Here is a 112,885-nt window from a genome sequence, read left to right as displayed (position 1 = left end):
GGACGCCTATGACTATCTCGGCTCACCAGAGGGTGAACTGGCTTTGGCGCAGGCTTGTGTCTATCTGGCGACGGCACCCAAATCAAATGCTGTCTATACAGCGTTTGCAGCGGCGATGCGGGCGGCCAAGGAGAACGGCTCGCTTGTGCCGCCAAAACACATCCTGAATGCGCCGACAAAGCTGATGAAGGGCGAGGGCTATGGCAAAGGCTATGCCTATGATCATGACCAGCCTGACGCGTTTTCCGGTCAGAACTATTTCCCTGATGCTCTTGGTCGCCAGACCTTTTACAATCCGCCCGAGCGGGGCTTCGAGCGCGAAATCCGCAAGCGCATCGAATATTGGAACCGGCTGCGAGCCGAACGCGGTGAATAAAGTTCCGCCAAGCGTATTCGCTTCATGATCCAGATCAAAGAAAAAGGCCGCTTCAAACGAAGCGGCCTTTATTGTCAGGTTACTTGATTGTCGCTCAGGCTGCGGCTTCCGGCTTGCGCGGGAATGGCGTCACATTGGTTGTATCATCGTCAAGCTTAAGACCACCAGCCTTGAGCAGGGCGGAGAAACGGCCGTTCTGGTGAGCAAGCTCATCGAAGCTGCCGGACTCAACGATTTCACCACGATCCATGAAGAGCACGAGATCGGCATCACGGACCGTCGACAGACGGTGGGCAATGATGAACGTCGTGCGGTTCTGGCACAGCTTGTCGACGGCAGCCTTCACGCGTGCTTCCGTTTCCACATCAAGAGCACTGGTGGCCTCGTCAAGAACCAGGATCGGTGCATCCTTCAGAATGGCGCGTGCAATGGCAACACGCTGGCGTTCACCGCCGGAGAGCTGCGAGCCACGCTCACCAACCATCGTATCGAAACCGGCTGATTTCGACAGGATGAAGTCGCTGGCATCTGCAGCGGCTGCTGCGGCAGCAACGTCCTCATCGGTCGCCTTCGGACGGCCAACACGGATGTTTTCCTCGATGCTGCGGTTGAACATGCCCGCATCCTGGAACACCGTTGCGATCGCATTGCGCAGCGAACGGCGGCTGATTGTACGCGTATCGATACCATCGACCAGCACGCGGCCTTCCTTCGGGTCGTAAACACGCTGCAGCACGTTGATCAGGGTTGTCTTGCCAGCGCCCGTTGGACCCACGATGGCAATCGTGTCGCCAGCCTTGGCCTTGAACGAGACGTTCTTCAGGCCCTGTGTGGACTTGGCAAAGTCGAACGATACATTCTGGAACTCAACTTCACCGCTGACATTGTCGATATCGTGCACGTCCTTTGGTTCAGCCTGATAAGCAGCCGATGCTTCCATCTCGTAGAAATCTTCGAGCTTGGCACGAGCAGCAAAAATCTGGTTGACGAAGGCACTGAGCTGATCAAGCCGGCCGATCAACAGGGCAGCAAAACCCGTGAAAGCAACGACCTGGCCGACGTTCATCTGGTTGTGTACGACAAAATAGGAACCCAGGAACAGGATCACGACCATCGAAATGATGGAAGCCATACGGTTGATACCCGCAGCGAGCGCCCACCAGTTGAGAACCGGATACTGGGAGTCCAGCAACTGCTTTGTGTAACCCTGCAAGGCGCGTGTTTCTTCATCGATGCGGTTATAGCTCTGCAGAACAGAGATATTGCCCATCGAGTCGGTTACGTGGCTGAAGGCAGTGATGTGGTGACGCTCAACTTCAGCCTGACCGTCTTTTGTCTTGGTCGTAACGACACGGCTGACGATTACGTAGATAACACCGAGAACAGCCAGAACCGACGCCAAACGCCAATCCTGTGCCAAAGCCAGAGGAACAAGGCCTACCAGGGCAACGGTTGTTGCCAGGTGGGTGCGCATGAATTCGAGCCAGAGGCTGAACAGGGTTTCAATCGCGCGCAAAAGTGTATGCATGGCATTGGATGTGCCGCGCTGATGATGCCACGCGAGCGGCATGCTGATGACGCGATTGTACGATTCCGTCAGTACCGACAGCTTGCGCCGATGGGCAAGCCTGTCGGCTTCACGCGAAACCAGAACGTTGGCGACGATATGAAACAGACCAACACCAGCCAACTGGCTCAGTGGAGGCCATATGGCTGTCTTGGTCGAAATAGCCTGAATGACGCGCCCTACAAGTACAGGCTCAAACAGCATTGTCAGGGCCAAGGCAACGTTGACCAGGCAGATAAACGTGGTCGCACGTTTTTCCGCCCCGAGATATTGGAGAGATTTCCAATAGATCTGTATCAATGACACTTTGCCACTCCGCTCGTTATGCCCGCTTCTGCGCACATTCCTCATTTTTTGACTCTGCATGAGGTGCTTGTGCGCTGCAATATTCAATGCTCTAAAGTTGTGTCAGTTCCGCGTCTGTTCAAGGAACATTTTTCTACGTTTGTTAACGTCCCGTGATGAGTCAAATATTTGACTTCACAGAATAAACCGCCGGAGGCAATGTAAAGTGAACGCAATACTACTGGTTGCATCAGGCGGAGCGATCGGTTCGGTTGCCCGATATCTTGTCGGCATCCTGATGACCCGGGTTTTTGGCGCATCTTTCCCCTATGGAACGTTAACCGTGAACGTGGTTGGCGGGCTGTTGATGGGGCTGTTCATCGAACTTCTAGCCCGCCGTTTCGATGGTTCGAACGAGTTGCGCCTGTTTGTGGCTGTGGGGATTATGGGCGGCTTCACCACGTTCTCGTCATTCTCGCTGGATGTTGCCCTTTTATGGGAGCGTGGTGAGGTCATTACAGCACTGATTTATGTCCTCCTGAGCGTGATATTGAGCATTGGAGCGCTGTTTTTAGGATTATGGCTCGCAAGAGCAGTCGCTTAGTGCTAAGCGCAGGCCTGACTAGACAAGGTATGAGTTATGGCAGCGGTAGAACAGAAGACAGTTGACACGGGCGAGGCGGAAATGCGCCTTGATCGATGGTTCAAGGTACATTATCCGGGTTTGGGCTTCGGGCCGCTGCAGAAATTGCTGCGGTCCGGGCAGGTTCGCGTCGATGGATCGCGCGCCAAATCCGATACCAGGTTACAGGCCGGCCAGACCATTCGCATCCCGCCGCTGGCGGTTGATGCCAAGTCTGAAAACCAGCATTTGACCGGCAAAAGTATTCGTGGCCGCGAAGATGGCGACGTTCTTTCCCAGATGCTGCTTTATGAAGACCCCAAGGTTTTCGTTTTCAACAAGCCTGCAGGATTGGCAGTGCAGGGCGGTTCCGGCGTCAATCGCCATGTGGACGATATGCTGGAAGCCTGGCGCAACAAGAAGGGCGAGAAGCCGCGGCTTGTGCATCGGCTTGATCGCGATACGTCAGGTGTTCTTGTGGTTGCGCGCACACGCAGCGCTGCACAGGCGCTGACAGCGGCATTCCGCGAGCGCGAGACCAAGAAGACCTATTGGGCACTTGTCAAAGGCATTCCGCGCAAGCGCGAGGACAAGATCACAACCTGGCTGGTCAAGGAAACTACCCCCGATGGTGACAGGATGCGGGTCGCGCAGCACGGAGAACCGGATTCCGATCACGCAGTGTCATATTATCGGGTGATCGAATCCGCGGGGCAGGTGCTGACGTGGCTCGAAATGGAGCCTTATACGGGCCGCACCCACCAGCTTCGCGTTCATGCAGCCCATATCGGTTGCCCGATCATTGGCGATCCCAAATATTTCGAGGCGGATACCAACTGGTCGTTCCCCGGTGGCATTCAGAACCGCTTGCATCTGCATGCACGCCGCATCCGCGTGCCCAATCCATCCGGCAGCGGCATTATTGATGTCACGGCACCTTTGCCGCCGCATATGGTGCAGACGTGGAACCTGTTGGGGCTCGATGAGAGCGATGGCGACGAAGACAATTAGAACAGGCTGAGCGGGAACCTGCATCAATCTGACCAAGCATACGGACGATGACGATGAACAACGACCTTTTCAATATGGATACGCCGGAAGGTCCTTCGGATGCAGATCCGGTTCGCCGGGCACAAGTCCAGTCAAATCTGCCGTTTCCTAAACGGTTCTATAAAGCTGTCGATGTTGTTGAACGGGATGGTCAGTTTGCGGTTGAACTTGACGGCAAGCGCGTCAAGACGCCGGCACGCCAGAACCTGTCGCTACCCAACCGCGCGCTTGCACAGATGATTGCTGACGAATTCGCTGCACAGGACAAGGACATCGTCCCGGCGAAAATGCCGGTCACCCGTCTGGCCAACACCGCGATCGACGGGGTCGTCAGCGACCCTCAAGTTGTCCTCGAAGATGTGCTGCGTTTTGCCTCCTCGGACATGTTGTGCTATCGCGCCGGCTCGCCAGAACGGCTGGTCAATCGCCAGACAGAACTTTGGGATCCTGTGATTGATTGGGCAGCGTCCGACCTCGGTGCCCGGTTTGTGCTGGCAGAAGGCGTCATGTATGTGGAGCAGCCGCGCGAGACGCTTGCCGCTCTCGGCGTACATCTCGGGCAATTCAAGGATGCCTTTGCGGTCGCCGCGCTGCATACGATCACCACACTGACCGGATCCGCCATTCTGGCGCTTGCCGTAGCCAAAGGACGTGTCTCCGGGGAAGAAGCGTGGACCTTGGCGCATGTCGATGAAGACTGGACCATCGAGCAGTGGGGCGAGGATGCGGAAGCGGCTGCCCGGCGCGCTTTGCGTGAGCGCGAGATGATTGCCGCCGTGAAGGTGCTTCAGGCAATCGCGGTGTAATCGCCCGGCGTTGGACCAAAGCATCATTTTCTTCCGGTAAATATTGCTAACATCTCACTGTATCGCATTGATTCAACTGTACGTTTATTGCCTTTACCAGAGCAGGGGGCAATAATTTCAGTACAGAGTTTCAAGGGCGAAGCAGTATGCGCTGTGCCAGCAGCGCGTCGGAAAGATAGGCCTTCCGACATGCAGCGCCACGCGCTACAGGCGCGTAAAGGACGCTGCAAAACTTAGATTTTGCGTGATCTCTTCGAAAATCATTCTGATTTTCAGATCACGCAAGGGCCAATGGCCTTGCCTTTGAACTTGGAGGTGAAACGATGTGGTTTAAACCGCTTGTTATCACCCTGGAAATGAAACGAACCCGGACGAGCTGGCAAATCTTGCTCCGGGTTCGGTTCATCATCTAGGAAGAGGGAGGCGGGCGAATGCTCGCCTCTCACTCCAAGGCCAATATATCATTCTTCCATGCATTTTAAAGACCATACCTTGGTCTAACGCAAAAACCCCGGGCATGCCCGGGGTTTCCTTGTCGACAAATCGGTCTGATCAGACCGAGTAGTACATGTCGTATTCGACCGGATGCGGGGTCATTTCGTAGCGCATCACTTCAGCCATCTTGAGTTCGATGAAGCTGTCGATCTGGTCGTCATCGAAAACGCCGCCAGCCTTGAGGAAGCCGCGATCCTTATCGAGGCTCTGAAGCGCTTCACGCAGCGAACCGCAGACAGTCGGGATCTTCTTGAGTTCCTTTGCAGGAAGGTCGTAGAGGTCCTTGTCCATTGGCTGGCCGGGATGGATCTTGTTCTTGATGCCGTCGAGACCGGCCATCAGCATGGCGGCAAAGCCGAGATACGGGTTGGCTGTCGGATCCGGGAAGCGGATTTCAACACGCTTCGACTTCGGTGAAGAGCCGAACGGAATACGGCAGGATGCCGAACGGTTGCGGGCGGAGTAAGCCAGCAGAACCGGAGCTTCGTAACCTGGAACCAGACGCTTGTAGGAGTTGGTCGACGGGTTGGTGAATGCGTTGATTGCCTTGGCGTGCTTGATGATACCGCCGATGAAGAACAGGCAGTTTTCGGAGAGACCTGCATATTCATTGCCCGCGAAAGTCGGCTTGCCGTCCTTCCAGATCGACATATGCACGTGCATGCCGGAACCATTGTCGCCGAAAATCGGCTTCGGCATGAAGGTGGCTGTCTTGCCGTAGGCATTTGCAACCTGATGCACAACGTACTTGTAGATCAGCATCTTGTCGGCATTGCGGGTGAGGGCATCGAACTTGATACCCAGTTCGTGCTGTGCTGCTGCCACTTCGTGGTGGTGCTTCTCAACGCGGACGCCCATTTCGGTCAGAACCGTGAGCATTTCCGAACGCATGTCCTGGCAGGAATCAATCGGAGGAACCGGGAAATAGCCGCCCTTGACGCGCGGACGGTGGCCAAGGTTGCCGGTTTCGTAGTCGGTGTCGTCATTGGACGGCAATTCGGTGGAGTCGAGCTTGAAGCCGGTGTTGTAGGGATCAGCCTTGTACTTCACGTCGTCGAAGACAAAAAATTCAGCTTCCGGGCCAACGAAGATCGTGTCGCCGACACCTTCCGCCTTCATATAGGCTTCTGCCTTCTTGGCAGTGCCGCGTGGATCGCGGTTGTAGGCTTCGCCCGAGATCGGGTCGAGGATGTCGCAGAGGATGACCATGGTGGACTGTGCGAAGAACGGGTCCATGTGAACCGTGTCGGTATCAGGCATGAGAACCATGTCGGATTCATTGATGGCCTTCCAGCCGGCAATGGAGGAGCCGTCAAACATGACGCCATCGGCAAACATGTCTTCGTCGACTTCGGCAACGTCCATCGTCACATGCTGTAGCTTGCCCTTCGGATCCGTGAAACGAAGGTCAAGGAACTTTACATCATTGTCCTTGATCTGTTTGAGAATGTCTTTTGCGGTCGTCATGTCAGTTTTCCTTGTTCAGCGACGATGATAACGGATGGCTGGCGCGTATGGTGCGCAAGCAATTGGATAGCAGGATCAGATTGCGTCGATACCGGATTCGCCGGTACGAATGCGCACGACTTCTTCGATATTGGAAACAAATATCTTTCCGTCGCCGATACGGCCGGTCTGTGCGGCCTTGCGGATCGCCTCGATGGCTGCCTCGACGGATTCGTCGCCCAGAACGATCTCGACTTTCACTTTCGGCAGGAAGTCGACGACATATTCAGCGCCGCGATATAATTCCGTGTGACCTTTCTGACGGCCGAAACCCTTGGCTTCCGTCACGGTAATGCCCTGAAGCCCCACTTCCTGCAGTGCCTCTTTCACCTCATCCAGCTTGAATGGTTTGATGATGGCTTCGATTTTCTTCATCAGAGAATAAACTCCCTATGTATGGCGAGCGGGCCTCTTGCCCGCTTGCCTCAACAAAAAGCAGGAAGCATGCCAAGTCGACCCCTAAAATGAATTAATTCGCGGAATGTGATTTTACCGATGGCGGAGCAGGGAGTTTCCTCAACTCCCTGCTGTTTTGCCTGCGAAATGGAAAACTCAGAAGCGGTGATGTGATTAAAATATATGCAGTATGATTATATTTTATGCGGCAATCCTTGAGAATTATCGCATGACGCGTCAGAGACGATCTTTTAGAGCTTGCGCTGCCTGCGGAGCGCGCACTTTGCCTTCATGAATGAAATAGACAAAAACATCACGCGGCTGCTTATCCGGTTTGACCGAGGGAGCGGCCAGGGGCAGATCATCCGGCTGGCCGCCCTTTGCCCAGAGTTTGGCCCGCTCTGCCCACAGATCGAGCTCCTTGGCCGGGTAAGCGGTCTCAATGGCATCATCGCCTTTCTGCAATCGGGCATAGACGAAATCGGCGGTTACATCGGCGATCTCAGGGTAATCGAAGTGATGGGCGTAGACCACGGCCACATTCTTCTTGCGCAGAAGCGCGATGAAATCAGGGTCGATGAAGGATGGATGGCGCACCTCGACGGTGTGACGTAGGGGAATACCGCCTTCCTTCTGCGGCAGGAGATCAAGGAACGCACCGAAATCCTCCGCATCGAACTTCTTGGTCGGGGCAAACTGCCAGAGCAACGGGCCAAGCCGGTCGGCAAGTTCCGCTACGCCGGATTTGATGAAACGTTCCATCGACTCTCCAGCTTCAGCAAGAACACGGCGATTGGTAACAAACCGATTGCCCTTGACCGAGAAAATAAAGCCGTTCGGCACTGAACTTGCCCATTTGGCAAAGGTTTCCGGCTTCTGTGTGCCGTAATAGGTGCTGTTGATTTCAATGGTGCTCAGGTGTTGCCCGGCATATTCCAGCTCTTTGGTTTTCGATAGACCCTTGGGATAAAACGTGCCCCGCCACGGCTCGAAAATCCAGCCGCCAATCCCTGTTCTGATCGTTCCGCTTGCGGTCATGATGGTTTCCTCCCGTCAATCCTTATTCATTCCAACCTGTACATAAACAAAACCCGCCGTCTCCGGCGGGTTTGTCTGTTATTCAGCCGCCGCTTGGGCTCGGTTGCCCGGTCGCCGTTGCAGAAGTTCTTTCAGGAATTTGCCCGTATAGGACCGTGGCTCCTCGACGATATCCTCCGGGCGCCCGACCGCAACGATCTCGCCGCCGCCATCGCCGCCTTCAGGTCCCAGGTCGATGACCCAGTCTGCCGTCTTGATGACTTCAAGATTGTGCTCGATGACGACAACCGTGTTGCCCTGATCAACAAGTTCATGCAGAACTTCAAGAAGTTTGGCTACATCGTGGAAATGCAAGCCAGTTGTCGGTTCGTCAAGAATATAGAGCGTCCGTCCGGTTGCCTTGCGGGACAGCTCCTTGGCGAGTTTGATGCGCTGGGCTTCGCCTCCGGAGAGTGTGTTGGCCTGCTGACCGACATGAATATAGCCAAGGCCAACCTTTGCCAGCGTTTGCAGCTTGTCACGCACCGCTGGAACGGCGGAGAAGAACTCCGCGCCTTCCTCAACAGTCATATCAAGCACATCGGCGATGGATTTGCCCTTGAACAGCACTTCCAGCGTTTCGCGGTTGTAGCGCTTGCCGTGACACACGTCACATGTGACATAGACATCGGGCAGGAAGTGCATCTCGATCTTGATCACACCATCGCCCTGGCAGGCCTCGCAGCGGCCGCCCTTGACGTTGAACGAGAACCGGCCCGGCTGGTAACCGCGCGCCTTGGCTTCTGGTAAACCGGCGAACCAATCACGGATCGGCGTGAAGGCACCCGTATAAGTGGCCGGGTTGGAGCGCGGCGTGCGGCCAATCGGTGACTGGTCGATATCGATGACCTTATCGAGGAACTCGAGACCATCGATCCGGTCATGTTCCGCCGGTTGTTCGCGTGAACCCATGATACGGCGCGAGGCAGACTTGAACAGGGTTTCGATCAGGAAGGTGGATTTTCCGCCGCCCGAAACACCGGTCACGGCGGTAAAAGTGCCGAGCGGAATTTCGGCGGACACATTTTTCAAATTATTGCCGCGTGCACCGACGACCTTGATGCGCTTCTTGTTCAGCTTGCGCCGTTCTGCCGGCACCGGCACTTCGATGGCGCCGGACAGATATTTTCCTGTCAGCGATGTTGGACTGGACATAATGTCGGCAGGCGAGCCCTGAGCGATGATTTCACCGCCGTGAATTCCCGCAGCTGGCCCGATATCGACCACATAATCGGCAGTCAGGATCGCGTCTTCGTCGTGCTCCACAACGATCACGGTGTTGCCGAGGTCGCGCAGATGACGCAGCGTCTTCAGAAGCTGTTCATTGTCACGCTGATGCAGGCCGATCGACGGTTCGTCCAGAACATAGAGCACGCCGGTCAGGCCGGAACCGATCTGCGATGCCAGACGGATACGCTGGCTCTCGCCGCCGGACAACGTGCCTGAGTTTCGCGACAAAGCCAGATAATCCAGACCCACGTCGTTGAGGAAGCGCAGGCGTTCGCGAATTTCCTTCAAGATGCGTGCGGCGATTTCCGTCTGCTTGTCGTTGAAAGTCTTGTCGATATCGCTGAACCACGCATCCGCATGGCGGATCGATTTTTCAGTAATCTGGCCGATATGCAGACCGCCAATTTTTACAGCCAATGATTCCGGTTTCAGGCGGTAGCCGCCACAGGCCGGGCAGGGCGTACCGGACATGAAACGTTCGATTTCCTCGCGCGACCAGGCCGAATCCGTTTCCTTCCAGCGGCGTTCCAGATTGGGAATGACACCTTCGAACGGTTTCGTGGTCTTGTAGGAACGCAGGCCATCATCGTAGGAGAAGTGGATTTCACGGCTGCCTGTGCCATAAAGCACGGCTTTCTGTGCTTCCTCATTGATATCGCGCCAACGGTCACCGAGCTTGAAGCCGTAGCTGCCACCCAGTGCTTCCAACGTCTGATTGTAATAGGGCGAACTTGACTTCGACCATGGGGCGATCGCGCCATTCTTCAGGGTGAGGCTTTCGTCCGGTACGATCAGGTTGGGATCGATTGCCTTCTGCGTGCCAAGACCATCACAGGTCGGGCAAGCACCGAACGGATTGTTGAACGAGAACAGGCGCGGCTCGATTTCGGCAATGGTGAAACCAGAGACAGGGCAGGCGAATTTTTCCGAAAACATCAGACGTTGATGTGTTTCGTTCTTGGGTTTGTTGGCGGATTCTCCCGATGTCTCGTCGGCCGGCAGTGGTTTGTCAGCGAATTCCGCAAGGGCGATGCCATCGGCAAGCTTGAGAGCGGTTTCAAGGCTGTCTGCCAGACGGGCAGAGATATCCGGACGCACGACAACGCGGTCCACCACCACATCGATGTCGTGTTTGTATTTCTTGTCCAGTGCAGGAACGTCGGCAATCTCGTAGAAGATCCCGTCGACTTTCACGCGCTGGAAGCCGCGCTTCTGCAGATCGGCCAGCTCCTTACGGTATTCACCTTTGCGGCCGCGCACGATGGGCGCGAGAATGAACAGGCGTGTGCCTTCGTCCTGCGCCAGAACGCGGTCCACCATCTGGCTGACAGTCTGGCTTTCAATCGGCAGGCCCGTTGCCGGTGAATAGGGAATGCCGACGCGTGCATAAAGCAGGCGCAGGTAGTCATAAATCTCCGTGACAGTCCCGACCGTGGAACGCGGATTGCGGCTTGTCGTCTTCTGTTCGATGGAAATGGCAGGAGACAGGCCGTCGATCTGATCGACATCAGGCTTCTGCATCATTTCCAGAAACTGCCGGGCATAGGCGGACAGACTCTCGACATAACGCCGCTGGCCTTCCGCATAGATCGTATCGAAGGCAAGCGAAGATTTGCCGGATCCCGACAGGCCCGTCATGACAATCAGCTTGTCGCGCGGCAGGTCGAGGTCGATGTTCTTCAGGTTGTGCTCACGGGCACCACGAATGGATATAAATTTCTGATCGCTCATGACTGTCACGCCGTTATGGGGGAGGAACTGGCTCGCTGGCCGGAGTCTTTCCCTTATTTAGAAAGTTTCCAGCAAATTACGAGGCCGTACCTGAGTTGGAATCACCATAGCCATGTTGACATCCATAGAGCAAGTGATAGAACAAAAAAAGAACAAATATTGCAGGCGACGTGGAAACCGGTACAAAACCCAATGCTGCCGTGCCTGCGATGCGTGTGTATACAAGATATTGCAGTAAGCCGATAATGCAGGTGCTCAAGCCTACTGACAGATTTGTCAGGAGAGTGTCAGTTGCCACTGAATTGTCAGGAGGCTGACGGTTTCAGAGGTCACGCCGAGCAGTATTTTGTGGATAGAGCCAGACAGTTACCCTCTAGGTGAGCTGGTACTGTATGATGGCGCAAAATCGAAAAGCTAATTTTGTGGAGTATTTTTATGGCTGGTAGTGTCAACAAGGTAATTTTAGTTGGTAATCTGGGCAAGGATCCGGAAGTCCGGAAAATGGGCTCGGGCGACCCTGTCGTCAGTTTCAGCATTGCGACATCGGAAAGCTGGCGCGACAAGAACAGCGGCGAGCGCAAGGAAAAGACCGAGTGGCACAATATCGTCATTTTCAATGATAACCTGGCCAAGGTTGCGGAGCAGTACCTGAAAAAAGGCATGAAGGTCTATATCGAGGGCGCCTTGCAGACACGCAAGTGGCAGGATCAGACCGGCAACGAGCGTTATACGACGGAAATCGTTCTGCAGAAATTCCGTGGTGAATTGCAGATGCTCGATTCACGCGGCGAGGGTGCCGGCGCTGGCGGCGGACGTTCGTTCGACAGTTCGAGCCGTGGTCAGGTTTCCGACAATGGTGATTATGGTTCGGATTTCGGTCGTTCCAGCGCATCGCCATCGGGTAGCAGCAGCAATGCAGGCGGCAATTTCTCACGTGACCTCGACGACGAGATTCCTTTCTGATCGGAAACATCAACGTACCAATATATCAGGTACTCTACATACGATGTGAAAAGAGTATTTCGCCTGCATGGAAAACCCGTGCAGGCGTCTGCATTTTTACGGGTGCGAAAAATGCAGACGCAGTGATTGCATGGTAATCGTGTCTGTTGACGCCAACCTTTGCAATTCGCCATAGCGCTCCGCGATTTGAATTCGCACGATCGCGTTCTTCAAGACGCCGTTTGCGGCGCAGCCACTGCCCGCGCATCCGGGAAAGGCTGGTTTCACGCCCCAAGAGCGATTTACCGGCCGCTCATTGAACAGTTCGGCATGATCGGAGTTGACGGCGCTGGACGTACAAACAGTGTCATTACAGAGCTGTAAGCACGGGCAAGGTATCCCTTGCCATTGCCGGGCCGCGGATGTGATAGGTCGAGCGGCTTCATATCACATGGATCACCCCAATGCTGGCGGTAAATATCCCTGAAGAGATAACTTGCCGGTATCATTTGTTCTCTCCGTTTGAATCGGTTCAATACTTTGACGGACGGTGAATTTTGAATCGGTTCAATATTAGCGCGGACGGTTTGGTTGTCAAGTTTAATTGAATCGATACAACTTTGTGCTAGGCTCATTCCCGATCATTGGGAGGATGCTTTTGTCAAAGGGTAAAGTCAGGCTTGCGGATATTGCCAGGGCGTCGGGAGTGTCCCAAGGAACTGCATCCAACGTCTTCAGCCGGCCGGAAGTGGTCAGAGACGAAGTGCGTGAGCATGTGCTGGCGGTGGCCAGAGACCTCGGTTATGCCGGTCCGAGTGTGACTGGCAGGCTTCTGAGGGCCGGAAAAGTCAATGCAATAGGTGTGGCAGCGATTGAGCCTCTGGCATACTTTTTTGATGATCCATGGGCGCGGGCATTTCTGGCGGCACTTGCCGATGTGTGCGATGCGAAGGGAACGGGCCTCACGCTCGTTTCTGCCAGGAATCAGCAAAAATTGAGCTGGAATATCCAGAGCGCCTTGGTCGACGGATTTATACTGTTATGCGTCGAAGGTGGCGAACGGCTTGTCGAACTGACGCGGGAACGTCAATTGCCCTTCATCAGCCTCGCATTGGGCAGCGACGACCAGTCCATTCCGGCAATCGGTGTCAACAATATTGACGGCGCTGCAACTGCTGCGCGCCATTTGACCCGGCTGGGACACCGGCGCTTTGTGATCCTGGCGACCGAATTCACAGACGATCATGTGGGTCGTATCAGTGCGCCGGAAATCGAACGCGGCGATGTTTACTCGACTTCCCGCGATCGTGCGGTCGGATACTGGCACGCACTGGCAGAAGTTGGCATTGCACGCGAAGTGGTTCCGGTGTTCGAGACCCAAAATGACCGGCCAAGCGTCCATGCCTGTCTGGAGCAGGTCTTTTCTACCGCCGAGCGTCCGACCGCAATTCTTGCCATGTCTGACAATATTGCAATGCTGGCAATGGCTTGGCTCACCGATCACGGGCTGAATGTTCCCGTTGATATTTCCATTGTCGGATTTGACGGAGTGCCGGAGGGCGGCATGGTCAAGCCGGGCCTGACAACAATGGCGCAGCCGTTTCAAGAGCTCGCCGTCCGCGCCGTCCATGCCATTCTGGACGATGCGATACCGACGGAACGCGAGATCATCGAGGTGAAACTGATCGAGAGAGGCAGCACCGCGGCGCCAAAAACTTGACACAGATCGCACCGGGCACCATCAGACTGCCAATCATGCTTGTTTCTGACTTTGGCTTGCCCTGTACCATGAAATTTCAACCGTTAGTTCGAGGCTCTTCGCCTGGGAAATTGCCTGATCATGCTTGTTGATCTGGGCATGTATGCCGGGTTGTTCGCGGCTGCCCTTATCGCCGCAACCATCTTGCCGATGCAATCCGAGGCACTGCTTGCCGGACTGCTTCTCACCCATTCATACCCGGCGTTCGCATTGATTGCTGTTGCCAGCGTCGGCAACATCCTTGGCTCCGTGGTCAATTGGCTGCTCGGGCGCGGCATTGACCAGTTTCGGCACCGCAAATGGTTCCCGGCAAGCGAGGCGCAGCTGGACCGCGCCTCGCGCTGGTATCAGCATTATGGCAAATGGACGCTGCTTTTGAGCTGGGTGCCGGTCATTGGTGATCCGCTGACTGTGATTGCCGGAGTATTGCGCGAGCCGCTATGGAGTTTTGTGCTTCTGGTATCCATTGCTAAGACTGTACGGTATCTTGTTGTATTCGCATTGGTATCAGGCTGGTAAAGGCTACGGATGCATCTTTGCGCCCTTGGTGATCTTGTCGATCAGCTTCTTCTCCCCGCGCAAGGCGATTCCCACAACTTTGGCATCATCCGGGGCAAACCGGGAAAATACGGCACGGTTGGCCTGATCGTATCCGGTTGAGAACATTTCTTCGATATAAAGGCAGGATTTAACCTCGCGTTCGAGCGAGCGGCGATGGATAGTTGACAGAGTTGCCTGGTCCGCCGTGAGTACGATCAACGGCTGAATGGGTAAGGGATGGTAGTGGTAACCCGCACGGTCTACATAGGGCTCACCAATCAATCCGGGAGCCTGGGCGAAAAGGCCACTTGTCAGGAATGACGAGACGTTGAGTTTCTGCCATGTCGCCAGATCATCGCGAACAACGATTGCAATTTTCGTATCAAACACCAAATCTAGGTCTCCATTCATGGGTCGAGAGTGTCGAATGACGGTTGAGAGTCTAGGCGAGGAAGCGCTGCGCGGTCTTGGACGTTTGTGCGAAAGACCGGTGCGCGATGCGATCACGTCAGCGCCATCCAATCCGGGCGTGGAGCGTATGGAAGCGCGCTTTACCGGCGATGCGTTTGAACCGCACCGGCATGACACTTACGCCATTGGCGTCACACTGCATGGCGTCCAGACATTCCGGTATCGCGGTGAAAAGCGGCAGAGCCTCCCCGGCAACGTCATGGTTCTGCATCCCGACGAGGTGCATGATGGAGGAGCCGGTACCGATGACGGTTTGCGTTATCGGATGATCTATCTCGAACCGGCACTGGCAATAGAGGCACTTGGCGACAATCACGGCGCTCTACCATTCGTCCGGGAGCCTGTCTTCGCCGATACCCCGCTCGTCTCGGTCATTTCAGCGGCGTTCGGCAATCTGGACGAGGAAATGGATGAGTTGCTGGTCGATGACATCGTATCGCGGCTGACGCAGGGTCTGGCACGTCATGCGAAGCAGCCGCTGAAGCCCATGGGCAGGCCTGCAGTCAGGCAGGCCGGTATGGCGCGTGACTATCTTGCGGATAATGCCCTGCGGCTGGTGCGCTCGCAGGAACTGGAAGCCGTCAGCGGTCTTGATCGTTATGCCCTGTCGCGGCATTTCCGTACCCTCTATGCTACGAGCCCGCATCGCTTCCTGTTGATGCGCCGCCTTCAGCGCGCCAAGGAACTGATGAAGCAGGGGGAGCCTCTGGCTGAAATAGCCGCAGAGACGGGTTTTACCGACCAGAGCCATCTCAACAGACAGTTCAAGAAAGCCTTTGGGATGACGCCCGGCCGCTGGGCGGCGCTGACAGCGGCCAGTCAATAAATTTGACCTTTGCGTCAGCCGTGATAGTTGAACGGTATAGCCTGTGCTCAAGGAGCCCGACATGACAGATACACGAACACCTTCAAATGCGGCGCATCGGGTGGTCATCGTCGGGGCGGGTTTTGGCGGGCTGGAAGCGGCAAATTCGTTGCGCAAGACCGGCGCTGACGTGACCATCATCGACCAGCGTAATCACCATCTTTTTCAGCCCTTGCTCTATCAGGTCGCAACATCGACGCTGGCGACCTCTGAAATTGCATGGCCTATCCGGCATCTCTTGCGTAAATACAGTAATATCAAGACATTGCTTGGAACTGTTGAAAGTGTTGATACGAAAGCGCGAACCGTTTCCACGGCGGATGGCGAGGTCATTCCCTATGACACGCTGGTGCTGGCAACGGGTGCGCGTCATGCCTATTTCGGCCACGATGACTGGGAACCTTTTGCGCCGGGACTGAAGACACTTGAAGATGCCACCACAATCCGCCGGCGTATTCTCACTGCATTTGAAAAGGCCGAGCGCGAGCCTGATCCGGCACGCCGTGCGGCTTTGCTGACATTTGTCATCATTGGTGCAGGACCCACGGGTGTCGAAGTCGCCGGAACGATTGCCGATCTGGCCAGGGATACGCTCAAAGGTGAGTTCCGGGTCATCGATCCTGCAACAGCCAAGGTCATCCTCATTGAAGGTGGAGAGCGCGTCCTTGGTGCCTTTGCGCCTGACCTTTCCGCCTACGCACAGCGGGCCCTGGAAAAGCTCGGCGTTCAGGTGCATCTGGGCAATCCGGTGACGAAGTGTCATGCGGATGGCGTGGAATATGCCGGTAAATCCGTGGGCGCCGGAACGATCATCTGGGCCGCCGGGGTTCAGGCATCTCCGGCTGCCAAATGGCTTGATGTGCAGGCTGACCGGGCAGGGCGTGTCGTGGTCAATGACGATCTGACTGCTCCCGGCCATCCTGAAATCTTCGTAGTCGGCGATACGGCAACGGTTAAAAATGGCGATAAGGGCATGGTTCCGGGTATTGCACCTGCTGCCAAACAACAGGGTATCCATGTCGCCAAAACCATCAGGGCGAGATTGGCCGGTGACACCGCACCAAAACCTTTTCATTATCGCCATGCGGGCGATCTTGCGACCATCGGCAAGCGCGCTGCGGTGACGGATTTCGGCTGGATCAAGCTCAAGGGCTATGTTGCCTGGTGGTTATGGGGACTGGCACACATCTACTTCCTCATTGGCGTACGCAATCGTCTTGCCGTCGCCATGAGCTGGTTGTGGATTTCAGTCAGCGGTGCGCGCAGTGCACGCCTGATCACGCAAAAGGACGCGGCGGAAGAAGATCACCTGAAATAATATAATCTATGTGGCGATGAAGGTTTTGATACCGTCTGCCACAAATTGCACTGCCAATGCCGCGAGGATGACGCCCAGAAGGCGCGTCAGGATCGAACGGCCAGTTTCACCCAAAAAACGGTCAACGCGTTCAGCTAGGAAAAATACGACGTAAGAAGCCGCTATACAGATCAGGATGATGCCGATCAGCGCAAGCCGCGATGTCGGCTCGGACAATGTGCCCGCAAGCAGGATGGTCGCTGAGATCGCGCCGGGTCCGGCAATCAGCGGAATGGCGAGCGGAAAGGCGGCGATATTGCGGATATGATCCTTCGTGATGGCAACGGTGGCACTCTTCTCATGGCGCTCCTGCCGCTTTTCGAAGATCATCTCGAACGCGATCCAGAACAGGAGCAGACCACCGGCAATGCGGAAGGCCCCGATGGTAATGCCGAACAGCGCCAGAATCTGCGCACCCGCCACGGCGAAGATCGTCAGCACGATGAAAGCGGTGATGCTGGCGCGCAAGGCAACCTGGCCGCGCTCCTTGCGATTCATGCCGCGAGTCAGTGCCAGAAAGAGCGGCGCCAGTCCCGGTGGATCGATCGTTACCATCAAGGTAACGAGCGCATTGAGGAGGGTGTCATAAAGCGCCACGATTTTGCTTTTCTTCTCTGATTGAAGCTGAGCGAGAATAGCGGATTCGGGGTTAAGCGTCGATAAAGTTGGGATTTTGCAACCAAGTTTTTCACCGATTGAAATGAACTGTTGTATCCTATTGAAAACAAAGGGTTTTCAGCTGTGTATTGCGGTGCCTCCGGTTGGCTTTTGCGTTGAAAAGCCGCTATAAGATGAAGATTGATTCTATACGAAAGATGAGTGCCTCGTGTCTGAACTAACCCCACCATCCGGCCCAGAAGACGATAAACCAGGCGGAAATTTTGGTATTGAGCCAATTTCCATTATCGAGGAGATGCAAAGCTCCTATCTCTCCTATGCCATGAGCGTGATTGTCAGCCGCGCGTTGCCCGACGTGCGCGACGGTCTGAAGCCGGTACATCGACGCATCCTGCATGCGATGAACGAAATGGGCCTGTCCTGGAACAGATCCTACCGTAAATCAGCCGGTGTCGTCGGTGAAGTCATGGGTAAATTCCACCCGCATGGCGATGCCTCGATTTATGATGCGCTTGTGCGCATGGCGCAGGATTGGTCTCTGCGCGATCCGCTGGTCGACGGGCAGGGCAATTTTGGCTCTATCGATGGCGATTCACCGGCGGCGATGCGCTACACCGAATGCCGTCTTGAAAAAGTGACGGAATCCCTGCTTGAGGATATCGACAAGGAAACCGTCGACTTTCAGGACAATTATGACGGCCGCGAACAGGAACCGGTGGTTCTTCCCGCTCGTTTTCCAAATCTTCTGGTCAACGGCTCCGGTGGTATTGCCGTCGGTATGGCGACCAACGTTCCGCCGCACAATCTGGCTGAAGTTATCAATGGCTGTATTGCCCTGATCGACAATCCGCTGATTGATCTGCCGGAACTGATGGAAATCATTCCGGGCCCGGACTTTCCGACAGGCGGCATTGTTCTCGGCCGTTCAGGCATTCATTCCGCTTACAGCACCGGCCGCGGCTCAATCTTGATGCGCGGCAAGGTCGCTATCGAGGCCATGCGCAACGATCGCGAAGCTATCATCATCACCGAAGTGCCTTATCAGGTGAACAAGGCGACGATGATTGAAAAGATGGCCGACCTTGTGCGTGAAAAGCGCATCGAGGGTATCTCCGATATCCGCGATGAGTCGGACCGTGACGGTTATCGCGTGGTCGTCGAGTTGAAGCGTGATGCCGTTGCTGACGTCATCATCAACCAGCTCTATCGCTTTACCCCGCTGCAGTCGTCATTCGGCGCCAACATGGTGGCGCTCAATGGCGGCAAGCCGGGTCTGTTGAACCTGATGGACATTTTGCGCGCGTTTGTTGCCTTCCGCGAGGAAGTCGTCAGCCGCCGGACGAAATTCCTGCTGCGCAAGGCGCGTGACCGCGCGCATGTCTTGGTTGGTCTGGCCATCGCCGTTGCCAATATCGATGAGATTATCGCACTGATCCGCCGGGCACCCGATCCGGCAACAGCGCGCGATCAGTTGATGGAGCGCCGCTGGCCTGCCAACGACGTGGCACCGCTGATCACGCTGATCGCTGATCCGCGCCATACACTCAATGACGACAACACCTATAACCTGTCGGAAGAGCAGGCGCGTGCCATTCTCGATCTGCGTCTGCAGCGCCTGACGGCCCTCGGCCGTGATGAAATCGCCGATGAACTCAATAAGATCGGCGTTGAAATCAAGGATTACCTCGAAATCCTCGCGTCGCGCCTGCGCATCATGACCATCGTGAAGGACGAGCTCGCTGCCATTCGGGACGAATTCGGTACGCCACGCCGCACGGAACTGACCGATGGCGGCGCGGATATGGATGATGAGGATCTGATCGCCCGGGAAGATATGGTCGTGACCGTCAGCCATGCGGGTTATATCAAACGCGTTCCACTGACGACCTATCGCGCACAGCGCCGCGGCGGCAAGGGCCGTTCCGGTGTGACCATGAAGGACGAGGATTTCGTCACACGGTTGTTTGTGGCCAATACCCACACGCCAATGTTGTTCTTCTCCTCCCGCGGTATTGTTTACAAGGAAAAGGTCTGGCGCCTGCCGATCGGTACGCCGCAGTCACGCGGCAAGGCATTGATCAATATGCTGCCGCTTGAACAGGGTGAGCGCATCACGACAATCATGCCTTTGCCTGAAGATGAGGCAAGCTGGACCAATCTCGATGTCATGTTCGCCACGACGCGCGGTACCGTGCGCCGTAACAAGCTGTCCGATTTCGTTCAGGTCAATCGCAACGGCAAGATTGCGATGAAGCTGGAAGAAGAGGGCGATGAAATTCTTGGCGTCGATACCTGTGACGAGTTTGACGATGTGCTTCTGACCGCTGCCGGCGGCCAGTGCATTCGCTTCCCGGTTACCGACGTGCGTGTCTTCGCTGGTCGTAACTCCATCGGTGTTCGCGGCATTACATTGGCCAAGGGCGATACACTTATCTCAATGGCAATCCTTGCCCACGTGGATGCAAGCCCGGCTGAACGTTCTGCTTATCTCAAGCAGGCAGCTGCGGACCGGCGTGCACAGGGTGCGGATGATGTTGAGGAAATCGCGCTGGTTGGTGAAGAGGCCACCGATGTAGCTGATCTCAACGCCGAGCGTTATGCGGAACTGCGGGATCGTGAAGAGACCGTCCTGACAGTCAGCGAATATGGATATGGCAAACGCTCGTCATCCTACGAGTTCCGCGTTTCCGGACGCGGCGGCAAGGGTATTCGCGCAACGGATACATCGAAGACAGATGAAATCGGCAAGCTTGTCTCGCTGTTCCCCGTCGAGGCGTCGGATCAGATACTGCTTGTATCCGATCGCGGTCAGCTGATCCGCGTACCGGTCAACGGCATTCGCGTCGCCGGACGCTCCACAAAGGGCGTGACGATCTTCAATACGGCCGATGGCGAGAAGGTTGTTTCAGTCGAGCGAATTTCGGAAACGGACAGCGATGACGAAGAACTCGAGGCAGTAGCGACTGATGAAGCCGGAGCGGAGATAGCAACTCCGGAAAACGGTTCTAACGAAGGTTAGAACCGCTGGCGGTCACTATGACCATTCATGGGATAAACACCAAAGCGGGATGTCTTTACTTTGGCTTCCCGCTTTCTGTTTTCTTCCATCATCATGACGACAGCGGAAACCATCATCGCGATCATCATGCCGACGCTAAGAAGAATAAACATCATTGGTCCCTTCAATCTTCGGCTTTCTTATGGTTAACAACGCCCCGAGAGCCAAAAGGTTTCATTTTCAGAGGTCTTTATAGTTAACGGCAACTGAATGCTTGCTGATTGCCCCGTTCATCTTCCATTCATGTAAGAAATAAAGGCTGGCGTTTCCAACCATTGAAAGCGCCCGATAAAACGGCTAGGAGACGGTATGACAATCGCAATTTATGCCGGATCCTTCGACCCGATCACCAATGGACATATGGATGTCCTGCAGGGTTCCTTGCGCCTTGCCGACAAGGTTTTCGTTGCTATCGGTATTCATCCGGGCAAGGCGCCGCTGTTTTCCTTTGCCGAACGCGTGGACCTGATCAATCGGGTGGCTGCGGATGTTTTCGGCAAGGACAGTGAACGGCTCGAAGTCATTTCTTTTGATGGATTGCTGATCGATGCAGCTCGCAAGTACGGGGCTTCGCTGATGGTGCGGGGCCTGCGTGACGGTACTGATCTCGATTATGAAATGCAGATGGCCGGGATGAACGGCAAGATGGCGCCGGAACTGCAAACAGTATTCCTGCCGGCTGATCCTTCCGTTCGCACGATTACTGCCACATTGGTCCGCCAGATTGCGGCCATGGGTGGTGAAGTCCAGCACTTTGCTCCCGCTCTTGTCGCCGAGGCGCTCAAGGCCAAATTCAAATAGGGCTTTCTTCTAATCCCGATCCGTTGGAGACTTTCATGTCCGTATTTCGCACTGCGCTTCTTGTGGCGGCCGTTTCTTCCCTGTCTTTTGCATCGCTGAGCCCAAGCTGGGCCGATGATGCGAACACAATGACGATCAAGCTCAAGGATGGCGACGTCAAGATCGAACTGCGCCCCGACCTTGCTCCCAAGCATGTCGAGCAGATCAAGGCGCTCGCCAAGGAAGGCGCTTATAACAGCGTCGTGTTTCACCGCGTCATTCCAGGTTTCATGGCCCAGACAGGCGATGTGCAGTATGGCAACACCGAGAAGGGCTACAATCAGGCCGCCGCTGGAACCGGTGGTTCGAAGCGTCCGGACCTGCCTGCCGAGTTCTCGAAGGAACCATTCGTGCGCGGCACTGTTGGCATGGCACGTTCATCCAACCCCAATTCGGCCAATTCCCAGTTCTTCATCATGTTCGACAACGGGTCATTCCTGAATGGCCAGTATACGGTTGTCGGTAAGGTGACGACCGGCATGGAAAACGTCGACAAGATCAAAAAAGGCAACGAGGCGCAGAACGGCGCTGTCGATAATCCGGATAAGATGGTCAAGGTTACCGTCGGTTCGGCAAAATAACACACACAACAGGAGATGCCGGAAATGGCTTATAAAGATCCAGAAAACACGATTTTGCTCGAAACCACCAAGGGCAATGTTGTCATTGAACTTTACCCTGATCTGGCACCCGGCCACGTCGAGCGGATCAAGGAACTGGCACGCGAAGGCGCTTATGATGGCGTTGTATTCCACCGCGTCATCGATGGTTTCATGGCTCAGACCGGCGACGTGAAGTTTGGCAAGCAGGGCGGTTCGTCCTTCAATCCGTCACGCGCCGGCATGGGTGGGTCCGACAAGCCTGATCTGAAAGCAGAGTTTTCCAACGCCAACCACGGCCGTGGCGCTTGCTCGATGGCCCGTTCGCAGAACCCTAATTCCGCCAATTCCCAGTTTTTCATCTGCTTCGACGATGCAGCCTTCCTGAACCGTCAGTACACGGTCTGGGGCCAGGTCATTGAAGGCATGGACAACGTTGACACGATCAAGCGCGGCGAGCCTGTGCAGGATCCGGATTCGATCGTTTCCATGCGCGTTGCTGCAGACGTCAAATAAGATCGCCTTGATATACCATGCGTGTTGATCTTTTCGATTTTGATCTGCCGGAAGAAAACATCGCATTGAGACCTGCAGAGCCGCGCGATTCCGCGCGGCTTTTGCTTGTGAAGGCGGATGCTTCCGGATTTGAGGATAGCAGTGTCCGCCATCTGGCTGATTTTCTGCGCCCGGGTGATGCGCTGGTTTTCAATGATACCAAAGTGATACCCGCACAACTTGAAGGTTTTCGCGAGCGTGAGGGCGTGAAAGCCCAGATCAGCGCGACGCTGCATATGCGCACGGGTCCGGATCGCTGGAAAGCCTTCCTGCGCCCGGCAAAACGGGTCAGGCAGGGTGAGCGGATCGATTTCGGTCACGGCAACAATGCCTGTCTTCTGGGGTCGTTGCAGGCAACAGTCGCGGAAAAGGGCGATGCGGGCGAAGTGCTGCTGGTGTTTGATTTCAGTGGTGCCGATCTTGATCAGGCGATAGCGGCCGTCGGCCATATTCCGCTCCCACCCTATATCGCATCAAAAAGAGCCGAGGATGGCCGCGATAAAGAAGATTATCAGACTGTTTATGCCCGCGAGGAAGGTGCTGTCGCTGCCCCTACGGCGGGCCTGCACTTTACGCCCGCGTTGCTGGATGATTTGAAAAAGCGCGGCATCGAAGAACATTTCGTTACGCTGCACGTGGGCGCGGGTACATTTCTCCCTGTTAAGGCTGACGATACGACGGACCACAAGATGCATGCGGAAATCGGTCATGTGGACCAGAGGACGGCAGACGCATTGAACGCCGTCAAGGCGCGGGGTGGCCGTGTTGTCGCTGTGGGTACTACCTCGCTGCGTCTGCTTGAAAGCGCGACGAGCGAAGACGGTGTAGTCAAGGCTTGGTCAGGTCCAACGGATATTTTCATCACGCCGGGTTATAAATTCCGTGCGGTTGATCTGCTGATGACCAATTTCCATCTGCCACGGTCAACCCTGTTCATGCTGGTGTCAGCCTTCAGCGGTTTCGAGCGCATGCATGCGGCTTATGCTCATGCGATCAAAAATCACTACCGCTTCTATTCCTATGGCGATGCAAGCCTGTTATGGCGATCGGCATCATGACAGAAAACTTTGAATTCAAACTGATCGCATCCGATGGCAAGGCCCGGCGTGGTGAAATAACCATGCCGCGCGGCACTGTCCGCACGCCAGCCTTCATGCCGGTGGGTACAGCCGGAACGGTCAAGGCCATGTATATGGATCAGGTTGCGGATCTCGGCGCCGATATCATTCTTGGCAATACTTATCACCTCATGCTGCGACCGAGCGCCGAACGCATCGCGAAACTGGGCGGGTTGCATGATTTTGCCCGTTGGCCTGGACCGATCCTGACGGATTCCGGTGGTTTTCAGGTCATGTCGCTGGCGCAGTTGCGCAAGCTCGATGAAAAGGGCGTGACTTTCCGTTCCCATATTGACGGGCGCGCCTATGAGATGAGCCCGGAACGTTCCATCGAGATACAGGGGCTGCTGGATTCCGATATCCAGATGCAGCTGGATGAATGTGTTGCCTTGCCCTCAACGCCGAAAGATATCCAGCGTGCCATGGAGCTGTCGCTGCGCTGGGCGGAGCGCTGCAAGACGGCCTTTGGCAATCAGCCCGGGAAAGCCATGTTCGGCATTGTACAGGGCGGCGATGTGCCGGATCTGCGCATTCGTTCGGCACAGGCACTGAAGGCGATGGATCTGAAGGGATATGCGGTTGGCGGTCTGGCGGTCGGCGAGCCGCAAGAAGTCATGCTCGATATGCTTGATGTGACCTGTCCGGAGCTTCCGGCGGAAAAACCCCGCTACCTCATGGGCGTCGGCACACCCGATGACATCCTGAAATCTGTCGCACGTGGCATCGACATGTTTGATTGCGTGATGCCGACACGGGCAGGGCGGCACGGCCTCGCCTTTACCCGCCGCGGAAAGGTCAATCTGCGCAATGCGCGCCATGCGGATGATCCGCGCCCGCTGGATGAGGAATCCTCATGCCCTGCCGCGCGCGACTACAGCCGCGCCTATCTGCATCATCTGGTCAAATCGGGTGAAGCGCTGGGCGGCATGCTGCTGACGTGGAACAATCTGGCCTACTATCAGCAACTTATGCAGGGTATCCGTGGTGCCATTGAAGCGAAGCGTTTCGAGGCATTCAGTGAAGAAACCCAGGGGACTTGGGCCCAGGGCGATATCCCGCTCCTTGCTTGATCATCCCGTTGCGGGTTGGCAAGTCTTGTCGGGGTCACACGGCGCAAAAAGTTGGCGCAGCCCGTCAATCGCCGTAATCTGGTCTTCGTGGGTGAGGGTATCCATATCAAACAGCTTCAGGCTGCGCAGACCCTCTATGGTCAGAAAAGCGATGAGGGCCATGGTCGGGTCCTCCGAGTTCTCTTTCATGCGGTCCAGCAATTGTTTGTTGTAGCGCCGGATCGGATCAATGAAACTCGGGTCGTTGGCGATGGCAGCCAGAATGCCTGACGGCTCAGGCTCGTTCAAAACGAACTCTGCACGATAAACCTCGATACAGGCCTGAACCACACTGTTCACCTTGTGGTTTCGCTTGGCCTCCTGCATGCGCAGTGATTCGTCAAACTCGGCCACATGGTGCTCGACAAGCGCTTCCAGCAACTTGGCCTTGGTCGGAAATGTGTAAAGCAATCCACCTTTTGAGAGTCCCGCTCGGCGTGCGACCGCATCAAGGGAGAGGTGGACCGGGCCAACCTCCATGGCAATTTCCGCAGCTGCCTGCAGAATTTTATCTTTTGTAGTGAGAACGGCCGCCCGCATTCTGCTCTTTCTTTAAAACTTTAGTCCCATAAGGAATCCCGTTTCTATTGACTTTACCGTCCGGACGGTACAGTAAAGTGGCCGTGGCAATCAAGTCCACATCACGTTATTCTCATTTGACAGGCTGGCAACGAACTTTGCTGGCCATTGTTTTGTTCCGGAGCGGTTCCCCATGATAAAGCGCTACATTCTACCCGTGATCATTTTGCTTTTGGTCGTGGTGCTTGCTGGAGGACTAGTCTGGTTCAATTATTTCCGCGAGGGAATGATCAAGCAGTTCTTCGCCACCATGCAGCAGCCGGCGTCACCTGTTTCGACCTATACTGTCGAACCGGGTGTATGGACGCCGAATATCGAGGCTATCGGGTCTGTCAGCGCCATTCAGGGCGTGAATCTGGCCGTTGAAGTCGCTGGCATTGTGAAGGAGATTCCATTCACAGCCAACCAGATCGTGGAGCAGGGCGCCGCGCTTTTGCAGCTCGATGATGCCATCGAAAAGGCCGATATCGTGGCCGCCAAAGCCCAGGATGTCCTCAATGACCAGACATTGGTGCGCGCCCGTACGTTGAATACCCGCGGTGTTGGTGCGGAATCAAACGTGGACACAGCGCAGGCTGCATCGCTCGCCAAGAAGGCTGAAATAGCCAAATTGCAGGCCGTCATGGAACAGAAGCTGCTGAAGGCGCCGTTCAAGGGCACGGTCGGTATTCCGCAGATCGAGCAGGGTCAGTATCTATCGCCGGGCACGGTTGTCGTCTCGTTGCAGGACCTGTCCACCATGCGCGTGGACTTTACGGTCAACGAACAGAACCTCAACCAGATTCACATCGATCAACAGATCACGATCAGCCTTGCGGACACGAATGAGACCTATGCTGGCCAGATCACTGCTATCGAGCCTCGTATCGACCCCGCGACGCGGCTGGTTTCCGTCCGGGCAAAGGTGGAGAATGCCGACGGTAAATTGCGTCCCGGCCAGTTCGCTCAGGTTCGGGTCACGCTGCCCAAGGAGGACAACGTCTACACCTTGCCGCAGACTGCGCTCGTCTCGAGCCTTTATGGCGACTACATTTTTGTTCTTCGTCCTGAAGAAAAGAAAGAAGATCCTGCAAAAGCAGCCGATGCCGCCAAGCCTGCAGACACAGCCAAGCCAGCCGATGCTGCAAAACCAGCTGACCCTGCTGCCAAGAAAGAAGAGAGATTCGTTCTTGCACAGGTTTTTGTCACCCCGGGACGCCGTTCAGGTCTTCTGGTGGAGATTACCAAGGGTATCAAAAAGGGTGATGTCGTTGTGACGGCAGGTCAAAATCGTTTGAACGCCGGTGGAGCTGTAACAATTGCCAACGCCGTCAATCCAGCCAACACCACAGATGCGGGACTGCCAACAAAATGAATTTCTCAGAAATATTCATTCGCCGTCCAGTTCTGTCGACGGTAGTCGCTCTGATGATCATCCTGCTTGGTGCCCAGGGACTGTCGAACCTTGCGGTTCGCGAATATCCCAAGGTCGAAGAAACGGTCATCACGATCACAACAACCTATGCCGGCGCGAGCGCGGATCTGATGCAGGGATTTATCTCTTCACCGATCGCGAAGGCTGTAACCACGACTGAAAACATCGACTACGTCACCTCGTCATCGGCACCGTCATCGAGCACGGTTACCGTGCAGATGAAACTGGGTGCTGATCCGGACGCGGCGCTGACCGAAGTTCTTTCCAAGGTGAATCAGGTCCGTGGTGACCTGCCGACAGAAGCCGATGATCCGGTTATCAAGAAAGGTACAGGTCAGGATTTCGCGACCATGTATCTGGCCGTGCAAAACCCGAACATGAGCAGCGAGCAGATCACCGAGTATCTGGAACGCGTTATCCAGCCGCGCATGTCGACAATTCAGGGCGTTGCCGATGCGCAGATCCTGGGTGGTCAGGTGTTTTCGATGCGCGTGTGGATCGACCCAATTCAGTTGGCTGCACGCAAGACCACGGCGTCGGAAGTATTGACAGCAATCCAGCAATCAAACTTCCTGTCTGCACCGGGCAAGATCGAAAATCTCTACGTCGCGTCGCCCATCACGTTGAAGACCACCTTGCAAACGCCCGAGGCTTTTGGCGCTATGCCGATCAAGTCTGACGGCGCCAATATTGTGCGTTTGCGCGATGTTGCACGCATTGAGCTCGGTGCGGTCAACAAAGACACGGTTGTTACGTTCAATGGGTCAAGCGGCACATTTCTCGGTATTTTCCCGACGCCTGCCGCCAATCCGATCGATATGACGGCTGCCGTGCGCAAGGAATTGCCATCGATTCAGGCCACGCTTCCGGAAGGCATGTCCATTTATATGCTTTACGATTCGACAGAGCAGATCAGTTCGTCGATCTATGAAGTGTTCAAGACCATCGGCGAAGCGGTTCTCATCGTTGTTGCGGTGATCCTGCTGTTCCTCGGATCGTTCCGTTCCGTCATTATTCCGGTTGTCACCATTCCCATTTCATTGGTTGGTGTATGTTTCTTCCTGTTCTTGCTTGGGTATTCGATCAATCTGCTTTCACTGCTGGCGATGGTTCTGGCGATCGGTCTTGTCGTCGATGATGCGATCGTGGTGCTTGAAAACATCCATCGTCACATCGAAGAGGGACTCAAACCGGTCGATGCCGCGCTGAAGGGAATGAAAGAAATCACCGGCCCGATCGTGGCGATGACCGTTACACTGGCTGCTGTGTTTGCGCCGCTTGGTTTTACCGGCGGCCTCACAGGCGCGCTCTTCCGTGAATTTGCCTTCACACTGGCCGGTGCGGTTATTATTTCGGGTGTTGCCGCCTTGACGGTCTCACCAATGATGTGCGCCTTGCTGCTGAAAAGTGGTAATCACAGCCGTTTCCAGCGGATTGTTGATAATAGCTTCAGTTGGCTGGAAGGTTTTTATGAACGACGTGTGGCAGGATCGCTGAGTTTTCGTCCGCTAACCCTGTTGATCGTTATCACGCTTGTGGCGTTGACAGGATTCCTGTTCACCAAGACGTCGTCCGAACTGGCTCCCGAGGAAGATTCAGGCGCTCTGTTCGCAGTCGTCAATGCACCACAATATGCCACGTCTGACTACACCAAGCTTTATGCCGACCAGATCGACGCATTGACCAAGGATCTTCCTGAGATCAAAGCCAGGTTCAACATCCTCGGCCTGGGTACGACGAACTCGGCATTTGCGATCTGGGTGTTCAAGGACTGGACGCAACGCGATAAGTCACAGAAACAGCTGCAGCAGGAGTTGCAAGGCATCATCAGCCCGATGGCCGGTGCGCAGGCCTATATTTTTGCACCGCCGACTTTGCCTGGAACAGGTGGCGGTCTGCCGATTTCGATCATCATCCAGTCGACCGGTCCGGCCGACAAGGTGTTCGAAGTGGCTGAGGACATCAAGAACAAGGCGCAGGCATCAGGCAAGTTTATCATTGTGCAGAACTCGCTGTCCTTCAACGCACCGCAGGTTACGGTCACGATTGATCGCGACCGTGCGTCGGCTCTGGGTGTCCCAGTCAGTGAAATCGGTCAGACGCTCGGGCTTCTGGTCGGTGGCGGCAAGATCGCGAAGTTTGATCGTGACTCCAACAGCTACGACATCATCCCGCAAGTGCCGCAGGACTTCCGCTCCAATCCGGAAAACCTTGGCAAATACTTCGTCAAAAGTGCGTCGGGCGACATGGTGCCGTTGTCAGCAGTCATCAAAGTCACCGAGAATGCGTCTCCGGCTGCGATCGAGCAGTTCAATCAGCTGAACTCGGCAACGATTTCTGCGCTTCCCATGCCGGGCGTTACGACAGGTGAAGGTTTGCAGACTGTGGTTGATACGGCGCGTCCACTGCTGCCAAATGGCTTCTTCCTGGACTATTCCGGTCAGTCGCGTCTTGAAATCGAGCAGGGAAGCACGATCCTGATTGCCTTCGTGCTTGCCGTTGTCGTGATCTACCTTGTGCTTGCGGCACAGTTCGAAAGCTTCCGCGACCCGTTCATCATCATGATGTCGGTTCCACTGTCGATTTTCGGTGCGATTGTTCCGCTCAATATGGGGCTTGGTACACTGAACATCTATACGCAGGTTGGATTGATCACCCTCGTGGGACTGATTACCAAGCACGGTATTTTGATGGTGGAATTTGCCAACCAGCAGCGTGAACTGCACGGGATATCGCGGCATGACGCGATTATTCTTGCGGCCAAGACACGCCTGCGCCCGATCCTGATGACGACAGCGGCCATGGCACTCGGCGTTATCCCGCTGATCACCGCGACCGGTGCCGGCGCAGCAGCCCGTTATTCCATTGGTCTGGTGATCTTCTCCGGAATCTTGATCGGCACGATCTTTACGCTCTTCGTGGTGCCCATGTTCTACACCTTCATTTCCCACAGGGATGACAAGGTGGAGAAACCGGTGACACCGGCGTCAAGTGGGGATCCGGAACCAGTTCATTCGTGATCGGCTGAAGACCCGTCAAAAAGAAGCCTCCGAACCATGTCAGGTTCGGAGGCTTTGTCGTTGTGAATGGCTCGTATCGTCAGGCCCGCTTAACGGCGCGAAGAATGACGAGCAATATTACAGCACCGATCGTGGCTGCGATGATGGAACCCAGAAGCCCGGCTCCCAGCGATATGCCCAGACGCGGAAAGAGATATCCCGCTATGAAAGCGCCGATAACGCCGACGATCAGATCACCAATGAGGCCAAAACCGCCCCCTCGGACAAGCTGGCTCGCTAGCCACCCTGCGATCAGTCCCACTAACAGGAAAATAAGAAGTGATTCTCCACCCATAGTCGTCTCTCCACATGCCGGTTGCGTTACGATGGTCCTGTAGACCGTGGATGCCGCTCTTCATGGGCGATCCGTGACCGGCCGTAGAATCATCAGGAGGATTCTACGATGGGAAATGCATTTTGGATAACTAAACTTGTATGGGTGGCAGGTGAAAGCCACAATATCTAGTTTTGGATACGCTTCTGGCGGCGGTGGCCAAACTACGGCCCGGAAATCATTGAGCTTTTTCCAGTTCACAGAAAACGGTGGAGAGAAGACAGCAAGCGCAAAAAGCTATGCCGGCTGTGGTTTCCCATGACCGGCATAGTTTCAGACAATTCAAGAATTGCGCAATAAGAAGATTAAACCTTCTTAGCAGCGGCCTTCTTGTGAGCCTTGTGCTTGTGTGTCTTCTTGACGTGATGCTTTGCCTTTGCAGTGTGCTTAACGGCAGTTGTTGTTGCTGCAGCTGCTGCGTTGGCGCTGGAAGCTGTCAGAACTGGAGCCGAAACAGCAAGAGCGATGGCAAGGCCGAGAGCTGTGTAGAGGGACTTTTTCATAGGTCAGTTTCCTTTTGATATGGGCTCGTGGGACACAGTCGATCAGTCATCAATCGGCTGCACACCGAGCAGTTTCAACGCTTGTGCGAACGTTCTGATGCCTTGTGCCTGCTTGTTGCTGGCACAAAATCTGGTTGCCTTGCGTTGAAGCGCTCTCGCCTTGGCTGCCCGTTTTGCCTCGGCGTGTTCGGTGATGGCTTGTTGAGTTTGCTGCTGAAGTTTGCCGCAAAGCTCGGTACGGGTCAGCGTCTCATCGGCCATGGACTGTTCCATCGGCCCGGCGATAGAAAGCGCGCCGGTCAGAATGATTGTCGATATGGTCAGAACGTTACGCATAGGACCCTTCGAAGTTTTGTCTTGTTTCAATCGTGAAACAGGACCGATGTGACTGTTATCGGGCATCACTATTGCGGGCGTTTTTCCACTCTGTAGAGTTTTGTTTCTGGATTGTTTCTGAAATCGGGAGGCGGCGCTAAATCACCGGGAACTGTATATGTCTGACTGGTCAATGCGGATTTCGGACACTATCCTGTTGCCGGATAAGCAGATCAAAGCCCGCCATTGTTGAAAGATTCGCATGAAATCCGAGCCGCACATTCTGATTGTCGATGACGACGATGCCATTCGCGATTTGCTGCATGAGTTTTTAAAAAAACGCGGCATGCGTGTATCCGTCGCCAGGGACAGTGAAGAGATGCAGGTCATCTTCTCGCGCACGCCTGTTGACCTGCTGATTCTGGATGTCATGCTGCCGGGCAAGAGCGGCATGGAGATATGCCGGGACATTCGCATGCATTCGCGCGTGCCGATCATCATGCTGACGGCTATCACCGAAACCACCGATCGGGTTGTCGGGCTTGAGATGGGCGCGGATGACTACGTATCCAAGCCGTTTGATCCGCGGGAACTGCTGGCGCGGGTGAGGGCTGTCCTGCGGCGCCTTGACGGTCCGGCCATGGACCGCCGTCTTGAACCGCAGGTTTACAGATTTGCCGGGTGGACGATGGATTGTTCACGGCACAGGCTTGTCTCGCCCGATAATGTGCGTGTGGAACTGACGAGTGGTGAGTTCAACCTGCTCGAGACATTGGTGAAGAGCGCACAGCGTATGCTCAGCCGCGATCAGCTTCTGGAACTGGCGGGAAACAATGTGGCATATGGCTATGATCGCAGCATCGATATCCTGATCAGCCGCCTTCGCCGCAAGATGGAAGATGATCCGCGGTCACCCAAACTGATTCTGACAATCCGTGGCGGCGGCTATCAGTTCGTGCCGGAAGTCGTCGCGGAATGAAACGGTTTTTACCTCAGTCCTTGCCAAGCTGGATCCTGCTGATTCTGATTGCGGGGCTTATCACCACGCAGATTGCCACGCTGTCCATCGTCTCGCGCGACCGCAATGAAGGCAATAATATCCTTGAATTGTTCCGGCTGAGCGAACGTGCCTATACGCTCGTCAAGCTGTTGTATGCGGCGCCTCCGCCTGAACGGATCCGCCTTGCCACGGCCATGTCGAACGCATCCAGTCCGCTTTACATGTCAGATGATCCGGCTGTGACGTCGGCGATTGCGTCCGATGACAATCTGGCGGAACTTGAAGACGTGCTTGTTGCACGGTTCTCGGCATTTGGCGTAACGGATGCCCGGGTTCGCCGTGATTTGCCCAACAAGATTACGCCAGGAACCGCGATAAGCACCAACGCCCTCAATCCTGATGTCGGGGTTGTGGAAAAGCAGCTTTCGGATCTCGCGCAGGATTTCAGTGAGAGTGGTGGTCTGGCCGCATCGATTGAATTCAATGATGGGCAATGGCTGAACTTTGTCACACCCGTTTCGCCGATTGATCCAATTCTCACGGCGCAGACCCTTCCGTTGTTCGGATCGGTTGCAGCTGTCGTTATCATCCTGTCGATCTGGGCCATGCGCCGGCTGACGGCCCCATACCGGGCATTGGAGAGTGCGGTCAAACGCATCGGCGAGGATGTGAAAATTCCTCCGCTGCCCGAATTTGGCAGTTCAGAATACAAATCAGCCGCCCGGGCCGTGAATGCCATGCAAACACAGTTGCGCGAGTATGTGGCCGACCGTGAACAACTGGCAGCGGCATTGGCTCACGACTTGCGGACGCCGTTGACCCGCATCCGCTTGCGGCTCGAACTTCTGCGGAAATCACAACTGCGCCAGTCTTTAATGCAGGATCTCAATGATATCGAAGCAATATCGCGTTCGGTCATCGATTTCGCTACTTACGAGGTGGTCGATGAGGAGCAGGAGAAAATCGATTTCTGGTCCCTTGTCGATTCGATTGTTGATAATTATCCGGATGTCTCGTTTGAAAAGAAAAGCGCCGCATCGCGCAAGCTCATCTGCTTTGGTCGGCCGATTGCTCTGCGTCGCTGTATCACCAACCTGATCGACAATGCGATTGCCTATGGTGAAACGGCTACCGTCAGCCTCAAACCGATCGAGAATGATATTATTCTCACTATCAAGGACAAAGGGCCCGGGATTCCGCAAGCCAAACTTGATGAGGTCTTTCAGCCGTTTCGACGCGTTGAAGGTTCGCGCAACCGGCAAACGGGTGGCTTCGGTCTTGGGCTTACTATCGCCCGCAATATCGCCCGGCGCTGCGGTGGCGATATCAAGCTTGAGAATGATCCCGAAGGAGGCTTGAGGGCGGAACTCAGAATTCCTCTCGCAGCCTGACTCACCCTTCCTTCTTGGTCAGCACGAACGACTCAATGTCATCAAATATGGCATTCCAGTCATGCTCACTGATTTCCATGAAGCCGAAGAAGCGCAGCATAAAAACGCCTTCCGTGGCAATAAAAGCTATTTTTGCCCGTCGGCCAGCTTCAGTCGTTAAGTCGAAATCCGCCATTCTGGTTTTATACCACTCGCGCGTACTGCCGAGATGTTCCGGGGTCTGGATGAGGGATGCCATGAGACTGGCAGCCTTGGCGTTGGAGCTTTCGTCCGCTCTGCGCGTGGCTTCCAGATGCGCTTCTATTGGCGATATGAGGGTATCTTCAGTCAGTTTCACGACTTCCGTATCGTAGTCTTGCCCCCAACGATCCAGCATGGCGTCTATGAGCGCGCCCTTGGTGCCAAAGCAATATTGCACACCGCCTTTGGTGATCCCGGCAGCCTTCGCAACCGCATCAATGGTCAGCGCTGCAGCGCCAACCTTGCTCACCACGGCTTCCGCCGCGTCGAGAACTTTTCCCCGATCAATCGTGCGTTTACGGCCCAAATCACTTGCCCTCTTTCATTTCAATACGTTCGTATTTATATATGTGCAATGGATCCATCGGCAATCGGTTCCTTACTGCAGATATAACGGGAGCGAAGAACGCTCCAACGGTGAAAAAAATGCTACCCCAAAACCGCTGGCTCGTCCTTGCGATTGTCTCCAGCGCTCTGTTTCTCGTCGTCATTGACATGACAGTGCTTTATACGGCTTTACCGCGCCTGACCCATGATCTTCATGCCTCGGCGTCGGCCAAGTTGTGGATCGTCAATGCTTATCCCCTGGTTGTTGCTGGTCTGCTGCCCGGAGCCGGTGCACTGGGTGACCGGATCGGCCACAAGAGGCTGTTTTCCGCCGGCCTTGCAGTATTCGGCCTGGCTTCGCTGGCAGCCGCCTTTTCTCCGACCAGCGGTGTCCTCATCGCTGCGCGTGCATTGCTTGCCGTCGGAGCCGCCATGATGATGCCGGCGACGCTTTCTATCGTCCGGCAGACATTCGCCAACGAGCGCGAACGGGCTTTTGCCATCGGCATTTGGGCAGCGATCGCGTCTGGCGGTGCGGCGATCGGGCCGGTTCTCGGCGGCGTGCTGCTCGAATATTTCTGGTGGGGCTCTGTGTTTCTGATCAATGTACCGATCGTGGTCGCAGCGCTTGCCTTTACGCTTTGGATTATTCCGAACCGCGCGGGTGACAAGACACGACCCTGGGATCTCTTAGCATCGGCTCAGATCATGGTCGGGCTGGTTGGTGTGACCTATGCGATCAAAGAGTTCGCCAAGCAGCACCCCGTCTATGAAGCCGCGCTGATTGCTACCGTAATCGGGGTTATCTTCCTGTGGTTGTTTGTGCAGCGTCAAGGACGCTCAGCGCAACCGATGATCGATTTCAAGCTGTTCCGAAACCGGAGATTCTCATCCGGTGTTGCGACTGCCTTCATTGCCTCTCTCACACTCGTGGGCATGGAGCTGGTGCTGAGCCAAAGATTTCAGCTCGTTATGGGCCTGTCACCGCTTGAAGCGGGGCTGCTCATCCTCCCTGTACCGCTGGCAGCCTTTATAGCCGGGCCGCTCGCGGGACTGGCGCTGCCGCGCCTTGGATCGGAATCCATCATGTGGGCCAGTCTCGCCGCAGCGGGGCTTGGCGTGGCCAGTCTGCTCTATGTCTACGACGCAAAGCCTCTCGTGCAGATTTCAAGCCTTGTGGTTCTTGGTTTTGGGTTTGGCGCGGCCATGACGGCGGCATCGAGCGCCATCATGCTCAACACACCGGAGGAAAGCGCCGGTACAGTGGCTTCGATTGAGGAAGTTTCCTATGAGCTCGGCGGTGCAATGGGGGTTGCATTGCTCGGTAGCCTCATGTCCACGATCTACAGCATAACGTTGACCGTGCCTGACAGCATGAATGCGTCACTGATGGTTTATGACAGCCTCGATGAGGCGTTGATCTATGCGCACGGTCTTGCCCCGGATGCTGCGTCTGCTCTGATTGGCTTTGCACGGGATGCTTTCGAAAGGGCATTCACGTCGGTTATCCTCGTGGCTTCGGCCATGTTGATGCTCACGGCGATGGCGATCAAGGTTGCAACTCGGGCCGGCAGAACCTGATTTGCGGAGTTCGCTCCGGAAACGAGCAATCCGGTCAAACCGGCCGGATTGCTCGTCAATATGATTGTACTATTATGGCTGCACAACGGTCCAAGCTGAAGCAGTGTCATAGAAGAAGCGCTCTTCGATAATGCGATCTCCCTGCCAACGCTGCAGTGCAAGTTCTTCCAGACGCCGGGTCACACCGTCCTTGGCTGTCGCATCGAAAACCCACTGAATAACAACATTGTCTCCGTCTATGAGAACAGCACGGGCAGGGTGGGTGTACATGCGTTCGAGCCGGTCAAGGGTATTCTGTTCGTGGTTTTCCAACAGGTCACGACCACGGCGAGGCTCCTTGCCGGGTTCCTGCATGGATGCATTTTCATGATAGAAATCGGTAATCGCTTTTACATGATCGCCACTGACAACGGTTGCTACAAAAGCATCGACGCGGCTTCGTTCCGGCATGAGACTATTCCTTCGATTGGATGGTTTTTGCAGGTATGGGAGGTATGGTGCACCAGTGCATGACACAACTCCGGCTCCGTATAAACAAAGCTTGCTCTAGATCATCGAGCGCGACAAGCCTCCATCAATCGGGATTGCCGTTCCTGTCACATAGGCGGCTCGTTCACTGGCAAGAAAGGCGGCCACCGCGCCGAACTCATCCGGTGTCCCGTAGCGGCCGACCGGTACTTCCGCCTGGCTTTGTGCCGCAATGACTGAAACATCGACACCCTGTGTTTCGGCGTCCATGAGATCCAGCTTGCTGGTGCGTGCCGTGGCAAGGCGACCTGCGAGGAGCAGATTAACTGTTATCCCATCAGCTGCCACTTCACTGGCCAGACTTTTTGCCCAGCCAGCAACGGCAGCGCGCAATGCGTTGGATGCAGTGAGGCCCGCAATCGGTTCACGCACGCTTGTGGACGACACCACGAGAATACGGCCCCAGCGCTGCTCGCGCATTCTCGGCAGGAAATGCGCGGCAATGCGCACGCCGGAGAGAAACATGGTCTCAAACTGCGTTCTCCATTGTACGATATTGAGCGCCGCCGCCGCGAAGGGCGGCGGTCCGCCCCCGTTCAGAAGCAGGATATCGACACTGCCCATTTCCCGGTCAACGCGATCAAGCATGGCTGCCAAGGCCACCGGGTCGGCAAGATCAGCATTCACTGTAAACGATCCGGGCGAGTGCGACCGGAGTTCATCGGACGCTGTCATCAATGCTGCTTCATCACGCCCGGCAATGGCGACCGTGGCTCCGTTTTCAGCGAGTGCTCTGGCTACCCCAAGGCCGAGCCCCTTGTTGCCGCCCAGCACAAGAGCACGTTTTCCATCCAGTCCAAGGTTCATGACGATCTTCCTGTTGTTGTCAGCCAATCAGCGGACATGAATGATGGCATCGGCTTCCACCGGAACATTGAGGGGAAGACCCGCCATGCCGATCGCTGCGCGAGTATGTTTGCCTTTGTCGCCCAACACGTTCAGGAGGAATTCAGACGCGCCGTTGCCTACATTGGAAAAATCGCTGAAGCCCGCCACCGCATTGATGTAAACCGTAATCCTGGCCACCTGCACAACGCGGTCCATATCACCGTCAAGTTCTCTGCTGAGCCAGAACAGAATATTGGCCGCGCAAATCTCTGCAGCCTTTTGGGCATCTTCAATGCTGACCGCATCACCGACTTTGCCTGTAAACGCAATGTGCTCTCCGGTCTCCGGTATTTGACCCGAGACATAGACTGTTTTGTCGATGCGAGTGGCCGGGAGGAATGGCAAGCTGGCAGGCACAATATCCGGCCAGGCGTAGCCGAGTTGCTCAAAACGGTCGCGGAATGTGGTCAAGTTCACCTCTCCTTATGCTGAGGGTCACTTCTTGGCATATTGACGTATGATAATGTATCTTGATATTTCTTATATCAATATAAGGATTATTGATGGATATGAATCTCGACCCGCATCTCTTGCGGGCATTGATTGTCGTCGCTGAAACCGGCACTGTGAGTGGCGCCGCCGAGCGCCTGGCGCGCACGCAGGCGGCAGTCAGCATGCAGATCAAGCGGCTGGAAGTTGATCTCGGCACGCAGCTTTTCAAACGCACATCGCGCGGCGTGTCACTGACCGATTCAGGCGAGATTCTCGTGGCTTATGCGAGAAAGCTCATCGCGCTCGGGGAGGACGCACGCCAGCAAATCGAAGGACGGCAGCTTGTCGGCCGCGTGCGGCTGGGTCTGGTCGAAGATCTGGTGGTGACGCGATTGCCAATTCTGCTGGCGGAATTTCGCAAGCGGTTTCCACAGATAGAACTTGACCTTGTCACGGCACACAGCGGCGAACTGGGGCAGGGTCTTCAAAGTGGGAATCTGGATCTTGTTTTTGCAGATCCGGCACGGTTTACGGTTGTACCGTTTTTCCACTGGTCCCGGCAGTTGGTCTGGAGCGGCAGCCGCATGATCGATATGGGTGAGGGCGATGCGATACCTCTCATCGTGTTCGAGGGCTCATGCACCTGGCAGGACAAGACAACCGTGGCTTTTGCCAGTGCAGGCGTTGAATGGTCGGTGGCATGCCGTGTGTCCAGCTACGGCGCGCTGATCGGCGCTTTGCGTGCCGGGCTTGGATACAGCCTCATGCTGCCTGAAAGCATACCATCCGATTGCGAAACGCTTGACAGCGGAGGGCGGCTTCCGAAAGCGCCAAATGCAGATTTTGGTCTGTTCATGGCCAGGGAACCCTCCAAGATCGTCAAGGAGCTCGGGTTTTTTCTGCGAGAGAAACTTGTGCAATGATCCGCCGTGTCAGGAGCTGTCTGTTTGATGGTGCGACCGGAGCTGCCAATGCTTGACACCGGTCATCCGGTCATCTCACCTCGCGCTTAAAAAACGAGGAGGATCTCATGGGTGATACAAGCAGGAAACTTTGTCTGATCAAGGCTCCCATCAATCTTGGTCTGAGACCTTTGCGACCCGGGCATATTCCCGGAACATGGCGCGCACCCGAGGCACTGATTCAAGCTGGGCTGGTCGAGGTTTTGCAACCGCACGAGATCATGGAACTCGAGCCGCCGACCTACGTGTCCGAGCCTCAACCCAACACCAGAATACGCAATGGCGATGCCATCCGGGCCTTCAATCTTGATCTTGCCGATAAAGTGGAAACCGCTGTCCGCAATGGTTTCTTTCCTTTGGTCATTGGCGGCGACTGCACCACATTGCTTGGTTCGCTGGCCGGAACCCGGCGACTCTCTGAACTCTCCCTTGTTCATATTGATGGACACAGCGATTTCCGCCATCCGGGTAATGACGAATTCGCGCCTGGTGTCGGCGGGGCAGCAGGCATGGATCTGGCTCTGGCAACGGGCCACGGGGATACGGTTCTGACTGAATGGCCGGGAATCTCGGGCCCTCTGGTTCCAGAGGAACAGACTGTCCAGCTTGGAGAGCGTGAGAACCGCGATCCGGATTACACATGGGGTGATATCAACAATACGGCCATTACGCTCATCGATGTCTTTGCCGCCCGTGAACTTGGTCCATCAGCGGTGCTCACGCGGATCAATCAGATTCTGGATCGTAAGCCCGAGTGGAGATTCTGGGTGCACGTGGACGTTGATGTTCTTGATCAGTCCATCATGCCGGCGGTCGATTCCCCCGGCAGTCCGGGGATCGATCCTGATGAGCTTGTCGTGATCATCAGAACATTGCTTGGCGATACGCGATGCGCAGGTATGAACGTCACCATCTTCGATCCGGATCTGGATCCGGATGGCAAGCTGGCAAAGTTTCTCGTTTCATTCATTGATGACGCATTGTCATAGAAATTTTCGGTAAACTACGAATCCGGAGTGTTCGGCTACCTTGTTGTAGAGTTCCATGGCGGTGTGGTTGGTTTCATGCGTCAACCAATAAACACGTGGTGATCCCGCAAGCTGTGCCCGTTCGTAGACGCCGTTGATCAGCGCCCTGCCAACGCCTTTGCCGCGGGCTGCCTCATTGGTGAACAGGTCCTGTAAGTAGCAGTTTGGCGCAATCGATGTGGTGCTGCGATGAAAAATATAGTGTGTCAGGCCCACGAGTTTTCCGTCAACCTCGGCGACGAGGGCATTCACCGGCTCATAGGCGTCAAAGAAGCGTTCCCAGGTCATCCGCGTAATGTCGGGTGCCAAAGCCGTCGGGCCAGAACGGCCATAGAAAGCGTTATAGCCATCCCAGAGGGGGAGCCACTGATCATAATCCTGACGGGTGACGGGACGGATCGAGAGAGCGTCGGTCATTTTTATTCCTGTATTGGATCAACCGTGTTTTCGCTCGTGAAGTTAAATCACCCGCAGGCAAACCGACAGGGGTGTTTGAGAGATTTTCAACGGAACATCGTTCACGGCGCGATGCAGTACCAGCGCCGTGGTGATTTCAAACGGTCTGCCGCCGTTTTATCAGCATGAGGCGTTCATAGAGTTTCAGACGTTTCGATCGCTTCCGCCGAGCCGTCGATAGTGGTGTTATCAGGAGGCCGGGCTGCAAGCATACGGAATTCAAGCGGATGACCTTGTCGTCCCGAATTGTCCATGTGTGGAGGAAGGGCACTGTCGCATCACCTTCGTGCATTTTGAGGTGAACGAGAGCGTGCACTTCGTCGTCCTGGGAATTCAGGGTTTCGTAGACGACTGAGGTTGGCTCAAGATAAAGCGAATACTGACGCACGCACGTACCCAGATAGTGATCGGGGCCCTGATAAATGCCGCCCCAAGGCACGCTGTCGCCAATACGAGCGACAAATTCGCTGTCCAGCAATGCTGCTGTTGATTGCGGTCCGCCGTCTCGTGTTTTCTCGTATACGAGCCTGATCAGCGCTCGGTTGTTGTCCGTCGTGTTCCCGTTCATTTTTTGTCTGTGTCCCCCGGTTGCCGTTTGATTGACGGCACCAAGCCCCCATCTTAATCCGACCTGATTGGCAGGTATAGGCCCACGTGTGTCCCTATTGCACAGTGTGAAAGCATTCCGGGTTCATGGCCAAAGGCGTTCGCGCAGCAGGCAGGGTTTGCAGCTAATTTGAACATGGAATCGAGGCATTTCTGCAAAAGGCGCGCGATTTACCGCTCAGGTCAACGACAATAGATTTTGATGCAGGAGGGATACTCAATAACGCAAGAATGTCACACTGCGGGAAACTACCGCCAATTTCGTTGGCGGCCTGAGTCGTCAGGTGAAAATTCCAATGAAATCCGTGCTTTGAAAATGGTGAGCGCGCGGGGGTTCGAACCCCGGACCTACTGATTAAAAGTCAGTTGCTCTACCGGCTGAGCTACGCGCTCCCTTGCGGGGGAAACGCTTGGCGCTACCCTCGGGAATGCGGCGGAACATAGGGATGACTTCGCCATCGGTCAACAGCTATTGTGCAGAGTTTTTGCGACAATAAGCCATGTTTTTGCCTGTTCCACGATTTTTCTGACCGTTGCACGCAAATTGAAGGCGAAAATGGTGGGCGAGAAACGCTGCAAGGCAGGGTTTGAGCGCAAGGCTGGCGAAAAGGTGATTGGAATTTGCGACAGATTCGGCCTATGGCACCCCAACCACGATTGAAATGCCACATAAGGAGCGCATATGGCGCTTGATGTATCCTATCTGACCGCTGCCGGTGCCGGTGCACTGTCCTTCCTGTCTCCCTGCGTGCTGCCACTCGTACCGCCTTACCTCTGCTATATGGCTGGCGTGACCGTGGAGGATTTTCGCTCGGATCAGCCCGCAGCCCGCGTTTCTCCGGTGCGGCAGGCCCTGTTGCTTTCATCATTTTGTTTCGTACTTGGTTTTTCGACCGTGTTCGTGCTGCTCGGGGCGGGAGCTTCGACTATTGGCGGGTTGTTGCGCATGTGGCAGCAGGAGATCGCCATTGCAGCCGGTGTCGTCATTATCCTGATGGGTTTGAATTTCCTCGGTGTGTTTCGTCTTGCCTTTCTGTCGCGTGAAGCGCGATTTCAGACCAAGGGCAAGCCGGCAAATCCGCTGGCTGCCTATGTGATGGGGCTTGCCTTCGCATTTGGCTGGACGCCCTGCATCGGTCCGGTTCTGGGACCAATTCTCGCCCTTGCGGGTGGTCGCGACACGGTTTCGGACGGTGCATTGCTGCTTGCGGTCTATTCGCTGGGCCTTGGCATTCCTTTCATCATAGCTGCATTGTTCTCAGGCTATTTCATGCGTTTCCTGACGCGTTTCCGCATGCATCTGGGCAAGGTGGAAAAGGTGATGGGCGGGCTTCTTGTGGTAACGGGTGTCCTGTTCCTCACAGGCGGCTTGCAGACATTCTCTTTTTGGCTGCTTGAAACATTTCCAATCCTGGGCCAACTCGGCTAAGGAAACGGAAATTGTTCATGTATTGGCAACCGGGATTATGCCACGATCGGGCATGAGACTGTGTTGAGCGAAAATGGATTCGGAATTCTGCCAATGACATCACGTACCTGCCTCTCGGTTATCCTTGCCGCCGGTGAGGGCACGCGCATGAAATCAGCGCTGCCGAAAGTGCTTCATCCTATTGCCAGACTGCCTATCGTTGCCCATGTGGCCAAGGCGGTTCATAGCGCCGGTGGTAGTGACATTGCCCTCGTTGTCGGTCGTGGCGCCGATGCGGTGCGTGACGCGGTGAAGTCCGTGGTTTCAAATGTAACGGTACATGAACAGAAGGAGCGGCTCGGCACTGCTCACGCTGTACTTGCGGCACGCGATGCCATTGCGCGCGGTTATGACGATATTCTCGTCGTGTTCGGGGATACACCCCTTATCGAAACGGCTGCGCTGGATCAGGCCCGGGCAAGGCTCGCTGATGGCGCTGATGTTGTGGTTATGGGCTTCCGGCCCGCCAATCCCGCTGGTTACGGCCGTCTTGTCGAGAAGAACGGCAAGCTCATCGCGATTCGCGAGGACAAGGATGCCAGCGAATCCGAGAAAAAGATCGGTTTCTGCAACGGCGGTCTCATGGCTTTGCGCGGTGCTGGTGCTCTGCAGCTGCTGGACAAAGTTACCAATGCAAATGCCAAAGGCGAATACTATCTGACCGACGTGGTGGAAATCGGCAACGCAATGGGAAAGTCGGTCGTCGCTATCGAAATTGCAGTCGATAGTGTCATCGGTATCAACACGCGTGTTGAACTCGCTGAAGCCGAAGCCATTTGGCAGACTCGCAGGCGGCGCGCCATGATGCTGGCCGGTGTAAGCATTCAAGCTCCTGAGACGGTATTTTTCGCCCATGACACGCTGGTTGAGGCAGACGTGTCTCTGGAGCCCAATATTGTTTTCGGTCAGGGCGTTTCGATTGCTTCAGGCGCGGTCATTCACAGCTTTTCTTATCTGGAAGGTGCAAGGATTGGTCCGAAGGCCGAGGTCGGGCCGTTCGCTCGTTTGCGCCCAGGCGCTGATCTTGCGGAAAAGGCGAAGGTCGGAAACTTTGTCGAGGTAAAGAATGCCAAAATTGGCATGGGCGCCAAAGTCGGCCATCTGACCTATCTTGGAGATGCAACCGTTGGTGCGGGCACGAATATCGGAGCCGGTACGATTACCTGCAACTATGACGGTTATAACAAGGCTTTGACAGAGATCGGGGCAGGTACCTTTATCGGTTCCAACACGTCACTCGTTGCCCCGCTTTCTGTCGGTGACAATGCCTATGTGGCATCGGGCAGTGTGATTACCCAGAACGTACCTGCTGACGCTCTGGCTTTTGGCCGGGCACATCAGGTTGTCAAAGAAGGCCGGGCCGTGGAATTGCGCGCCCGCTATGCCGCTCAGAAAAACGCCAAGAAGGCGGAATAGTGCGTCCTGCTTCATGCTAAGGACTGAATTGTAAGTAGCCTTCTTGTCGGCGTAAGTTCACCGTGGGCGAGACTAATCGAGACCCTGAGCCATCGGAGCTTTGTATGTGCGGGATTATAGGAATTATCGGACGCGAGCAGGTTGCGCCATTGCTGGTGGACGCGCTGAAGCGCTTGGAATATCGCGGCTATGATTCCGCCGGCGTCGCGACGCTGAACAAGGGTGTGCTCGACAGGCGCCGCGCCGAAGGCAAACTCGTCAATCTCGACAATCTTTTGAAGGATCAGCCGCTCGCGGGCACGATCGGTATCGGCCATACGCGTTGGGCAACCCATGGCGCGCCGACCGTTCGCAATGCGCATCCGCATACCACGCCGCGGCTTGCCGTCATCCATAACGGCATTATCGAGAACTTCGCCGAATTGCGCCGCATGCTGGAAAAGGACGGCTATGTCTTCGAAACGGAAACCGATACGGAGACCGTTGCACATCTGGTTACGCGCGCGCTGGATCGCGGCCTTTCACCCGTCGAAGCTGTGCGTCAGACTTTGCCGGAGCTGCGCGGCGCCTTTGCTATCGCCATCATGTTCAAGGGCGAAGAAGATTTGCTGATCGCGGCCCGCAATGGCCCACCGCTCGCGGTTGGTTATGGCGATGGCGAGATGTATTTGGGCTCGGATGCAATCGCTCTCGCTCCGTTCACCGACAGCCTGTCTTATCTGGAGGACGGCGATTGGGCCGTGCTGACACGCAAGGGTGTGGTGATCTACGATGAGACCGGTGCGACGGTACAGCGGCGTATTGAGAAATCTGCCGGCACCGCATTCCTCGTCAGCAAAGGCAATCGCCGTCATTTCATGGAAAAGGAAATTCATGAACAGCCGGAGGTCATTTCCCATACACTGGCCAACTACCTCGATTTTTCCAAGGGTACGATTCGCGCTAACGTAACGCCCATTGATTTCGCAAAGGTCGACCGGATCGCAGCATCGGCATGCGGAACAGCCTATTATGCCGGCCTGATCGGCAAATACTGGTTCGAACAGATTGCGCGACTCCCCGTCGATATCGATGTCGCCTCGGAATTCCGTTATCGCGAAATGCCGTTGTCCAAGGACAGCCTCGCCCTGTTTGTGTCCCAGTCCGGTGAAACTGCGGATACCTTGGCATCGCTGCGCTATTGCAAGCAGCAGGGGCTGACCATCAGTTCGGTGGTCAATGTCAGGGAATCAACCATGGCACGGGAATCGGACGCGATCTTCCCGACCCTTGCGGGTCCAGAAGTCGGGGTTGCATCGACGAAGGCATTTACTTGCCAACTGTCGGTGCTTGCCTCACTGGCGGTCGTTGCGGGCAAGATGCGTGGAACCATTTCCGACGAAGATGAACGCCGTCTGGTACATGAGCTTTCCGAGATACCGCGTTACGCCACACAGGCTCTGAAGCTGGAGCAACAGATGGAGGCGATCAGCCGGGATCTGTCGCAGGTAAAGCACGCGCTTTACCTCGGCCGAGGTACAAGTTTCCCGCTGGCACTGGAAGGCGCGTTGAAGCTCAAGGAAATCTCCTACATTCATGCGGAAGGTTATGCTGCCGGCGAGCTGAAACATGGACCGATCGCACTGATCGATGAATCCATGCCTGTAATTGTGATTGCACCCTATGACCGCTGGTTTGAAAAGACCGTTTCGAACATGCAGGAAGTGGCAGCACGCGGCGGCAAGATCATCCTGATTACCGATGAGCGCGGTGCAGCAGCCAGCACGTTGAAAACCATGCATACGGTCATTTTGCCTGACATGCCCGAAATCATTACGCCAATCGTCTATGCCGTGCCGATCCAGATGCTGGCATATTATACGGCCGTGTTCATGGGGACGGACGTGGATCAGCCGCGTAATCTGGCAAAATCCGTGACGGTGGAATAAATCTACCCGGCGCGAAGGAGCCGCACGGCTTCATCGCGCTCGAAGAGATAAAGCAGAACGCGCAAGGCTTCCCCGCGCGCGCTCTGCAATTCCGGATCGCGTCCAAGAATATAACGCGCATCCTTTCTGGCAATCTCCAGAAACTCCTGATGGGCCTCGATGCTGGCAAGACGGAAACCGGGCGTGCCGGACTGCCGGGTGCCCAGCAATTCGCCTTCGCCACGCAGTTTCAGGTCTTCCTCGGCAATGCGGAAGCCATCTTCGGTTTCGCGCATGATTTCCAGCCGCGCCCGGGCAACTTCACCCAGTGGCCCCTTGTAGAGGAGGAGGCAGGTTGATGGTTTGTCACCGCGCCCGACACGCCCGCGCAACTGGTGCAACTGGGCGAGACCGAACCGTTCCGCATGCTCGATCACGATGATTGTTGCGTCAGGCACATCCACACCGACTTCAATCACCGTCGTTGCAACGAGAAGGCGTGTCTCGCCATTCTTGAAGGCCAGCATGGCGGCATCTTTTTCCTGTCCGGTCATGCGGCCATGGACAAGCCCGATCTGATCGCCCAGCATGGGCTGCAATGACTGGAAGCGCTCTTCGGCCGAAATCAGGTCAACCAGCTCGGATTCTTCGACTAGCGGGCAAATCCAATAGATCTTCTGGCCGTCGCCAATGGCCCGGCGCATGCGGTCTACCAACTCGCTCAATCGCTCCATAGGAAGAATAGCGGTGGTGATCGGTCTGCGCCCGGCAGGTTTTTCCGTCAGTTTCGATACATCCATATCGCCAAATGCGGTCAGTACGAGCGTCCGCGGAATGGGCGTCGCTGTCATAACCAGCATATCCGGTGCGGAACCCTTGGACTGAAGCAACAGCCGTTGATGTACACCAAATCGGTGTTGTTCATCAATAATTACAAAGACTAAGTCGTGATAGCTCACCTTTTCCTGAAAGAGCGCGTGCGTCCCGATGACAATATGGATTGTCCCGGAACGCAGGCCGTCGAGGATGTCTTCGCGCTCGCGGCCTTTTTCCCGGCCGGTGAGCAAGGCTGTCCGCAGGCCCGCCTTTGCGGCAAGAGGAGCGATCGTAGCATAATGTTGTCGCGCCAGAACTTCGGTCGGAACCATCAGGGCGGATTGACCACCGGATTCGGCTGCGTGGGCCATGGCGAGCAGGCCGACAACGGTTTTTCCGGATCCCACGTCACCCTGCAGCAGCCTGAGCATCCTCTCAGGTTCGCGCAGATCCGCGATGATCTCCTTGATTGCCTGCTGCTGGCTGCCCGTCAGCGCGTAGGGCAATGCTGCAATGATTTTTGCCTTGAGGCTCCCGTCACCTTCCAGCTTGCGGCCCGATAGACGGCGTGTTTTCAGGCGCACGAGCGCCAGAGCCAACTGACCTGCCAGAAACTCGTCATAGGCGAGACGTTGGCGCGCGGGATGATCCAGTGCGATGTCAGATGGGTCCTGCGGGCGATGAATCGTTTCAAGCGCTTGCCGGTGCGTTGGAAATGCGTGTTTTACCAGCACCGGTGCTTCGATCCATTCCGGCATTTCAGGCGCTCGTGCCAAGGCTTCCTGCACGCCGCGCGCCAGCACCTTGGGTGACAGTCCTGCAGTCAAGGGATAGACCGGTTCAACCAGCGGCAGAGACGCCGCATCGGCAATGCTTGCGATATGATCGGGATGGACCATGGTCGGGCGGCCATTGAACCACTCCATGCGGCCTGAGACGATGACTGTTTCACCGACCGGCATGATGTTTTCAAGCCATGCGAGCTTCGCGTGAAAGAAGACGAGGCCGATTTCGCCTGTATCATCGTGGGCGAAAACCCGATGCGGTACGTTACTTCGTCCACTTGGAGCGGGTTGATGCCGGTCAACACGCACCTCCAGTGTGACGATGGCACCTTCTGGCGCATGGGCGATGCCGGGTCGATTGCGCCGGTCGATGACGCTGTTTGGCGGCAGGTAGACCAGATTGCCAACGCGCGGTTCTGTTCCGGGTGGCTGGGTTCCCAGCAATGTGGCAAGCAAGCTAGTCACTTTCGGCCCGATGCCGGGCAGCGAGCGAACAGAAGCAAAAAGGGGATCAAGCAGTGAAGGGCGCATTCCTTAGGTTTAACGTCTTCAAAGCGTGTTGCAAGGCTGACATCGGTGCCAATGCGCGCTATACCCAGCCGCAATCCTTTGGCTTCCCGCTCTCCGAAGCCTTTCCACGATATTTCAAGGGAGACTGTCCATGACCGGAAGCAGTCGTTCAACAGTTGATCTGCCGCCAAGACAGCGCAAAATCCTTTTCCGATCCTGGCATCGCGGCATGCGCGAGATGGATCTGATTCTCGGGCAGTTTGCCGATGCACATATTGAAAGCCTGACAGAGGTGGAACTGGACCAGTATGAAGAACTGATGGAAGCGCTCGATCGTGACCTCCTCAAATGGGTTACCGGGGAGGCTGACGTGCCTGAAGAATACAATACGCCGATCTTTCACAAGATTCTGGCTTCCCGCAACGCAATGAAATTCTGATTCGCTATGACTGCCTTTTCCAAACTCGGACTGAAACCTGACATCAATGGACACGTCGTCATTGACGGCGTTGTCGATGGATATGAAGCATTTGCGCTTGCCAAAGTGGTTGCCGAGGCCGGAGCAGGCGGCCCAGTGCTGTTCATCGCCAGTGACGGTCAGCGTGTGGCTGATATCGAACAGGTGCTTAGTTTCGTTCAGCCCGACCTGCCGGTGCTGCAACTGCCCGCTTGGGACTGCTTGCCCTATGACCGCGTGTCGCCTGGTTCCGATACGGCGGCGCGGCGGCTGGCGGCACTGGCTGGCCTTGAGGCACTGCGCGACCAGAAACACCCCGGCGTGATTCTCGCGACTGCCAATGCGGTGCTGCAAAAGCTTCCGCCACGAAAAGTCCTGGCCGAGCAACTGTTCCTGGCGAAGCCAGGCAATAGAATTGACATGAACTCCCTTGTTCAACGACTTGAAAACAATGGATTTGAGCGCGTTTCGACTGTGCGGGACGTGGGTGAGTATGCTGTGCGCGGCGGTATTCTTGATCTGTTCGTGCCCGGTGCTGAAGAGCCGCTGCGGCTTGATTTCTTCGGGGACACATTGGAGTCCATCCGGACATTCGATGCCGCATCCCAGCGTACGTCCAGCCAGAAAACCGAATTCTCCATGCAGCCGATGAGCGAAATCACGCTCTCGCCGGAGACGATCAGCCGGTTCCGTTCGCAATATGTGCAGAAATTCGGCGCTCCGTCGCGTGACGATGCGCTGTATCAGGCGATATCGGAAGGCCGCCGATTTGCGGGTATGGAGCACTGGCTGCCGCTTTTCTACGAGCGCATGGAAACCGTTTTTGACCATGCAGGCCGGATGCCTATCATATTCGATCATCTGGCGCATGAAGCGATGGCCGAACGCCACAAGATGGTGGTTGATCACTACGAGGCGCGCAAGAAGCAGTCGGATGGCACGGAACCGGGCGATTCCGTGCCTTACAAACCTGTTGAGCCGGGTTCGCTTTATCTGACACCGGCAGAGGTGGAAGCAGCGGCAATTGGCTCTGGTATGCGCGTCGATTTCTCACCGTTTGATGCGCCCTTTGCCACTGGCCGTTCCGTCATTCATGCTGGCGCTCATCGCGGGCGCACATTTGTCGAGGAACGTACAGCCAAGGACGCCAACGTCTTTGACAGTGTGGTCAAACATATTGCTGATGAACGGGCAGCCGGCAAAAAGGTGCTGCTTGCAGCATGGAGCGAAGGCTCGCGCGACCGGCTCATACAGGTTCTGAACGAGCATGGCCTCGAGAAGATCGAGCTGGTCGAAGACCTGCGTACAGTGAAGGCGCTTGCCCGCGACAAGATCACAGCGGGTATCCTGTCGCTGGAAACCGGCTTTGATGCAGGCGATCTCGTTGTCGTGGCTGAACAGGATATTTTGGGTGACCGGCTCATTCGCCGTTCCAAGCGCCGCAAGCGTGATCAGGATTTCATCAGCGAAGTGGCTGCACTCAACGCGGGCGATATCGTGGTCCATGTGGACCATGGTATCGGCCGGTTCATTGGCCTGCGGACGATTACAGCGGCCGGTGCGCCGCATGACTGTCTGGAAATCCACTATGCGGGCGATGACCGCCTGTTCCTGCCCGTCGAGAATATCGAACTCCTGTCACGATTCGGCTCGGAGAGCTCTACGGCAGTCCTCGATAAGCTGGGCGGCGGTGCCTGGCAGGCCCGCAAGGCCAAGCTGAAGAAGCGCCTGCTGGAAATTGCCGGTCACCTGATCCGGATTGCCGCCGAGCGGCAGATGCGCGGTGCTCCTGTGCTCACGCCACCCGACGGGCTTTATGGCGAGTTTGCCGCCCGTTTCCCCTATGAGGAGACGGAAGATCAGGACCGGGCCATTGAAGCCGTCATTGACGACCTCTCGCTCGGCAAGCCAATGGATCGGCTGATCTGCGGCGATGTCGGTTTCGGCAAGACAGAGGTGGCGCTGCGCGCTGCCTTCGTGGCGGCACTCAATGGTGTCCAGGTGGCCGTCGTCGTGCCGACCACGCTGTTGTCGCGCCAGCACTACAAGACCTTTTCCACGCGCTTTCAGGGGTTGCCGGTCAATGTGGCGCAAGCGTCGAGACTGGTTGGCGCCAAGGAACTGGCGGAGAACAAGAAGGGTATCGCCGAAGGACAGGTCGATATTGTCGTCGGCACGCACGCGCTGCTGGGGCAGGGCATCAAGTTCAAGAATCTTGGTCTTCTGATTATCGATGAAGAGCAGCATTTCGGCGTCAAGCATAAGGAACGGCTGAAGGATCTCAAATCCGACGTCCATGTGCTGACGCTGTCAGCAACGCCGATCCCGCGCACATTGCAGCTGGCTCTAACGGGCGTTCGAGAATTGTCGCTGATCACCACGCCGCCTGTCGATCGCATGGCCGTGCGCACATTCGTCTCGCCATTCGATCCTCTTGTTATCCGCGAAACATTGCTGCGCGAGCGCTATCGCGGCGGTCAGAGCTTTTATGTCTGTCCACGCATTTCCGACCTTGGCGAGATCAAGGATTTTCTGGATTCGCAGGTGCCGGAACTGAAAGTTGCCATTGCGCACGGGCAGATGCCGCCCGGCGAACTCGATGACATCATGAATGCCTTCTATGACGGGCAGTATGATGTGCTGTTGTCGACGACCATTGTAGAATCAGGCCTCGATATCCCGACGGCCAACACACTGATCATCCACCGTGCCGATATGTTCGGTCTTGCCCAGCTCTACCAGCTGCGCGGCCGTGTCGGTCGGTCGAAACAGCGGGCATTTGCACTGTTCACGCTGCCCGCCAACAAGATGCTGACGCAGATGGCTGATCGCAGGCTGAAAGTCTTGCAATCTCTCGATACACTGGGCGCCGGTTTCCAGCTGGCGAGCCATGACATGGACATTCGCGGTGCAGGTAATCTGCTTGGCGAAGAACAGTCCGGCCATATAAAGGAGGTCGGTTTCGAGCTCTATCAGCAGATGCTGGAAGAGGCTGTATCGGAAATCAAGGGCACGGGCGAGGTCGAGGACGGCCACTGGTCACCGCAGATCGCCGTCGGCACGGCGGTGATGATTCCGGAAACCTATGTACCCGATCTGCAATTGCGGCTGGGTCTTTATCGCCGTCTGGCCGACCTGGAGGAACTGCAGGATATCGACGGCTTTGGTGCCGAGCTTATCGACCGGTTCGGACCTTTGCCGGAAGAAGTGCAGCACCTGCTCAAAATCGTCTATATCAAGGCGCTATGCCGCCGGGCCAATGTTGACAAGCTCGATGCGGGCCCGAAGGGGATCGTCATCCAGTTCCGCAACAAGACGTTCAATAATCCGGCAGCATTGGTGAAGATGATCGGCGAGCAAGGCTCGATGGCGAAAATCCGCCCGGACCAGAGCATTGTGTTCGTGCGCGATTGGCCAACGGCGGAAAAGCGGCTGAATGGTGCCGCGGTTGTGATGACGCAACTGGCGAAACTGGCCGCCGCGTAGCGGCCAGCGCCCGCCGACGCTCTGTCTCAGGTCGGACGAGGCTCAAAACCGTCGGCTGTCTGGCGGATTGCATCGGCCAGTGCATCGGCGGACTGTGCGCCCATGACTGCGTATTTCTGATCCAGAATAAAGCAGGGCACGCCGCGTACCCCGATCTCGTTGGCGGTATCAATCTCTTGACGCACACCGACGCTGTCGGCATCGGTCGGCAGCAGGCTCGCGACGATGGCACTGTCCATACCTGCCTCTTCGGCCGCTTCGATCAATACCTGATGGTCGCCGATGTTCTTTCCCTGTTCGAAGTAGTAGGAAAAGAGAATGCCGACGATCTTGTCCTGAATATCCGGACCGGCTTGCGACGCCCAGCGGATCAGGCGATGCGCATCCAATGTGTTGGGTGCGATTTCGATGGCTTCGAAATCGAATTCGATGCCTTCTTCCTTGCCGAGTTCAATCAATTGCTGATGAATTTCGAAAATCCGGTCCGTGTTGCCGAATTTCTCCGTCATATAGCGATTGCGGTCCTTGCCCTGTTTCGGAATCGTCGGGTCTAGCTGAAACGGGCGCCAGTTGACCGTCACATCCAGATCCGGATTGAGGGCGAGGGCGCTTTCCAGCCGCTTGCGGCCGACAAAACACCATGGGCAGACGACATCCGACACTACGTCGATCGTGAATTTCTTTTCGGTCATGCGTTCAACCTATCTTTTGTCAGACCACCAGGTAGGAAGCTGGTAGCCGTTGAGAGATGTCTTGTCCGGGTGCTTGATATAGGACCAGCGCGCAACCCATTGCGCGGGCTGGTAGTAAATCGGCACGAAATAATTGCCCGAAATCAAAACTCTGTCGAGAGCCCGCACGGCGCTCTCGAATTCCTTTTGATCCCGGGTGGACAGCATCTTGCCGATAAGCGCATCCACGGCAGGATCAGCCACGCCCGCATAGTTGAAGCTGCCATTGGAGTCCCGGGACTGACTGCTCCAGCGGCGATACTGTTCAAAGCCGGGGGAAAGGGAGCCCGAATAAGCGCCCAGAATGACGTCATAATCGAAAGTCTCCAGACGTTTCTGGTATTGTGCATCATCAACGGTGCGAATCGTAACACCGATGCCGAGCCGTTCCAGCGTACGTTTGTAAGCAAGCCCCAGACGTTCTTCGGCAACAGAACGCGTCAGTATCTCGAAGGTTAACGGGATGCCTTTCGGGTCCAGCATAACCTCATCCTTGATGGAATACCCCTTGCTGACCAGCATGTCGTAGGCACGTTTCATTTCCGTGCGGTCGCGTCCCGTACCATCGGTTTGCGCCGGTTGATATGTACCGTCCATCACATCGGGCAGAACAGCATTGGGATAAGGTGCCAGAAGAGCGCGTTCCGTTGCGTCTGCCGGTTTTCCAAGTGCCGACAGATCCGATCCCTGCCAATAGCTGCCAAGGCGCTGGTAGCGCCCGGCATAAAGATTGCGATTGGTCCATTCAAAATCAAACATCATGGAGAGGGCACCGCGCACGTCGCGGTCAGAGAATATGTCACGCCGGGTGTTGAAGGCGAAACCAAATACATTCGACGGTGTTTTGGTTTCGAATGTCTCCTGAACGACCCGGCCGTCCTTGAACGCAGGGAAATTGTAGGAAGATGCCCATTTGTTTGGATCGCCTTCCATGAAGATGTCGAAGACACCTTTCTTGAACGCTTCGAACTGGGACTGTTCCGTACGGAAATATTCGACAGTCACCGTATCGAAATTATTGAACCCGCGCCTGCTTGGAAGATCAGCGGCCCAATATTCCGGGTTGCGCTTATACACGATGCGTTGTCCGGGTTGTATCTGGGCAATGGTGTAAGGGCCGCTGCCAATGGGTGGCGTCAGCGGCGAACTGTCGAATTTTGCCGGATCTATCGCGTGCTTCGGCAGGATTGGCATGAGTGCCAAAACGAGAGGAAATTCGCGGTCTGCCTTGTCATTCAAGCTGAAACGAATACCGCGTTCGCCGATTTTCTCTATCTTCGAGATACGGTCCATGCGCTGCTTGTATTGAGGCAGACCCTTTTCGGCCAAAAGATTGAATGTAAATATGATGTCTTCCGGCGTGATGGGTTCGCCGTCCGACCATTTCGCTTTTGGGTTCAAGGTGAACTCGACCCATGTGCGGTCGTCATCGGTGTCCACCTTTTCGGCGAGCAGACCATACATGGTGAAAGGTTCATCGGCGCTTCGCTGCATGAGCGTTTCGTAGATCAGATTACCGAACTGCGGATCGTTGAAGACACCGCGTGCCGTTGTGCGAAGGCTTTTGACGAGAAACGGGTTCAGGCTGTCGAATGTGCCGACAACGCCATAGGTTATGGCGCCGCCCTTGGGCGCATCGGGGTTCACATAGGGGAAATACTGATAGTCGGCAGGCAAGGCGGGCTCGCCGCGCATGGCGATTCCATGTTTTGGCTCGGCATCAGCCGCACTTGTTACCGAACAAGCTATGGCCAGCAGCGCCAAAATCTGGAAATTCTTCTTCAACATCGTCTCAACCTTATGTCCCCTTTGGCGGCATTTTCCTTTGATTCGCCCACAAGATTACCATCTCGTGACGATTCTACGGCCAAAGGGGTGTAATCATCTTCGCGAAATCACAACAGAGATAAAAGTAGTCTGGATTTGCATTAACATGCAGTGTAACACGACGTTCGAGACGGAGGGTCACTCTGTTGCCTTATTTGGTAACCAAGCCAGAGAAAGCAATTCTTAGTGATCAAGTTACACTTCGGATAAGTGCGCTGAAAGGAACCAGTTGACCATGTCCAACCCGAAGACATTCGCTGCAACCGCATCCATTGCGGGTGCAATTGCATTACTCGCCGCCGCGGCAGTACCAGCATCAGCCCAGCAGCAGCAGAGAACGCCGCAGGGTTGGTTCAAGGTTTGCTCCAAGCAGGAAGACAACGATATCTGCAACACGCAGAACATCGTGACAGCCGATAGCGGACAGCTTCTGACCGCCGTCAACCTCATCGAAATCAAAGGTAAGGTAAATCGTAAGATTTTCCAGGTCTCGGTACCGACCGGACGTCTGATCGGTCCTGGTGTCGGACTACAGATTAATGGCGGCAAGACGCAGAAGATCGATTTCGCCATCTGCTTCCCGGATCGTTGCATCTCGGAAGTTGCGATGTCCGATGATCTGGTTGCTTCCTTCAAGAAGGGCGCCCAGCTGACGCTGACCTCGGTCAATTTCCAGAACAAGCCGAACCCGATCAATGTTGCATTGACCGGCTTCAGTCAGGCTTTTGACGGCCCCGGCCTGCAGCAGTCGGAAATCGAAGATCGCCAGAAGACCCTTCAGGAAGAAGTCCAGAAGCGTCAGAAGGAATTCGAAGACAAGATGAAGGCTGAGCAGGAAAAAGCCAAATCCGGTAACTGATAGCTGTTCGATCAAGAAAAAGGGACGCTTTTGCGTCCCTTTTTTATTGTCCGGGTTAACGAGTCCCGGCTCTAATTGATGTGCGGACTCTTGACGCGATAGATGCCATTCTGCGGCTTCTCGAACATGTCCTTGATCTGTGGATGCCGCAGGGGAACGCCGGTTGTATCTGCAACAAGATTTTGTTCCGAAACATAAGCTACATATTCGCTGTCGGCATTTTCGGCAAAAAGATGGTAAAATGGCTGGTCACGGCGCGGCCGTATGTCTTCGGGAATGGACTGGTACCATTCTTCCGTATTGTTGAATTCCGGATCGACATCGAAGATTACGCCGCGAAAAGCGAATATCCGGTGGCTTACAACCTGACCGATCTGAAATTTTGCGTGGCGTATTTGTTTCATCATCATCATTCATTATAGATATCAGAGACATACCTGTCTCCATCAAATCGTGCGAGCATCTTTGGCATCCAGCCATTTCCGGTCGCGTTCCAATGGTCAAAGCTCGTCATGCTCAGCGTTTTCAATCTTGTTCTTCCATTTTTCGGCCTGATCTTTCTCGGATTTGTGGTTGCCCGCATCAGTCGTCAGCCGCTGGAGGCGATGGGATGGATGAACGTTTTCATTGTCTATGTGGCGCTGCCGGCACTGTTTTTCCAGATCCTTTCAAAGACACCTGTCGCCGAGCTGACTCAATGGGCATTCATCATTGGTTGTACGGCATCAACACTTTGTGTTTTTCTGGTGATGTTCGGTGTAGCTTTCGTCAGAACCCGTAAAATTGACGAAAGCACTATTCAGGGGCTTGCGGCCGCCTATGGCAATATCGGCTATATGGGACCGGGGCTGGCGATTATGGCCTTCGGTGCGCCCGCTGCTGTGCCTGTCGCTTTGATATTCTGTTTCGACAATACGCTGCATTTTGTCATGGCACCGTTGATGATGGCGCTTTCCGGCAATGAAAAGCGCAGGCCGCACGAGCTGGTGATCAGTGTTCTCAAGAAGATATTCCTGCACCCCTTCATCATCGCAACCATTCTCGGCGTAGCAGCCGCAGTCATCGGGTTCGAGCCACCGGCATCCATAGACAAACTCATTGATCTTCTCGCCAAAGCGGCTGCGCCATGCGCACTTTTTGCAATGGGCGTCACCCTTGCCCTGCGCCCGTTGAAGCGGGTGCCACCGGAACTCTATCTGATTGTGCCGATCAAACTGATTTTCCAGCCATTGCTCATTTATTGCATCCTTCACCTTGCCGGTGATTTCCCGCCTGTCTGGGTGTTCACAGCCATGCTGCTGGCTGCGCTGCCGACGGCAACCAATGTTTTTGTCATTGCTCAGCAATATGGGGTCTGGGTTGAGCGCGCATCGAGCAGTATTCTGGCAACCACGCTGTTTTCGGTCGTAACCTTGTCCCTATGGCTTTATGTAATGACGCACGGGCTGGTGCCGCTTTGAGAGTGTCGTCGGTCCGGCATGCAGTGTGTAAAAGTGATCGGGAGCATATTTCCTGACCGATCCTCAAAAGTTTATCCGGGCAAACATGCCTGTCATGGCTGTTCCCACGATTCCGGAAATTGTACTCCACAGCGCCACGCCGACGAGCGGATTGCGCCGCCTTGTTGTTTCAAACGCAAATCCTGATCCCGAACCGCCATATTGGGCATACAATTGGGCCGGTGGTGCCGTGCTTGCACGTTATTTTCTTGATCACCCGGAGGTTGTGCGTGGGCAGCGGGTGCTGGACCTCGGATCGGGTTCAGGAATAGTGGGAATAGCTGCGGCAAAGGCTGGGGCAATCCGCGTGATCGCCGCTGAAACGGACCGGAATGCCATTGTGGCGCAACAGCTGAATGCGGCACTCAATGGTGTTGTTTTAACATCGATGCATGCGGATCTGACGACTGGTCCGGCATTGGACGTCGATTTCGTTGCTGTCGGGGACCTGTTTTATGCTCCCCATCTCGCACAGCGTGTTCTTGGCTTTCTTGATCGCTGCCTTCTGGCGGATGCCAAGGTTCTTGTCGGCGATCCCGGCCGGGCAGATCTTCCGCGTGCACGGCTTCAGCTCATTGGCGAATATTCAGTGCCGGATTTCGGACTGGTGACGGGGGCAACGATAAACGCAGGCGTTTTTGCACTGATTTGACGTGATGCGCGCATCCGCAGTGTGCGTGGTTCGACAGGCTCACCATGAGGGTGAGTGAGGATTGCAGGGAGCTATGTTCTGCAAGATTGCTCATATCCGCAATATTTCCGATTGGCCTTGCAGCACCATTCTCCCTCATGCTGAGCCTGTCGAACCACGCACAAAATTTATTGCAAGTTTTCTGAACCTTTTCGAATACGAGGGCGTCTTTCCCTCCCATATGGGCTGTTTCGTCGCATGGGGGCTTTCCGCTGCGCCACTTGTACGATAAGGCGTTCTGTAGTTATTGTTGCGAATGATTTGCAATTGCGATTAGAAGTTGAGGTAGTTCATGGATTCCTTGCGGCAGGCAGCCGATACGGACGAAGGCTGGCGGCGCGAACGGGGCGATGCATCGCTTTCAGATGTGCATCGCTCAATAGCGGTCAAGACAGCAGGGCCGGGTTGGCGCAGGGCCGCAGCCTTCGTTGGACCAGGCTATCTGGTTGCTGTGGGCTATATGGACCCGGGAAACTGGGCGACGTCGCTGGCTGGCGGGTCGAAGTTTGGCTACACGCTGCTTGTTGTCGCGTTGATTTCCAACATCATGGCCGTTGTCCTGCAGGCGCTTTGCGCGCGTCTGGCCATTGGATCGGGCAGGGATCTCGCCCAGGCTTGCCGCGATGCCTTTCCAAGGCCGGTTGCCTATACGCTCTGGTTCATGGCGGAGCTGGCCATTATCGCAACCGACATTGCCGAGGTGATTGGCACTGCCATCGGGCTCAATCTGATCTTCGGTATTCCGCTTGAACTTGGCGTTCTCATCACTGCGCTGGATGTTTTCCTGATCCTCTACCTGCAAAAACTAGGCTTTCGCTGGGTGGAAGCGCTGATCATCACACTGCTGGGTGTGATTGCTGTCTGCTTTGGCATCCAGATTTTTCTCGCGGACCCCAATTGGGCGGCCGTGATCAAGGGATTTGCGCCAACGACGGAAATTGTCACCAATCCCGAGATGCTCTATCTCGCACTCGGTATCTTGGGTGCAACCGTCATGCCGCATAATCTCTACCTGCATTCCGGCATTATCCAGACGCGCGACTACGGCCACACCATGCCGGAGAAACGTCAGGCATTGAAATATGCAACATGGGACTCAACCATCGCGCTGACCTTTGCCCTTGTCATCAATGCCGCAATCCTCATCCTGGCCGCGGCAACATTCAACAAGACGGGCCAGACCGAAGTTGCGGAACTTGGCGAAGCGCACTCACTGCTTGCGCCGCTGCTGGGCTGGGGTTTTGCGCCCACATTGTTCGGTATTGCCCTGCTGTGCTGCGGCATCAATTCGACAGTAACGGCGACGCTTGCCGGGCAGATCGTGATGGAAGGCTTCCTGAAGATCCGGTTGGCCCCTTGGCTGCGTCGGTTGATCACCCGGGCAATTGCCATCATTCCAGCGGCGATTGTCACCGTGTGGTATGGCGACAGCGGAACGGCCAAACTCCTGATCCTGACGCAGGTCGTGCTTAGCCTTCAGTTATCGTTCGCCGTGTTCCCGCTGGTCATTTTCACAGCCAGCAAGACCAAAATGGGGGTACTGGTATCACCGAAATGGCTCACGGCGCTCGCCATGTTCATCGCGGTGGTGATTGCCGCACTGAACGTCAAACTGCTGATGGATTTCGTTCTGGTTTAGGCGCGTTTTGCTTCCCGGCGCGGCCAGCGAAAGCCGCTGCCGGGGCGCAAACCCTCGCGCATGAGAAAACTGCGCAGGGGTGAGAAGGTGCGCAACAGTTCAAGGCCACCGCTGCGAACCATCTGCACGGGCAGGAAATCGGACAGCAATGAGCGATTCAGCGCGTCGACCGCGCCCGTGCGGGCGATGATATCAGGGCTGCGTTTGCGGTTATAGGCCGAAACAACAGGAGCAGCACCGAGATCGCTGCCATCATGTGGCAGGGTGTCGAGCAGTGTTTCCACGTCTCTAACACCGAGATTGAGCCCCTGCGCACCAATAGGCGGAAACACATGAGCTGATTCACCCGCGAGGAATACACGGTCACGGGCAAAGGCGTTTGGAACAAGCCCGGAGAGTGGCCAGGCTTGCGGCTCGACATCAATGGTCACGGCGCCAAGCATGGATTGCATGCGCTCTTCCACACGGGTCGCCAGTTGTTCGCTGTTCAAGTCCAGCAATTCAGCGGCGTGGGCCGGTGTGGTCACCCAGACAAGGCTTGAGCGTTTTCCGGCGAGCGGCACCTGCGTGAACGGGCCATGCTCGGTGTGAAATTCCGTCGATATATTATGATGATCACGGGTATGGCTGAAGCTGAGAACGACCGCCGTCTGGTTGTATTGCCACGTACGTGCCGAAATACCTGCGGCCTCGCGTGCCAGGGAAGAACGGCCATCGGCGGCGATAACGATATTGGCAGAGAATACGGATCCATCGCTGGCTTCCACGGCCATGGCACTTTCCACCGGGTGATAGTGGGTGGCCGTGGCGGCCACGTGACAGATTGGCAACTGCTTCAGAGCATCACTGAGCGTTTTGGTGAGTGTGGCATTGGGAATATTGTAGCCAAAAGCGTCTTCGTCGATCTCGGAGGCTTCAAATGTCACCGCCGGACTTCTGACGAGCCGATTTGTACCATCGAGGATACGCATGGAGCCGATGGCAGCGGCATGTGGCGCAATGCTGTCCCAGAGGCCGATACGCTGGAGAAAGCGGATTGCGGGCATCATCAGGGCTGTCGTCCGCTTGTCTGTGCCGTTTGGAATCACGCCGAGACTGATGACGTTTTCAAAGTTTTGACCAAGGGCAATGGCGGCGATCAAACCGACATGACCGGTTCCTGCAACCACAATGGGATCTGTCCTGGTACTGGTCATCGTTTCGTCTCCGCTTTCGTGCCGTTTCAGGCTTTCAACAGTTTGAACAGCTTATATCAAGATCATTGCTTGCGCTTTGAACCATTTTCAAGAAAAGCTGCTCGCAAATCGTTCGTCGCTGATAACATATAGGGATGAGCGGATGAGTATCATGCAGCAGATTGGCGCGGACCGTGAAAAAACCAACTTTGCCTCGGGGTGTTAAGCCCAAAAAAGTAACGGCACCCCAAGCCAAAGCCTTCTCCGTCCATTTGCTGACAGCTTCAGGTTCCTTTCTGGCATTCCTGTCCGTCGTGGCAGCCAGTGAAGGCAGCTGGACCGCCATGTTCTGGTGGCTAGGGCTTGCGCTTTTCGTTGACGGTATTGATGGGCCGATCGCGCGCAAGCTCGAAGTCAAATACGTGCTGCCGAACTGGTCGGGCGAACTGCTCGACAACATCATCGACTATATGACCTACGTGCTCATTCCGGCGTTTGCGCTCTACCAGCGCGGTTTCATGGGCGAGGGATTGTCATTCCTGGCAGCAGCAATCATCGTGGTGTCCAGCGCGATCTACTATGCTGATACGGGCATGAAGACGAAGGAGAACTTCTTCAAGGGCTTTCCTGTTGTCTGGAACATGCTGGTTTTCACATTGTTCATTGTCAAACCCGGCGAGTGGGTGGCTTTCGCCATCGTCCTTGGTGCCGCCATCGTATCGTTCCTGCCGATTTATTTCCTGCACCCGGTGCGCGTACAGCGCCTGCGGCCGCTCAATCTGACAATTTTCTTTCTGTGGTGTGCCTTCGGCATACTTTCGCTCTACCAGCATCTGGATTCGCCTCTTTGGGTGCGGATTGGCATTTCTGTGACAGGTCTCTACCTGTTCCTGATCGGTGCCGTGATGCAGGCATTTCCCAATCTTGGACGCACGGAGAAGGCATGATGGTCAAAGCAATTCGTATTCATCAAACGGGTGGCCCTGAAGCTCTTGTCTATGAAGACGTTGCCATTGGTGAACCCGGTCCGGGTGAAGTGCGCATGCGCAACGAAGCCATCGGCCTGAATTTCATCGATGTCTATTTCCGCACTGGTCTTTATCCCTCGCCGAGCGGTTTGCCGCTCATTCCGGGCAATGAAGGTGCGGGCGTTGTCCTGAGCGTCGGGCCCGGTGTTACCGATGTGAAGCCGGGCGACCGCGTTGCCTATGTCAATCCGATCGGCGCTTATGCGGAAGAACGCATCATGCCGGTGGACCGGCTGGTCAAGGTTCCGGACGCCATTTCTTCGCAGCAAGCCGGCTCGATGATGCTGAAGGGCATGACCGCCTATTATCTTCTGCGGGAAACCTATCCGGTGAAGAAAGGCGACACGATCCTGTTCCATGCCGCTGCCGGCGGTGTCGGCCTGATAGCGGGTCAGTGGGCCAAGCATCTGGGTGCGACTGTCATTGGCACTGCCGGGTCGGATGAGAAGGTAAAACTTGCGCTCCAAAACGGTTTTGACCACGTCATCAATTACCGTACCGAGAATTTTGTCGAACGGGTGAAGGAAATCACCGGCGGCAAGGGTGTTGATGTCGTTTATGATTCCGTCGGCAAGGATACATTCGACGGATCGCTGGACTGTCTGCGCCCGCGCGGCATGATTGTCTGCTTTGGACAGTCCTCGGGTCCGGTTGCCCCGTTTGACCTTGGTATTTTGTCGCGCAAGGGGTCGCTTTATCTCACGCGACCGACATTGTTTGTCTATGTTGCTGCGCGGGCCGCACTCGAAAACGCTGCACGTGAGCTTTTTGCTCAGGTTGAAAGCGGCGTGGTGCGCATCGACATCGGCCAAACCTATGCGTTGAAAGATGCTGCGACGGCCCACCGCGATCTCGAAGCACGTAAAACAACCGGGACAACTGTGCTCATTCCTTAAGCTTTTGAAAATGATGCTTGAATAGTGTGCGCAAATGGCCGCAACTACCGGTTTTGCACTTCCCAAATCGATGCTGCCCGACATAGGATCGAAAACGGTTAGGGACACCTCATAATAATCGTCCTATGCCGTGGGGTACTATGACAAGCATAAGCGATAAAAGCGGAGCGGGCCGTTCACTTCTGGAAGCGCGCAAGCTCACCAAAATTTTCGGCTCTCTGAAAGCCTGTGACGGGATCGATCTGACGATCGGCACCGGAGAAATCCACGCGCTCCTGGGTGAGAACGGTGCTGGAAAATCCACATTGGTGAAGATGCTGTTCGGCGCGTTGCAGCCGACCTCAGGCGAGATAATCTGGAAGGATAGCGTCCTTACCGTCACCAGTCCGGCAATGGCAAGATCACTCGGTATCGGTATGGTTTTCCAACACTTTTCGCTGTTCGATGCATTGACGGCGGCCGAGAACATCGCGCTTTCCCTCGACGAGAAAACCGACCTTAATACCATTGCCGCAAAGGCGCGTGAAATCGGGCAGACCTATGGTCTTCCTGTAGACCCAGATGCATTGGTGGGTGATCTCTCTGTCGGTGAGCGCCAGCGGATCGAAATTATCCGCTGCCTGCTGCAAAACCCCGATCTGATCATTCTTGACGAACCGACGTCGGTTCTGACGCCGCAGGAAGCGGACCTGTTGTTTGTTACACTGGAACGGTTGAAATCGGAGGGAAAATCAATCCTCTACATCAGCCACCGGCTCGAGGAGGTGCGGCGCCTGTGCGACCGGGCAACCGTGCTGCGGCATGGCAAAGTCGTGGGCCAATGCGATCCGCGTCAAGAAACGGCCGGTTCTCTCGCCCGCTTGATGGTTGGCAGCGACATTCATGTGATCGAGCGCCGTCCGAATGAAGCACCAATGGCTCAGGCAGCCCTGATTGAGGTCAACGGCCTGTCGCAGAAGCCGCGCGGGCCGTTTTCCGTGTCACTGCATGATATCCGGCTTGTCGTCAAACCGGGAGAAATCCTCGGTATTGCGGGCGTTGCCGGCAACGGACAGGGCGAACTGTTCGAAGCCTTGTCAGGCGAAGTGCTGCAGGAGCGCGCCGATATTGTCCGCATTCGCGGCAAGGATACCGGGCGATCTGGTATCTCTGCACGGCGCAGGCTTGGCGCTGCCTTTGTACCGGAAGAGCGTCTGGGACACGGTGCGGTTCCAAACATGTCCCTCACGGATAATTTGCTCTTGTCGCGCTATTCCACAGACGGAAAGGTCTTCCTCGGTGGTGGACTTTTGCGATTGCTTCAGCAGTCCGGCCTTTCGCTCGCTGCAAAGCGGATATTTGCGCAGATGGACGTCCGTAAAAGTTCGGAAAATCCAGATGCATCAGCGCTTTCCGGCGGAAACCTCCAAAAATTTCTCATAGGGCGTGAGCTTGATCGCAACCCATCGGTTCTGGTGGTCAACCAGCCGACTTGGGGTGTTGATGCCGGTGCCGCTGCTCATATCAGGCAGGCGCTTGTTGATCTTGCCCGCAGTGGTTCAGCCGTTATCGTGATCAGCCAGGATCTCGATGAACTCTTCGAAATCTCCGACCGGATTGCCGCCATGGTGCATGGGCGCTTGTCAGATTCGGTGCCGATTGAGGCAATGAACATGGAACGTGTCGGCCTGATGATGGGTGGTGCCGATCCCGCTTCGGTGCACGTCAGCGCAGGGGCTGCCTGATGCGTATAGAACTGGTCAAACGTCCCCAGCATTCAGCTCTTTTCAGTGCGCTGTCGCCCTTCATCGCGCTGTTCCTGACACTGATTGCCGGCGCCATCCTGTTTTCGCTTCTCGGCAAAAACCCGGTTTCGGCGCTCTATTATTACTTTGTCGAACCGCTCACCGAGATCTGGTCGTGGCATGAGCTGCTGGTGAAGGCGGCACCATTGATCCTGATCGCAGTCGGGCTTTCCGTCTGCTTCCTCTCCAACAACTGGAACATCGGTGCGGAAGGGCAGTTGATCATGGGCGCCATCGCCGGATCGATCCTGCCCGTTGTCTTTCCTGATTTTCAGGGCTGGTATGTCCTGCCGATGATGCTCTTGCTTGGTATGGCGGGTGGCATGGCCTATGCGACCATCCCGGCGTTTCTGAAGGTGCGGTTTAACACCAATGAGATTCTCACCAGCCTGATGCTGGTGTATGTGGCGCAGTTGTTCCTCGACTGGATCGTGCGCGGACCCTGGCGCAACCCGCAGGGTTTTAATTTCCCTGAAACCGTGCAGTTCAACTCCAGCGCCATTCTTCCCGAGATATGGTCTGAATCCGGCCGGGCCCATTGGGGTTTCATTCTGGCGATTGTCGCTGCACTGCTCGTCTGGTTCATGCTCTCACGCACTTTGAGCGGCTTTGAAATCAAGGTGCTGGGCCGCAGCGCGCGGGCAGGGCGTTTCGCCGGTTTCAGCGCCGGACGCCTGACCTTCTTCGCATTCGCCATCTCCGGTGCACTTGCCGGACTGGCCGGGATTGCCGAAGTCTCCGGCGCAGTCGGGCAACTGCGCACGACAATCTCGCCGGGCTACGGCTTTACCGCCATCATCGTTGCTTTTCTCGGCCGTCTCAATCCGCTTGGTATCGTTGCCGCTGGGCTGGTGCTGGCGCTGTCATATCTTGGCGGTGAAGCTGCTCAGGTCTCGCTTGGAATTTCGGAGAAATCGGCGCGTATCTTCCAGGGCATCATTCTGTTTTTCGTCCTGGCGAGCGACACGCTCATCTATTACCGCATTCGCTTTGTGACCCGGCACAGCGACGCCGCAGCAAAGGGAGCGTGATATGGGCATGTTCGAAGCCATTCTCTTGACCATCGCCACAGCTGCCACGCCTTTGCTGATTGCAGCCATGGGCGAACTGGTTGTGGAGCGATCCGGCGTGCTCAATCTCGGTGTTGAAGGCATGATGATCATGGGTGCCGTTGCTGGTTTTGGGGTTGCCCAGTTAACCGGTTCAGCCTGGCTCGGAATGTTTGCTGCCATCCTCGCGGGTGCTGCCTTCTCGCTGCTGTTCGGCTTTCTGACGCTGACACTGGTCACCAATCAGGTTGCAACAGGTTTGGCTTTGACGTTGCTGGGCCTTGGTGCATCCGCCATGATCGGCGAAAGTTTTGTCGGTCTGCCCGGTGTGCGGATGCAGTCCCTGAATATTCCGGTGCTGACTGGTCTGCCTGTTGTCGGCAAGTTCCTGTTCGGTCAGGACCCCATTTTCTACATCTCGATACTCCTGACCATCGGGGTTACATGGTTCCTGTTCCGCACCCGGGCGGGACTGACACTGCGGGCCGTTGGTGACAACCATGCATCGGCGCATGCGCTCGGTGTGCCCGTTGTGCGTGTCCGCTATCTCGCGGTCATGTTCGGGGGTGCTTGCGCTGGCCTTGCCGGTGCGCAACTATCGCTCGTCTATGTGCCGCAGTGGGTGGAAAACATGACGTCGGGCCGGGGATGGATCGCACTTGCACTGGTGGTTTTTGCGTCCTGGCGGCCATGGCGAATTCTCGCCGGCGCTTATCTGTTCGGCGCGGTGACCATCGGCCAGCTGCATGCGCAGGCACTCGGCATTGGAATACCATCCCAGTTCATGTCGTCCTTGCCCTATCTGGCAACGATTGTCGTTCTTGTTCTTATTTCGCGGAACAAGCGTCTGACCCTGATGAATACGCCGACGTCGCTCGGCAAACCTTTCGTGCCGGACCGCTGAGCGGTCGCGCGGGAATAAAGACAAAGCATTGATTTAACAGAGAGGTGAACACGAATGAAAAAACTGCTTATGGCGTTGTCCATGGCCGCCAGCTTTGCTGTTGCGGGCGCTGCGCATGCCGAAGAGAAGCTGAAGGTCGGCTTCATTTATATCGGACCACCCGGTGATTTCGGCTGGACCTACCAGCATGATCAGGGCCGCAAGGAAATGGAAAAGGCACTCGGCGACAAGGTCGAGACGACCTTTCTTGAAAGCGTCCCGGAAGGTGCGGATGCGGAGCGTTCGATCGAGCGTCTGGCACGTGCCGGCAACAAGCTGATCTTTACGACGTCATTCGGCTACATGGATGCAACGATCAAGGTTGCGCAGAAATTCCCGAATGTGAAGTTCGAGCATGCGACCGGTTACAAGACTGCCGACAATGTCGCAGTCTATAACTCGCGCTTCTATGAAGGCCGCTATGTGCAGGGTGTCATCGCTGCCAAGATGTCCAAGGTCGGCGTTGCCGGCTACATCGGTTCGTTCCCGATTCCGGAAGTGGTGCAGGGCATCAATTCCTTCATGCTAGGCGCGCAGTCGGTCAATCCCAACTTCAAAGTCAAGGTGATCTGGGCCAATGCCTGGTTTGATCCGGGCAAGGAAGCTGATGCGGCCAAGGCTCTGGTCGATCAGGGTGTTGATATCATTACCCAGCACACGGATTCGACAGCCCCCATGCAGGTGGCCGCCGAGCGCAAGATCAAGGCATTCGGTCAGGCTTCCGACATGATCAAGTTCGGCCCGGAAACGCAGCTGACGGCTATCGTTGACAATTGGGGTCCGTACTACATCGAACGCGCCAAGGCGGTAATCGATGGCACATGGAAAACCCACAATGTTTTCCATGGCATGCACGAAAATCTCGTGGTCATGGCGCCCTATACGAACATGCCTGACGATGTGAAGAAGCTGGCCGAGGAAACCCAGGCCAAGATCACATCCGGTGAACTGAAGCCTTTCACCGGTCCAGTCAAGAAGCAGGATGGTTCCGAGTGGCTGAAGGCTGGTGAGACAGCCGACGACAAGACCATTCTCGGCATGAACTTTTATGTCGCTGGCGTAGACGACAAGCTGCCGCAATAAGGTTCGCATTGATGCAAAAGGAAAGGGCGCCATTAGCGCCCTTTTTTGTGCATGAAAACCGTTTGGCTTATTCAGCGGCGTCAGCCGACACCGCATTCAGCTGACCATAATTCTCGACGCCGATGCGGCCGAGCAGATCCAGTTGGGTTTCGAGGAAGTCGATATGACCTTCCTCATCCTTCAACAGGGAGTCAAACAGTTCCTTGGTGACGTAATCACCCAGTTCGGAACAAATCTCGCGCGACTTCTTGTAGGACTTTACGGCGTCATATTCGCCGGCAAGATCCGCTTCGAGAACTTCCTTGATGTTCTGGCCGATGCGCAATGCGCCGATCGACTGCAGATTTGGATGACCTTCAAGGAAAATGATGCGCTCGATGATTTTGTCGGCGTGCTGCATTTCTTCAATGGATTCAGCGCGCTCTTTCTTTGCAAGCGCCTTGTAACCCCAATCGTCCAGAAGGCGATAGTGCAGCCAGTACTGATTGACCGCTCCCAATTCGAGGAACAGCGCCTCGTTAAGCCGCTCGATGACCTTTTTGTCGCCTTTCATGCCGTGAACTCCCGTATTCGTGACGCAATGCCCGCACACGATCAATAAACGAGACAGCATCAGAATCGTTTGAACCGTGGCGGAGGTGATATTCTTCCGTCACCTTTATGATGGTTTCAACGACATTTGGGAAGCAGCCGCAGCATCGGCCGCGCTTCTGCATGGCATGGTAGACTTTTGCCGGGACAATCAGTTGCCACGGATCAATATCGAGAAGCTCTATAATAGTATTCTCGATCTCTTTTTGGGTGATGATATTGCAATGGCATACCAGCATGTTGTCTAAGCGCCGTATTTGTAAGAATAAGCATCCAGGGCTTCTGACAATTTTACAATGTCAGAACCTCTCCTTATTTCAGGATGGATGGCGCTTTGCAAAAAATGACCAGGAAACATTGTTTCATGGTCTGGAAATACTTTTGAACCAGACAAGGGTTCCTCCAATCGCAAGGGTTCAAGGCCCTAACATTAAAGGTCATGCGTTATTCGCAATACTGTCTATATAAGACCGGTTTGTCTGAATTCTGTCAAATCGCCGATGCTGAATATGTCGTGATATCAATAGCTTAGAATAGTTCTAAACTGGGAAAATAATATAACTAATTCAATCATGTTTGGGTGTTTTCAATACTAAAACCGGCAAAATTTAATGCCGGTTTTGCATGTGTCAAAACGTCTCATTCGTCGTAAAATGACTAAATCAGGCGCCCTCTACCACTGAGAAGCCCTCGAACTGAGGGTGTCCGATGTAACTGGGCTTGGTATCCCCGGCATTCCGGTGTGCTGCGCGGAAATGTTCGGACTGAGTCCATGCGGTGAAATCCGCCTGCGTCCGCCAGATCGTGTGCGAGGCATAAAGTGTATAATTCTCTTCTTCGTTCTTCGATCCGCGCAGGAGATGAAACTCGACAAAGCCGGGCACCTCGGCCAAGCGGGAATCGCGTGATTTCCACACGGTCTCAAATGCTTCTTCCGAGCCGGACTGAACCTTGAAACGATTCATGGCTATGTACATGGCACAAACTCCATTCGAACAGATGGGGAAGGTGATCGACGCGGAGCCGATTACCTCAAGGATTTGGGAATGTATCAGCTCGCACTGGCCAGGCGAGGTGCCAGATTGTCGATACCGAGAAGGGCGCGCACGTCCCTGGTCTTGACGATATCGTCAATGGAGTACTGGGCCAGCACTTCAAAGAATGCGTTCAAGGCTTTTCGAAGGGCAGCATTCAAGCCGCAGCTGTCGATCAACGGGCATTCAGCCGCATCATTCTCGAAGCACTCTGCCATGGCAAAGTTCTCTTCCGTAACGCGCACGACATCAAAAAGCGTGATGTCCTTGGCCGCTTTGCCGAGCTTCACGCCGCCATTGCGTCCGCGAACGGTTTCAATGAAGCCATTTTCCACGAGCGGTTGTAGTATCTTGAAAAGAAAAAGCTCGGAGACTGTGTAAGCCTGCGCAATTTCGGCAATCCTGCTCAGATTGCCGTCGTTGGCGGCGCAATACATCAGAATGCGAATGGCATAGTTAGTCTGTCTGGTTAGACGCATGGGAATATCTCTCTCAACCTGAAATCAGGGCATGCTATCGGAACAAGACGCTACTTTAGAATTATTCTTGATAAAGTAAATAATAATATGAGCCTGAATTTCATATTTTCTTATACAAAATATCAGCGAACAAGAACGACGATGGAAGCTGTGATGAAACCCGCCGCAACAAGGAGTAGAAAACCATAAACGCGAGGCTTGTCAAAAAGTACGGCAAAGCCCGCGGCCCAGACAACGACGGCGGCACTCAAGGCGTAGAGAAATCCGGCTTTGTGAACCCATGCGATATGGACAGCCATAAGGCCGCCAATAATAAGGGCGCCGAATACGACCATCAAAGCCAGTGCGTATTTCTCAAAATTGTCCATTGGGCAGCTCGCTCTACACACCCCGGTACGGAATCAAGGGGCTCACTTCAATCGTAAAACCTGATCCAGCCAGATCAAGGCTCTATTCCCGTCTTTCATAGATGTTCCGTCCCTCAGGCGCAACAGAAGACCGGTTGAAGTATCGCCGATAAGGATCATGCTGATGCAAAAAGACAATAAAAAAGGCCGGGAAATCCCGACCTTTCCAAACTCGGCTCAACATCAATGCCAGTACATCCGTGGTCAAAGGCGGAACCGAATTTCTGCAGCTGATATAGGCGGCAGTATTGCGTGTTTCAAGTCCCAGCGGGTTCAGCGGCGATAGGCACTGAGGCCGGCAAGCAAGCCAATACCTGCAATTGCAGAAATGACGGCAACCGTGACAAGCGGGTTCTCCTTCGCCTTCTCTGCCACGACCTGTGCTTCATCTCCCACAAAACGCACTGCCTTGCGGCCGTGCCGTCTTACGGTGTCATAGGTTGAGTTGGCCTGATCAAGCAAATCATATCCCTGATCCGAAAGAGTCTGGGTGATCCCTGAAAGCTCCTTGCGCAAGGCCGCAATCTGACTCTCCAGATCGCCTTCAACCGCGTCACGCGCTTTCGATACATTCGTTGCCATTTCCGAAATTCCTTTCACTTTATGCTCGGGGAATAACGGTGCTGGCAGTGTTTGGTTCCAGAAAACTTCGATTGGATGCGGTGTCAGTTCCAGCAGCCGTTCGACTGTCCGTTGAGGTTGTGGGAATCGATGTCTATTCCCGCAGAGAAATCATTCCGGGCAAGATAGACCGCCGTTTCCGGTTTGATGCGGATTTTATTCCAGCCTGCACATTTGGAAGAACCCGTTGATTTCGAGGTTTCGTCCATCCAGCGCATCGCGCCGCAATTGCTGATAGCCAATATACACGGCAAGAGAACGGCGAGTGCCAATTTGCTTTTCACAGGAAACCTTCTTGCCGAGGCGGCAGGAGTAGTTCGTTCAGAACGGTGATAATCATTCATTGCACGTTTCGATGCCCAACGACATTCGACGTTAGGCAAAGTCCCTCAATCATCATTGCTGGCATTCAGTTCCATAGTGGTCATACCTTCGGCCGGCTTGGCACTCAGGGATTTGGCCAGGATCAGTCTGCTGGATTTGAGCAATGGCGCATTCGCAGCACGTACTTTTGCCATGCGCGGATTGTTTTCATGGGCTGTGACAGCAGCTTCATTGGCATAAAGTTCGTTGACCATGACTTTGTTCGGGATAGGTGTGCCATCACGCTCAATCGGTTTGATGACTTCGAAACGCAGGCATCCCGGTTCTTCATCCAGTGTTTTGCGTGCATGCTCGCGAATAAGCGCCGTAAACTCCTCTTCACGACCCTCATGCGTTTCGAATTCAACAATAATCGCCAGTTCAGTCATATAAACTCAAGCCTCCCGCTTTCTTCACACGGTTCTATCAGCCGCCTCCTGACAAATCCAGATGCACGGTGCGGCAAATACCTGTCAACACCTTGTAAAGTCTCATTTCCGTCGAATGAACTGACGAGACGGCAGCGGCTGATTTCTGATTGGAAGACGGAAGAATGTGAGGCAGGCGGTCTCACTTTTGCGAGGCGGTGAAAACCAGGAGAACGGCGCCGATCACGATTGTCAGCAATCCGATATAGAGCCAACGGGTTTGCCCGACCATGAAACTTCCGCCAATGAGGTTGAGGCCCTGCAGCGCCCAGATGCCACCCATAATGATGAGAAGTATCGCGACAATCGACAGAATGATTTTCATGGCGTGCCGGTTCTCACAAGCAAAACCCCTGCCGAAACGGTAGGGGTTTCACGGGTTGAGGCTTGATTTGGCTCTAACAAACTGGACTCTGGATAAAAATATCGCGCATCGTTTCAGTGCGGCGCAGGCTCAAGGTACCGCTACACTCAACTTGCCGAAATCTTAACATAGCCAACTTTCATTTCAAAGAACGAATGGCCTGGCCTCAGTTCACTTTTGCTTTCAATCGGGCGATTTCCTCTTCCATCTGCCGGATGCGGTCCTCCAGGGCATTGATGGCCTTGAACACGGCGACACCCATACTCTTGAAATCACCGCGATGGATCGCAGTCTCGATGGCTTGTTTGGCACTATCAATGGACATTGCTTCCTCCGTTTCAGGTGTTCTTCTTCTGTAATGCTAACGAAAAAAGCCCAATCCTCAAGGGGTATGAGGATTGGGCTATGTTGGCTTGTGGGGGGAAAAGCCAAGACTGGTTGGGGTTACCAGTACCCACAAAATGCCTCAGCAAAAGATTGGTTCCAGACGAAATGAAATATTTTCAGCTCCGCGGAGCAAGTATTCAGTCTTCGACGAGCTCAAGGCTCGGATAGTCCGTATAGCCTTTGGCATCAGTCGTATAAAAAGTACCCTTGTCGGCAGCATTAAGGGGAGCATTGATCCGCCAGCGCTGCGGAAGGTCCGGATTGGCGATGAAGGCCTCTCCGAAAGCAACAAGATCGGCTTTGCCGCTAGTCAGGGCATCTTCCGCGTGATCACGCTTGTAGCCGCCTGCGACGATCAAAGGACCATGAAAGGTCGCGCGAATGGCGGGAGCAACATCGGCTTGTCCTTCCGGCACGACGACAGGGGTAACGATGTGCAGATAGGCAAGGCCAAAGGGGGCGAGCAGGGCCGCAATGCCGGCAAAGTTTGCGACAGGATCGCTGTCGCTCATGCCCTGAAACGGATTGGTTGGTGATAGTCGCACGGCAATACGATCTGTCGGCCAGTATTCTTTTGCGGCCTCAATGATTTCAAGCAGGAAGCGCGTACGATTTCCCACCGAGCCGCCATAATTGTCGGTTCGGATATTGCTGCCGTCCCGCAAAAACTGATCGACGAGATAACCATTGGCGCCATGGATTTCGATGCCGTCAAATCTGGCTCTTTTGGCGCGCGCTGCTGCATCGGCAAACCCCGCAATAATCGTCGTGATGCCATCAACAGAAAGGGCTTGCGGCTCAACATAGGGTTCGGCACGATTTGCCGTGTAAATCTTTCCTGCCGCCGCGAGCGCCGAAGGACCAACAGGCCAGCGACCATCGCGCAATTGCGAGGGAAGGGCGGTTCGCCCCATATGGGACAATTGAACAAAGATTTTGCCACCTGCCGCATGGACTGCGTCGGTTACCAACCGCCAACCAGCTTCCTGTTCATCATTGAAAAGTCCCGGCCGCGTTGGAACTTCAATGGCGCCATAGGGATCGATTTCCGTCGATTCCGTTATGATAAGGCCCGCACCTGCACGCTGGGTATAATAAAGGGCATTCAAGCTACCCGGTATTTTGCCGTGCAATGCACGGTGACGGGTCATGGGGGCCATGACGATCCGGTTCGCGAGCTTCAGATCACCGATTGTCAGAGGGGAGAATAGTGCAGCCATAGGATCGTCCGTCGATCTGGATAATGCCCGAAGCACGAAGGGTTATCGCCTGAAGGACATCTCGATATGTTTAGGCAGGCAGGAGATTAAATAATACGGCCAAATGGAATGCAAAGGCGACTGTGAAAACCACAGCAACAGTCGCACGGTCCCTGTCTTTGAAAATACGCTGAAATGCCGAAGCTGGCGTGATGCGTGAGGCTGTATAGTCAGTGGACGCCATCGGAATCGTTCTCTCTATGCTGTGGCACTGATCATCAGGCATTCAATAGACGATTAACACGATAGGGATTACTATTTTGGTGGTCTTGGAGGTAAGGTTTTGCGCCCAGGTACGCTGCCATGGAAATAATTTCTCATCGGTGCCGGATTCTGTCGTTTGCACGCATCGGCATCCGGAAAGGATCTGGATTTGCGCCCGGGGCCGCAGACTCACTGTCACCCGTTTCTGGCTCGTCTCGGGGCGATGGATTTATGGCAGCCAAGGCGTCATAGCGCTTCTTTTAGATTTGGTTTCTCGAAATACTCAAGAAAGGCAAAACAAAATTGCAGAAAGGTCGCAGGTTGAGCAAAGCACAATCTGGTTTGCCGCTATACGAATGTGCTGCAATGCAGCGGTGAACAGCCAAGCGCCTTCGATCCAGGATGTGATTGAAATCGGGTGGCTGGATACTCATCTGAAACCGGTCACGCGTCTATTGATAGAAAGTCTAATGACGAAGACCTCTTGCACACCGAGCGAAGTGATCCTTCCGAAGCCGAAAGCCCGGACTTTGACGGTCCCACCTGCCAGAGTGATCCAATGAATGAGGAAAAAATGTCCGTCTTTCAGACAGGGGCGCGTGCCGCCCAGCACGAATTGACCGTGGAAGCTGATTTATTCAAGGATTCCATGCGTCACCTCGCGGGTGCGGTGAGCGTTATAACCGTCGGGCGGGGCAACGACCGCACGGGTTTTACGGCGACCTCCGTTTCGTCGCTGGCCATTGAACCGCCGTCGGTAATCGTCAGTCTCAATCGTGATTCATCGTCATGGCCGGTCTTGCAGCGCCACGGCAGCTTCTGCGTCAACGTACTGGCACATGATCAGCGCCATGTCGCGGACAGTTTTGCCGGCCGTGGTGGACGCAAGGGCATTGACCGATATCTCGACAGTGAATGGCAAGAACTTGCCACGGGAACGCTTGCTTTGAAGAATGCCCTGACTGTTCTTGACTGTGAGCTCGATGACGCGATTGAACGCCACTCCCATGGCATTCTCATTGGAAGGGTGCGCGCGATTACCTTGCGTAAAAATGCGGAACCCTTGCTTTACTGGCACGGCGCGTACAGGCACATCACTCCGCCGGTTGAGTGATGGATCAGGTTACGATGGCGGTGATGGAGCAGCCGACGAGAACAATTGTGACCAGCAGAATCAGGCCGTATAGTTTGGGTTGATTAAGAACGACTGCGGCGCCCAGAAAAAAAGTGGCACAGGACGCGGCAAGCGTGAACAGAAACGCCGTCTTGTCGGCGGAGGTTATTGAGAACGCCATCAATCCAGCCAAAATCAGCACGCCAAATGCGAGGAAAATCCAGGTTGCGAAGATTTCGTAGCGATCCATCGGTTCTATTCCTAGTCGGGCATGCGGTGTTTTCATGGCGGATTACATCGAAATCAGAACGGACAGTCAAATCGCATTGTTTGACAGACAGAGAATCTGTTCAAGGGAATGTTCTAGTGTAAGTTGTGGGGTATCACGCTTGAAAGCGATGGCTCGCTGTCTTTCTGTGCTCCGGAGGCAGTGCCGATTAGCCAGACTCCGATGAGAATGAGCGTGCTACCGATAATTTGCAGTGCGGTGATGTCTTCCCTGAAAACAAGCCAGCTTGTTGCAAGGATCATCACGTAACTGATGCCGGTTAGGGGAAATGCCTTGCTCAGGTCAAGCTGGGCCAGTGCCTGCAGCCAGAACACGAAGCAGACAACTTCAGCCGCAATGGCGGCCAGCATCCACGGCGACGTGACCGCGTGGACGAGCCAGGCCACATCAAAACCCAGCCCGGTCATCTGTTCCGCAGCAAGCTTGATGAAGACCTGAAACAGGGTATTGAGAACCGGTATGGCAAACCAGACGAGATTAATCGGCTTCATGCGCCATCCCTCAAGGTTTCGTCCGCGGCGAAGAGCGGTGAGGCGAGGCGCAAAGCCCATTGAATAACCGGGTTGCGGTGCTTGAAATACATGGTGTTGCGCGTCAGCTGGCTACCGAGCCTTATCTTATTTTCGTAGTAGGCCTGTCCGCTCTGGTAGCGTTTTATCCCATGATCCAGACAATGGCGCAGATTGGTGAACCAGCTGAGGTAATAGAGATTGTACGCACGGCCTTCGGCGCTGTTCATGCAGAAGAACTTGTCGATCAGAGTGTTGCCGTCATGGACCAGTAGATTGGCAGCCAGCAACTGATCATCAGCGTAGTAGAAGGTGCAGAAGGAACGTCCCTGCATCTGACGCAGAATGCCGGCGAAATAGTCTGAAGTCAGTTCTTCAAACTGCCATTCGCTGCGGTTGCGCGTGTCATGATAAAGCGCCATGACCTCTGGCAGCATGGTTCCAAAATCCGTGCGTTTCTCCACCCGGATTTTGTCGAAGGATTTCATTTTCCGGCGCATATCCTTGCGCGTTCCGGATGAAAGCCGGGCCATGTAGGTGTCGATGGCGTCGAAATCGATGTTTAGCCAGGCCGTTGGCAGTCCGGGAATGCCGGCAAAGGCATGATCAGCGAAAACGCCCCCATATGTCTGGGTCGCTGGTTCCGGCACATCCTTGATGCCGATCAGCGAACAATCATTTGTCTTTGCATAATGCTCAAAGCCGCGGAGCAGCTGCGAAAACAGATCGGCCTTGCGCCGTTCAAGCACGTTCGGGTGAAATCCCGCCACGCCATTCTCAGTGCATGGCGACCCGAGACAGGCCAGTTTGAGCGTGAGAAAGCGTGGAAAGGCCCGCCTGACGTGGCGCAGAATCTGGCGCAAGCGGCCTTCTTCCAGTGTCGTATCCAGCTGATAGTCGGTCAGGAACGCGGGCATTGCCGCCAGCAACTGGCCATTTTCCATGACGGTGACATAGCGGAAAGCAAAGCCGGAAATTCCCGCTTCCTCAATGGCAAGCAGGCAATCGTAATCCTCAACCTCGTCGGGAAAACACTTATTCCAGGCATCCCGGCCGATGGCGCGGATCGACTCAAACACGCGCGCCTGGGCTATAACGGCAATTTTCGATGATGCAGCCACGTGCTGCACGACATGATCATGCATGGGCTGGAGCATTGTTCGCCTCGAAGAATTCTGCCGTATAGTCACCGACTTTCTGGCGCTGCCGGTCGACATGGATCATGTGATAGCTGTCCTCGATCCATTTCAGTTGATGCGGTCCGCCGATGTGGCGGCTGATGTATCGGGCATGTTTGGGGCTGCTCAAGTCATCTTCCATGGCGTGCAGGATCAGCGTTGGTGTCCGCATCTGCGGCAGGGTTTTCTTCAACGCCTTGCCAAGACGGTACATCTCGGCAATGCCTTTTCCCGGAAATTTGTCGATGACCCCCTCGGCAGACATGCTCTCCATCATGCGCCGGATTCGCTCATCCTTGATGCCGAGCGCCGAGGTTTCGCTGAAATTCAGCCGGGCGACTGCAGGAATATGCGACAACAGCTCGATGAATGGAGACAGCAACCAGTAATAATGCGGCACATTCCAGCCATCATAATGGAAGCAGGGCGAATAGATTGCCACAGCCTTGATGCTGTCGGGCTTCTGGTGTGCGGCCATCATCGACAGTTTGCCGCCGATGCAGATACCGGCTGCAAATGTTTTATCGGTATAGGGCGCAAACTTCTCCGTCGCCTCGTGCACGCTTTCCAGCCAGTCCTGCCAGCGGCTTCGCGTCAATGTCGCCATATCAACGCCGTGCCCGGCTAGAAGCGGGGCATAGACGCTGTAGCCTTTGCGGTTCAATTGCCGCGCCAGCATCTTCATTTCCGCGGGTGCTCCCGTCAGACCATGGACGAGCAACACGCCTTTGCCATTTGAGCCTTCGAGGAAATAGCTCAATCCATCAGACATCTGCATCAATCATATCCGGGTTTCTGTTCTCTTTGGCCATGAAACCCAACGCATGGCAGGTGCTGATGACGTGCACGCCGGCCTTATCCTGGTCTTCCTTGATTTTCTCATGGAAGTTACGCAGTTCAGTCCAATGGGTCTTAGGGCGATAATGGTGTTCGGCGTGGTATCCGTTGCCGAACCACAACCAGTTATAGAAACGGTTATGGCTGCTTACGCCCCAGGCAATAGGTTCTTCCGGATCACCATTCAGGTGTTCGTAGTACCCGTTGAGCGAGGACAGGCAATTCCCCAGATAGTAGAAGGGGATGAAGAACAGCATCGCTTTCCAGTCGTAGAGAAAGCCGATCGCAGCCAGCCCGAGAAACGCATAGAGCTCGAAACGGCCCCATTTGGCGTCGAACGGGCGGTTCTTGGCAATGGCCTTGTGAATGTCACCGAGGCTGTCGCGGAAGAAACTGAGGAACGTATAGCTCCAGACATTCTCCGGCTCACCATTCTTGCCATGGCGATAAATGGACAGCCAGTCGACTGTTTCGCCTTTCTCATTCGGACGGTCGCTGTTGCCTGAATGATGGCGCATATGAATCCACTGATAATAGGTCTGAGAGAACCCGATGGTGACCGATTCCAGCAGGCTGAACGCATAGTTCATCCCGCGTGGCTTGAAATAGGGCGTATGGATGAAGTTGTGCGAAATGCTGTTGATGTTCCACGAGATCGAAACCGCGTAGAGCCCGCCAAGCACAAGCGACAACCATAATGGCCTGCTTTCAAAGCCGACAACCAAGTAGATATTGAAAAGAAGGTGGGCGATGGCAGCCAAAACGGGCGCAACGTCCCACCTCGTATGAGCGAAGAGTTTCATAATCCTGTTGCTCCTACACAAGCCACACCGGCTGTGATGAACAGCACACCGGCGGCGTGGCGAAGGTTGATTTGTTCTTTGAATATCCATGCTCCGGCGAGCACGATGACGACATAGCTCAGGGCCATGAGCGGAAAGGCGATCGACAGCGGCACATGCTCCAGCACGACAGTCCAGCCGATCAATTCAAGCGCCCAGAAGATCACGCCAAGCCAGGTCACGGGCTTGACCAGAGCGGCGGAGAGCACTTCGTTGTCGGCGGAGTGCTTGAAGCAAACCTCGCGTGCCGTTTCTGTAAGAATGCAGAATGCGATCAATGCAAGCATGTGGGGCGTAAGGGTACCGGTCATCCCATTGCCTCCGACAGAACTTCCAGCAATGCATGATTGGCGGCGCTGTTGATGTTCGTTGTAGCTATGGGGTCTGGTGTCGTGTGTGGCTGATCGATGAAAATTTCTGCACGCTTGGTAAACTGCGTCCACAGGTTGCCGGCATAGGATGGTGTCGAATAATCACCGGTCACGTCGGCGCCGACGATCCGGTGGCGCCTGCTGATCTCCGTAATCAGCGACAGGACATAGGGGAGGCGCATTTTCCCCTGATCCCAATTGGTTATGGCATCGTCATGGACGAGAACATCCTTGTCGATCGTCAGATACACCGCGTCGGTCTTGATCCGCGACAGCAATTGGTCGATGAAGTTTTCTTCGCCGATCTCGGAGATAGTCTTCCAGTTCAGGACGCCATTCTTCTGCTCGAAGCTTGCGCCGCTGCCGTAATCCTTACGGACGCGGCTAGGCGCGTGACTATACGGGTACAATTCCAGCCGACCCTGTTGCAAGAGAGACAGGTTTGCCCCTTTGCGTTCAGGGCTCGTCAGATCATCGCTGCAAACGCCGACCGTCACGATCTTCTCGAGCCCCGGATGTTGCAGGGCGCGGTTGATCCATGACCCGCAATGCATGCCATTGCCGAAATGTACCCAGTCCGGATGATTGTCGAAATGGACGAGCGTTGCCGGACCGGGATTGTTTTCAAGCGCGGCAGCGACGAGGAGGGCGGTTACGTGGTGGAAATCACCCGATCCCATGAAGCAGAGATGCGGTTTCTTCTGGTCACCGATAATATGCCGCGCGATATTGCCGCCAAGTGCGTCTATTGCTGGCTGGTGACCCCACAGGCGGACGACACGGCCATGATCTTCCGCGCGAATCTGGCGCGCGCCCATTCGCATACAGGCGCGCACGAAGTCTGGTTGCAACTCCAGCGCATCATCGAGGTGGAGAAGGAGGAGTTGCATTCGATTATCTCTTGGCTGCGCGCACGAAAAGCTGGTCGAGCAAGTTCAGAGCCAGATCGATTTCCTCATGTGTGATAAGAAGATTTGGAGCTAATGTGATGACATTCTTGTAATAACCACCAACATCCAGCACCAGGCCATACTCCTTGGCACCGACAAGCAGGTCGCCCTTCATGCCTTCGTCGGCCATCCAGTCGAGCGTCGCCTTGTCAGGGGTGAAGCCGTCTTCCTTGCAAATCTCCACACGCAGCGCGAGGCCAAGCCCGTCGACATCGCCAATCGTAGGGTGACGCTTTTGCAGTTCCTTCAGGCCATCCAGGAAATAGGCACCCTTTTCCATGACTGCCGCACCGAAGTCTTCTTCTTCAAGCATTTTCATGGTTTCGAGGGCAACAGCTGTCCCCATCGGATTGCTGGCAAATGTCGAATGTGTGGAACCGGGCGGGAAAATGCCGGGGTTGATCATTTCTTCCTTGGCCCAGACACCGGAAAGCGGGTTGAGGCCGTTGGTGATCGCCTTGCCGAATACAAGCGCATCGGGTGTTACGCCAAAATGCTCGATCGACCACAGCTTGCCTGTGCGGTAGACACCCATCTGGATTTCGTCGACCACAAGCAGAATGCCATGGTCATCGAGAACCTTCTTCAGTTCCTTGAAGAAATTCATTGGCGGAATGACATAACCGCCGGTGCCCTGAATGGGTTCGACATAAAACGCGGCATATTCGGCCTTACCGGTTTTCGGATCCCATACGCCATTATATTCACTCTCGAAAAGGCGGGCGAATTTCTGGACGCAGTAATGACCGTACTCTTCCTTGCTCATGCCCTTGGGGCCGCGGAAGTGGTAGGGGAATTCGATGAACTGGGCGCGGTCACCAAAGTGTCCATAGCGCCGACGATAACGATAGCTGGATGTGATAGCCGATGCGCCGAGCGTTCGGCCGTGATAGCCGCCTTCAAAGGCGAACATCAGGCTTTTTCCACCGGTGTAATTGCGGACGAGCTTGAGGGAATCCTCAACAGCCTGTGAACCGCCGACATTGAAGTGAACACGGCCCTTGGCACCGAACTTGCGCTCGGCATCGCGCGCGATCATGGCGGCCAGCTCAACCTTCTCGCGATGCAGATACTGCGACGCTACCTGAGGCAGCGTATCCAGCTGACGGTGCGCGGCAGCGTTCAGGCGTGGATTGCGATAGCCGAAATTGACGGCCGAATACCACATCTGCAGATCGAGGAAGGGGGTATCCTTCGCATCATAGACGTAGGAACCTTCGCAGCGATCGAAGAACATCGGATGGTCGGTGTAGTGGACCGTGTCACCATGCGAGCAGTATTCCTGCTCAAGGGCACGAAGTTCGGCTTCGGATATCTGCTGTGACGCAGCATTATCATTCTGCTTGATAGCAAGGTTGGTTTTCATGAAGATTCTCTTCTGTTGTCAAACTACGCTGTGGCGTAGCGGGGAGCACTCTGTAGGTGGCGGTTGAAACCGGGGAGTGCATTTTTCAGGCTCTGGGTAAGGTCGGAAAAATTCTGATAGCCGACGAACGGAATGGCGCGCTCAGTGCAGAAATCGGCAAGCTTGTCTTTGGCGAAAACCAGTTCCGGCTTATCGGAGACGCAGAAATCAGAACGGCCGTCGCCGATATAGACACGTGTATCGAAGGCTTCGACCGAGCGGCATTTGCAGACACCTGCCGCTGAAGAACAGTCGGCATCGCTGTAGGGTGAGCTCAGTTGATACCGTGTATGGCCGTTCATGCCGCTGATGGTCAGCTTGTTGGCGATGACGGGCAGATAATCCAGATTGTAGCGGGCAAGGATACGCTTGATGAAGTAGTCAACGCCGTCGCTGATGATGGTGACAGGAATGCCTTGAGCCCAGCAAAAGTCGATGAAAGCGGGAAAGGTCGGGTCGATGGCGATATCGTCAAGTGCGCTGTCCAATTCCTGGTTCGTGGCCTGGATCAGGGCAATCTGACGCGCCATGCATTCGGCGGAACCGATGAGGCCCTGCTTCCATTCCTGTTCGATGTCTTCCCATTTCGGGCTGGCCAATCGATCCAGTATGAAGTCTGTGGCGTCTTCGAGGGAAATGGTCCCGTCGAAATCACAAAATACATGCATGCAGACACTCCTCGTGCGAATGTGAGGAGCTTCTAGCATTCAGGGCTGATTGCTAAATTATGCCAAGATGATGCCAAACTGAAATCAACAAAGGCATTCAGGCTTACTTGGACGCTACGAAATTATGCTTTTGGTAGAAGAACTTCGACGAGCAAACCCTTGCCTGATGCCGGTGATTTCAAAGCTATCGTGCCGGAAAGCCGCTTGATAATATCAGCGACAATCGTCAATCCGAGACCTGTTCCCTCGATCTGCGGCGTGTCGACACGATAGAATCGCTGGAACACGGCTTCCCGGTGATGCTCGGCGATTCCGGGGCCGCTGTCGGAAATGGACAGACGCCAGAAATTGTTGGCAAGCGTAACACCGACGCGAATTCGCCCGCCCGATGGCGTGTATTTGACTGCATTCTCGATCAGATTGCTGACCATGAGTCGCAGCAGGGGCTCGTCTGCCCGCACCAGCGCCTTTTCATCGCCATCGAGTGAAGTATCCAATTGCTTGGCAGTTATCAGATTTCCCATTTCAGCGACCACGGAGGCCACGGTACTATACAAGGCGACTGGCTGCAGTTGCATCGGTTGGTGGCTCACGCGTGCCGCGCGCAGCAATTGTTCGATGAGGTAGGTGGCTTTTTCATTGCTGACAACGAGGTCGCTGATGATAGCCTGCCGCTCTTTCTCGCTGTCCGCCTGCGCCAGCATCTGCAAAAGCAGTTTGAGGGCGGCTTGTGGTGTACGCAACTGATGTGCCGCATGGTCAGCGAACCGCCGTTCGGCTTTCAGCGAGTCATCCAAATCCTCAAGCAGCTGATTGATCGACCGGCCGAGCGGGGAAAGATCCCTTGGCAGCGTGTCGACGGGAATGGCGGACAGATCATCCGGTGACCGGCTGCGGATCTGCTGCACCAGCATGCGGATCGTGCTCAAGCCGCTGTTGATGCCAAACCAGATCAGAAGGGCGATCAGGGGAATGAGGATGAGCAGCGGGAAAATAAGGTTGAGCAGAATGTTCGACACCAGCGTCTGGCGCATGGCGATCTTTTCCGCCACCTCGATCACGATCTGCGTTTCGGGAATGGGCAGGGAGTAAATCCGCCACTGCTCGCTGTCGTAGTGAACATTGGTGAAACCTGCTCTTTGCAGCGGAATTTCCGCTGGAAAGGTTGATCCCGAGAAAAGGACGATCTTGTTGTCCTTCCATGCCCGGAACATATGCGCGTCAGCATAATCATCGGCGTCTTCGTTGAGTGCCAGCTGATTGCCCATGTTGAAATCGATGTCGGCAATCTGCTTCGGCGGAGCATCCCGCGGCTCCTCGTCAAATTCATTGTGCAGCAGCATCCACAGCACATTGGCATCGTTGATCAGCTGCGCGTCATAGACATTATTGATTTCGCGGGTGGCACTGTTGAACGCAAAACCACCGATGATTGCCATGGTAATGAGGATTGTCGGCGTAATCCGGAAAAAGAGTTTCCGGGTGAGGGTGGGTCTGCTCATGCATCCACCATGTAGCCCACACCACGGATGGATTTAATGAAGTCGCTGCCCAGCTTCTTGCGCAGATTATAGATCGTGACTTCGGTTGTGTTGCTCTCGACTGCGCTCTCTGCGCTGTAGAGCGCATATTCTATATCGCTCTTGGTAACGTATTTACCGGCGCGCTCCATCAACAGTTTCAGAAGCTGAAACTCCTTCGCGGTCATCATGACCTGGTTTGATGCCTTGCGTACCACTTTGGCAGCCGGGTCCACTTCCACGTCGGCGCATCTGAGGATGGTGTCCACCCGGCCTTCACTCCGGCGGACAAGCGCGCGCAACCGTGCCAGCAATTCATCGAGGTCAAACGGTTTGACCAGATAATCATCCGCGCCGCTGTCCAGGCCCTCCACCTTGTGCAGTGGCGTGTCTCGTGCGGTCAATAGCAGGATGGGAACAAGATTCTTGTCGCGTCGCGCAGCCCTGAGCACTTCAAGACCGCTCATCCTGGGCAGGTTTACGTCAAGAATGACAACAGCAAAACTCGAATCCTGCAATGCGGCCAGTCCGGACTCTCCGTCCTGCATCCAATCCACGCCATAGGCATGCTTTTCCAACGCCTTCTTCAACGAAGAGCCAAGCATCATGTCATCTTCAACAAGCAGCAGTCGCATTTGTCAGATCATTACTTTGAATGTTCGGAGCCGGCATCGCAATCCGGTATGACGGGCAGATAAGATCAAATCTCGGTTTTTTGCGGGCAGGTCATGTCCAGCTTATATCGAGATCGAAATAACCAATACGCTGTTTTAGCGTGCTTACCAATCGCCGTTCCGCTGTTTGTTTTCCGCTGCCTCAATTCGGATCAGAATAGGTCGCATCGTCATGAGCTGCGAACAACGTTCGCGTAAAACGGGAATGCCGGTGTTTCGCCGGTCAAACCGATAAGGGAGTGAAATCAATGAAAACGCTGCTGATTGCCATGGGTCTTCTGGCTGCAACCACCCTGACAGCATTTGCTGCCGAACCGGCCAAAACGGTGGAAACAAAAGCGGGCAAGGTATTGGCGACCGAAAAGGGCTTGACGCTTTACACGTTCGACAAAGATGCAAAAGGCAAATCCAACTGTGATGCAGATTGCCTGAAGAAGTGGCCGGCTTTCCACGCGGATGCCAAGGCAAAAGCTGAAGGCAAATGGTCGCTCGTCAAAGCCTCTGACGGCAAGGACATGTGGGCCTATGATGGCAAGCCGCTCTACACATTTGCCAAAGACACAAAGGAAGGCGAGACAACCGGCGATGGCGTCGGTGGCGTCTGGCACGTTGTGAAGTAACCCATAGCGGGTTTGTTGCAGAATCAAAACCGGCGCGGAAGCAAGGCTTCTGCGCCGGTTGTTATTTGTATGGCGCTATCAGGCAGACTGTATAGCCGACAGCTTCCATTCTTCGCCGTTCTTGCGAACAAAGGTCCAGACCTCAGTCGTTTCCGTGGCCTTGGTGTTGTCGCCATCGACAAGTTTGCCTGTCGTACGGTCGAGCATTGCATCAATGCTGGAATAGCGCATGGCCAGAGTTGCGTACTCCGCATTTTCTTCGCGCCATGACTCGGCGATGTCACCCTGAAGCAGTTTGACGTCAGAAACGCTGTTGCGCACGCCGTTTGTGGCATTCTCACCGAGTTCCTCAGCAAGATAGGACATAGCTTCCGGTGTCGTCAGTGTCCGCAGAACCGCATAATTTTCCGTACCGTATGCCGTCTGAACGCCGGTCAGAAGCTGTTCGAACCGATCGAGGTCCTGCTGCGAAAGACCAAGTTCATCCGACGATTGCGAAGACTGCACAGGCGCAGCCCTTGGAGCAGCAGAACCTGAACCCGAAGAACCTGTACCCATCGCCGATCCAATGCTTGGAATACGGAATGAGGGGGATGCGGAAGGATCCGCTGCGCGGCCGAAGGCCTGATTGAATGCCGGACCCGATGCCGTCGCAGGCGATTGCCGACGCTGGGCAAAGAACCGCATGGCCAACATGACCGCGCCGATCACCAGTCCGATCTGCAACAGCATGCCGAGGAAACCAAAGCCACCACCAAAACCGTGGCCAAGCAGCGTGCCGATGAGACCGCCAACCAGCAGGCCACCGATCATGGATCGGCCGAAACCGCTGAAGAAACCCGGGCGCTGCGTATTCATCTGCGGTTGCATCGCCGAAGGCTGATTGGTTTGCGTGCGTGGTGTCATCGTTCTTTCGATGGGCGCTGCAGGAGAGGGTGCAGTCCGGGTCGTCGCAGGCGCATCAAAGGTGCGCGTACCACGGCTGCCAAATCCGCCGCCAGCTCGCCGTGCGTCGGCAATATCAAAGGCACTGAGCGTCACCGCCAAAGCCAGAACGAGCAACACAACGATGCGAATGATGCGGGAAGCAGTGCCAGACATTAGTTTCTCCTGTTACGCACCCGGCCTAATTTGGGCACTCGCATCGCATATAGAGAGCGGCATGGACAATTTTAAGTCCCGCAACGAATGTCATGGACAATTTTGGTTGGAATTTTTCGTTTTCTGAAATTTTGTTGCAGAACAAGTTTTACCAGCAGCCGAATAAAACGGAGACTTGGCGTGTTCTCTCATCGTAGTCGTTTTGATGCAGGAGAGAACGTCATGATGAATAGAGCCAATTCGCGATCCGCCGTCCGGATTTATACAGCAGCCCTGTTTGGCGCTTGCCTTGCGGCCGCCGCTTTTTCCGGCCCTGTTTATGCCGCCGGCGAAGATACAAGCACCACACCGACTTGCCCGAAGGGCGAAGTCTGGAATTCGAAAACCAAGAAATGCGTGAAACAGGAAGGCAGTCTGCTGCCGGACTCCGATCTGACAAGCTATGCCTATGCGCTTGCCGAAGCCGGACGCTATGAAGAAGCGCTTTCCATACTCGATACATTGAAGAATCCGAATACCGCCGTTGCGCTCAACTATCGCGGCTATGCCACGCGCAAACTTGGGCGTACCGACGAGGGTATCGGTTATTATATGAAATCCGTTCAGCTTGACCCGCAATACGCGAAGGTGCGCGAATATCTTGGCGAAGCATATGTGATCAAGGGTCATCTTGATCTTGCCAAGGACCAGCTTGCCAGGATCAAGGGCATCTGCGGTACAGACTGCGAGGAATATCGCGATCTGGCCGAGGCGATCGAAAATCCGTCAAAGATGTGAGGAAGGAAGCGCCTGATTGAAGCGGGATCCGCAGATGACCATGACAAATCAAACAGGTTTCATCATGTCTGTCGCATATCCTGCGGTTCCTGCTTATAGTCGGGCCAAGCGTAGCAGAGAGTCATCGGACCGAGTTTCCCGGTCCGATGCGGAGGCGACCATCGCAAACGAGCAGGAAATCAGGGCGGGGCTATCCCAACACCTTACGCGGCTCTGGCGCTACGCTGTGGTTTTGTCCCACCAGCGTGACGTGGCTGATGACCTTGTGCAGGCGACCTGTGTGCGGGCGCTGGAACGGGCAAATCAGTTTGCACCTGGTACGCGACTCGATCGGTGGCTGTTTTCAATTCTTCATTCCATATGGCTCAATGAGGTTCGCTCCCGCCGTGTGAGGATGGGACAGGGTTTTGTCGACGCGGATGAAACCCTCGTCTTTGACGGCGCAAGGGATACGGAAACCCACATTTTTGCCAATCAGGTACTCCATCAGGTTCAGGCTTTGCCAGAGGCGCAAAGAACCGTGGTTTTCCTTGCCTATGTGGAAGAACTTTCCTATCGCGAAGTCGCGGAGCTTCTCGAAATACCGATTGGTACGGTGATGAGTCGACTTGCTGCCGCGCGCGCCAAGCTGGCTGCATCCGCCGGATCAGACAAGATGGAGGGGAGCGCGTCATGACCGATCCCAACCGGGAAACGATACGCAGTGATGAAATGCTCGTGGCATTTCTGGACGGGGAGCTCGATTCAAATACGCGCGAACAGATAGAACATCTGATCGAAAGCGACGACGCTGTCGCAGAGCGGCTGCGTTTTCTCATGTCCAGCAGCCTGCCATTTCGCGATGCGTTTGATCCGCTACTCGACAAGGCGCCGAAAGCCAAACTTGAGGCGCTGCTCGCCGAGATATCGCCGCCTGTACCGGTTGTTGCGGAGCAGACAAGCGGCTGGACCCGCCGGGGCTTTCTGGCTGCTGCTGTCGGATTCATCGCCGTTGGTGTCGCGGTCGACCGGACTTTCCTTGGTGTCCAGTCAAGCCTTCATGCTGATCAGGACGGCAATGACTGGCGTTCGGTCGTTGCGCAATACATGTCTCTCTATACCAGCGATACGTTGGGCCGCGGGCCGGTTGATGTGGCAGCGCAAACCCAGCAGTTGCGCGATGTTGGCGCCAAGCTAGGTCTCAGCCTCACGCCTGAACGCGTGCAGTTGCCGGGAGCCACGCTAAAACGCGCCCAGATGCTGGCCTACGATGGCAATGCTTTGGGGCAGATCACCTATCTGGATGCAATGCAGCAACCGATGGCTCTTTGCATTGTTCAATCCTCGAAGGGCGCCAAGGCGCCGGACAGCGAGCATCGTCACGGCATGAACGTAGTGTATTGGTCGAATGACACCCATGCTTTCATGCTGATCGGCCATGAGTCGTTGGACGATATAAAGGCGATGAGTGACCGGCTCCGCCAGGTTCTCACCGCATGATGACAATGACAGTGGTCGGATTCAGGCCGCGTTCATTTCATTTTGGCATCAGGTTGGCGTAATCCTGTAATCATCACCACGTGCTAGGAGGCGAACACCTATGGCCTCAGGAGTGTCTGCATGCCTCTTTCGTTGGTGGACCGGATTCTGCGTTTCGCTTTTTCCCGTATTGTGACCAAAGGCTCACTGACTGTCGTCACGGCAAGCGGGACCCGTCTTGCTTTCGGCGATGGTAGCGGAGAGCCAGTCGTTGTGCGTTTTACCGACAGGGCGGCACAGCTGCTCTTTCTGATGGATGCCGACATGCAACTCGGTGAACTGTTCATGGATGAGCGCATCGTCGTCGATCAAGGAACGATTTACGATTTTCTTTGTCTGGTACTGCGCGAAGCCCAGAATGAAACGCATCCGCTTCCTGCCCGCCTGATCGACGGTTTGCGTGCTCGTTTCAGAGGTTTCCGGCAGCGCAATCTGCCCGCACGTTCGAAACGCAATGTTGCGCACCATTATGATCTGGATGGCAGGCTGTACGGTCTGTTTCTTGATGCTGATCGTCAATATTCGTGTGCCTACTTCGAATATCAGGATCAAAGTCTGGAAGACGCACAGCTTGCTAAGAAACGCCATCTCGCCGCCAAGCTTCTGGTTCAGCCGGATAGCCGCGTCCTTGACATCGGCTGCGGTTGGGGAGGCTTGGCCCTGCATCTTGCAGCGGAAGCACCATCCGGCGAAGTACTTGGCATAACGCTCTCGGAGGAACAGCTTGAATTTGCTAACAACAGACCGGGCACGAAGAACCGTTTCAATCGCGTCAACTTTGCCCTGCAGGACTATCGTAGCCTGAAAGGCACTTTTGACCGGATTGTTTCAGTCGGAATGTTCGAACATGTCGGCGCTGGATCCTATGGCCAATTTTTCCGGAAATGCGCGGAACTGCTGGATGAGAATGGTGTAATGGTCTTGCACACGATTGGTTGTTCCGCGGTCCCGGGCTTTACCACCCCATGGCTCGACAAATATATTTTTCCGGGGGGCTATATTCCATCCATGTCAGAGATACTGCCGGAAATCGAGAAAGCCGGATTGACAGTCACTGATGTCGAAGTTCTGCGCCTGCATTATGCTTCAACATTGTCTGCGTGGCGCGAACGCTTCATGGATCGATGGCAGGATGCTGCAGCACTGTATGATGAACGCTTCTGCCGGATGTGGGAATTCTATCTTGCTGCTGCCGAGTCTGCATTCCGTTACGAAGACCTCGTGGTTTTCCAGTTTCAGATTGCCAAGAGAAACGATGTTATTCCATTGACGCGAACCTACATTGCCGAACATGAACAGAGCAGACCCAGAGTTTTGCACGCAGCCAATGGCTAAGGGAAAAACTCTACAGTAAGAATATATTCATTTGCTTTGCTCGGTTCCCATTTTGACCGTATATGACCGCTTATTGTCGGATGCAGCGTCGCTTTCTGCGCCCCGTCGCTCAGATGGGCTCCCTAATATAGCGTAAAGTGTGGACTTGACCGTGGTGATCACTCAACCATAGTCTAATCCATTACACGGCCTCGGAGGGGACCATGGTAACGCTGCAAAACGGTTTGCATGCTGAATATATTGAATCGGCGCTCTCGTCAGGCAACGCGGCGGCGCAGTCGGCTCTCATTGCCTCCTGGCGGCGGTCAATGCGCCTATACGGACTCAATCCGGTTGAAGGCAGGGGACCCAATATCCTCACGGACTACGAACTCAATCAGGCGCGCGAGCGCATGGGCTCCCTCATACTGACCGCGCAAAACAGCCTCGACAGGCTCTATGCGGCAGTAGGCGGGGCAGGATGCTGTATTCTCCTCGCAGATAAAGACAGCATTCCGGTTGACCGGCGCGGTTATGTTGGAGACGACGAAACTTTTTACAGAATGGGCCTGTGGACAGGCGCTGTATGGAGCGAAGAATCCGAAGGCACCAATGGCATTGGCACGGCTATCGTAGAACAGCGGGCTCTTACCATTCATCGCGACCAGCATTTTCGCAGCAGAAACACAGCTTTATCGTGCACTGTTGCACCGATTTTTGATCATCGGGGCCGGCTGGCCGCTGTTATTGATGTGTCTTCAGCCCGGCGTGACCTGACTGAGGATTTCGTCAAGTTGATTTCAATTGCCGTGGCTGATGCTGCCCGACGCGTGGAATCGGAAAACTTCCGCCTTGCCTTTCCCAAGGCGCGTATTCTCCTGGCGCCTCCCGGCGACAATGGCACGAGTGAGCGGGCATTGAATGCGCTTATTGCCGTGGACGAAGATGATCTGGTGATCGGAGCGTCACGTTCCGCACGTCAGATGCTTGGTCTAACCGATGAGGTGCTCAGTGCGCCATTGCCTGCGGCAGATGTTCTCGGCCAGCATCAATCGGCTTCCCAGGACTTTGCGACCGCTGAGCGAGGCGCAATTCAACGGGCGCTGGCACGAAGCGGCGGGAATGTTTCGGCTGCCGCGGCCGATATGGGTATCAGCCGGGCGACATTGCATCGCAAATTGAAGCGTCTCGGTCTTTCCTGAGCGATTTTGATTTTTTTGCCTTGATTTGTCGCAAAACTGCGACAGATGGAGTTTGCAGCTGAACAGATGGGGCTGACACCCTGTTAATATTGAGCAACTCTACCTTAAACGCTGCGAGAGTCGGCGTGAAAGTGGTGGAGAAAATAAACTGGGTGGGTTTCAAACGCCGCCGGGCTCAATTGTCAGAACGTCGTGGCATATTTCCAGAACAGAAATCCGATCGCCGTCATAGGCAATACGGACTGTTCGCACCGCGTCCAATTCGAATGTGACCTTGGGGAGCGTTGGGGAAAAGAGCAGATTTGTCGATCGTCCCATCGATGAATCGTGCTGCTGACGACCATCCGTGACAAAACGAAATTCCCAAAGGCGAGCTCCTGACCAGGGCTTGCTTCGTCGGTGGCGCTGACCTTCATCCAGCGCCACCGACGGCCTTTACAGTGGTGGAGCAAATTTGACATCACGCGAGACATGCAAATGTCAAATTCAAAATTCCACTAGAATCATACACTTGCTGGTGGTCCTTTGATTCTGACATTTGCCTGAACGGCTTGTATCAAAGGGTTGAAAATGTCAGAATCGGACCACTAGAACATGGTGTTGTTGTTCATGGATTTTTCGGGAATCGGCTGAACCGAATCCCAGTGTTCTTCTATCTTTCCGTCTTTCAGTCGAAATATGTCGATGATGGCGCTTCCACGTGTTTCCGGCTCGCGCGTCGTATGCACCCGAAGTGTAACAAAATCACCATCGACCAATACCTGTGTGATCTTGCTGCGGGATTGCGGAAAGTCCTTCTTCAGAAATTCGATGAATTTCCTGAAACCCTCAGGACCGTCGGCAGCATTTGGGTTGTGCTGGATATAGGTTCCAAGATATTTTGAAGCGGCTTCAAAATCTTTCTGGTTCAGGCCTTTCTCGTAAAAATCGAGAACGATTTGCTTGTTGCGCAGTTCTTCCGGTGAATAGACGCGTTGCGCGTAGGCAGTGCCCGTACCAGTGATGGCGATCAGGAACGCCAGAGCTATGAAAGATTTCAATGTTTTTCTCCATCAGATGACTCTGAAGAGATGGTAGTCGGACATGGGGTCATTGGAAGTGATAAGGTTGTGAACTGATGGCCATTGGTCCGGCGCAACAGCAAAGGTGCGGGCCGAGGGGGTCTGTCGTGCCATGAAAGTGCATCAGTGTTACCGAGCCGGTTGACGCCGCAATGCGAATGGCTATAAAGGCCTCCGACCAGCTCGGGCAAATGTGATGGAATAACCGATCCATTACTACTAAATTGCGAGCAGGGACGGAGGGGTGGCCGAGCGGTTTAAGGCACCGGTCTTGAAAACCGGCGTAGGTGAGAGCCTACCGTGGGTTCGAATCCCACCCCCTCCGCCAGTCTGCCATTTCCATTGCCTTGTAGCGTTGAAAGGCTGGGCCGGCCGGTAAAAATGGACCAGACGGGCGTAACATCAACATTGCTCATCAGTATTGAGTGCACGGGGCGTATTGTTACTCGCTCATGCGCGCAACGCTAAAAATGGATTGAATACCGGTCTGATCCGGATTCCCGTCACGGTCACGTCACGCCTGTTTTGATTGTATTCCCGGATTGTCAATGTCGTTCTGTTGTCCCGTCAACAATCCATTATGCCGGAAGCAACACCGCTACAACACAGTCCCTGAGAAGGGCGAAATCCAGACTCCCATGGAATCCCGGGCGTTTGGCCAATTGGTCTGTCATGGAAGGAAGCACTACAAAATCCTGTTCTATACAAACTTCACCCCACCGTCCTTCGGGATGGAGGGGTCTTGCCGCGATAGCTATCACCAAACGGTGCCGTCACCCTGGAGTTTAGAATGTATTCGATTGATCCGGAGCCGTATCAAACCAATGCTTGGAGATACATTGGAGTTGTCCTGTTTCTGGCTGCATTGGCCTTTGGCCTTGGCCGATATAATGCGGTGATGAGAGCCGCTGCAGAAACTGACACGCATCGTTTGAGTGCTGAGCATCAAGGTAAAGTCATTCTGCCTGCGACGAACTAGCGAGCCAGTAGCGTGTAGAGAATTCGCATTGCTTTCATCTCCATGAAACCCTGCTATCTCCAGATGCGGGCTTCAGCATTTCTGGAACCTTCGACCCGGTTTTGAGGTCCTTGACAACTGCCTTCGGCCACGTGTCATAGCCGCATTCATTCATCAATGATCGCGACCGCTCGGGTCCAGCCTGCCGATGCCCGCTCGATCTTCACCGGAAAACAGCTCACCATGAAGCCGGTTGAAGGCAGATCCTCCAGATTGTGCAGTTTTTCAATATGACAATAACCGGTGTGACGGCCGGCCTTGTGGCCCTCCCAAATGAGCGATGCGTCTTTGGTCTCGGAATATTTCTTGGCCGTGTGGACAAACGGCGCGTCCCAACTCCATCCGTCGGTGCCCGTGACGCGAATTCCGCGATCCAGAAGATACATGGTGGCTTCATATCCCATGCCACAGCCTGTCGCGACATAATCGATCTCGCCAAAGCGTTGGCCGGCAGCCGTATTGACGATGACGATTTCGAGCGGCTTCAGCTCGTGGTTGATCCGTTTCAACTCGGTTTCCACATCGGCAGCAGTGACCACATAGCCGTTGGGAAAATGCCGGAAATCCAGTTTCACGCCGGGCTGGAAACACCATTCCAATGGAACATCGTCAATCCGCATCGAAGGAATGCCGCGATCCATGGTTGAATGATAATGCCACGGCGCATCAAGGTGTGGAGCCATCATTGATGGCAGCCTCATGATCGCCACCCGCGATACGCTGCTCACCGCCTTTGCCGGACTGCTGATTGGCACGGTCATTGGATTGTGTCTCGGGCTCTTGTTCGGTTTGGTCAGGCCGGCCAATAAGGCGATGGAGATGACCGTCGAAGCGATCCGCCCGATCCCATCCGTCGCGCTCATTCCAATCGTCATGCTGATGCTTGGCTTTGGTTACCGCATGGAAATTGTGATCGTCGCATTTTCCTGTGTATGGCCGATGCTTATCCTGACGCGATCGGCGTTGGCAGGCATCGAACCTCGCCTGCTTGAGGTGGCAAAAGCCCTCCGTCTGTCAGCCTCGCAACGCATTTTCAAGATTGTCCTGCCGGCTGCACTGCCGCGCATCATGATTGCCCAGCAATCCCTCAAGGCGGACCTCATGCTGGCTTACCTTTGCTGGATCGGCATCGTTGGCTATTCCAGTTCCCTGTTGCTGGCAGCGATTGAAGGGCGTCTTTTGAGCTGGCGCACCCGCGCAAGGTGAAACAATCCCAATTGCCCCGACCGGTAAGCCCGTTTGGCTTCAGTCATGGGATGCCGGTTTAACAGCTTAAAGAGCAAGTTTGGCATCGTACGACTGCGGGCAGCCGGTGGAATCCCCAAAATGCCAGCGTTTAATCAGTATGCCTAAATGCAAGTATTGCAATATTGTCGACAATCTGATTTTCTGTAAATCTGCATAGGAGTCGTGCGATGAATGACGCTGAATTTGATCCGATCATTGATACGACGCGCCGGGCGGAGATTGTCACTCTGCTTAAGCGGGCGATTCTGACGGGCAGACTGGAACCTGGCCAGAAACTCAACGAGCTCCGCATTTCGGAACAGATGCGCGTCAGTCGTGCACCGCTGCGCGAAGCAATGCGCGAACTGGTTCAAGAGGGCATTCTCACCAGTATTCCTTATGCCGGAACCTTCGTTATCGAAGTGACTGCCAAGGATATCGAGGAAGCGTACTCGCTCAACCAGGTACTCGATGAGTTTGCAATTGAGAGAACTTGGCCGAACAGGACCGAGCAGTTCTACGCCGAACTGGACCGGCGGCACCATGCGGTCAAACAGGCAACGCTGGAGATCGATACAACGAGGCAGATCGAAACCGCGCTGCAGTTGCATGGTTTGATCCACGAGTGGGCTGATCATGCTCTGTTGCTCGATGCGTGGCAGCGTCTGACCAGCCGTCTGCAGATGTATTTCGCCTTGCATCAGCGCGCCCGCAACGAACCTGTACCGTCCGTCGATGTTCACGAGGAATATGTGCATCTGCTCAAGGGCACCGACATGAAGGCCGCGCAACGCCATGCGCGAGAGCATATTGCGCTCGACTTCGAAGAACTCGTGGCCTTTGCGCGAAGCCTCGAACAACGGAGTATCGGCCGCAAGGCATCAACTGGTCGAAACCGTACGAAATACAAAAATCCGGATCAGGATAACTGACAACACCTCTTACTGCCGCTGCTTTCCCATCTTCCAGCCATAGGATTCCGTACGCCGTGCACATCAAAACCATAAAAGCATATCGCGTGATGCAGCCGTTTGTTGATGGCCGCTACAACATGTCCAAGGGGCGCAGCGCAGAAGGGTTCGATTCTCTCCTTGTGTCGATCACCTCAAACACCGGCCTGACCGGATGGGGTGAAATGGCTCCTCTCGGAAGCTTCTATTCAGCAGCTTTTGCCGCGGGCGCAAGGGCAGGGATTGTCGAAATCGCACCGCATCTTCTGGGAGAGGATCCGCGTGCCTTGACCCGGATCAACAGGCTGATGGACACGATTTTCAGAGGCCATCCCTATATCAAATCTGCACTCGATATGGCGTGCTCCGATCTTACCGCCCGTGCTGCCGAAGTGCCGCTTGTGACGATGCTGGGAGGCCAGGAAAACGATATGGCTGATCTGTACAAGGTCGTCACGCATGGCTCGGTCGAGGAGATGATCGCCAATGCCAGGCGAATTATCACGGAGGGCTTTCATCGTCTGCAGGTGAAGGTGGGCGGCAAGGTTCACGACGATATTGAGCGGGTTGCAGCAGTCGCTGGCTCTGTTCCCAAAGGCACAGTGATTTTTTGCGATGCCAATGCCGGATGGACCACCTATCAGGCACGGCAGTTCGTCGATGCAACGCGGGAAATTGACTACACGTTGGAACAGCCTTGTGTGTCCATCGATGACTGTCTTTCCGTCCGGCGTTCGCTCAATAAACCTATGGTTCTTGATGAGTCCGTTACATCCCTCGAGGAGATGCTGGATATCCACCGAAAGGGAGCTGCGGACGGGCTGACCTTGAAGATCTCCCGCCTTGGCGGTGTAACCAAGACGCGCCAGATCCGCGATATTGCGGTTGACCTCGGCTTCATGATCACGGTCGAAGACACAGGCGGAGCGGAAGTCGACACCGCCGCCATGGCGCACCTCTCACTTTCGACACCCGAGGAACGGCGATTGCATGCCATTGCCTTCCACCAATGGGTGACTGTCCGCACAGCCACCAATGCACCGCCTGTCATTGGCAGCCGGATGGGCATCCCCGACGGTCCGGGCCTTGGCATTGACGTCGATCTCGCACTGCTTGGCACTCCATTTTTCGAGACGAGCCATTAGTATGAAAATACGCCGTATTACTGCCACACCAATCAACCTGACGCTTGAAGCTCCGTATATCTGGGTGTTTGGCGAACTGGACGGTTTTTCTCCGACCATTGTGGAAATTGAGACGGATGACGGCTTGACCGGCCTCGGCGAAGCGCCAAGTGCAGCGGTAGCCGCAATCATCAATGATGTGCTGGCATCGAGACTCATCGGACGCGATGCCTTCGATGTTGCCGGTGCTGAAAATGTCTGCCTACCGTTCTGGACCGGGGTGCAGAGCATCAATGACCGCAACCGGATCATGGCGTTCGGTGCGATTGAAATGGCGCTCTGGGATTTGCGCGGCAAGGCCTGGAATCAGCCGCTCTATCAGTTGCTCGGCGGCGCAGTACGCAAGGAAATACCGTTCACAGACTATTTTTCACTGCGCGGAGACGGTCCGCGAAAATCAGGTGAAAAATCCCCTGAAGAAGTCGCCGACTATTGCGTTGAACTGAATGAAACCTACGGCACGACGTTTTTCGAAGGCAAGTTTTCGACGGAGAACCCGAAGGTGTCACTGCGGATACTCGAGCTGATCCGCAGGAAGCTCGGTGAAGATGTGATGCTGCGCATCGACTCCAATCAGGCCTATTCGCTTACGACGGCACGGCAGTTGGTGCGACCGCTGGAGGAATTGAATGTACGCAACTGGGAGGACCCAGTTGCAACAATCGAAGAAATGCGCGAACTGCGGCGCCACTGCCTGATACCGTTCTCCACGCATAATATCGATATTGCCCGGGCCATGGAATTGAAGGTTCCCGATGCAATCGTTGGCAATCCAACAGTGCACGGTGGAATTGGCCGGTTCATCCGTTTCCTGGGCGCCTGTGAACACGCGGGTATCGATTTCTGGTGTTATAGCGGGGACTCCGGCGTCGGAAGTGCCGCCTATCTGCATTTATGTGCGGCATTCGGCTGGATCAGGGAGCCGAACCAGTCACTGTTTCGCATGCAGACAACTGATGTGATCGAAGGTGGGCCATTTTCACCCCGGAGGAACGTTGTTTCGGTTCCGGAGGGCCCCGGCCTCGGCGTTACACTGGATCGGGACCGCTTGGCGGCCTGTCATCGTGATTATGTCGAAAATGGCTCCAAGAACAAATACCACGATCCGGCAAAGCCGGGGACGTATCGCCGTTTGCCGTTGAACTGAATGATTATCGCGCTGACGTAAACGCGCCAAGGAAGTTGATCGCATGACCGATATGAGAACGCTGACATTTGATGAAATCGAATCCTTGGCGACAAAAGCCCTCGTCGCTTCCAATGTTGCAAGCGAAAATGCAAAGTCTGTTGCCCAATCCATCGCCGTGGCAGAGCGGGACGGGCAGGCTATTGTTGGGCTTTCCTATCTGCCAACCTACTGTGACCACGCGGCATGCGGCAAGGTCGATGGTCATGCCGTGCCACGTCTTGAAAGGCAGGCGCCAGCTGTTGTCCACATAGATGCAGGCACCGGTTTTGCTCACCCTGCAATCGCCCTGGGATTGCAGCCCCTTGCCGAAGCTGTGCGGGAATGCGGCATCGCTGCGTTGTCAGTTGGTAATTCTTACGCCTGCGGTTCGCTTGGTTATTTCGTTGAGGAACTCGCCACCCGGGGTTTCGTCGCCCTGATGGTCGCCAATGCGTCACCATCCATAGCGCCATTTGGTGGAAAAACACCATTCTTCGGCACAAACCCCTTGGCCTTTGGCGTTCCGCGGCAGGGTCGCGCACCGCTTGTCATCGACCAATCCTCCAGTGTGGTTGCCAAGGTAGCGGTGATTGACGCTTATAATCGCGGTGTTGCTCTGCCCGATGGCTGGGCGATCGACGCGAATGGTATGCCAACGAATGATGCGGTGGCGGCGATGGAGGGAAGCCTCTTGCCCATTGGGGGTTACAAGGGTTTCGGACTAGCGCTGATGGTTGATATTCTTGCGGCCGGACTGACACGTTCGCACTGGTCATTTGAGGCATCATCGTTTGGTGATTGTGAAGGCGGCCCGCCGCGTACAGGTCAGATGATTATCGCCCTTGATCCAGCGCTGTTCGGGGGTGATCATTTCTCGACGCGGCTGGAGGAAATGTTTGGCGCTGCCCAGGAAACTCCAGGGGTGCGCCTTCCCGGCGATCGCCGTATTGAAGCGCGAAAAAAGCATACGGCTGGTATCGAGATACCTGCTGCTGTCGTGTCAACAGTGGAGCGATATGCGCGCCAGGGCTCGCCGATGAGTCCGAAATGATCGCACTCTGTCTGATCGGTTCTGCTGCCGCGCGGCAACTGTGCCGCACAACGATTATCCAGATGGTAAAGGCTGTGAAATCTTGAACGTATTGATATCTTTCAGCGGCGGCGCACCGTAGAGCCTCGTGTATTCCCTGCTGAATTGAGACGGGCTTTGGTAGCCAACATTATAGCCCGCCGTTCCAACATCGACGTGCTCCACCAGGATAAGACGGCGTGCTTCGTGCAGGCGCAACTGCTTCTGATATTGCATCGGCGTCATCGCAGTAACAGCCTTGAAGTGATGATGCAGCGATGAAACGCTCATGCCGACACGTCCAGCCAGTTCTTCAATGCGCAAGGGCCGCGCGAAATTATCCCGCAGCCATGCCGTTGCCTGAGCGATCCTGTTGCCTGGGGTCTCGCTCATTGCGATCTGGACAAGTTGCGGCCCGAATGGTCCGGTCAGAAGACGGTAAAGTATCTCCTGCTCGAACAGGGGTGCTACGGCCGGAATATCCTCCGGACGTTCCAGCAACCGTAACAACCGCAGCACCGCATCCAGAAGGTCCGGCGACGCCTTGTTGACCGATACAGCCCGCATGTCGCCGGGAGTAACCGACGGCTGGTTTAAACCGAGGCGGGCAAGCACGGCTTTCAACTGGTCCGGATCTATCCGCAGGCCGATGCCAAGATTGGGTTCTTCAATACTCGCGTCTGTCACCTGAGATACCACCGGAAGATCAATCGAAACCACGAGAAAGTCGCCGACGCCATAGCGATAGACATCCGATCCGAGCTTGAGGCTCTTCGCTCCTTGCGCGACAAGAGCAAAGCATGGCCATTGTGCCGTATGCAGGCAATGGGTCGGGGATGACCGCCGGCTGAAAAACAGACCGTCTATTGCCGTCGAACGCTCTTCGTCCGTTTTGGCGAAACGGGCAATGATGGATGCCATCTCCTGATATGGATTGAGAGATAGGGTCATGTAAATCCCGCAAAATTAAGCAATTAAGCTATGTAAACTATATCCGATCCTGCGACACTGACCAATGGCCAGAAAGCGAATTTGCAGGATCGTCTATAAAAATTGCAGGATGTGGATAACGCCGCAAGTCCGCTTCAGTTCATAACTCCGCCAGTTGTAACGCGGAGCATTCAATGACAAATCCCTCATCAGTAATTTCCAGAAAAGTTGTCCTGATCACGGGTGCCAGCAGTGGCATCGGCGAGGCCACAGCCCGCTATCTAGCGGCAAACGGCCACCGGGTTGTTCTCGGCGCGCGGCGTGCAGACCGGATCGCAGCGGTTGCGCAAGAAATACAGACGGCGGGTGGCGATGCACTGCACCGGGAACTCGATGTGACTGATCTTGCCAGCGTCATGGCGTTTGCCGCGTTCGCGCAGAAACATTATGGCCGGATCGATGTGCTGATAAACAATGCCGGTGTCATGCCACTGTCTCTGGTACAGGAGTTGAAGGTCGATGAGTGGAACACCATGATCGATGTCAATTTGCGCGGGGTACTGCATGGCATTGCCGCCGTCCTGCCTATCATGCGCGAGCAAGGTAGGGGGCATATCGTCAATGTGGCATCAACATCAGCACACCGGGTCGATCCGACCGCCGCAGTCTATTGTGCCACCAAGTTTGCAGTACGTGCGTTATCGGAAGGTCTGCGGCAAGAGAGCAAGGACCTGCGTGTGACCGTTATCAGCCCCGGCCTTACACGCAGCGAACTGTTCGACGGGATCAGTAATCCGCAACTCAAGGCCGGCGTACACGCCATGCTTGATCAGTCGTCCATCCCTGCTTCCGCCATTGCCGAGGCGATTGGTTATGCCATCAGTCAGCCCGATAATGTCGATGTCAATGAGATGATCGTCAGACCGACGGCGCAGGGATAATGACATCCCCGTCTTTCAGGAGACCTGCAATGACTGAAGCAATAGAACTTACAACCTTCAAACTCCTCGATAATCACAGCGCCAAGGATTTTGTCGCTGCCAATACCAGTATCAATGAATGGTTGAACCGCCAGCCCGGCTTCCGATCGCGGCGCATCGCCGAGCTGGCGGATGGGGCGATCTTCGACATGCTGATCTGGGATACGGCTGCCAATGGCAGCGACGCAGCAGGACGGATCATCAGTGAGACGCGGGATTCGCCCGTGCATGCGATGATCGATCTTCGAACTGTGGTCTGGCAGATTGCCGAGGTGCGGCAACACGTGACGGCAAGGCAAGCTAAAGCTACACATCCTTTACGCGTCGCCTGGACCTAGGAAGCGCGAAGTCATGAAACCTAGCGGGGAGCCGGGTAACCGTCGATTGGAGCCGCTGTTTCATAACCGCTTGCCAGAAGTGACATGCGGCTGCGTATAATTGCAGCTGCACGGGAGCCCTCCCATATTCGGCCTGATTGGAAAAGGCTATATCCATGGATGCAACAAAAACCGACACTCCTCCATCACCAGCCGAGCTTGAGGAAATCATCTCACGCGGACCAATCATTGTGTTTGATGCACTTTGTGTAATGTGCTGCACCAATGCCCAATTTGTTATGCGCCATGATCATCAGCGTCGTTTTCGGCTGGCATCGATGCAAGGGCCTGTTGGTATGGCGCTCTACCGGCGTAATGGCATTGATCCTGCAGATCCGGAAACAATGATTGTTGTTGAACGGCAGAGCCTACTGCGGAATTCAGACGCGATTCTGGGTATCTATGCCAGACTGGGGTGGCCATGGCGGTTTGCGGGCGTTTTAAAAGTCGTACCGCGTTTTATCCGCGATCCCCTGTATCGTCTCATAGCGCGTCACCGTCATGTTCTCTTTGGAAGGCATGAGACATGCTGGCTGCCAGAAGCGGACGATCGGGACCGCTTGCTTTAAGCCACATGCAGATTGTCGATTTCGCCGAATTAAAACAGGGCGCTTTTCATTCTTCTGTGGTTGATAGTATGTTCGCTCTCTGTTCTTGGCGATTCCCCATGGGATTCGCGCGCTCGGAGAGTCCATGGCTGCCTATCTCGAAAAGTTGAATGATGCACAGCGCAGTGCCGTTGAATACGGGGTAGGGGGTGCGGGCATTGCCGGGCCGTTGCTCATTATTGCAGGCGCGGGATCGGGAAAGACGAATACCCTTGCCCATCGCGTGGCTCATTTGATTGTCAATGGCACGGATCCGCGACGTATTCTTCTGATGACGTTTTCCCGGCGGGCGGCGGCTGAAATGGCGCGTCGCGTTGAACGCATCTGTCATCAGGTTCTGGGTACAAATGGCGCTGCGTACAGTAATGCGCTGGAATGGTCGGGGACATTTCACGGCATAGGCGCGCGCCTTTTGCGCGAATATTGCGACCAGATATCTCTCGACAGAAATTTCACGATCCATGACCGGGAAGACTCGGCGGATCTCATGAATCTTGTGCGCCATGAACTCGGATTCTCCAAGACGGAGAGCCGGTTTCCTACAAAAGGCACATGCCTTGCCATTTATTCGCGAACGATAAATTCCGAGAAACCCCTCGAAGAGGTCCTGAAAGAAAACTTCCCATGGTGCGCCACATGGGACACACAGTTGCGCCAATTGTTCGCGGGGTATGTCGAAGCGAAGCAATTGCAGAACGTTCTCGATTATGATGATCTGTTGCTCTATTGGTGCCAGACTGTCACCGATCCTCTGCTGGCGGAAGACATCGGTTCGCGGTTCGATCACGTGATGGTCGACGAGTATCAGGATACCAACCGTTTGCAGTCCTCCATTCTTTTGGCGTTGAAGCCGATGGGCAGGGGACTGACGGTCGTCGGCGACGATGCGCAATCCATCTATTCCTTCAGGTCGGCAACCATCCGCAACATTCTAGACTTTCCCGCATCTTTTACACCGGCGGCAGATATTATCACACTTGATCGCAACTATCGCTCAACGCAACCAATTCTGACGGCTGCAAATGCCGTTATTGATCTGGCATCACAGCGTTTCACCAAGAACCTCTGGACGGAGCGAAAATCCGCCGATCGACCGCAATTGGTTACCGTCCGCGATGAGAGCGAACAGGCGCGCTACGTCGTTGAACAGGTATTGGACAGGCGGGAGAATGGCGCATTGCTGAAACAGCAGGCCGTGCTTTTCCGAACATCCAGTCATAGTGGTGCACTCGAAGTGGAGTTGACGCGCCGGAACATTCCCTTTGTCAAATTTGGTGGGTTGAAGTTTCTCGACAGCAGCCACATCAAGGATCTTCTGGCGACACTGCGTTTTGTCCAAAATCCGAGAGACCGCGTGGCAGGCTTTCGATTGATGCAGCTTCTGCCGGGTGTGGGTCCCGCATCTGCCCAAAGTGTTCTCGACAAGATGGCGGCGTGTTCTGATCCCATAAAATCTCTGTCTGAGATTCCGGCGCCTGCGCGGGCCGGTGAGGACTGGCCAGCTTTTGTGCAGATGCTTCAGGGTATCCATGGCCGAAAAGAGGGGTGGCCAGCCGAACTGGAACAAATTCGCATTTGGTACGAACCCCATCTGGACCGGATTCACGACGATGCTTCGATGCGCCAGGCTGATCTTCTGCAGCTTCAACAAATCGCGGCCGGTTACCCATCCCGGGAACGCTTTCTGACCGAGCTCACGCTCGATCCCCCAGATGCCACGAGCGATCAATCCGGTGTTCCTCTGCTCGATGAGGATTATCTGATTTTGTCCACGATCCATTCAGCCAAAGGGCAGGAATGGAAGTCTGTCTACGTGCTGAATGTCGTTGATGGTTGCATGCCGTCCGATCTCGGGGCTGGATCAACACCCGAGCTCGAGGAGGAGAGAAGGTTACTCTATGTTGCCATGACCCGAGCCAAGGATGACTTGCATCTCGTTGTCCCGCAACGCTTCTTTACGCATGGGCAGAACTCGCAAGGAGACCGGCATATCTACGCCTCCCGCACGCGGTTCATTCCGGCAACACTTCTTCAGTATTTTGAATGCACGACGTGGCCCAAGGTACGGCAGGAAACGTCCAAACAAGCTGAAGCGCGGAATGTGCGCGTTGATATTGCTGCCCGGATGAGAGGTATGTGGGGTTAGCTGTCGTCAATTGAGATATTGGCACTGGGCTTTGATGTCTTCAGCATAGTTCGATTGTGCGACCCTGCCGGGAAACGGGCGCACATTCGCGCCCGTCATTTGCGTCCGTCAAAATCAATCCATCTGGACGTTGGCGTCTTTGACGACGGGGGTCCACTTGGCAATCTCCGCCTTTACATGCGACGCCAATTCATCGGGGGTAGATCCGACGATGGTTGCGCTGAACTCTTTCATGCGTTCGATCACGGCAGGATCCTTCATCGCCTTGTTGGCCGACTCGTTCAGCTTGGCAATCACTTCCGGCGGGGTTCCCGCCGGTGCGAACAACGCATTCCAGGTATAGGTCTCGTAGCCGGGAATTGTCTCTCCGATCGTGGGCACATCGGGGAAAGATGCTGCTCTTTCCTTGGTGGTTACACCCAGTGCACGCAGCGTGCCGCCCTTCATATGCGACGACGATGAAGGGAGATTGTCGAACATAATCGGCACCTGGTTGCCGATGACGTCGTTCAGTGCCGGACCCGCGCCCTTGTAAGGGATATGCTGCATTGATACGCCAGCCATCTTCTTGAACAACTCGCCCGACAAATGCAACGGCGTGCCATTGCCGGATGACGCATAACTGTACTTGTCCGGATTGGCTTTCAGCAGATCGACCAATTCCTGCACGGATTTTGCAGGCAACTCGGGATTGACCACGAGAACATTGGGCACAATGACCAGCAACGAAATCGGAGCAAAGTCCTTTTCGGCATCATATGGTTTGGTTTTCAGGATCAGCGGGTTCAATGCGTGCGTTGCAACAGTACCCATGAGGATCGTGTAGCCATCCGGATCGGCGCGCGCAACATTGCCGGCGCCGAGACTGCCACCTCCACCGCCAATATTTTGAACAATCACCTGCTGGCCGAGCAGGTCTGACATCTTGTTTGCGATCACGCGTGCAACAACGTCCGTTGATCCGCCCGCAGCAAAAGGCACAACCATCGTCACAACGCGATCCGGGAAGGTCTGTGCCTGCGCCAGTCCACCGAAAGTAACTGCCGATAATATTGAAATGCCGAGGGCGAGGCTAGCACGCCGGGTGATCGCAGATAGTGACATTCGTTTTCCTCCTGATGTCGATATTATGTTCCCGCCGCATTAAAGCACGCGATGGCGACAGACGGAAGCTGGAGGCATTTCATCACGTCATTCGAAGATCGGCATTCCTTGCGGCTTTGTCCTGCCAGCGTACAATCGCTTCTGCCCAAGGCCTCTTGGTCAAATTGGAACTTTCTTTGCTGCCCGGGGTTCAAGAAGGCTGGCGAAACCCCGTTGGCAGGGCTCGGTCGACAAGAAGTGTGCAGCTTCCGATTGGCCGGGCCCACTCAAAAAGGGCAGGGCAATGATTGACGATTTTGACGAGGATGACGAAGATGCCTGGCCAACGCACAACTCATATGGCTGGTATCTGGCTATATTTGTCTGCGGCGTAATTGTCGCTGCTTTGCTTACCTACTTCTTGTCGGGAATATCACTCTCTTAATTTGAGATCAGATCGCGCATTATCCACAGGCAGATTCGTCCGATGAATAAACATCGGCCTTGCCACCTTCCTAGCGGATTGTCTCGCCATCCGAGAAACAGAACTGGCTCGGAACAAACAAAACTTGCTCTAGCTCTTTCGTACCGCATCGATGTTGGGGAAACGAGTTTCAGTCCGCCGGTCAAGATAGGCGGCGGGTTATAAACTTCTAGCGCGATTCTTTGCCAATCGGCTGTGTGCAGCTGGTAAAAACCCGCGCGTGGATATCAGCAGGATTGTCGCAATAGATCAGCGGGCTAACCTTGCCTGATGTCGTGCAACCGGCGATCAGGATCAGGGTACACAACATAAATGGAAGACGCCTCGACATTATAACGACCCTTCCTTGTTTACTTTATCAAACTTAACTTCTGAAGTTCAGAGATAAGATGGATGAGCCGCGCTATCCACAGCAATACAGCCATTGAATCGAAAGCACATAAAAAGTGATTGTTCGATCATATCTTGTTAACCAAAGTCTCCCGATGCCAGCAATATCAGCTTGTTCTGTTAAGGTGCTGTCAACCTATCGGTGCGAGTTATAGATCTGGTGCAATATTCCATGATGGGTTCTGGGGTTGCGCTGACATTCTTGTCTGTTATCGATGCGTAATAAGTGTGGGGACGGCGTCCAGCCGGTGGTTTGCATTGTCAAAAGCCAAAGCTTTTCGAATTGCGGGAGTTGTTGCCATGGGCGCCTTGATGGCCGCCTGCGCATCGCCCAAGGTAAAAGTAGGAAAGCGTACGCACGGCAAGGAATATTTCGCCGAGTCCGAGTATGGCGTCAAAGCCAGTCCGCGTGTAGTGACGGATTTTCGCAACATGCCGCGCGGTGGCGGTCGCGATCAGCTTGGTCGCCCCTATCAGGTCCGTGGCAAGTGGTATTATCCCAAGGAAGAACCCGGCTATAAAAGGCAGGGGCTAGCATCATGGTACGGTTCGGCTTTTCATGGCCGTCTGACGGCCAACGGTGAAGTCTATGACATGAACCATCTGTCAGCAGCTCATCCAACCATGCCACTGCCGAGCTATGCGCGCGTCACAAATCTTGCCAATGGCACTTCGGTGATTGTGCGTGTCAATGATCGCGGGCCGTATCACAGCAATCGCGTTATAGATCTTTCCCAAAAAGCGGCAACGATGTTGGATTATCAGCATACGGGCACTGCCGATGTGAAAGTCGAATATGTTGGCCGGGCACCGCTTGAAGGACGTGATGATGCGTTCCTTCTGGCATCCTACCGTGGTCCCGGTATGCGTAATCCTTTGGGGCAGCCGGATTCAGGCACTATGATCGCCATGAATGGCTCGACCCCCACCCAGCGCAATGCCGTTGCGATTCCGGGAATGCAACCGTCACGCGTGCAAGGCGTTCAGGTGGCAAGTCTGAGCACACAGCCAGTCTCGTTTGATGATCAGGCGACCAATCTCGGCGCGCCCGCACAGCCGCAGATGAGCGCGATGTCCGGCGGTGAAATGCCTTTCGGCTATGATATTCAGCCGGTTCTGCCGCTGATCGGCCCCTATATTGATGACAAGCCTGCAGTTCTGCTTGGATCGCTCAAGGGCAACACCAAGCCTGCGTCCCCCTTTGTCAGCTCCTATGCGAATGAGCGTGTCGCGAGTGCCAATGAGACTGCCGTCGCCATGAACAGCCTTATCTCACCGAAGGCCATCTCGGATGCCTGGAAAAATGAGAACACGCTGCGTGAAGCTGCTGCGCCAGCGGGTGAATATGTCGACGTGGGTCTTTTTGCCGACAAGGCACAAGCCGGCCGCGTCGTGAATGCGCTTTCGTCTCTGGGTAAGGTTGCGCTCTCCGAGGTCAACAGTCCGGATGGTCCCCGCATTGCGCTGGTTGCGCGCGCCAATGCCGGGAAGAATACCGATGCCTTGCTGCAGGCCGCCTGGAACGCCGGGGCAGGTGATGCGTTTGTTGTACGCGATGACGGCAACTGATTTCCGGCATCATAGGTTATTTCTGAAACAGCCATTCCGTATGCTTGCCGCAAGCCTGGTCTTGACATTGGCAGCCTACGGACCTGCCCATGCACAGGATGCGCTGTTCGACACCAAAGCCAAGCAGGCGTTGATGCTGGAGGATCAGACTGGCACGATCCTGTATGCGAAAGCGCCAGACACACTGATCGAACCCGCGGCACTGGCCAAGTTGATGACCATGGAACTGGTCTTTCATCAGCTCAAGACCGGCAACATAAAAATCGATACGCAGTATACGGTCAGCGAGAACGCCTGGCGGACGGGCGGGGCACCTTCCGGTGGTTCCACCATGTTTGCCAAACTCAAATCGTCAATCAGTGTCGGCGATCTCATTCAAGGCGTCATCGTGCAGTCCGCCAATGATGGTTGCATCATTCTGGCCGAGGGCATTGCTGGTTCGGAGCAAAAATTCGCCGAGATGATGAATGAACGGGCAAAGGAAATTGGCCTGAAGGATTCGACCTTTCGCAATTCAACCGGACTGCCTGATCCCCAGCAGAAGGTATCGCTGACAGACCTTGTCACCTTGGCTCGATACATCAAGCACGAGTATCCCGAATATTACCGCACCTATGCGCAGGAGAGCTTTACCTGGAACAATATTTTCCAACGCAACCGCAATCCGCTGTTACGGCTCGACATTGGCGCGGATGGTATGGGCACCGGCTATACTGAACAGTCCGGCTATGGTCTCGTTGGTTCGGCCGAGCACAACGGCCGCCGCTATATCGTCGCGCTCAGTGGCCTTGCGTCAGACAGGGAACGGGCGGAAGAAGCCAAGAAGATATTTGAGTGGGCCTACAGCGCATTTGAGGAAATCAGCATCTTTGCCGAAGGTGAAACCGTTGGCGAAGCCAGTGTGTTTGGCGGCGTCAAATCCAGTGTTGCACTGAAAGCCCATGAAAAGATCAGTCTCCTGGTACCGACCGCCAACAAGGATCGACTGAAAGCCCATGTGGAATATAAGGGGCCATTGATCGCGCCGTTGAAGGCTGACGAGCAGGTCGGCATGCTGCGCATCTGGATCGGGGACGCTCTGGCGCAGGAGACACCCGTCTATACTGGAGAAGCTGTCGAGACCGGCGATCTGCAAAAGCGGACAATGGACGCGGTGCTTGAGTTGACAACAGGCTGGACCCGACACCTGAAGCTTTAACGCTTTTCACGGCTCGACCTTTTCCGTCTCGCCCGTTAGAACCACCTAAAGATCAAGAGCGACTCTTTATCGAAAGACGGCTGACGGCGTGCAACAGGGACTGTTCATTACCTTTGAAGGCGGCGAGGGCGCCGGTAAATCAACCCAGATCACCCGTCTGGCAGAGCATATGCGCGCGGCCGGCGACGATGTGCTGGTGACACGCGAGCCGGGTGGCTCATCCGGTGCGGAGGCGGTGCGCCATGTTATTCTGAGCGGCGCTGCCGAGCCGTTCGGTCCCGCTATGGAAGCCATTCTGTTTGCCGCCGCTCGCAATGATCATGTCGAACAGGTCATCCGCCAGGCGCTCAACACGGGCAGCATGGTTCTCTGTGACCGTTACATCGATTCCAGCCGGGTTTATCAGGGGGTTACAGGCGATCTTGATACCGGGCTGATGCGCGCGATCGAGCGCGCGGCAATCAACGGATTGATGCCTGACCTGACCATCATTCTTGACCTGCCCGCTGAAACCGGTCTGCAACGCGCCAATGCACGCCGCGGGGCAGGGACTGCCGACCGCTTCGAGAAGGAGACGATCGACATGCACCGCAAGCGGCGGGACGCCTATCTGGCTATCGCCAAGGCCGAGCCCGCCCGCTGCAAGGTCGTTGCAGCCGACAGACCCGTAGATGAGATCGCTGCCGATATTGCCGAGCTTGCCGACCGGTTGAAAGCAAGCAGGGCCATCAAGGCAAAATCCAAGGCAGGAACGGCACCATGAGCGACGCTGTTCTCGACGTTCCCGCAACTCATGATTCCATTGACGGCATCCCGGCGCCATCAGCCAATCCCGATCTGTTCGGCCATGCCGCCGTGCGTTTGTTCCTGGCGCAGGCCTACCAGTCCGGCCATATGCACCACGCGCTGCTGCTGGAAGGCCCGCAGGGCGTAGGCAAGACCACGCTGGCGTTTCACCTCGCCGGGCACATGCTCAAGCATCCCGTCCAGAATGATGCCCCGCTGGAGCTCGCAAAGCCTGATTTTGCCGTAGTACCCTACCGGCAGATTGCTATGGGCACGCATCTGGCCATCCTGCACATAAGCCGGCCGCTTGATGCCAAGACAGGAAAATTCAAGACCGGAATCACTGTTGACGAGATTCGCCGTGTGACGCATTTTCTCAATCGCACCGCGCATGACGGCGCTTGGCGCATCGTTATTGTAGACCCAGCAGATGACATGAATCGCAATGCAGCCAATGCGTTACTGAAGACTCTTGAAGAACCACCACAACGAACATTGTTCATTCTGATCTCGCATTCATCAGGTCGTTTACTGCCCACGATCCGTTCCCGCTGCCAGTCCATCCGGTTTGAAGGACTGGATCGCGATAACCTCCTTTCGGCGCTCGCAACGATCGGTCTCGGCGCGGATCAACTTTCGGACACTGAAGCGCTTGTGGCCCATGCGGATGGTAGCGTACGCAAGGCGGCGTTGCTCATGGTTTTTGGCGGACTTGAAATATCACAGACCATCGACGCCATTCTGACCAAACCGGTGTTTGACGTGCCGAAAGCGCAGGCGCTTGGAACAGCCCTGTCAGGCCGGGATTCCGAGATTCAGTTTGATCTCTTCCTTGAGGACATATTCTCGCGGGTGGCGGCCAGGGCGCGGGAAGCTGCGGAGAAGGGTGCCATAGTTGAAGCCAATCACTGGTCGACGCTCTGGCAAGAGATGCAGAGCGAAGCTCGGGAGGCCGATGCCTTCAATCTTGATCGCAAGCAATCCGTTCTTATCTTTCTGGACAGGCTGCATCGCGCACTTCTTGCACGTTGATCGGCCGTTTCCTGCGCATATCCCGTGACCGTGGAATATTATTTCAATCAGATCATGAGTTTACGACCGGTATAGCAATCGGGCCGGACATGGGTTATGTCAGCCTACGCCTTCCCAAGATACAAAATCCGAAGCAAATCAGGTTACGTATGAGCCGCGAAACATTTTACATCACTACAGCCATTTCCTATCCGAACGGCAGCCCGCATATCGGTCATGCTTACGAGCTGATCGCAACCGATGCGATCGCCCGTTTCAACCGTCATGACGGCAAGGATGTTTTCTTCCTCAGCGGAACGGACGAACATGGCATCAAGATGCATCAGACAGCGCGCAAGGAAGGCATCACACCCCGCGAGCTCGCCGATAGAAATGCCAAGCTTTTCCGGGATATGGGGCACGCCCTGAATGCATCCTATGATGATTTTATCCGCACCACCGAGGAGCGACACTACAAGTCATCGCAGGCGATCTGGCAGAAAATGGTCGAAGCGGGGGATATCTACAAGGATTCTTATTCCGGCTGGTATTCCGTGCGCGACGAAGCCTACTATCAGGAAGATGAGACGGAAGTGCGTGCAGATGGTGTTCGCTACGGCCCTCAGGGTTCCCCGGTAGAATGGCTGGAAGAGGAAAGCTATTTCTTTCGTCTGTCCGCCTATCAGGATCGTCTTCTCAAGCTTTATGCGGACAATCCGGGTTTTATCGGGCCGGATGAGCGCCGCAACGAGGTTGTGTCCTTCGTCAAATCGGGACTAAAAGACCTCTCGGTATCCCGCACAACCTTCGACTGGGGCATTCCTGTTCCCGGCGATGAAAAGCACGTCATGTATGTCTGGGTCGACGCCCTGACCAACTACCTCACGGCTGTTGGCTATCCCGACGAGAAAGCCGATCGCTGGCGCTATTGGCCGGCCGACGTGCACATCATCGGCAAGGACATCATCCGCTTCCACGCCGTCTACTGGCCGGCTTTCCTGTTGTCTGCGGGGATAGAACTACCAAAGCGCGTGTTTGGCCACGGTTTTGTTTTCAACCGCGGTGAGAAAATGTCGAAATCGGTTGGCAACGTCATCGATCCGTTCTCACTGGTTGAACATTATGGTCTAGATCAGGTTCGCTATTTCCTGTTGCGTGAAGTGCCTTTTGGCCAGGACGGCAATTACAGCCACGAGGCCATTGTCAACCGCACCAATGCGGATCTTGCCAACGATCTTGGCAATCTGGCGCAGCGGTCGCTATCGATGATCAACAAGAACTGCGAAGCCAAAGTTCCGCAGCCCGGCGCATTGACGGATGTCGACAAGGCAATCCTCGATCAGGCGGTTGCAGCGCTGGAGACAGCCCGCAAGGCTGTGGGTACACAGGCCATGCATCTGGCGCTCGGAGCGATCTTTGCCGTGGTGGCCGAAGCCAACCGGTATTTTGCATCACAGGAGCCATGGGCGCTGAAAAAGACCGATCCGGCACGGATGGAAACCGTTCTTTACGTGACGGCCGAGGTTATCCGGCGTGTTGGTATTCTCTGCCAGCCGTTCATTCCGGGATCAGCAGCAAAGCTGCTTGATGTTCTGGCGGTGCCTGCTGACAAGCGGAATTTTTCCGACCTGCTCGGCGGCAGTGAACTCGTGCCCGGTGCGGATTTGCCCGCGCCGCAGCCGATTTTCCCGCGCTACGTCGAGACTGACAAAGAAGCCTGATCAGGAACCGGATTTTCCATGCTTGTCGACAGCCATTGCCATCTGGATTTTCCGGATTTTGCCGAAGAGCGCGATGCCATCGTTCAGCGGGCGCTGGACCTTGGCGTCGTGCGGCTTGTCACCATCTGCACGCGCGTGCGCAAGTTTGACGGCATTATCGGTATCGCCGAGCGGTATGAGAGCGTTTATGCATCAGTCGGCACCCATCCAAACAATGCGCATGAGGAACTCGACGTTACCGCCGATGATCTGATAAAACTGGCTGAGCATCCAAAGGTGGTTGCGATCGGCGAAGCCGGGCTCGACTATCACTATGATTATGCGCCACCGGAAGCGCAGCAGCAGGGCTTTCGTACCCATATTGCTGCCGCCCGTGTCACCGGTTTGCCGCTGGTCATTCATGCCCGCAGCGCCGATGAGGACATGATTTCGATCTTGCGCGAAGAATCAGGGAAGGGGGCCTTCCCTTTTATTCTCCACTGTTTTTCCTCGGGCGCTGAACTGGCTCGCATCGGTGTCGAGCTCGGCGGATACATCTCTTTTTCAGGCATTCTGACGTTCAAGAATTCACCTGAGATTCGAGAGATTGCCAAGAATGTCCCACGCGACCGGCTTCTGGTCGAGACGGATGCGCCTTATCTCGCGCCCATGCCGCATCGTGGAAAGCGTAACGAGCCGAGCTTTGTCACGCATACTGCCGCCGTTCTAGCGGATACCATTGGTGTCAGCGTCGAGGAAATCGGCACATTGACCACCGATAACGTGTTCCGCCTGTTCACCAAGATGCCAAGGCCTGCCCATGCCTGATCGCTTGCGCTTTACCATTCTCGGCTGCGGCTCGTCTCCGGGCGTGCCCCGCATCAATGGTGACTGGGGCAACTGCGATCCGGAGAATCCGAAAAACCGCCGACGCCGGGCTTCCATGCTGGTGGAGCGCATTGCCGAGCACGGCGGTGTCACCACTGTGATTATCGATACGGGACCGGATTTCCGCTCCCAGATGATCGATTTCGGTTCCGGTCGCCTTGACGCGGTGGTCTATACGCACGCACACGCCGATCATATTCACGGTCTTGATGATCTCAGAACCTTCGTCATTGACCGGCGCAGTCTGATGGACATCTATGCGGATCTGGCGACGCAGCGCAGGCTTGTCGAAGGTTTCGGATACTGTTTCAAGACACCGGATGGTTCAAGCTATCCGCCGATCCTGCGGCCGCATGAAATTATCCACCACCAGGCTTTTGAAATCGATGGCGCGGGCGGTTCCATCCGCTTGTTGCCGTTGCCGCAAGTGCATGGTGATATCCTGTCATTGGCCTTCCGCATTGGCGACGTGGCCTATTGTTCCGATGTCAGCGCGTTCCCGGATACGACAGCGACGCAACTGAATGATCTCGATATTCTTGTGATTGATGCTCTTCAGTACCGTCCGCATCCGAGCCATTTTTCTCTCGATGAATCAATGGAGTGGATCGGAAAGCTCAAGCCGCGTCGAGCCATTTTGACCCATATGCATGTGCCATTGGATTATGGAACTGTCCTGCGCGATACACCAGAGCATGTCGAACCGGCCTTCGACGGCTTGTCCTTTGAGGTGGAAGCATGAGCAAGAGTGTCGAACGCGTTCGTCAGGCTGCCCATGCGGCTGGGCTAGAAATTGAAATCCGTCAGATGGCCGATTCAACCCATACGGCGGAAGATGCGGCCGTTCAATGCGGTGTTACAGTCGCACAGATCGTCAAATCACTTATTTTTCAAGGGACTGATACACAGCAGCTCTACCTGTTTCTGGTTTCTGGACCGCGCCAACTTGATCTTGCCAAAGCTGCGCTGCTTACAGGAGAAACACTGCATCGAGCAGATCCAAAACACATCCGCAAGGAAACGGGGTTTGCCATCGGCGGCGTATCACCGTTGGGGCATCTGATCGACATCAAAGCCTATGCAGATGAAACGCTGATGCAGTTCGATGTCGTGTGGGCTGCAGCAGGCGGCACAAACTTTGTTTTCCCGGCAGTGCCACAAGCTTTGATGAAGGCGGCGAAAGCCGAAATAGCCGATATTACGGGCTGATTGGCACATTTCAGCGTATAGTCTAGTTCCATAATCTATCTTATGCGATCTTGGTATAGCTGCTGGTGGGTTCAAGGATGAAGTGCGACTTGCAATAGATAACAATGGTTTATCCAATGCAAGGAACCGCCCGTGGAACGCACCTACTCCCAGATTGAC

The 112,885-nt window shown here is 55.1% G+C and carries 112 protein-coding genes, 2 tRNA genes and 1 pseudogene (1 of these 115 cut by a window edge); 63 read left to right on the top strand and 52 right to left on the bottom strand.

Going from position 1 to position 112,885, the window contains the following annotated elements:
* Nucleotides 1–376: the final stretch of a replication-associated recombination protein A gene (locus FHW16_RS24670; protein WP_182551941.1), read on the top strand. The gene continues 935 nt to the left of window position 1, outside the view; only the last 376 of its 1,311 coding nucleotides appear in the window; its start codon lies beyond the left edge, outside the window; it ends in the stop codon at nt 374–376.
* 94 nt (nt 377–470) lie between these two features.
* On the opposite strand, the gene FHW16_RS24665 is transcribed toward FHW16_RS24670, so the two are convergent.
* Nucleotides 471–2,249: a glucan ABC transporter ATP-binding protein/ permease gene (locus tag FHW16_RS24665; protein ID WP_182551940.1), complete on the bottom strand. Its 1,779-nt coding sequence runs from the start codon at nt 2,247–2,249 to the stop codon at nt 471–473.
* 205 nt (nt 2,250–2,454) lie between these two features.
* On the opposite strand from FHW16_RS24665, the gene crcB reads away from it, so the two are divergent.
* Genes crcB through FHW16_RS24650 form a run of 3 tightly spaced genes read left to right on the top strand, consistent with a single transcriptional unit; the run spans nt 2,455 to nt 4,706 of the window.
* Nucleotides 2,455–2,832: a fluoride efflux transporter CrcB gene (gene crcB, locus FHW16_RS24660; protein WP_182551939.1), complete on the top strand. Its 378-nt coding sequence runs from the start codon at nt 2,455–2,457 to the stop codon at nt 2,830–2,832.
* 36 nt (nt 2,833–2,868) lie between these two features.
* Entirely contained in the window at nt 2,869–3,861 is a 993-nt protein-coding gene (locus FHW16_RS24655; protein ID WP_182551938.1) for an RluA family pseudouridine synthase, read from the top strand.
* A 53-nt stretch (nt 3,862–3,914) separates the two neighbouring features.
* On the top strand, nt 3,915–4,706 hold the full coding sequence (locus FHW16_RS24650) for an ATP12 family chaperone protein (RefSeq protein WP_182551937.1): 792 nt from the start codon (nt 3,915–3,917) through the stop codon (nt 4,704–4,706).
* 552 nt (nt 4,707–5,258) lie between these two features.
* On the opposite strand, the gene glnA is transcribed toward FHW16_RS24650, so the two are convergent.
* The 4 genes from glnA to uvrA all read right to left on the bottom strand — a co-directional run bounded on the left by glnA (nt 5,259) and on the right by uvrA (nt 11,141).
* Nucleotides 5,259–6,668, bottom strand: a complete 1,410-nt coding sequence (glnA, locus tag FHW16_RS24645; RefSeq protein ID WP_182551936.1) for a type I glutamate--ammonia ligase — start codon at nt 6,666–6,668, stop codon at nt 5,259–5,261.
* A 75-nt stretch (nt 6,669–6,743) separates the two neighbouring features.
* Nucleotides 6,744–7,082, bottom strand: a complete 339-nt coding sequence (locus tag FHW16_RS24640; protein ID WP_008123000.1) for a P-II family nitrogen regulator — start codon at nt 7,080–7,082, stop codon at nt 6,744–6,746.
* A 258-nt stretch (nt 7,083–7,340) separates the two neighbouring features.
* Nucleotides 7,341–8,141 (bottom strand): DUF72 domain-containing protein, encoded by an 801-nt coding sequence (locus tag FHW16_RS24635; RefSeq protein ID WP_182551935.1) that lies wholly within the window; start codon nt 8,139–8,141, stop codon nt 7,341–7,343.
* A gap of 78 nt (nt 8,142–8,219) precedes the next feature.
* Entirely contained in the window at nt 8,220–11,141 is a 2,922-nt protein-coding gene (uvrA, locus tag FHW16_RS24630; RefSeq protein ID WP_182551934.1) for an excinuclease ABC subunit UvrA, read from the bottom strand.
* A gap of 435 nt (nt 11,142–11,576) precedes the next feature.
* Here uvrA and ssb point away from each other — a divergent pair, with 435 nt between their 5' ends.
* From ssb to FHW16_RS24615, 3 genes are all read left to right on the top strand, one after another.
* Complete coding sequence (gene ssb, locus FHW16_RS24625; RefSeq protein ID WP_182551933.1) at nt 11,577–12,104, top strand: single-stranded DNA-binding protein; 528 nt, start codon at nt 11,577–11,579, stop codon at nt 12,102–12,104.
* Between the two features lie 631 nt (nt 12,105–12,735).
* Complete coding sequence (locus tag FHW16_RS24620; protein WP_182551932.1) at nt 12,736–13,803, top strand: LacI family DNA-binding transcriptional regulator; 1,068 nt, start codon at nt 12,736–12,738, stop codon at nt 13,801–13,803.
* Nucleotides 13,804–13,923: 120 nt separating this feature from the next.
* Nucleotides 13,924–14,361 (top strand): YqaA family protein, encoded by a 438-nt coding sequence (locus FHW16_RS24615; protein ID WP_182551931.1) that lies wholly within the window; start codon nt 13,924–13,926, stop codon nt 14,359–14,361.
* Between the two features lie 3 nt (nt 14,362–14,364).
* Here FHW16_RS24615 and FHW16_RS24610 read toward each other — a convergent pair whose 3' ends face one another.
* The gene (locus FHW16_RS24610; protein WP_182551930.1) at nt 14,365–14,772 is read right to left on the bottom strand and encodes a DUF2000 family protein; all 408 of its coding nucleotides are present in this window, start codon (nt 14,770–14,772) and stop codon (nt 14,365–14,367) included.
* A gap of 37 nt (nt 14,773–14,809) precedes the next feature.
* On the opposite strand from FHW16_RS24610, the gene FHW16_RS24605 reads away from it, so the two are divergent.
* Both FHW16_RS24605 and FHW16_RS24600 read left to right on the top strand, forming a co-directional pair.
* A complete protein-coding gene (locus tag FHW16_RS24605) occupies nt 14,810–15,679 on the top strand; it encodes an AraC family transcriptional regulator (protein ID WP_182551929.1) in 870 nt (289 codons plus the stop codon).
* 61 nt (nt 15,680–15,740) lie between these two features.
* Nucleotides 15,741–17,036: an NAD(P)/FAD-dependent oxidoreductase gene (locus FHW16_RS24600; RefSeq protein ID WP_182551928.1), complete on the top strand. Its 1,296-nt coding sequence runs from the start codon at nt 15,741–15,743 to the stop codon at nt 17,034–17,036.
* 6 nt (nt 17,037–17,042) lie between these two features.
* On the opposite strand, the gene FHW16_RS24595 is transcribed toward FHW16_RS24600, so the two are convergent.
* On the bottom strand, nt 17,043–17,672 hold the full coding sequence (locus tag FHW16_RS24595; RefSeq protein WP_182551927.1) for a MarC family protein: 630 nt from the start codon (nt 17,670–17,672) through the stop codon (nt 17,043–17,045).
* A 316-nt stretch (nt 17,673–17,988) separates the two neighbouring features.
* On the opposite strand from FHW16_RS24595, the gene gyrA reads away from it, so the two are divergent.
* Nucleotides 17,989–20,712: a DNA gyrase subunit A gene (gene gyrA / locus FHW16_RS24590; RefSeq protein ID WP_210278268.1), complete on the top strand. Its 2,724-nt coding sequence runs from the start codon at nt 17,989–17,991 to the stop codon at nt 20,710–20,712.
* Here the strand turns inward: gyrA and FHW16_RS24585 are convergent.
* Nucleotides 20,709–20,867 carry a hypothetical protein gene (locus tag FHW16_RS24585; protein WP_182551925.1) on the bottom strand — a complete coding sequence of 53 codons (159 nt, stop codon included), beginning with the start codon at nt 20,865–20,867 and terminating at the stop codon, nt 20,709–20,711. The two genes, gyrA and FHW16_RS24585, sit on opposite strands and share 4 nt — an antisense overlap.
* Nucleotides 20,868–21,060: 193 nt before the next feature.
* On the opposite strand from FHW16_RS24585, the gene coaD reads away from it, so the two are divergent.
* The 5 genes from coaD to tgt are packed head-to-tail and all read left to right on the top strand — an operon-like array spanning nt 21,061 to nt 24,933.
* The gene (coaD, locus tag FHW16_RS24580) at nt 21,061–21,552 is read left to right on the top strand and encodes a pantetheine-phosphate adenylyltransferase (RefSeq protein ID WP_182551924.1); all 492 of its coding nucleotides are present in this window, start codon (nt 21,061–21,063) and stop codon (nt 21,550–21,552) included.
* A 35-nt stretch (nt 21,553–21,587) separates the two neighbouring features.
* Nucleotides 21,588–22,172 (top strand): peptidylprolyl isomerase, encoded by a 585-nt coding sequence (locus tag FHW16_RS24575; protein ID WP_182551923.1) that lies wholly within the window; start codon nt 21,588–21,590, stop codon nt 22,170–22,172.
* A gap of 24 nt (nt 22,173–22,196) precedes the next feature.
* Nucleotides 22,197–22,706 carry a peptidylprolyl isomerase gene (locus tag FHW16_RS24570; protein ID WP_182551922.1) on the top strand — a complete coding sequence of 170 codons (510 nt, stop codon included), beginning with the start codon at nt 22,197–22,199 and terminating at the stop codon, nt 22,704–22,706.
* A 17-nt stretch (nt 22,707–22,723) separates the two neighbouring features.
* Nucleotides 22,724–23,803, top strand: coding sequence for a tRNA preQ1(34) S-adenosylmethionine ribosyltransferase-isomerase QueA (queA, locus tag FHW16_RS24565; RefSeq protein WP_182551921.1), 1,080 nt, complete (start codon nt 22,724–22,726; stop codon nt 23,801–23,803).
* Nucleotides 23,800–24,933, top strand: a complete 1,134-nt coding sequence (gene tgt / locus FHW16_RS24560; protein ID WP_182551920.1) for a tRNA guanosine(34) transglycosylase Tgt — start codon at nt 23,800–23,802, stop codon at nt 24,931–24,933. Before queA ends, tgt begins: the two co-directional genes overlap by 4 nt.
* On the opposite strand, the gene FHW16_RS24555 is transcribed toward tgt, so the two are convergent.
* Nucleotides 24,934–25,512, bottom strand: coding sequence for a TetR/AcrR family transcriptional regulator (locus tag FHW16_RS24555; RefSeq protein ID WP_182551919.1), 579 nt, complete (start codon nt 25,510–25,512; stop codon nt 24,934–24,936).
* Between the two features lie 172 nt (nt 25,513–25,684).
* Here FHW16_RS24555 and FHW16_RS24550 point away from each other — a divergent pair, with 172 nt between their 5' ends.
* Together FHW16_RS24550 and FHW16_RS24545 are read left to right on the top strand one after the other, a co-directional pair.
* Complete coding sequence (locus FHW16_RS24550) at nt 25,685–26,905, top strand: efflux RND transporter periplasmic adaptor subunit (protein ID WP_182551918.1); 1,221 nt, start codon at nt 25,685–25,687, stop codon at nt 26,903–26,905.
* Entirely contained in the window at nt 26,902–29,985 is a 3,084-nt protein-coding gene (locus FHW16_RS24545) for an efflux RND transporter permease subunit (protein WP_182551917.1), read from the top strand. The genes FHW16_RS24550 and FHW16_RS24545 overlap by 4 nt, the downstream gene beginning before the upstream one ends.
* Before the next feature lie 79 nt (nt 29,986–30,064).
* On the opposite strand, the gene FHW16_RS24540 is transcribed toward FHW16_RS24545, so the two are convergent.
* The 3 genes from FHW16_RS24540 to FHW16_RS24530 all read right to left on the bottom strand — a co-directional run bounded on the left by FHW16_RS24540 (nt 30,065) and on the right by FHW16_RS24530 (nt 31,197).
* Complete coding sequence (locus FHW16_RS24540; protein ID WP_182551916.1) at nt 30,065–30,319, bottom strand: GlsB/YeaQ/YmgE family stress response membrane protein; 255 nt, start codon at nt 30,317–30,319, stop codon at nt 30,065–30,067.
* A gap of 344 nt (nt 30,320–30,663) precedes the next feature.
* Nucleotides 30,664–30,861, bottom strand: coding sequence for a hypothetical protein (locus tag FHW16_RS24535; protein WP_182551915.1), 198 nt, complete (start codon nt 30,859–30,861; stop codon nt 30,664–30,666).
* A 42-nt stretch (nt 30,862–30,903) separates the two neighbouring features.
* Nucleotides 30,904–31,197 (bottom strand): hypothetical protein, encoded by a 294-nt coding sequence (locus FHW16_RS24530; RefSeq protein ID WP_182551914.1) that lies wholly within the window; start codon nt 31,195–31,197, stop codon nt 30,904–30,906.
* Nucleotides 31,198–31,438: 241 nt separating this feature from the next.
* Between FHW16_RS24530 and FHW16_RS24525 the strand changes: the two genes are divergently transcribed.
* Both FHW16_RS24525 and FHW16_RS24520 read left to right on the top strand, forming a co-directional pair.
* Nucleotides 31,439–32,155, top strand: coding sequence for a response regulator (locus tag FHW16_RS24525; protein WP_182551913.1), 717 nt, complete (start codon nt 31,439–31,441; stop codon nt 32,153–32,155).
* Entirely contained in the window at nt 32,152–33,567 is a 1,416-nt protein-coding gene (locus tag FHW16_RS24520) for a sensor histidine kinase (protein ID WP_182551912.1), read from the top strand. Before FHW16_RS24525 ends, FHW16_RS24520 begins: the two co-directional genes overlap by 4 nt.
* Nucleotide 33,568: 1 nt before the next feature.
* Here the strand turns inward: FHW16_RS24520 and FHW16_RS24515 are convergent, their stop codons facing one another.
* Nucleotides 33,569–34,114 carry a TetR/AcrR family transcriptional regulator gene (locus tag FHW16_RS24515; RefSeq protein WP_182551911.1) on the bottom strand — a complete coding sequence of 182 codons (546 nt, stop codon included), beginning with the start codon at nt 34,112–34,114 and terminating at the stop codon, nt 33,569–33,571.
* 119 nt (nt 34,115–34,233) lie between these two features.
* On the opposite strand from FHW16_RS24515, the gene FHW16_RS24510 reads away from it, so the two are divergent.
* The gene (locus FHW16_RS24510) at nt 34,234–35,715 is read left to right on the top strand and encodes an MFS transporter (RefSeq protein ID WP_182551910.1); all 1,482 of its coding nucleotides are present in this window, start codon (nt 34,234–34,236) and stop codon (nt 35,713–35,715) included.
* Between the two features lie 72 nt (nt 35,716–35,787).
* Here the strand turns inward: FHW16_RS24510 and FHW16_RS24505 are convergent, their stop codons facing one another.
* The 3 genes from FHW16_RS24505 to FHW16_RS24495 all read right to left on the bottom strand — a co-directional run bounded on the left by FHW16_RS24505 (nt 35,788) and on the right by FHW16_RS24495 (nt 37,542).
* On the bottom strand, nt 35,788–36,165 hold the full coding sequence (locus tag FHW16_RS24505) for a nuclear transport factor 2 family protein (protein ID WP_182551909.1): 378 nt from the start codon (nt 36,163–36,165) through the stop codon (nt 35,788–35,790).
* A 96-nt stretch (nt 36,166–36,261) separates the two neighbouring features.
* Entirely contained in the window at nt 36,262–37,050 is a 789-nt protein-coding gene (locus FHW16_RS24500) for an SDR family oxidoreductase (RefSeq protein WP_182551908.1), read from the bottom strand.
* 27 nt (nt 37,051–37,077) lie between these two features.
* Nucleotides 37,078–37,542, bottom strand: coding sequence for a RidA family protein (locus FHW16_RS24495; RefSeq protein ID WP_182551907.1), 465 nt, complete (start codon nt 37,540–37,542; stop codon nt 37,078–37,080).
* A gap of 92 nt (nt 37,543–37,634) precedes the next feature.
* On the opposite strand from FHW16_RS24495, the gene FHW16_RS24490 reads away from it, so the two are divergent.
* A complete protein-coding gene (locus FHW16_RS24490; protein ID WP_182551906.1) occupies nt 37,635–38,486 on the top strand; it encodes a LysR family transcriptional regulator in 852 nt (283 codons plus the stop codon).
* A gap of 107 nt (nt 38,487–38,593) precedes the next feature.
* Nucleotides 38,594–39,514 carry an arginase family protein gene (locus tag FHW16_RS24485; RefSeq protein ID WP_182551905.1) on the top strand — a complete coding sequence of 307 codons (921 nt, stop codon included), beginning with the start codon at nt 38,594–38,596 and terminating at the stop codon, nt 39,512–39,514.
* Here the strand turns inward: FHW16_RS24485 and FHW16_RS24480 are convergent.
* The 3 genes from FHW16_RS24480 to FHW16_RS24470 all read right to left on the bottom strand — a co-directional run bounded on the left by FHW16_RS24480 (nt 39,509) and on the right by FHW16_RS24470 (nt 41,008).
* On the bottom strand, nt 39,509–39,970 hold the full coding sequence (locus FHW16_RS24480) for a GNAT family N-acetyltransferase (protein WP_182551904.1): 462 nt from the start codon (nt 39,968–39,970) through the stop codon (nt 39,509–39,511). The genes FHW16_RS24485 and FHW16_RS24480 overlap by 6 nt on opposite strands.
* 136 nt (nt 39,971–40,106) lie before the next feature.
* Nucleotides 40,107–40,577, bottom strand: a complete 471-nt coding sequence (locus tag FHW16_RS24475) for a hypothetical protein (RefSeq protein WP_182551903.1) — start codon at nt 40,575–40,577, stop codon at nt 40,107–40,109.
* A 355-nt stretch (nt 40,578–40,932) separates the two neighbouring features.
* Nucleotides 40,933–41,008 (bottom strand) — tRNA-Lys (locus FHW16_RS24470).
* A 289-nt stretch (nt 41,009–41,297) separates the two neighbouring features.
* Here FHW16_RS24470 and FHW16_RS24465 point away from each other — a divergent pair.
* The 3 genes from FHW16_RS24465 to glmS all read left to right on the top strand — a co-directional run bounded on the left by FHW16_RS24465 (nt 41,298) and on the right by glmS (nt 45,427).
* The gene (locus FHW16_RS24465) at nt 41,298–42,044 is read left to right on the top strand and encodes a cytochrome c biogenesis CcdA family protein (RefSeq protein WP_182551902.1); all 747 of its coding nucleotides are present in this window, start codon (nt 41,298–41,300) and stop codon (nt 42,042–42,044) included.
* A 93-nt stretch (nt 42,045–42,137) separates the two neighbouring features.
* Nucleotides 42,138–43,499, top strand: a complete 1,362-nt coding sequence (gene glmU, locus FHW16_RS24460; RefSeq protein ID WP_182551901.1) for a bifunctional UDP-N-acetylglucosamine diphosphorylase/glucosamine-1-phosphate N-acetyltransferase GlmU — start codon at nt 42,138–42,140, stop codon at nt 43,497–43,499.
* Between the two features lie 104 nt (nt 43,500–43,603).
* On the top strand, nt 43,604–45,427 hold the full coding sequence (gene glmS / locus FHW16_RS24455; RefSeq protein ID WP_182551900.1) for a glutamine--fructose-6-phosphate transaminase (isomerizing): 1,824 nt from the start codon (nt 43,604–43,606) through the stop codon (nt 45,425–45,427).
* Between the two features lie 2 nt (nt 45,428–45,429).
* On the opposite strand, the gene recG is transcribed toward glmS, so the two are convergent.
* Nucleotides 45,430–47,538 (bottom strand): ATP-dependent DNA helicase RecG, encoded by a 2,109-nt coding sequence (recG, locus tag FHW16_RS24450; RefSeq protein ID WP_182551899.1) that lies wholly within the window; start codon nt 47,536–47,538, stop codon nt 45,430–45,432.
* 130 nt (nt 47,539–47,668) lie between these two features.
* Here recG and FHW16_RS24445 point away from each other — a divergent pair, with 130 nt between their 5' ends.
* Together FHW16_RS24445 and mfd are read left to right on the top strand one after the other, a co-directional pair.
* Complete coding sequence (locus FHW16_RS24445; protein WP_182551898.1) at nt 47,669–47,956, top strand: succinate dehydrogenase assembly factor 2; 288 nt, start codon at nt 47,669–47,671, stop codon at nt 47,954–47,956.
* A gap of 6 nt (nt 47,957–47,962) precedes the next feature.
* On the top strand, nt 47,963–51,460 hold the full coding sequence (gene mfd, locus FHW16_RS24440; protein WP_182551897.1) for a transcription-repair coupling factor: 3,498 nt from the start codon (nt 47,963–47,965) through the stop codon (nt 51,458–51,460).
* A 26-nt stretch (nt 51,461–51,486) separates the two neighbouring features.
* Here the strand turns inward: mfd and FHW16_RS24435 are convergent, their stop codons facing one another.
* Both FHW16_RS24435 and FHW16_RS24430 read right to left on the bottom strand, forming a co-directional pair.
* The gene (locus tag FHW16_RS24435; RefSeq protein WP_182551896.1) at nt 51,487–52,152 is read right to left on the bottom strand and encodes a DsbA family oxidoreductase; all 666 of its coding nucleotides are present in this window, start codon (nt 52,150–52,152) and stop codon (nt 51,487–51,489) included.
* A 9-nt stretch (nt 52,153–52,161) separates the two neighbouring features.
* On the bottom strand, nt 52,162–53,979 hold the full coding sequence (locus FHW16_RS24430) for an extracellular solute-binding protein (RefSeq protein WP_182551895.1): 1,818 nt from the start codon (nt 53,977–53,979) through the stop codon (nt 52,162–52,164).
* A 274-nt stretch (nt 53,980–54,253) separates the two neighbouring features.
* Here FHW16_RS24430 and FHW16_RS24425 point away from each other — a divergent pair, with 274 nt between their 5' ends.
* Nucleotides 54,254–54,877, top strand: coding sequence for an invasion associated locus B family protein (locus tag FHW16_RS24425; RefSeq protein ID WP_182551894.1), 624 nt, complete (start codon nt 54,254–54,256; stop codon nt 54,875–54,877).
* A gap of 71 nt (nt 54,878–54,948) precedes the next feature.
* Here FHW16_RS24425 and hspQ read toward each other — a convergent pair whose 3' ends face one another.
* A complete protein-coding gene (gene hspQ, locus FHW16_RS24420; RefSeq protein WP_182551961.1) occupies nt 54,949–55,287 on the bottom strand; it encodes a heat shock protein HspQ in 339 nt (112 codons plus the stop codon).
* A gap of 102 nt (nt 55,288–55,389) precedes the next feature.
* Here hspQ and FHW16_RS24415 point away from each other — a divergent pair, with 102 nt between their 5' ends.
* The 3 genes from FHW16_RS24415 to FHW16_RS24405 all read left to right on the top strand — a co-directional run bounded on the left by FHW16_RS24415 (nt 55,390) and on the right by FHW16_RS24405 (nt 58,706).
* On the top strand, nt 55,390–56,337 hold the full coding sequence (locus FHW16_RS24415; protein ID WP_182551893.1) for an AEC family transporter: 948 nt from the start codon (nt 55,390–55,392) through the stop codon (nt 56,335–56,337).
* A 94-nt stretch (nt 56,338–56,431) separates the two neighbouring features.
* On the top strand, nt 56,432–57,028 hold the full coding sequence (locus FHW16_RS24410; protein ID WP_348643930.1) for a class I SAM-dependent methyltransferase: 597 nt from the start codon (nt 56,432–56,434) through the stop codon (nt 57,026–57,028).
* 331 nt (nt 57,029–57,359) lie between these two features.
* Nucleotides 57,360–58,706 (top strand): Nramp family divalent metal transporter, encoded by a 1,347-nt coding sequence (locus FHW16_RS24405; protein WP_182551891.1) that lies wholly within the window; start codon nt 57,360–57,362, stop codon nt 58,704–58,706.
* On the opposite strand, the gene FHW16_RS24400 is transcribed toward FHW16_RS24405, so the two are convergent.
* Nucleotides 58,703–59,902: a UbiH/UbiF family hydroxylase gene (locus tag FHW16_RS24400; protein WP_182551890.1), complete on the bottom strand. Its 1,200-nt coding sequence runs from the start codon at nt 59,900–59,902 to the stop codon at nt 58,703–58,705. The two genes, FHW16_RS24405 and FHW16_RS24400, sit on opposite strands and share 4 nt — an antisense overlap.
* 173 nt (nt 59,903–60,075) lie before the next feature.
* Here FHW16_RS24400 and pcsA point away from each other — a divergent pair, with 173 nt between their 5' ends.
* From pcsA to FHW16_RS24370, 6 genes are all read left to right on the top strand, one after another.
* A complete protein-coding gene (gene pcsA / locus FHW16_RS24395) occupies nt 60,076–60,828 on the top strand; it encodes a phosphatidylcholine synthase (RefSeq protein WP_182551889.1) in 753 nt (250 codons plus the stop codon).
* On the top strand, nt 60,828–61,805 hold the full coding sequence (locus FHW16_RS24390; protein WP_182551960.1) for a quinone oxidoreductase family protein: 978 nt from the start codon (nt 60,828–60,830) through the stop codon (nt 61,803–61,805). Before pcsA ends, FHW16_RS24390 begins: the two co-directional genes overlap by 1 nt.
* A gap of 140 nt (nt 61,806–61,945) precedes the next feature.
* Entirely contained in the window at nt 61,946–63,529 is a 1,584-nt protein-coding gene (locus FHW16_RS24385; protein WP_210278261.1) for an ABC transporter ATP-binding protein, read from the top strand.
* Nucleotides 63,529–64,620: an ABC transporter permease gene (locus tag FHW16_RS24380; RefSeq protein ID WP_182551888.1), complete on the top strand. Its 1,092-nt coding sequence runs from the start codon at nt 63,529–63,531 to the stop codon at nt 64,618–64,620. Before FHW16_RS24385 ends, FHW16_RS24380 begins: the two co-directional genes overlap by 1 nt.
* A gap of 1 nt (nt 64,621) precedes the next feature.
* Entirely contained in the window at nt 64,622–65,542 is a 921-nt protein-coding gene (locus FHW16_RS24375; RefSeq protein WP_182551887.1) for an ABC transporter permease, read from the top strand.
* A gap of 54 nt (nt 65,543–65,596) precedes the next feature.
* The gene (locus tag FHW16_RS24370; RefSeq protein WP_182551886.1) at nt 65,597–66,664 is read left to right on the top strand and encodes a BMP family ABC transporter substrate-binding protein; all 1,068 of its coding nucleotides are present in this window, start codon (nt 65,597–65,599) and stop codon (nt 66,662–66,664) included.
* 67 nt (nt 66,665–66,731) lie between these two features.
* On the opposite strand, the gene bfr is transcribed toward FHW16_RS24370, so the two are convergent.
* The 11 genes from bfr to FHW16_RS24315 form a co-directional block, all read right to left on the bottom strand.
* On the bottom strand, nt 66,732–67,217 hold the full coding sequence (gene bfr / locus FHW16_RS24365; protein ID WP_182551885.1) for a bacterioferritin: 486 nt from the start codon (nt 67,215–67,217) through the stop codon (nt 66,732–66,734).
* Nucleotides 67,183–67,494, bottom strand: coding sequence for a (2Fe-2S)-binding protein (locus FHW16_RS24360; protein ID WP_182551884.1), 312 nt, complete (start codon nt 67,492–67,494; stop codon nt 67,183–67,185). Before FHW16_RS24360 ends, bfr begins: the two co-directional genes overlap by 35 nt.
* Nucleotides 67,495–67,917: 423 nt before the next feature.
* Nucleotides 67,918–68,232 carry an antibiotic biosynthesis monooxygenase family protein gene (locus tag FHW16_RS24355; protein ID WP_182551883.1) on the bottom strand — a complete coding sequence of 105 codons (315 nt, stop codon included), beginning with the start codon at nt 68,230–68,232 and terminating at the stop codon, nt 67,918–67,920.
* Between the two features lie 74 nt (nt 68,233–68,306).
* Complete coding sequence (gene rirA, locus FHW16_RS24350; RefSeq protein WP_182551882.1) at nt 68,307–68,768, bottom strand: iron-responsive transcriptional regulator RirA; 462 nt, start codon at nt 68,766–68,768, stop codon at nt 68,307–68,309.
* 122 nt (nt 68,769–68,890) lie between these two features.
* Nucleotides 68,891–69,136: a hypothetical protein gene (locus tag FHW16_RS24345; protein WP_091876864.1), complete on the bottom strand. Its 246-nt coding sequence runs from the start codon at nt 69,134–69,136 to the stop codon at nt 68,891–68,893.
* 312 nt (nt 69,137–69,448) lie between these two features.
* A complete protein-coding gene (locus FHW16_RS24340; RefSeq protein ID WP_182551881.1) occupies nt 69,449–69,757 on the bottom strand; it encodes a hypothetical protein in 309 nt (102 codons plus the stop codon).
* An 83-nt stretch (nt 69,758–69,840) separates the two neighbouring features.
* Nucleotides 69,841–70,140, bottom strand: a complete 300-nt coding sequence (locus FHW16_RS24335) for a hypothetical protein (RefSeq protein WP_182551880.1) — start codon at nt 70,138–70,140, stop codon at nt 69,841–69,843.
* 45 nt (nt 70,141–70,185) lie between these two features.
* The gene (locus FHW16_RS24330; RefSeq protein WP_182551879.1) at nt 70,186–70,548 is read right to left on the bottom strand and encodes a putative quinol monooxygenase; all 363 of its coding nucleotides are present in this window, start codon (nt 70,546–70,548) and stop codon (nt 70,186–70,188) included.
* Nucleotides 70,549–70,729: 181 nt separating this feature from the next.
* Complete coding sequence (locus FHW16_RS24325) at nt 70,730–70,912, bottom strand: hypothetical protein (RefSeq protein ID WP_182551878.1); 183 nt, start codon at nt 70,910–70,912, stop codon at nt 70,730–70,732.
* A 205-nt stretch (nt 70,913–71,117) separates the two neighbouring features.
* A complete protein-coding gene (locus FHW16_RS24320) occupies nt 71,118–71,276 on the bottom strand; it encodes a hypothetical protein (RefSeq protein ID WP_182551877.1) in 159 nt (52 codons plus the stop codon).
* A gap of 199 nt (nt 71,277–71,475) precedes the next feature.
* The gene (locus FHW16_RS24315; protein WP_182551876.1) at nt 71,476–72,558 is read right to left on the bottom strand and encodes an alkene reductase; all 1,083 of its coding nucleotides are present in this window, start codon (nt 72,556–72,558) and stop codon (nt 71,476–71,478) included.
* A gap of 817 nt (nt 72,559–73,375) precedes the next feature.
* Between FHW16_RS24315 and FHW16_RS24310 the strand changes: the two genes are divergently transcribed.
* Nucleotides 73,376–73,915 carry a flavin reductase family protein gene (locus tag FHW16_RS24310; RefSeq protein ID WP_182551875.1) on the top strand — a complete coding sequence of 180 codons (540 nt, stop codon included), beginning with the start codon at nt 73,376–73,378 and terminating at the stop codon, nt 73,913–73,915.
* A 4-nt stretch (nt 73,916–73,919) separates the two neighbouring features.
* On the opposite strand, the gene FHW16_RS24305 is transcribed toward FHW16_RS24310, so the two are convergent.
* The 11 genes from FHW16_RS24305 to FHW16_RS24255 all read right to left on the bottom strand — a co-directional run bounded on the left by FHW16_RS24305 (nt 73,920) and on the right by FHW16_RS24255 (nt 83,119).
* Entirely contained in the window at nt 73,920–74,201 is a 282-nt protein-coding gene (locus tag FHW16_RS24305; RefSeq protein ID WP_246711937.1) for a hypothetical protein, read from the bottom strand.
* A gap of 77 nt (nt 74,202–74,278) precedes the next feature.
* Entirely contained in the window at nt 74,279–74,695 is a 417-nt protein-coding gene (locus tag FHW16_RS24300; RefSeq protein WP_182551874.1) for an EamA family transporter, read from the bottom strand.
* Complete coding sequence (locus tag FHW16_RS24295) at nt 74,692–75,858, bottom strand: GNAT family N-acetyltransferase (protein WP_182551957.1); 1,167 nt, start codon at nt 75,856–75,858, stop codon at nt 74,692–74,694. Before FHW16_RS24295 ends, FHW16_RS24300 begins: the two co-directional genes overlap by 4 nt.
* Nucleotides 75,851–76,669, bottom strand: a complete 819-nt coding sequence (locus FHW16_RS24290; protein ID WP_246711935.1) for an alpha/beta hydrolase — start codon at nt 76,667–76,669, stop codon at nt 75,851–75,853. The genes FHW16_RS24295 and FHW16_RS24290 overlap by 8 nt, the downstream gene beginning before the upstream one ends.
* On the bottom strand, nt 76,656–77,531 hold the full coding sequence (locus tag FHW16_RS24285) for a fatty acid desaturase family protein (RefSeq protein ID WP_182551873.1): 876 nt from the start codon (nt 77,529–77,531) through the stop codon (nt 76,656–76,658). The genes FHW16_RS24290 and FHW16_RS24285 overlap by 14 nt, the downstream gene beginning before the upstream one ends.
* The gene (locus FHW16_RS24280; protein WP_182551872.1) at nt 77,528–77,881 is read right to left on the bottom strand and encodes a permease; all 354 of its coding nucleotides are present in this window, start codon (nt 77,879–77,881) and stop codon (nt 77,528–77,530) included. Before FHW16_RS24280 ends, FHW16_RS24285 begins: the two co-directional genes overlap by 4 nt.
* On the bottom strand, nt 77,878–78,831 hold the full coding sequence (locus FHW16_RS24275; RefSeq protein ID WP_182551871.1) for an arginase family protein: 954 nt from the start codon (nt 78,829–78,831) through the stop codon (nt 77,878–77,880). The genes FHW16_RS24280 and FHW16_RS24275 overlap by 4 nt, the downstream gene beginning before the upstream one ends.
* Nucleotides 78,832–78,835: 4 nt before the next feature.
* The gene (locus FHW16_RS24270; protein WP_182551870.1) at nt 78,836–80,257 is read right to left on the bottom strand and encodes an aspartate aminotransferase family protein; all 1,422 of its coding nucleotides are present in this window, start codon (nt 80,255–80,257) and stop codon (nt 78,836–78,838) included.
* A 23-nt stretch (nt 80,258–80,280) separates the two neighbouring features.
* Nucleotides 80,281–80,964 (bottom strand): MtnX-like HAD-IB family phosphatase, encoded by a 684-nt coding sequence (locus FHW16_RS24265; RefSeq protein WP_182551869.1) that lies wholly within the window; start codon nt 80,962–80,964, stop codon nt 80,281–80,283.
* A gap of 122 nt (nt 80,965–81,086) precedes the next feature.
* Nucleotides 81,087–82,466, bottom strand: coding sequence for a sensor histidine kinase (locus FHW16_RS24260; protein ID WP_182551868.1), 1,380 nt, complete (start codon nt 82,464–82,466; stop codon nt 81,087–81,089).
* On the bottom strand, nt 82,463–83,119 hold the full coding sequence (locus FHW16_RS24255; protein ID WP_182551867.1) for a response regulator transcription factor: 657 nt from the start codon (nt 83,117–83,119) through the stop codon (nt 82,463–82,465). Before FHW16_RS24255 ends, FHW16_RS24260 begins: the two co-directional genes overlap by 4 nt.
* 287 nt (nt 83,120–83,406) lie before the next feature.
* Here FHW16_RS24255 and FHW16_RS24250 point away from each other — a divergent pair, with 287 nt between their 5' ends.
* Nucleotides 83,407–83,778, top strand: coding sequence for a COG4315 family predicted lipoprotein (locus tag FHW16_RS24250; protein WP_182551866.1), 372 nt, complete (start codon nt 83,407–83,409; stop codon nt 83,776–83,778).
* Between the two features lie 78 nt (nt 83,779–83,856).
* On the opposite strand, the gene FHW16_RS24245 is transcribed toward FHW16_RS24250, so the two are convergent.
* On the bottom strand, nt 83,857–84,879 hold the full coding sequence (locus tag FHW16_RS24245) for a TIM44-like domain-containing protein (RefSeq protein ID WP_182551865.1): 1,023 nt from the start codon (nt 84,877–84,879) through the stop codon (nt 83,857–83,859).
* Nucleotides 84,880–85,104: 225 nt separating this feature from the next.
* Here FHW16_RS24245 and FHW16_RS24240 point away from each other — a divergent pair, with 225 nt between their 5' ends.
* From FHW16_RS24240 to FHW16_RS24220, 5 genes are all read left to right on the top strand, one after another.
* Nucleotides 85,105–85,656 (top strand): tetratricopeptide repeat protein, encoded by a 552-nt coding sequence (locus FHW16_RS24240; protein ID WP_182551955.1) that lies wholly within the window; start codon nt 85,105–85,107, stop codon nt 85,654–85,656.
* A 64-nt stretch (nt 85,657–85,720) separates the two neighbouring features.
* Entirely contained in the window at nt 85,721–86,332 is a 612-nt protein-coding gene (locus FHW16_RS24235) for an RNA polymerase sigma factor (protein ID WP_182551954.1), read from the top strand.
* On the top strand, nt 86,329–87,135 hold the full coding sequence (locus tag FHW16_RS24230) for an anti-sigma factor family protein (RefSeq protein WP_182551864.1): 807 nt from the start codon (nt 86,329–86,331) through the stop codon (nt 87,133–87,135). The genes FHW16_RS24235 and FHW16_RS24230 overlap by 4 nt, the downstream gene beginning before the upstream one ends.
* A gap of 120 nt (nt 87,136–87,255) precedes the next feature.
* On the top strand, nt 87,256–88,509 hold the full coding sequence (locus FHW16_RS24225; RefSeq protein ID WP_182551863.1) for an SAM-dependent methyltransferase: 1,254 nt from the start codon (nt 87,256–87,258) through the stop codon (nt 88,507–88,509).
* A 203-nt stretch (nt 88,510–88,712) separates the two neighbouring features.
* Nucleotides 88,713–89,690, top strand: coding sequence for a GAF domain-containing protein (locus FHW16_RS24220; RefSeq protein WP_182551862.1), 978 nt, complete (start codon nt 88,713–88,715; stop codon nt 89,688–89,690).
* 587 nt (nt 89,691–90,277) lie between these two features.
* On the opposite strand, the gene FHW16_RS24215 is transcribed toward FHW16_RS24220, so the two are convergent.
* Nucleotides 90,278–90,730 carry a nuclear transport factor 2 family protein gene (locus tag FHW16_RS24215; RefSeq protein WP_182551861.1) on the bottom strand — a complete coding sequence of 151 codons (453 nt, stop codon included), beginning with the start codon at nt 90,728–90,730 and terminating at the stop codon, nt 90,278–90,280.
* A 259-nt stretch (nt 90,731–90,989) separates the two neighbouring features.
* On the opposite strand from FHW16_RS24215, the gene FHW16_RS24210 reads away from it, so the two are divergent.
* Both FHW16_RS24210 and FHW16_RS24205 read left to right on the top strand, forming a co-directional pair.
* Nucleotides 90,990–91,079: transfer RNA gene (locus FHW16_RS24210), tRNA-Ser, on the top strand.
* Between the two features lie 462 nt (nt 91,080–91,541).
* Entirely contained in the window at nt 91,542–91,730 is a 189-nt protein-coding gene (locus FHW16_RS24205; RefSeq protein WP_182551860.1) for a hypothetical protein, read from the top strand.
* A gap of 146 nt (nt 91,731–91,876) precedes the next feature.
* Here the strand turns inward: FHW16_RS24205 and FHW16_RS24200 are convergent.
* Nucleotides 91,877–92,443 (bottom strand): annotated as a pseudogene (locus FHW16_RS24200) (cyclase family protein); the annotation flags it as partial.
* Nucleotides 92,444–92,468: 25 nt separating this feature from the next.
* Here FHW16_RS24200 and FHW16_RS24195 point away from each other — a divergent pair.
* The 5 genes from FHW16_RS24195 (at nt 92,469) to FHW16_RS24175 (ending at nt 97,349) form a co-directional block, all read left to right on the top strand.
* Nucleotides 92,469–92,975: an ABC transporter permease gene (locus FHW16_RS24195; RefSeq protein WP_182551859.1), complete on the top strand. Its 507-nt coding sequence runs from the start codon at nt 92,469–92,471 to the stop codon at nt 92,973–92,975.
* A 209-nt stretch (nt 92,976–93,184) separates the two neighbouring features.
* Nucleotides 93,185–93,928: a GntR family transcriptional regulator gene (locus FHW16_RS24190; RefSeq protein WP_182551858.1), complete on the top strand. Its 744-nt coding sequence runs from the start codon at nt 93,185–93,187 to the stop codon at nt 93,926–93,928.
* 56 nt (nt 93,929–93,984) lie between these two features.
* A complete protein-coding gene (locus FHW16_RS24185; RefSeq protein ID WP_182551857.1) occupies nt 93,985–95,091 on the top strand; it encodes an enolase C-terminal domain-like protein in 1,107 nt (368 codons plus the stop codon).
* A 1-nt stretch (nt 95,092) separates the two neighbouring features.
* On the top strand, nt 95,093–96,277 hold the full coding sequence (locus FHW16_RS24180; protein WP_182551856.1) for a mandelate racemase/muconate lactonizing enzyme family protein: 1,185 nt from the start codon (nt 95,093–95,095) through the stop codon (nt 96,275–96,277).
* A 43-nt stretch (nt 96,278–96,320) separates the two neighbouring features.
* Nucleotides 96,321–97,349 carry an Ldh family oxidoreductase gene (locus FHW16_RS24175; RefSeq protein WP_182551855.1) on the top strand — a complete coding sequence of 343 codons (1,029 nt, stop codon included), beginning with the start codon at nt 96,321–96,323 and terminating at the stop codon, nt 97,347–97,349.
* Between the two features lie 54 nt (nt 97,350–97,403).
* Here the strand turns inward: FHW16_RS24175 and FHW16_RS24170 are convergent, their stop codons facing one another.
* Complete coding sequence (locus FHW16_RS24170; protein WP_182551854.1) at nt 97,404–98,318, bottom strand: AraC family transcriptional regulator; 915 nt, start codon at nt 98,316–98,318, stop codon at nt 97,404–97,406.
* A 173-nt stretch (nt 98,319–98,491) separates the two neighbouring features.
* Here FHW16_RS24170 and FHW16_RS24165 point away from each other — a divergent pair, with 173 nt between their 5' ends.
* The 4 genes from FHW16_RS24165 (at nt 98,492) to FHW16_RS24150 (ending at nt 102,408) form a co-directional block, all read left to right on the top strand.
* Nucleotides 98,492–99,238, top strand: a complete 747-nt coding sequence (locus FHW16_RS24165) for an SDR family oxidoreductase (protein ID WP_182551853.1) — start codon at nt 98,492–98,494, stop codon at nt 99,236–99,238.
* Nucleotides 99,239–99,267: 29 nt separating this feature from the next.
* A complete protein-coding gene (locus FHW16_RS24160) occupies nt 99,268–99,615 on the top strand; it encodes a hypothetical protein (RefSeq protein WP_182551852.1) in 348 nt (115 codons plus the stop codon).
* Between the two features lie 155 nt (nt 99,616–99,770).
* Entirely contained in the window at nt 99,771–100,223 is a 453-nt protein-coding gene (locus tag FHW16_RS24155; protein WP_182551851.1) for a thiol-disulfide oxidoreductase DCC family protein, read from the top strand.
* A gap of 124 nt (nt 100,224–100,347) precedes the next feature.
* Nucleotides 100,348–102,408, top strand: coding sequence for an ATP-dependent helicase (locus FHW16_RS24150; protein WP_182551850.1), 2,061 nt, complete (start codon nt 100,348–100,350; stop codon nt 102,406–102,408).
* A 114-nt stretch (nt 102,409–102,522) separates the two neighbouring features.
* Here FHW16_RS24150 and FHW16_RS24145 read toward each other — a convergent pair whose 3' ends face one another.
* Entirely contained in the window at nt 102,523–103,512 is a 990-nt protein-coding gene (locus FHW16_RS24145) for a Bug family tripartite tricarboxylate transporter substrate binding protein (protein ID WP_182551849.1), read from the bottom strand.
* Nucleotides 103,513–104,144: 632 nt separating this feature from the next.
* Nucleotides 104,145–104,306: a hypothetical protein gene (locus FHW16_RS24140; protein WP_182551848.1), complete on the bottom strand. Its 162-nt coding sequence runs from the start codon at nt 104,304–104,306 to the stop codon at nt 104,145–104,147.
* A gap of 359 nt (nt 104,307–104,665) precedes the next feature.
* On the opposite strand from FHW16_RS24140, the gene FHW16_RS29115 reads away from it, so the two are divergent.
* The 8 genes from FHW16_RS29115 to FHW16_RS24100 all read left to right on the top strand — a co-directional run bounded on the left by FHW16_RS29115 (nt 104,666) and on the right by FHW16_RS24100 (nt 112,726).
* Nucleotides 104,666–105,934, top strand: a complete 1,269-nt coding sequence (locus tag FHW16_RS29115) for a septal ring lytic transglycosylase RlpA family protein (protein WP_182551847.1) — start codon at nt 104,666–104,668, stop codon at nt 105,932–105,934.
* 40 nt (nt 105,935–105,974) lie between these two features.
* Nucleotides 105,975–107,132, top strand: a complete 1,158-nt coding sequence (locus FHW16_RS24130; RefSeq protein ID WP_182551953.1) for a D-alanyl-D-alanine carboxypeptidase family protein — start codon at nt 105,975–105,977, stop codon at nt 107,130–107,132.
* Between the two features lie 88 nt (nt 107,133–107,220).
* Nucleotides 107,221–107,895: a dTMP kinase gene (gene tmk / locus FHW16_RS24125; protein ID WP_182551846.1), complete on the top strand. Its 675-nt coding sequence runs from the start codon at nt 107,221–107,223 to the stop codon at nt 107,893–107,895.
* The gene (locus tag FHW16_RS24120; RefSeq protein ID WP_182551845.1) at nt 107,892–108,950 is read left to right on the top strand and encodes a DNA polymerase III subunit delta'; all 1,059 of its coding nucleotides are present in this window, start codon (nt 107,892–107,894) and stop codon (nt 108,948–108,950) included. The genes tmk and FHW16_RS24120 overlap by 4 nt, the downstream gene beginning before the upstream one ends.
* 149 nt (nt 108,951–109,099) lie before the next feature.
* A complete protein-coding gene (metG, locus tag FHW16_RS24115; protein WP_182551844.1) occupies nt 109,100–110,650 on the top strand; it encodes a methionine--tRNA ligase in 1,551 nt (516 codons plus the stop codon).
* 18 nt (nt 110,651–110,668) lie between these two features.
* Nucleotides 110,669–111,457 (top strand): TatD family hydrolase, encoded by a 789-nt coding sequence (locus FHW16_RS24110; RefSeq protein WP_182551843.1) that lies wholly within the window; start codon nt 110,669–110,671, stop codon nt 111,455–111,457.
* A complete protein-coding gene (locus tag FHW16_RS24105) occupies nt 111,450–112,259 on the top strand; it encodes an MBL fold metallo-hydrolase (RefSeq protein ID WP_182551842.1) in 810 nt (269 codons plus the stop codon). The genes FHW16_RS24110 and FHW16_RS24105 overlap by 8 nt, the downstream gene beginning before the upstream one ends.
* Nucleotides 112,256–112,726 (top strand): YbaK/EbsC family protein, encoded by a 471-nt coding sequence (locus FHW16_RS24100; protein ID WP_182551841.1) that lies wholly within the window; start codon nt 112,256–112,258, stop codon nt 112,724–112,726. The genes FHW16_RS24105 and FHW16_RS24100 overlap by 4 nt, the downstream gene beginning before the upstream one ends.
* Nucleotides 112,727–112,885: the final 159 nt, after the last annotated feature.

It is taken from the genome of Phyllobacterium myrsinacearum (assembly GCF_014138285.1).
GTDB lineage: Bacteria > Pseudomonadota > Alphaproteobacteria > Rhizobiales > Rhizobiaceae > Phyllobacterium > Phyllobacterium myrsinacearum_A.
Note: the sequence above shows the minus strand (reverse complement) of the source record. Positions and strands in the feature narration are given on the sequence as shown.

Bases quoted from the DNA above. Each gene is read 5' to 3' on its own strand.
- FHW16_RS24265 (WP_182551869.1), bottom strand. From the start codon at position 80,964: ATGCATGTATTTTGTGATTTCGACGGGACCATTTCCCTCGAAGACGCC.
- FHW16_RS29115 (WP_182551847.1), top strand. From the start codon at position 104,666: ATGGGCGCCTTGATGGCCGCCTGCGCATCGCCCAAGGTAAAAGTAGGA.
- FHW16_RS24220 (WP_182551862.1), top strand. From the start codon at position 88,713: ATGGTAACGCTGCAAAACGGTTTGCATGCTGAATATATTGAATCGGCG.
- rirA (WP_182551882.1), bottom strand. From the start codon at position 68,768: ATGCGTCTAACCAGACAGACTAACTATGCCATTCGCATTCTGATGTAT.
- FHW16_RS24310 (WP_182551875.1), top strand. From the start codon at position 73,376: ATGTCCGTCTTTCAGACAGGGGCGCGTGCCGCCCAGCACGAATTGACC.
- FHW16_RS24105 (WP_182551842.1), top strand. From the start codon at position 111,450: ATGCCTGATCGCTTGCGCTTTACCATTCTCGGCTGCGGCTCGTCTCCG.
- FHW16_RS24195 (WP_182551859.1), top strand. From the start codon at position 92,469: ATGATCGCCACCCGCGATACGCTGCTCACCGCCTTTGCCGGACTGCTG.
- FHW16_RS24570 (WP_182551922.1), top strand. From the start codon at position 22,197: ATGGCTTATAAAGATCCAGAAAACACGATTTTGCTCGAAACCACCAAG.
- FHW16_RS24235 (WP_182551954.1), top strand. From the start codon at position 85,721: ATGTCTGTCGCATATCCTGCGGTTCCTGCTTATAGTCGGGCCAAGCGT.
- coaD (WP_182551924.1), top strand. From the start codon at position 21,061: ATGACAATCGCAATTTATGCCGGATCCTTCGACCCGATCACCAATGGA.
- FHW16_RS24650 (WP_182551937.1), top strand. From the start codon at position 3,915: ATGAACAACGACCTTTTCAATATGGATACGCCGGAAGGTCCTTCGGAT.
- FHW16_RS24465 (WP_182551902.1), top strand. From the start codon at position 41,298: ATGGCGCTTGATGTATCCTATCTGACCGCTGCCGGTGCCGGTGCACTG.
- FHW16_RS24555 (WP_182551919.1), bottom strand. From the start codon at position 25,512: ATGCGGGCGGCCGTTCTCACTACAAAAGATAAAATTCTGCAGGCAGCT.
- FHW16_RS24635 (WP_182551935.1), bottom strand. From the start codon at position 8,141: ATGACCGCAAGCGGAACGATCAGAACAGGGATTGGCGGCTGGATTTTC.
- FHW16_RS24150 (WP_182551850.1), top strand. From the start codon at position 100,348: ATGGCTGCCTATCTCGAAAAGTTGAATGATGCACAGCGCAGTGCCGTT.
- queA (WP_182551921.1), top strand. From the start codon at position 22,724: ATGCGTGTTGATCTTTTCGATTTTGATCTGCCGGAAGAAAACATCGCA.
- FHW16_RS24385 (WP_210278261.1), top strand. From the start codon at position 61,946: ATGACAAGCATAAGCGATAAAAGCGGAGCGGGCCGTTCACTTCTGGAA.
- FHW16_RS24260 (WP_182551868.1), bottom strand. From the start codon at position 82,466: ATGAGCAGACCCACCCTCACCCGGAAACTCTTTTTCCGGATTACGCCG.
- FHW16_RS24175 (WP_182551855.1), top strand. From the start codon at position 96,321: ATGACCGATATGAGAACGCTGACATTTGATGAAATCGAATCCTTGGCG.
- FHW16_RS24430 (WP_182551895.1), bottom strand. From the start codon at position 53,979: ATGTTGAAGAAGAATTTCCAGATTTTGGCGCTGCTGGCCATAGCTTGT.
- FHW16_RS24245 (WP_182551865.1), bottom strand. From the start codon at position 84,879: ATGTCTGGCACTGCTTCCCGCATCATTCGCATCGTTGTGTTGCTCGTT.
- FHW16_RS24425 (WP_182551894.1), top strand. From the start codon at position 54,254: ATGTCCAACCCGAAGACATTCGCTGCAACCGCATCCATTGCGGGTGCA.
- FHW16_RS24305 (WP_246711937.1), bottom strand. From the start codon at position 74,201: ATGAAAACACCGCATGCCCGACTAGGAATAGAACCGATGGATCGCTAC.
- FHW16_RS24445 (WP_182551898.1), top strand. From the start codon at position 47,669: ATGACCGGAAGCAGTCGTTCAACAGTTGATCTGCCGCCAAGACAGCGC.
- FHW16_RS24490 (WP_182551906.1), top strand. From the start codon at position 37,635: ATGGATATGAATCTCGACCCGCATCTCTTGCGGGCATTGATTGTCGTC.
- FHW16_RS24655 (WP_182551938.1), top strand. From the start codon at position 2,869: ATGGCAGCGGTAGAACAGAAGACAGTTGACACGGGCGAGGCGGAAATG.
- FHW16_RS24145 (WP_182551849.1), bottom strand. From the start codon at position 103,512: ATGTCACTATCTGCGATCACCCGGCGTGCTAGCCTCGCCCTCGGCATT.
- mfd (WP_182551897.1), top strand. From the start codon at position 47,963: ATGACTGCCTTTTCCAAACTCGGACTGAAACCTGACATCAATGGACAC.
- FHW16_RS24355 (WP_182551883.1), bottom strand. From the start codon at position 68,232: ATGTACATAGCCATGAATCGTTTCAAGGTTCAGTCCGGCTCGGAAGAA.
- FHW16_RS24335 (WP_182551880.1), bottom strand. From the start codon at position 70,140: ATGAATGATTATCACCGTTCTGAACGAACTACTCCTGCCGCCTCGGCA.
- FHW16_RS24435 (WP_182551896.1), bottom strand. From the start codon at position 52,152: ATGACCGAAAAGAAATTCACGATCGACGTAGTGTCGGATGTCGTCTGC.
- FHW16_RS24170 (WP_182551854.1), bottom strand. From the start codon at position 98,318: ATGACCCTATCTCTCAATCCATATCAGGAGATGGCATCCATCATTGCC.
- FHW16_RS24535 (WP_182551915.1), bottom strand. From the start codon at position 30,861: ATGAAAAAGTCCCTCTACACAGCTCTCGGCCTTGCCATCGCTCTTGCT.
- FHW16_RS24180 (WP_182551856.1), top strand. From the start codon at position 95,093: ATGAAAATACGCCGTATTACTGCCACACCAATCAACCTGACGCTTGAA.
- glmS (WP_182551900.1), top strand. From the start codon at position 43,604: ATGTGCGGGATTATAGGAATTATCGGACGCGAGCAGGTTGCGCCATTG.
- FHW16_RS24525 (WP_182551913.1), top strand. From the start codon at position 31,439: ATGAAATCCGAGCCGCACATTCTGATTGTCGATGACGACGATGCCATT.
- FHW16_RS24230 (WP_182551864.1), top strand. From the start codon at position 86,329: ATGACCGATCCCAACCGGGAAACGATACGCAGTGATGAAATGCTCGTG.
- FHW16_RS24485 (WP_182551905.1), top strand. From the start codon at position 38,594: ATGGGTGATACAAGCAGGAAACTTTGTCTGATCAAGGCTCCCATCAAT.
- FHW16_RS24585 (WP_182551925.1), bottom strand. From the start codon at position 20,867: ATGATGTTTATTCTTCTTAGCGTCGGCATGATGATCGCGATGATGGTT.
- FHW16_RS24280 (WP_182551872.1), bottom strand. From the start codon at position 77,881: ATGACCGGTACCCTTACGCCCCACATGCTTGCATTGATCGCATTCTGC.
- bfr (WP_182551885.1), bottom strand. From the start codon at position 67,217: ATGAAAGGCGACAAAAAGGTCATCGAGCGGCTTAACGAGGCGCTGTTC.
- FHW16_RS24255 (WP_182551867.1), bottom strand. From the start codon at position 83,119: ATGCGACTGCTGCTTGTTGAAGATGACATGATGCTTGGCTCTTCGTTG.
- metG (WP_182551844.1), top strand. From the start codon at position 109,100: ATGAGCCGCGAAACATTTTACATCACTACAGCCATTTCCTATCCGAAC.
- glmU (WP_182551901.1), top strand. From the start codon at position 42,138: ATGACATCACGTACCTGCCTCTCGGTTATCCTTGCCGCCGGTGAGGGC.
- FHW16_RS24295 (WP_182551957.1), bottom strand. From the start codon at position 75,858: ATGCATGATCATGTCGTGCAGCACGTGGCTGCATCATCGAAAATTGCC.
- FHW16_RS24505 (WP_182551909.1), bottom strand. From the start codon at position 36,165: ATGCCGGAACGAAGCCGCGTCGATGCTTTTGTAGCAACCGTTGTCAGT.
- FHW16_RS24520 (WP_182551912.1), top strand. From the start codon at position 32,152: ATGAAACGGTTTTTACCTCAGTCCTTGCCAAGCTGGATCCTGCTGATT.
- FHW16_RS24225 (WP_182551863.1), top strand. From the start codon at position 87,256: ATGCCTCTTTCGTTGGTGGACCGGATTCTGCGTTTCGCTTTTTCCCGT.
- FHW16_RS24615 (WP_182551931.1), top strand. From the start codon at position 13,924: ATGCTTGTTGATCTGGGCATGTATGCCGGGTTGTTCGCGGCTGCCCTT.
- FHW16_RS24140 (WP_182551848.1), bottom strand. From the start codon at position 104,306: ATGTCGAGGCGTCTTCCATTTATGTTGTGTACCCTGATCCTGATCGCC.
- FHW16_RS24165 (WP_182551853.1), top strand. From the start codon at position 98,492: ATGACAAATCCCTCATCAGTAATTTCCAGAAAAGTTGTCCTGATCACG.
- tgt (WP_182551920.1), top strand. From the start codon at position 23,800: ATGACAGAAAACTTTGAATTCAAACTGATCGCATCCGATGGCAAGGCC.
- FHW16_RS24275 (WP_182551871.1), bottom strand. From the start codon at position 78,831: ATGCAACTCCTCCTTCTCCACCTCGATGATGCGCTGGAGTTGCAACCA.
- FHW16_RS24160 (WP_182551852.1), top strand. From the start codon at position 99,268: ATGACTGAAGCAATAGAACTTACAACCTTCAAACTCCTCGATAATCAC.
- recG (WP_182551899.1), bottom strand. From the start codon at position 47,538: ATGCGCCCTTCACTGCTTGATCCCCTTTTTGCTTCTGTTCGCTCGCTG.
- FHW16_RS24415 (WP_182551893.1), top strand. From the start codon at position 55,390: ATGCTCAGCGTTTTCAATCTTGTTCTTCCATTTTTCGGCCTGATCTTT.
- FHW16_RS24480 (WP_182551904.1), bottom strand. From the start codon at position 39,970: ATGACCGACGCTCTCTCGATCCGTCCCGTCACCCGTCAGGATTATGAT.
- FHW16_RS24620 (WP_182551932.1), top strand. From the start codon at position 12,736: ATGCTTTTGTCAAAGGGTAAAGTCAGGCTTGCGGATATTGCCAGGGCG.
- FHW16_RS24190 (WP_182551858.1), top strand. From the start codon at position 93,185: ATGAATGACGCTGAATTTGATCCGATCATTGATACGACGCGCCGGGCG.
- FHW16_RS24300 (WP_182551874.1), bottom strand. From the start codon at position 74,695: ATGAAGCCGATTAATCTCGTCTGGTTTGCCATACCGGTTCTCAATACC.
- FHW16_RS24530 (WP_182551914.1), bottom strand. From the start codon at position 31,197: ATGCGTAACGTTCTGACCATATCGACAATCATTCTGACCGGCGCGCTT.
- hspQ (WP_182551961.1), bottom strand. From the start codon at position 55,287: ATGATGATGAAACAAATACGCCACGCAAAATTTCAGATCGGTCAGGTT.
- FHW16_RS24270 (WP_182551870.1), bottom strand. From the start codon at position 80,257: ATGAAAACCAACCTTGCTATCAAGCAGAATGATAATGCTGCGTCACAG.
- FHW16_RS24360 (WP_182551884.1), bottom strand. From the start codon at position 67,494: ATGCTGGTATGCCATTGCAATATCATCACCCAAAAAGAGATCGAGAAT.
- FHW16_RS24400 (WP_182551890.1), bottom strand. From the start codon at position 59,902: ATGACCAGTACCAGGACAGATCCCATTGTGGTTGCAGGAACCGGTCAT.
- FHW16_RS24155 (WP_182551851.1), top strand. From the start codon at position 99,771: ATGGATGCAACAAAAACCGACACTCCTCCATCACCAGCCGAGCTTGAG.
- FHW16_RS24575 (WP_182551923.1), top strand. From the start codon at position 21,588: ATGTCCGTATTTCGCACTGCGCTTCTTGTGGCGGCCGTTTCTTCCCTG.
- FHW16_RS24375 (WP_182551887.1), top strand. From the start codon at position 64,622: ATGGGCATGTTCGAAGCCATTCTCTTGACCATCGCCACAGCTGCCACG.
- FHW16_RS24315 (WP_182551876.1), bottom strand. From the start codon at position 72,558: ATGGCTGCACTATTCTCCCCTCTGACAATCGGTGATCTGAAGCTCGCG.
- FHW16_RS24285 (WP_182551873.1), bottom strand. From the start codon at position 77,531: ATGAAACTCTTCGCTCATACGAGGTGGGACGTTGCGCCCGTTTTGGCT.
- FHW16_RS24340 (WP_182551881.1), bottom strand. From the start codon at position 69,757: ATGGCAACGAATGTATCGAAAGCGCGTGACGCGGTTGAAGGCGATCTG.
- FHW16_RS24330 (WP_182551879.1), bottom strand. From the start codon at position 70,548: ATGACTGAACTGGCGATTATTGTTGAATTCGAAACGCATGAGGGTCGT.
- FHW16_RS24510 (WP_182551910.1), top strand. From the start codon at position 34,234: ATGCTACCCCAAAACCGCTGGCTCGTCCTTGCGATTGTCTCCAGCGCT.
- FHW16_RS24130 (WP_182551953.1), top strand. From the start codon at position 105,975: ATGCTTGCCGCAAGCCTGGTCTTGACATTGGCAGCCTACGGACCTGCC.
- glnA (WP_182551936.1), bottom strand. From the start codon at position 6,668: ATGACGACCGCAAAAGACATTCTCAAACAGATCAAGGACAATGATGTA.
- FHW16_RS24640 (WP_008123000.1), bottom strand. From the start codon at position 7,082: ATGAAGAAAATCGAAGCCATCATCAAACCATTCAAGCTGGATGAGGTG.
- FHW16_RS24380 (WP_182551888.1), top strand. From the start codon at position 63,529: ATGCGTATAGAACTGGTCAAACGTCCCCAGCATTCAGCTCTTTTCAGT.
- gyrA (WP_210278268.1), top strand. From the start codon at position 17,989: ATGCAAAGCTCCTATCTCTCCTATGCCATGAGCGTGATTGTCAGCCGC.
- FHW16_RS24605 (WP_182551929.1), top strand. From the start codon at position 14,810: ATGACGGTTGAGAGTCTAGGCGAGGAAGCGCTGCGCGGTCTTGGACGT.
- FHW16_RS24120 (WP_182551845.1), top strand. From the start codon at position 107,892: ATGAGCGACGCTGTTCTCGACGTTCCCGCAACTCATGATTCCATTGAC.
- ssb (WP_182551933.1), top strand. From the start codon at position 11,577: ATGGCTGGTAGTGTCAACAAGGTAATTTTAGTTGGTAATCTGGGCAAG.
- FHW16_RS24320 (WP_182551877.1), bottom strand. From the start codon at position 71,276: ATGTCCATTGATAGTGCCAAACAAGCCATCGAGACTGCGATCCATCGC.
- FHW16_RS24600 (WP_182551928.1), top strand. From the start codon at position 15,741: ATGACAGATACACGAACACCTTCAAATGCGGCGCATCGGGTGGTCATC.
- FHW16_RS24370 (WP_182551886.1), top strand. From the start codon at position 65,597: ATGAAAAAACTGCTTATGGCGTTGTCCATGGCCGCCAGCTTTGCTGTT.
- FHW16_RS24475 (WP_182551903.1), bottom strand. From the start codon at position 40,577: ATGAACGGGAACACGACGGACAACAACCGAGCGCTGATCAGGCTCGTA.
- FHW16_RS24205 (WP_182551860.1), top strand. From the start codon at position 91,542: ATGTATTCGATTGATCCGGAGCCGTATCAAACCAATGCTTGGAGATAC.
- FHW16_RS24240 (WP_182551955.1), top strand. From the start codon at position 85,105: ATGAATAGAGCCAATTCGCGATCCGCCGTCCGGATTTATACAGCAGCC.
- FHW16_RS24345 (WP_091876864.1), bottom strand. From the start codon at position 69,136: ATGGACAATTTTGAGAAATACGCACTGGCTTTGATGGTCGTATTCGGC.
- uvrA (WP_182551934.1), bottom strand. From the start codon at position 11,141: ATGAGCGATCAGAAATTTATATCCATTCGTGGTGCCCGTGAGCACAAC.
- FHW16_RS24390 (WP_182551960.1), top strand. From the start codon at position 60,828: ATGGTCAAAGCAATTCGTATTCATCAAACGGGTGGCCCTGAAGCTCTT.
- FHW16_RS24540 (WP_182551916.1), bottom strand. From the start codon at position 30,319: ATGGGTGGAGAATCACTTCTTATTTTCCTGTTAGTGGGACTGATCGCA.
- FHW16_RS24545 (WP_182551917.1), top strand. From the start codon at position 26,902: ATGAATTTCTCAGAAATATTCATTCGCCGTCCAGTTCTGTCGACGGTA.
- FHW16_RS24250 (WP_182551866.1), top strand. From the start codon at position 83,407: ATGAAAACGCTGCTGATTGCCATGGGTCTTCTGGCTGCAACCACCCTG.
- FHW16_RS24325 (WP_182551878.1), bottom strand. From the start codon at position 70,912: ATGAAAATCATTCTGTCGATTGTCGCGATACTTCTCATCATTATGGGT.
- FHW16_RS24500 (WP_182551908.1), bottom strand. From the start codon at position 37,050: ATGAACCTTGGACTGGATGGAAAACGTGCTCTTGTGCTGGGCGGCAAC.
- FHW16_RS24100 (WP_182551841.1), top strand. From the start codon at position 112,256: ATGAGCAAGAGTGTCGAACGCGTTCGTCAGGCTGCCCATGCGGCTGGG.
- FHW16_RS24290 (WP_246711935.1), bottom strand. From the start codon at position 76,669: ATGCAGATGTCTGATGGATTGAGCTATTTCCTCGAAGGCTCAAATGGC.
- FHW16_RS24550 (WP_182551918.1), top strand. From the start codon at position 25,685: ATGATAAAGCGCTACATTCTACCCGTGATCATTTTGCTTTTGGTCGTG.
- FHW16_RS24405 (WP_182551891.1), top strand. From the start codon at position 57,360: ATGGATTCCTTGCGGCAGGCAGCCGATACGGACGAAGGCTGGCGGCGC.
- FHW16_RS24110 (WP_182551843.1), top strand. From the start codon at position 110,669: ATGCTTGTCGACAGCCATTGCCATCTGGATTTTCCGGATTTTGCCGAA.
- FHW16_RS24410 (WP_348643930.1), top strand. From the start codon at position 56,432: ATGGCTGTTCCCACGATTCCGGAAATTGTACTCCACAGCGCCACGCCG.